Consider the following 113,076-nt stretch of genomic DNA (forward strand, 5'->3'; position numbering starts at 1 on the left):
CCACGGCATCAACACCTCCGGCCAAAAGCCAAAAGTGTTACCCATGTGTCCGGTACAAAACGTCACCTATGTCTCAGGCCGCGCAGGATAAGCTGTTGAAATAACAACAAAAACTGAAACTTTGGTAGCGCCCTGTCCAAAAATCTTCAATGATTTCAGGGGCCGAGCCTGCTATCTGGTGGTGCCAACGAACGTCGCAGAGGCGCCGTAAGCGGTCTTTACCAAGCAGATGTCCTGATGTCGCCTTTGATACGCAAGTTCGAGACACCGCTGGTTATGCCGGCTGTTTAGCCAAAGCGGGTCAGCCCTTGAACGCCGGCAAGATAAGGCCCTTGACGCCGACATCGAGCGCGAACAATCCGCCCGGATGCTTCTGGCGGACGAAGTGACTGGCCGGACGCCGGAGTACGGCAGAGGTGACGTAGAGGATATCGAGGTCCTTGCCGCCGAATTCGCAGCAGGTCGGCAGGTCGGTCGGCAAGATCACGGTTTCCATCAGTTCGCCGTCGGGATCATAGCGGCAGACTTTGGCGGTCACTGGGATGGTCACCCAGTAGCAGCCTTCGGCATCTACGGTGGCACCGTCGGCGACGCCGCCGGTCGCCCTCATGTCGATGAAGGTGCGGCGGTTCTCGATCTCGCCGGTGGCGGCATCGAAATCATAGGCCCACACCGCGCCGGCATGGCTGTCGGAAAAATACATGGTTTTCGAATCCGGGCTCCAGGCGAGCCCGTTGGAGCATCCGATGCCGTCGATCATCTTGTGGACCGAAAGGTCTGGATCGAGCCGGTAGAGCGCGCCGATGAATTCGATCGGCTGGCCCGGCACCTCGAACATCGAGCCCGACCAGAAGCGGCCCTGGCGGTCCGGCTTGCCGTCGTTGAAGCGGGTCTTCGGCATATGCGCTTCCGGGTCGACGATCGCCTCGAACCTGCCGGTTGCCGGGTCGAAGAAATGGAAGCCGTTTGTCATGGTCAGCACCAGGCCGCCCTTCTCGCGCAGGCCAAGGCAGCCGAGATATTCCGGCGTCTCGAAGACCTCGTCCTTGCCGGTCGATGGATCGTAGCGATGGATCAGCTTCTTCCAGATGTCGATCCACCACAGCACGCCGGCCTTGGGGTCCCAGAGCGTGCCTTCGCCGAGCTCGGCCCTGGCATCGACGACACAGGTGATTTCGACCATGGTCAGCTCTCCTTTCTGCGCATCTTGCCGCCGAGACCGGCGAAGGTCTCGCTGCCGATCGACACGGTGAGCAGGATCACCGCGCCATAGACGATGAGCAGCGCTCCGCTCGACAGGTTGAGCGCCGGCAACAGGCCGGTGAGGATGGTGAGCACCATGGCGCCGGCGACGGTGCCGAGATAGTGGCCGCTGCCGCCGAGGATCGAGGCGCCGCCGATGGCGACTGCCGCGATCGAGGTGAACAGATAGGCGTCACCCATGCCGAGATAAGCCTGGCTGGAATAGCCGGTGAGCAACATGCCGGCGAAAGCGGCGGTGAGGCCGGAGATGACAAAGGTCAGGATGGTGGTGCGCGCCGTCGGCACGCCGGAGAATTCAGCGACCGTGGCGCTGGTGCCGAGCGCATAAAGATGGCGGCCGAATGCCGCCTTGGACAGCAGCAGCGTCGCCACCAGTGTCAGCGCGAGCCAGATCAGCGCGATGACCGGGAAGCCGCCGATGCGGCCGACCGACAGGAACTGGATCAAGGCCGGTGCCGAGGGTGTCGGCGAGCCCCCGGTCAGCACCAGGATCAGGCCTTGCAGGATGACATTGGTCGCGAGTGTCATGATGATCGGCGGCACGCCGAACCGGGCGACGCCGACGCCATTGAACAGCCCGATCAAGGCGCCGCCGGCGAACAGCAGCGGCATTACCCAGACCAGCGGCAGATCCCGACCGCCGCAGAGCAGCGCCATGACGATTGCCGCCGAGTTGAGCACCCAAGGCACCGACAGGTCGATGCCGCCCCCTATGATGACAAAGGTCTGGCCGAGCGCGACGATGCCGACAAAGGCGGCCAGCACGATAGTCGAGCGCATGTTGGATACTGAGAGGAAGCCCGGCGAGAACAAAGCCGTGACCAGCAGCAGCACAACCATGCCGGCATAGGCGAGTACGATGAGGCGGTTGCGGGCAAGGAAGGCGCTCATTGGACACGGTTCCTTGCGGCTTTTTCGGCAACGGAACTGGCAAGCACCGAGAGCAGGAGGATGATGCCGGAAGCGACCGGCTGCCAGTAGCTCGACACATGCAGGACGAAGACGAGATTGCCGATGAGGGTGAGCACGAAGGCGCCGATCACCGTGCCGGCAAGATGGCCGCGACCGCCGAACAGGCTGACACCGCCGATGACCGCGGCCGCGACCGAAGGCAGGATATAGTCCTTGCCGATGGTCGGCGAACCGGCGCCGGTCTGCGTCACCAGAAACAGCGCCGCGCCGGCCGCGAACAGGCCGGACAGGCCGTAGGTGACGAGGTTGACGCGGGTGATCGAAACACCGGACAGGAAGGCTGATTTCTCGTTGGAACCAGTCGCCTGGATGGCTATGCCGACACGCGTCGCGCGAAACCACCACCAGAACACGAGCAGCGCCAGCAGCATCCAGACCGGGCTCGTCAGGCCGACAAGCTGTGCCGAGGCGAAGCCGACCCACCAGCCGGGAACGCTGCCGCCATCGGTCGGCAGGATGATCATGGCGACGCCGTTGAGGATCGACCAGGTGGCAAGCGTCACCAGGAAGGGCTGCAGCTTGAGCAGCGAGATCAGCAGGCCGTTGAGTGCGCCGATCAGGAAGCCGAGTGCTAGGATGATCAGCGCCCAAAGTGCTGTGGCCGACGGATCATCGGTGAAGCGCGTCGCCGCGATCACCGTGCCGAGGCTGATCATGCCGCCAATCGACAGGTCGATGCCGCCCCGCACCAGCACGATGGTCTGGCCGGTTGCCGCCAGCATCAGCGTCATAGCCGCGGCCGTGTCGAGGTTGAGTTCGTCCAGCGAAAAGACACCGGCCTGCAGGCTGCCATAGATGGCAACGATCAAGGCCAGCATGAGGGAGGCGACAAGGAACGGCGCGCGGTCGAGCAGGCGGCCGCGCCAGTCGATGCCGGGCCTCGTCCATTTCATTTCGGCAGGTCGTTGCGCCATCCCCACAGTTTGCTCCGCGGACATCACCATGCCTCAAGCCGCCTCGCTTTCGAGCATGGCGGCGCGCAAAATGCCCGCCTCCGAGATGCGGTCGCCTTCGAGCGTCGCCGCGATGCGGCCATTGCGCATCACCAGCACCCGGTCGGCGACATGGACCAGTTCCGGCATGTCGCTGGAATGGAACAGGATCGCATAGCCCTTGGCCGCGAGGTCGCGCATCAGCTGAAAAATCTCGCCCTTTGTGCCGACATCGACGCCGCGCGTCGGATCGTACAGCAACAAAACGCGCGCCTGCGTGAGCAGCATCTTGCCGAAGATCACCTTCTGCTGGTTACCGCCGGATAGCGTGCCGGCGAGCTGTTCCGGCGTGCCTGCCTTGATGCGCAGGAAGTCGACCATTTCCTTGACCAGAGCCAATTCCTTTTGTCGGCTGAGCAAGCCATTTTCGGTAAAACGCCTGATAACGGACAGGGTCAGGTTCTCGCGCACGCTCTTGGTCAGGAGCAGGCCCTGCCCGCGCCGGTCCTCCGGCACCAGCGCAATGCCATCCTTACCTGTCAGCGCCTGGCGCGGATTGCCGATCGAGACCGGCTTGCCCCAGAGTTCGAGGGTGCCGCTCGCCTTGCTGGCGCCGAACAGCGCCTGGAACAGGTCGCGCTGGCCGTGGCCCTGCAAGCCGCCAACACCCAGCACCTCGCCTTCGCGCAGCGTGAAGTCGACGCCGGAGAGCCGGCTGCCGCTGGAGAAGTTCCTGACCCTCAGCGCGATGTGGTCTGTCGCTGTGGACACACGCTCCGGATAAAGCCTGTCCAGATGGCGGCCGATCATCTGCGTGACGATCTCGTTGTCCGACACGGCGTTCGCCTCGTGCGCGGCGACGGTGCTGCCATTGCGAAAGATGGTCAGCCGGTCGGCGATGGCGCGCACCTCGGCCATGCGGTGCGAAATGAAGATCACCAGCCGGCCTTCGGCCGCCAATTGCCGCGTCAAATTGAGCAGCCACTCCGCCTCCCGCGCCGGCAGCGCCGAGGTCGCTTCGTCAAGGATCAGGATGCGCGGGTCCTTGGCCAAGCCCTTGGCAATCTCGACAATCTGCCGTTCGGCCAGGGTCAGCCGCCGCAATTCCTGGTCGGGACGCAATGCCGGAAAACTATATTTGTCGAGCAGCGCCAGCGTCTTGCGGCGCATCTCGCCGCGGTTGACGATGCGCAGCAATGTCCGTGGTTCGTGACGGAACCAGATATTCTGTTCGACGCTGAGATCGGGGATCAGCGACAGTTCCTGGAAGACGGCGGCGATGCCGAGCGCCTGGGCGGCGTCCGGATTGGCCGGGCGATAGTCCTGGCCATCGACCAGGATCGAGCCGCCGTCGTGCGTCACGGCGCCCGACAGGATCTGGATGAAAGTGCTTTTGCCGGCGCCATTCTCGCCGAGCAGTGCGTGCACCTCGCCGGCGCGGGCACTGAACGTCGCCTCGCTCAGCGCGACGATGCCGCCATAGCGTTTGGACAAGCCTTTGACGGTGACGAGGTCCATGAATGCGCCTTCGAAAAGCTCTCCCGACACCTTGCGCCGCCGGGAGACAGGGGCGTTTGACAGGAGTTTACTTGGTACCGGCGGCTTCCGCAGCGGTGATCTCGACCCAGTCGGGCGTGATCGGCAGCGTCAGGCCGGGCGCCTGGTCCGGAAATGCATTCTTGCCGATCGCGATCTTGATCATCTTGGTGCCCGGGTAAAGCTTGGACTCGAAGGGATCGGTGGTGACGAAATCACCCTTGACCGAGACGGAGCGCTCGGCGGGCTTCTTGCCGGTGTCGAGAATGTCGACCGCGAGCTTGATCGCTTCCGAGGAGAGATAGGCAGGATTGGAGCCAAGGATGCACTTGGCGCCTTGCGTCTGCGCGCAAGTAACGGCGGCGACATTGTAGGAGAAGCCGACGACCGGGACGATCGGGCGGCCGGCATCCTTCAGCGCCTGGATAGCGCCGGAGCCATAGCCTTGCGTCATGATGCCGTCGATCTTCGGATTGGCGGCAAGCAGGGCCGCGACACCCGACTGTTCCGGACCGAGTGCATAGTTGCCGTTGTAGTAGCCGACGACCTTGATGTCGGGATATTTGGCCAACACCTTCTCATAGCCTTGCTGCAACTGTGCCGAGATCGGCGCCCCGGCGAGACCACGGTCGAGGATGATGTTGCCCTTGCCGCCAAGCTGCGTAGCCATCCACTCGGCCATCACCGAGGGAATGCGATCCCAGTCGGACGCGACGGCAAATGCGCAGGGTTCGGTCACCACCTGGTCGAAGCTGATGACGACGATACCGGCGTCGCAGGCCTTCTTGATGGTCGGATTCAAGGCCGAGTCCGAACCGGCATCGACAAGGATGGCGTCCGGCTTCTGGCGGATGATGTTGTTCAGCGAATTGATCTGCGCCTGGACGGTGTTCTCGACATTCTCGATCTTGAGGTCGACGCGGCCCTTCAGCGGCCCCTTGTTCACCGAAACGTTGGCGACACGCTCCATCTGCTGGCGCCAGTCATTGCCGACGAAATTGTTCGAGAGATAGATGGTGTAGGTCTTCTTGTTCTCGGCGTGGCTCGGCGCGGTGCTCACCGCGATTGCGGACATGGCAAGAGCTGCCAATCCGCCGCAAACTGTCTTCAGTTTCATGATCTCTCCTCCTTCGTGTTTCCTGCATCAGCCGGTGACGGACTTCGCCATCTTGATGGGTGCTGCACATAAATTGATACCGGTACCAATGCGCCTTGTCAATTTAAGCCAAGGCGCATTGGAGGAGCCTCGAGGCGACCATTTCGCCGCCGATCGGCAGACGTCGTTCATTTGGCGCCGGCGGCCTCGGCAGGGGTGATTTCAACCCAGCCCGGGCTGACGGGAAGAAACAGGCCTGGCGCCATGTCCGGAAAGGCATTCTTGCCGACCTCTATCTTCTGCATGGTCGCGTCGGGATACAATCCTGACGGGACCGGATCGGTGGTGAGGAAGGCGTTGCGCAGCAGGATCTTTTTCTCCGCCGGCTTCTTGCCGTCGAGTATCTCCACCGCCAGCTTCAAGGCCTCGGCCGACAGATAGGCAGGGTTGGGTGCAAGGATGCACTGGGCGCCCTGGGTCTGCGCACAGGTCGTCGTCGTCAGGTTGAACGGACTGCCGGTGATGGGAACGATCGGACGACCGGCGTCCTGCAGGGCCTTGATCGCTCCGGCGCCGTAGCCCTGGACGAAGATGGCGTCGACTTGCGGGTGCGCCGCCAGCAGGCTGGCGACGCCGGCTTGTTCCGGTCCCAGCGCATAGTCGCCGTTGAAATAACCGACCACTTCAATGCCGGGATATTTCTTGATGACTTCCTCGAACCCACCCTGCAGCTGGGCGGAGATCGGAGCACCGGCAAGTCCGCGATCAACGAGGATCTTGCCCTTGCCGCCGAGTTTCTTGACCAGCCATTCGGCCTCCACGCGCGGTGCGCGGCCCCAGTCGGACTCCATCGTGTAAGCGCAGGGCGCGCTGACGATCTGGTCGAAGGCGATGACCACGATGCCGGCCTTGCAGGCCTTCTCGATCGTCGGGTTGAGCGCTTCGCCGGAGCCCGCGTCGATGACGATGGCGTCGGGCTTGTTGCGAACGATGTTGTTGAGGGAATTGATCTGCGCCTGGACCGTGGTCTCGACCACCTCGACCTTGAGGTCGACGCGACCGGCAAGCGGCGGCTTCGTGACCGCGATGTCGGCGCTGCGCAGCATCTGCTGGCGCCAGTCGTTGCCGACGAAATTGTTGGACAGATAGATGGTGTAGGGCTTCTTGTCCTGTGCGTTGGCCGGCACGGTATCGATCGACAGCAAAGTCGTCGCGATCACCGCAAGGCCGGCGAAGAATGCGCCTGCTTTCATGATTTTCCTCCTCCCGTGTTTGGTGTCAGCCGCGCGAACGCCGCTGCCTATCAAGTGCCTTCGCCGCACACCCCCTTATGGACAGACTTTGTTTTGTGCACGCCGCTACCCCAGAACCACTGTGCACTTGGGCGACACGCACCAGGCAAATGCTCGACGTCGGATGCGGCTGCGCATCCACGTTCGATCGTGGTTCCCGGCGCAGCCTCCATCCTAGCTATGATGCTATTATAATTTTATAAAGCTGTCCATGACCGGGACCAGGAAATCGACGCGCGCCAATGCCGCCGATCGGGTTCAGGCCAGATCGTTCGGCGCGTCGTAGCTGATGCTGAAGAGATCGGCCGGATGCCGCGCGATGGTGAACTCGATGCTCTGCTGGTCGGCCGACTGGTAGAGCATCTCCACACTCAGCACCGCACTGCCGAGAGCGATGCCGAGGTCGTCCGCGATGACCTCATCGGCGATCTCGGCGCGGACCGTGACATGCGCGACGTCCAGCCGCAGGCCGAGATGCCGTTGCACCGAACGAAAGATCAGCACGTCGGAAAAATCCTCCCGCTTCAGCTTCGCTCCGACAGTTGGCGGGAAATAGCTGGTGATCTGAGCTTTCTTCTGCTCACCCACCGACAGGATGCCGCGCAAGCAGTAGCCCGCTTCGTCCTTGCCCATGCCGAAATGGCGCTGGAGCACTGGGGAGACCTCCTTGCGATAGGATTTCACCGTCAGTTGCGCGTCCTTGGTGAAGGCCGCCATGTCGGCGAAGTTCTTGAATTTCCAGCTCAGGTTGACCGATGGACTGCGCGCCGTGACCACAGCCGGTTTGGCCGACCGCTTCCTGATCAGCCCGTCGGCCTCGAGGTCACGCAACGCTTGCCGTACGGTGATCAGGCTGACGCCGAAATGTTCGGCGATGGTCGCCTCCTTCGGCAGTTCGCCGCCGACGGGAAAGGTGCCGTTGCCGATCGGCTCGCGCAGGATGTCGGCGAGCTGGCGGTAAAGCGGGCCGTTGGCGCGACCAAGTGTGCGCTTGGGAAGACTGTCGATGGTGGGAACGGAGTGATCCATGTGCCTCGTCGCGCCTGTGTCGAAGCTTTTATAATAGCTTCCTGCGCCGGAGGCTATTGCATGTCACCCAAAAGTGGCTCCGGTTTTGGGATCAAAAAACAAGCCCGACGATCATCAACCGTCTCAGACGAAGAGCCGAAGCGGATGCTCGATCGCGGCTTTCAGGCTCGAAAGCCATAAGGCCGCCGCTGCCTCGTCAATGCTTCCCGTATCCGCCATCAGCAGGCACTCGGCGTGATCGCCTGATGTGTCGAGCGAGACGGTCAAGCGCATGGCGCGGGCTGGCAGAAGCGGCATCATGAGCGGCCTGACGTCGCTTGCCGGCAACACCCGCAGGGACAATGCGGCAGGTTTTTCCGCATCGTCACGACTGTCGGCCAAAGCAGTGAGCCGCGTCTCCCACAGCGATGTCAGAGACATTTCGGGGATCATGTCGAACACGGCTTGCCGGCCCGCCAGTTCCAGCGCCACGGATGCGGTGCCGATCCTGGCGGCGTCCGGTATCTCGGCAAATGCTCTGCCCGCCGCGCGCAGCAGCACGTCGTCAATGTCGAACAGCCTTCCAGAGCTCTCCAGTGCCGCCAGCAGGTCTCGCAGCGCGCGGAGGGCAACGGACGTCGCAAAGGCAGCGATCCGGGGCGCAGCAGTGGAAGGCTCCGCCGCTGGGGCGGCGATATCAGGCGAAACGACCAGCGTGGCAGCCGGAACGTAGCCGGTGACATCGGCAGCGAGGATGCGGCCACCGGGGCCGCTGCCGCGAAGGACTTCGAGCGGCAGCGCACGCTCGCGCGCCAGGCGGCGGGCGTATGGGGAAACGGCGAGACGCCTTGCCTGCGCCGCCATTGCGTTCATTTCAAATACTCTGAATTGACGCAGTTGGTCAGCCGCCCCTCCGCAAGATATGCGTGCACGACCTCGATCGATTTCAGCCGGAGATCGCGCATCGATGCCGGGCTGTAGAAGGCGGCGTGGGGGGTGACGATCAGGCGGTTGGCGATCCATGCTTCGCGGCGTCGCCATGCCGCCAGCAGCGGATGTTCGAGATCGCCGGGTTCGCTTGGCAGCACGTCGAGCCCCGCGCCGGTGACGGTACCCGCGCGCATGGCTGCTTCGAGCAAGTCGAGATCGACGATCGGGCCGCGCGCGGTGTTGATCAGCACAAGCCCGGGCCTGGCCGCGGCGAAGGCCGCCGCGCCAAGCAGCTTGCGGGTTTCCTCGCTCAATGGCGTGTGGACGCTCACCACATCCGCGCGCGCCATGAGCTCGGCCAGCGAATGGACCCGCTGGTAGCCTGTCGACAAGTCGACGCCGGACGACAGATGCGGGTCGCAGAACACCACCTTCATGTCGAAGGCGGCTGCGCGGCGGGCCGTGGCGAGGCCGATGCGGCCAAGTCCGACAATGCCGAAGGTGGCGCCCTTATGCCGGCGCACCAGCGGCGCTTTGGAGAAATGCCAGCCTTCGGCGCCATTGCCGGTGAGTTCCGCGCCATAGGCGGAGGTGCCGCGCGTCAGCGCCAGCATCAGGCCGATGGCGTGGTCGGCGACTTCGGTTGTACCATAGTCCGGCACATTGCAGGCCGGTATCTTGCGCGCGCCCCAGCCTGCCGTGTCGATGTTGTCGAAGCCGACGCCCGAGCGTACCGCGATCCTGGCCTTGGGAAACGCGGTGGGAGCGGCAGCGACATTGTGGGTCGGCGAATAGTTGATGACCGCATCGGCGGTCTCGCAGGCCGACGGATCGAGCATGGCTGGCTTGTCATTGGTCGATCTGGCGAGGATGAACTCGATGTCGGGATAGTGCTCGCGCTCGAGTTCGGCTTCATCGGCGGCTTGCCAGTTGGCGCACAGGATCTTCATGCTTGCCCTTCGGATTTTACAGGGAGAGTGGTGACTATTTCTTGATGCCGCCAATGCGGCCGCCCATCGGCACCACGGCGCCGACCGGCTGGTCGATCGCGGCAAGCGTGCCGCTGACTGGCGCCTCGATCTCGACCACGGCCTTGTCGGTCTCGATCTCGGCGACCAGTTCGCCTTCCTTGACCGCATCGCCGACCGCTTTCCGCCATTTGATGACGGTGCCTTCGCTGACGGTGAGATCGCCGAACGGCATCGTCACCGGCTCGTCGTCGCCGGCGGCGGGTACCTGCGGCGCAGCGGGCGCAACCTTGGCGGGAGCAGGTGCCGATTTAGCCGGTGCGGCACTTTTCAGGCCGACCGTGTACCAGTGATCGGGAATCGGCGGCTTGCCGGCGATGACGTCGCGCGCGCCCTGGACGATGCGCGCCGTGTCGACCAGCATGGCGCGTTCCAGTACGGGCGCGAAGGGATGCGAGGTCGGCGCGGTGTGCAGCCTTCCGGGCGGAGCGTCGAGTTCATCGAAGGCAAGTTCGTTGATGGCTTGCGCGATCTCGCCACCCAGGCCGCACATCGCCCAGGCCTCGTCGACGATGAGCAGGCGATGGGTCTTGCGCACGCTGGCGACGATCGTCTCGATGTCGAGCGGCATGATGGTGCGCGGATCGATCACCTCAGCTTCGATGCCTTCGGCCGCCAATGCCTCCGCCGCTTCAATCGCGCGCTGCACCATCTGCCCTGCGGCAACGACGGTGATGTCGGTGCCGGCCCGCGCGATGCGTGCGACGCCGAACGGGACAAAATGTTCGCCAAGCGGCACCTCGCCCTTGGAGGCGAACAGCGCCTTGGGTTCGAGCATGATGACAGGATCGCCGGCCCTCAGCGCTGTCTTCATCAGCCCCTTGGCATCGGCCGGGCTCGAGGGAACGCAGACGATGAGGCCCGGCATATGGGCGAAGACCGGATGATAGATGCCGCTGTGGTGCGGGCCGGAACTGCGCAGCGCGCCGGCGCCGACGCGCACCACCATCGGTGCGCTCATCAGGCCGCTGGTCATGTAGCGCAGCTTGGCGGCCTGCAGGAAAATCTGGCCGGCGGTCTCGAAGGCGAAGTCGGCAAACATCAGGTCGGAGACCGTGCGCGCGCCGGTAGCCGAGGCGCCGACGGCGGCGGCGGTGAAGCCCTGTTCGGAAATCGGCGTATCGACCATGCGCTCGGCGCCGAACTCCTGCCAGAGGTTTCTGGTGTGGGCGAAGCTGCCGCCACGCTCGCCGGTGCCTTCGCCAAAATAGAGGATTGCCGGATTGGCGCGCATTTCCTCGGCGATGCCGTCGCGTACCGCCTCGAGCCAGCCTTGCGTGCGCGTCTCGCCGACGGCGCGCGGCTGCAGCGCTGCCGGCGGGTTGATCGGATCGGCAAAGACATGCAGGCGCACCGTTGCCGGATCGGGCTCGGGCGAATTGCGGGCAAAGCTCAGCGCTTCCTCGACCACCTTCTCGATCCGCGTTTCGATGGCGGCGAGAGCTTCCGCGTCGGCGATGCCATAGTCCTCGACCAGCTTCTTGCGGAACATGTCGATCGGATCGCGCCTGATCCAGGCGTCGAGTTCTTCCTGCGTGCGGTAGGTGCCGATGACTGGATCGCCCTCATGGTGACCGACGGTGCGATAGGTCTTGGCCTCGATCAGCGTCGGACCTTTGCCGGCGCGGGCGCGCTCAGTCGCTTCCTTCATGGCGAGCCAGACGGCGAAGACGTCGTTGCCGTCGACGGCAACGCCTGGCATGCCGTAGGACGCGGCCCTGGTGGCGATTTCGGGATTGAGCGTGACGGATTTCAGCGGCGTGGCGGTGGCGTAGAGATTGTTCTCGCAGACGAACACCGCCGGCGCGCGCTGCACGGCGGCAAAGTTAAGCGCCTCGTGGAAGCCACCATGATTGGCGGCGCCATCGCCGAAGAAGGCCACGCCGATGTCGTCACGGCCCAGCTGGCGGGCGCTCATACCGATGCCGACCGCATGGCCGATGCCGGCGGCGACGATGCCATTGGTGCCAAACAGGCCGACCGAACGGTCGTAGAGATGCATAGTGCCGCCACGGCCGCCGCAAATGCCGTCGACCTTGCCGAACAGCTCCGCCATCACACGTCCGGGGTTGGCGCCCTTGGCCAGCGCGTGGCCATGGCCACGATGGGTTGATGTGACCCAGTCGGTCGGCCTGAGATGCGCGCAGACGCCGACGCCCGTCGCCTCCTCGCCGATATAGAGATGCAGGAAGCCGGGCGTTTCGCCCTTGCGGCAGGCGATTTGGGCGATGCTTTCGAAGCGGCGCAACAGCACCATGCGTTCGAACAGATCGAGCAGAATCTTGCGGTCGGGGAGGTTTGGCGCACCCCTGGACTCCTCGCGCGTGCGCGCCGCAGACATTGCCACCAAAGCCTCCCTGAATACGTCTGACGCCGGACGGCAGAGCGCCGGCGGCGAGCTTGTTGGTCGCCCGCTTCGGCGCATAATAGATTATAATAGCATAATGTCTACCGACACTGAACAGAGGCGCGCGGGCGCTAGATTTTGGTGATCCGGACCGTGGCGTCGGGACGCTCGAACAGCTCCGGCCGCAAGCTGAGGCCAAGTCCCGGCCCCTCCAGCGGCACGACATGGCCGTCGCTGACCAGCGGAATGTCGGCGACGATCTCGGTGTACCAGCCGGTGAAATAGGCCCGCACCGCTTCCTGATAATTGACGTTCGTCAAGGTCGCCGACAGGGCGCAACTGGCGGCATAGACGATCGGCCCGGTACAGTCGTGCAAGGTGACCGGCAGTTCGCTGGCTTCGGCCATGTTGGCTATCTTGCGAGCCTCGGACAGACCACCGCACCAGGCGAGGTCGATCATGATCACCGAAGCGGCGCGCTTGTCGATCAGTTGCTTGAACATCTGCCGCGACGCGAGCCGCTCGCTGGCGGCGATCGGGATCGAGGTATGGCGGGCAAGCTCGGCCATGGCGTCGAGCTCGTTGTAGCGGATAGGCTCCTCCAGCCAGGCGACGTCGTAGGCTTTCAGCGCCTCGGCGATGCGCAGCACCGGCGGCAAGGTCCACAGGCCGTGCAGTTCGACCATGATTTCCATGTCGCGGCCGACGGCGTCGCGGATTTTCTGGAACGGCTGCAGCGCGCTGTCGAGGTCGGCCAGCGAAATGCGCGTACCGTTCGAGGCCTCGGCGGCAATGTCGAACGGCCATATCTTCATCGCCTTGATACCTTCGAATTTCAGGCTTTTGGCGAGGTCGCCGGCATTGTGGCGCCAGGCGAGCAGATCCTCATACGGGCCTTCGTTCGAATCGCCTGCCTTGAGCGACCAGTCCTCGCCGCGCTCGAACAGAGCGTTCTTCTTCGTGGCGCGGACATGTTTGTAGCCGGCGCAAGTGTTGTAGATCGGCACGGTCTTGTGGGTACGGCCGCCAAGCAGCCGCCAGACCGGCTCGCCGAGCGCCTGGCCATATATATCCCAGAGTGCGATGTTGACGGCGGAATTGCCACGCACCTCGGCGCCGGAATCGCGCGCGCCGACATAGACGCTGCCCAACGTACGGTCATGCAGTTCGATGTCGCGCGGGTCCTTGCCCAGAAGGTAAGCGGCGACATTGTCGTGGATGTAGGAGGCGACCGGCCCCGGCGCCCAGAAGGTCTCGCCGGTGCCGATGAGGCCGGCATCGGTGTGGACGCGCAGCCAGAACAGGAACGGGAACTCCGCCAGTTGCAGCGTTTCGAGCGCGACGACTTTCATTTTTTCCTCCCTGTACCGACCGACCGCTGGGTCGGCGGACAATAGCACATCCCCGTTGACAGCCATTTATGGTACCGGTATCAATTTCCGTCAAGATGGCCACCGGGAGGGTGCTCGCATGCCTGCCGAAATTCTCGATACCACGCCACGCAGAGCGCTGGTCACGGGCGCCGCCGGCGGCCTTGGCCGCGAGGTGGCGATACAATTGGCGGCCCGTCGATGCGCGGTCGCCATCGCCGACATCAACGCCGAAGGCGCGACCGAGACCGCTCGCCTTGTTCGGGAGAAAGGCTCCGAGGCCGAGACGATCATCGGCGACTTCACCAGGGAAGGCGCGCCGGAGGCAGCTGTCGAAAAGGTGGTCGCGCGTTGGGGCGGTATCGACATCCTCGTCAACAATGCCGGTTATGGTGTGATCGAGCCGTTCCTCGACGCCACTTACAAGTCCTGGACACGCACGCTGGCGCTCAATGTCACGGCACTTGCCATGGCCTGCAAGGCGGCTGGCCGGGTGATGCGCGAGCAGCGTTCGGGGCGCATCATCAACATCACCTCACCCGGTTCGCGCATGGCGCTGCCCGACTACACCGCCTACACGGCGAGCAAGGCCGGCGTCGATTCCATCACCCGCGCCGCGGCGGTTGCATTGGCGCCCTACGGTGTACTGGTCAACAGCCTGGCGCCGGGCATGATGGACACCGAGATGCAGCGGTCGACCGAGGTCGACCTCGCCCGCGCCAATGGCCGCGACGACCTGCAAGCCTTCCTCGACGAGCGCACCCGACGGATCCCGCTCGGCCGACGCGCCGAGATTTCCGAAGTCGCCGAGGCCGTCGTCTGGCTCTGCCTCGATTCGCCCAAATACATGACCGCTGAGCGCCTCAACATGTCGGGCGGGCTCGACAAGGACTGACCTTATGTTGCGAAATTCCCCACCCGGCAGTGCCGATATTGGCGCGCTCGAACGCAAGGCGACACGGCTGCGCCGGCACATGCTGACCATGGCGCGCGGACAGGGCCAAGGCTATATCGGCCAGGGCCTCGGCATCGCCGATGTGCTGGCCGCGCTCTACTTCCACGAACTGCGCTACGATCCGCAGAATCTGGTATGGCCCGATCGCGACCGCTTCCTGCTGTCTACCGGACACTATTCCATTGCACTGTGGGCGGCGCTGGCCGAGGCCGGCATCATCCCGGTCGAGGAACTCACCACCTACGGCGCCGACAATAGCCGGCTGGAAATGTCGACACTCGACACCACGCCCGGCGTCGAGGTCATCGGCGGTTCGCTCGGCCATGGTCTAGGACAAGGCGTCGGCCAGGCGCTGGGCTTGCGCGTCGACAAATCCGACGCGCGCGTCTTCGTCGAGTTGTCCGATGGCGAAATGCAGGAAGGCTCGACCTGGGAAGCGGCGATGTCGGCCAGCCATTTCAGGCTCGACGGGCTGGTGGCGCTGATAGACTGCAACGGCATACAGGCCGATGGGCCGGCGGTGCTCGATATGGAACCGGTCGCCGACAAATGGCGCGCCTTCGGCTGGCAGACATCGGAGATTGACGGCAACAACATGAAGGCGGTGGTCGGTGCGCTGGCCGGCGCACGCGACCGCAACGGCAAGCCGAAGGCGATCGTGCTGCGCACATTGCCGGGCAAGGGCGTGCCGCGCATCGAGACCAGCGAGAAATCGCATTTCTTCCGCATAGACATGACGCAGTGGGACGGCATCATCGCCGAGTTCGAAAAGACCGTGGGAGCAACCCAATGAGCAGCACGGCGATTGAGCCCGGACGCACGCTGCCCATGGGCCAGGACGAAGCGGTCGGCGGTGGCCAACGGAGCGTGGAGGCACCGTTCGGCAAGGCTTTGGCGCGGCTTGGCCAGAGCCGCCCCGACATCGTCGGGCTGACCGCCGACCTCGGCAAATACACCGACATATTGCCGTTCCGCGATGCCTTTCCGGAACGTTTTTTCAATGTCGGCATGGCCGAGCAGAATCTGGTCGCCGTCGCTGCCGGACTGGCGCGCACCGGCAAGGTGCCTTTCGCCACCACCTATGGTGTGTTCGCGACCCGGCGCGCCTATGATTTCGTCGCCATCGCGCTCGCCCACTCCAGCCTCGACGTCAAGATCGTTGCCGGACTGCCGGGATTGACCACCGGCTATGGCGGCACGCATCAGGCGATTGAGGACCTGGCGCTGATGCGCATGATCCCCGGCCTGACCATCATCGACCCCTGCGATGCCACCGAGATCGAGGCTGCGACCGACGCGATCGCCGAGTATCGTGGTCCAGTTTATATGCGGCTGCTGCGTGGCAACGTGCCGGTGGTATTTGAAGCTGGCTATCGCTTTGAAATAGGCAGAGCGCGACAGCTTCGCGAAGGCTCGGATGTCGGCATCATCTCGACCGGCTTGATGACCGAGCGAGCGCTGGACGCGGCGGAAGCCTTGCGCAAACAAGGCATCTCCGTCGGAGTGTTGCACGTGCCGACGATAAAACCGTTCGACGCCGAGGCGGTGGCCGAATTTTCGACCGGCTTTAACCATATCGTCACGGCGGAAAACCATGTTGTTGTCGGCGGCTTGGCGAGCCTTGTGGTCGAGACCTTGTTCGATGCCAGCATCGCGAAGAAGGTAACGCGCATCGGCCTGCCCGACCGCTATATCGAATGCGGCGCGGTGCCGACCTTGCAAGCGAAGTACGGCCTGACGACCGAGGCCGTCATCGCAACGATCGCCGCCCTGAATTAGGACTGCCGCATGAAGATCACAGAGATCGAGACCTTTGCCGTCGGCGCGGGCTGGAAGAACTGGCTGTTCGTCAAAGTGCATACCGACAAAGGCATCCACGGCGTTGGCGAAGGCACGCTGAACGGCTTCATCAAGACCACCGAAGCCGGGGTGCACGAGCTCAAGCATCTCGCCATCGGCCAAGACCCGCGCCGCATCAACGCGCTGGCCAAGCGCTTGCTGGACAGCGTTTCGCTCGATGGCGGCCATATCCACCGCACGGTGATCGCGGCGATCGAGGTCGCCTGTTGGGATATCCTGGGCAAGAGCCTCTGCGTGCCGATCCACCAGTTGCTCGGCGGCCAGGTGCGCGACAGCGTGCTCGGCTACGCCAATGGGTGGTACCGCACCGAACGCATGCCGGAAGCCTTCCTCGAGGCCGCCAAAGCGGTTTTGGCCAAGGGTTTTAAGGCATTCAAACTCGACCCTTTCGGCACCGCGCAAGGGTTTATTTCGCGCGAGGAATTGGACCTCTCCTACGCTATCTGCCGGATGCTGCGCGACAGCTTGCCCACGGACACGCTGATCCTGATCGACGTGCATGCCCGCTTCACCGAGATCGCGGCGCTTCAGGCAGCCCAGAAATTTTCCGATCTCGACATTTACTGGTGGGAGGAGCCGACCTCGCGCGACCGGCAGGAGACCGTGCATGAAGTGGCGCATCGCTCGCCGATCCCGGTTGCGACCGGCGAGATGTACGACACGGTCGGCCAGTTCTACACGCTGGCCGCCGGCGGCGGCGTCAACATCTTCCAGCCTGAGCCGATGTCGCTCGGCGGCATCGGGCCGTCGATGCAGGTGGCCAATCTGGCGCTCGCGCATGGCAGCCATATCGCGCCGCACCAGAGCGGTGGACCGGTGGCTACGGCGGTGTGCCTGCAGCTCGCGGCAGCGGTGCCGAATTTCCTTATCCAGGAGCATTTCGACGCCTTCAACGACCCGTGGACACGCGACCTGGTGACCTGGCACCCAACCGTCAATCTCCACAATGGCCACCTGTCGTTGCCGGACGCGCCGGGGCTCGGCATCGATCTCAACATCGATGCGATCAAGGATCATCCCAACGATCCCGATGCCTATCTCAATGTCCACGCCGAAGGCTGGGAAAAGCGCCTCGGACGACGTGAAGAGAGCGGCAGGAAGAAACCCTGATCAGGCGCTTTCGCGGTCGACGATCTCGAAGCCGAGGCTGGTGATGGTCGGCACCTTGGTGTCGCCGCCGAGCCTTGCCAGCAATTGCCGCACGGCGCGCCGGCCCATCTCGTAGCGGTTGACCTTTACCGTGGTCAGCGGCGGATAGAGCTGCGCGGCCAGATCCATGTCGCCATAGCCGGCAATCGCGATCCTGCCCGGCACCGCCCAGCGCCGGCGGTGGCACTCCTGCACGGCGCCGACGGCCAGCGTGTCGCTGGAGAAGAAGATGGCATCGATATCCCTGTGACGGGAGGTCAGCGTCACCAGCGCCTCGGCGCCGCCTTGCGCGGTGATCGGCACCTCGACCTCCATGTCGGCATGGTTCTTGATGCCGAGTTCGGTGAGCGCGGCATGATAGCCGGTGCGGCGCTGCTGTAGGCGATCATTGCCATGGATCGGCGTCGAGACGAAGCCGATGCGCTTGTAGCCCTTGGCGGCCAGATGCATGGTCATGGCATAGGCCGTCTCGAAGTTGGAGACGCCGACCACCATGTCGATCGGCTTGCGGCCCTTGATTTCGGAAATCTCGACGATCGGCGCACCGCTGCTCCTCAGAAGCCCGCGCGCCGCCTCGCTTTGTACGAAGCTCTGCAGGATCATGCCGACCGGGCGCCAGCCAAGCAGGTTGCGGATCGATTTCTCCTCGGCCTCCTGCGTGAATTCGCCTTGCACCAGAAGCATCGAGTAGCCGCTCTCATGGCATTCGTCCGACATGCCTTGCACCTGTTCGGCAATGCCCGAATTGATCAGCGGCGGCACCACCGTGCCGATCATGCGGCCATTGCCGCGCATGCTGGAGGCCAGCCGGTTGGGCACGAAGCCGGCCTGCTCGATAGCCTCAAGCACTTTCGCGCGCGTCTCGGGCGAGACCATGTCGGGATTGGACAGCGCCCGCGATACCGTCATCGGCGCGACACCAACGCGCTTGGCGATCTCGCGAACACCAAGGCGCTGCCGCTTCTTCTCGCCCGCCGGCAGCTCGTCGACCATCACCATGCTCCAAGAGAGCGCGATCCGTCAGCAATGTCCCGCGGACCGCGGCGTAAACGCCCATTCATAGCGGTTGGCGCGAATGCATTCCAGCGATGGAGCTGGCTAGGAGTGCGCCAGGATCGGCACAGGTGAATGGAGTCGGCCGCAAGAGCCGGCGACAGGCGCCGCCAGGGAGGTCAGGATGAACAGCGCGGCTGAGGTGAGCGCGCCGCTCCGGGACGCGCGATCGTTCCGGCGGCGACTGATAGGCTTGATTGCCGTCGGCGAAGTCGGCGTGCTGGCGGCCATGGCGTTGCTGATCGCCTTCTTCTGGCTGATCGAACCGGCTTTCCTGTCGGAGCGCAACATCCGCGCCATTCTCAACGTCGTCTCCTTTGTCGGCATCATCGCCATCGGCCAGACCATCCTGCTGGTCGCCGGCGAATTCGACCTGTCGGTCGGCTCGGTGGCCGGGTTGTCCGCCGTGATCGCCGCCAAGCTGATGACCGCGGCCGCCCTGCCGGTGACCGTCGGCGTTCTCGGCGGCGTTGCCGTCGGTGCCCTGATCGGCCTGCTGAATGGCCTGATCGTCGTCAGGGTCGGCATCCCCGCCTTCATCCAGACGCTCGGCATGCTGTTCATCGGCCAGGGCCTGATCCAGGTGGTGACGGGCGGTTATCCCGTCTATCCGCTGCCCGAGGCGATCAACACGATCGGTGGCACAGATCTCGCCTTTGGGCTGGGCTGGAGCTTTGCCTTCTTCATCGTCGCCGCCATCCTTGCCGACTTCGTGCTGCGGCGCACCGTTCTCGGGCGCAACATGTATGCCACCGGCGGCAACAAGGAAGTGGCGCATCTCGTCGGCATCAAGACCAGCGCCTACAAGATCGGCGCCTTCATCACCGTCGGCGCGCTGTCGGCGATCGCCGGCATGTTCGTCATGGCCGATCTCGGCAGCGGCGGCACTTCGATCGGCAGCGGCTGGGAACTGACGGTCATCGCCGGTGTCGTGGTCGGCGGCGTCAGCCTGTTCGGCGGCGCCGGCACGGTGGCCGGCGGCGTCGTCGGCATTCTCATGCTGAAAGTGGTGCAAAGCGGCCTCGTCGTCATCGGCGTCAACTCCAACTGGCAGCAGATCGCGGTCGGCGTGATCATGGTCATGGCTGTCGGCCTCGACATCGTGCGCCGCCGCTATTTCATCGCCGGCGCTTGAGAGGCCGTGGATATTGCACCGGCAAAATGCCGGCCAACCAAGGGAGGTAAGACATGAAAATCCATTTGAAAAAGAGGGTGATCCGAGCCGCATTGGTAGCGGCGGCCGTTGCCACCTCGCTGGGCTCGGTGAGCTTGGCCCGAGCGGCGGACATCCACCTGCTCTGGGTGCAGGCGATGAAGGATCATCCCGTGCACCGGCTGATGCAGGCCGGTTTCCTCAACAAGTGCAAAGAGCTCGGCTACACCTGCGAGGTCGTCGGCGACCCGAGCGCCACCAACTGGGACATCCCCGCAACGCTGCCGCTTGCCGAAGCCGCCCTCGCCCGCACCAAATACGATGCCATCGGCGTCTACGGTCCCGATCCGGCCATCTATTCCTACATCTCCAAGCTGGCCAAGGAGGGCTTCCCGATCGTCACCTGGCACGTGCTGCCGCCCGAAGGGACCGTAAACGGGCTGAAAGCGGCAACGGGCGAGAACATCGCCGAGGCCGGGACCAACGCCGCGATCGCCATCGGCGACAAGCTCGGCGGCAAGGGCACGGTGGCACTGACGCAAGGCGCCTCCAACGACACCGAAAACGCCATGTCGGATGCCTTCCGCAAGACCATCGCCGCGAAATATCCCGGCATCAAAGTGCTCGACACCCAAATGGAAGGCTTCGAACCCTCGGCGGCGGAAGCCAAGGCGGTGGCGATCCTGCAAGGCAATCCCGACGTGACCGCCGCCTTCGGCACTACCGGCAACAGCATCCAGACCTGGTCGGGGGCGGCCCGCAAGGCCGGGCGCGATGTCGTCATCATCGGCATGGATTATATTCGGCAGAACCTCGATCTGGTAAAATCGGGCGCCGCCTACGGCATCGTCGCGCAGCCGCTCTATGAAGAGAGCGCCAAGGTCGCCGAGCTGCTGGGCGATCTGGCCCAGGGCAAGACCGTGCCCTACAGCAATCCGCTGCCGGCCAAGGTGATCACATCAGCCGACCTCGCCCCCTACTACAAGATGCTGGACAGCGCCGGCCAGTAACAGCTCCCGCCGGGTCCGCTTGCGCGGGCCCGGTGCCTTTTGAGAGGATCGCCGTGTCCAACACCGCCCAAGCGCCTCTGTTCTCGGCCCACGCAATCGCCAAGAATTTTGGCGGCGTGCAAGCACTGCGTGGTGTCGACTTCGATGTGACATCGGGCGAAATCCATGCCCTGCTTGGGCAGAATGGCGCCGGCAAATCGACCCTGGTGAAAATCCTCAACGGTGTGCATCCGGCCGGCTCCTACACCGGCGCCATCCAACTTGACGGACGGCCGGTCAGTTTCGCCTCGCCTGCCGATGCGCGGTCGAACGGCGTCGGCTATGTGCCGCAGGAAATCGAGGTGCTCGAGCAGCTTTCGGTCGCCGAGAACGTCTTTGCCGGCCGGACCGGTCTCAGTGACGGCATGCTCGTCCACCAGCGCCAGCTCGAGCAGCGCGCCGGCGCGATCTTTGCCGAGCTTGGCATCGACATCAATCCCCGGGCCTATGTCGCGTCGCTGACCTCGGCGCAGCGCCATCTGGTGATGATTGCGCGCGCCATCGTGCTGAAGCCGCGCGTGCTGATGCTGGACGAGCCGACGGCCTCGCTGTCGGGCACGGAAGTCGACGCGCTGTTCAGCGTACTGCGGCGCCTGAAGGCGCAAGGCGTGGCGATGATCTACATCACCCATCGCCTGCCCGAAGTGCTCGCCATCTGCGACCGCGCCACCGTGCTGCGTGACGGACAAGTGGCGGTACGCATCGCAAGGGAGGATTTCGATGCCGAGACCTTCATCTTCTCGATGTCGGGCCAAAGGCTGCATCGGCTGTTTCCCGAGCATGTTGCACCTGTCGGCGCGCCGACCGCGCTGGAGGTCCGCCGTCTCACTGTCGCCGGCCACAGCGGCGCTGTTCATGGCGCGAAGGATATCAACCTCTCGGTGGCCGCCGGCGAGATCGTTGGACTGGCGGGGCTGCTCGGTTCCGGCCGCAGCGAGATCCTGCACGGCATCTATGGCCGGGTGCCGGCCGAGGGCGAAATCCGTGTCGCTGATCAGCCTGTAGCGATCAAATCGCCAAGCAATGCCCGCGCCGCCGGCATCGCCTTGTTGACCGAGGATCGCAAGCGCGACGGCCTGCTGTTCAACCTGCCGGTCGGCGCCAACATCACCATCGGCAATCTCGCGCCCCTATCGCGGCATGGCATGGTGCGCGGCGGACTGGAACGCAGCTCGATTCTCGCCGCCATGCGCGCGCTCAACGTCAAGGCATCGTCGCCGCAGACCGCGGTCACCCATCTTTCGGGCGGCAACCAGCAGAAGCTGCTGTTTGCCCGCGTGCTGATGCGGGCGCCGAAAGTGCTGCTGCTCGACGAGCCGACCAAGGGCGTCGACGCGGCAACCCGGCACGAGATCTACCGGCTTGTGGTTGAGCTCGCCGAGAAGGGCGTGGCCTTGCTCATCGTCGCTTCCGAGCTTGAAGAACTGATCGGCCTTTGCGACCGTTGCCTCGTCGTTGCCGATGGCCGCATCGTCGACGAATTCGGCCGCGGCGAAGGCGGCGAAGACCGCGTGCTGCGCTCGGTGACGGCAGCGCAAGCGGAACGCCACGCGATAGCTTCACAGGTCTCTGCATGATCTTTGCCGGCAAACGCGTTTTCGTCACGGGGGCTGCGACCGGTATCGGCCGGGCGACAGCGGAGTACCTTGCCGCCGAAGGTGCCAAGGTCTTTGGCGCAGGGCTGGATGGCGAAGAGGGAAACGCGCTCGCCGGTCGCTATACCGGAAGCCAGCTGATCTTTCACCAGAGCGACCTCACCCGCGAGGCCGAGGTGCAGGCGGCCGTGGCGGCAGCGACAGGGCGGTTTGGCGGTCTCGACGCGGTCATCAACTGCGCCGGCATCTATCCGACCGGCAAGCGGCTTGAAAAGCTTTCCGACGAGGAGTGGGACAGGACCATCGCCGTCAATTTGACGGCCATCTTTCGCGTCTGCCGCGCGACCTTGCCGCTGCTGCGCGCGGCTGGCGGCGGCTCGATCGTCAACATCGCCTCCGTGCATGCCGACGCAACGGTTCCCGGTGTGCCTGCCTATGCCGCGACAAAGGCGGCGGTCGTCGGCCTGTCGCGGCAGATGGCGCTTGACTATGCCGTCGACCGTATCCGCGTCAACGCCGTGCTGGTCGGTTCCGTCGCCACGAGGATGACGCTGGACGGGCTGGAAGCGGCCGGCGGTGCGGAAGCACTGGGCCTGTCCTTCGAGCCCAACAGGATCGCGCGCATCGCCAACCCTTCGGAGATCGCCACGGCAATAGGCTTCCTGATCTCCGATGCCGCGTCCTTCGTGACCGGCAGCGCCATGCAGGTGGATGGCGGGCTACTGGCGCGGCTGCTCTAGGTGTTAACCGCAAAGGGCATGAACAAGACTGTGCCAGCAGCGTTCTCGCCGGGGCCAAGCACGATCACGCCTTCGTTCGGATCGTCCCATCTGCCCCGGTTGAATGCGCCGGAGGCGTTGGTTTGCGGCTCGACGCAGAAATACGGTTTTGTGGGATCGGCATAAAGCATCAGATGCTTGAAGACGGGATCCGCAGCGATCCGCAACCCGACGCCGCGTGACGGAAAGCGAAGGGTCGCTTCGCCGCTCCAGCCGCCATAGTCGTTGTTGCGCCAGCCGCCCGACAAGGGCCGAGTCTCGGCATAGTCGAGTTCGGGTGGAAGCGTGATCCGATCACCGGAAATGCTCTCCGGTCCTTCGAGATAGAAGTGCCTGGCCTTGAACTGCAGCGTCACGTCCGGGTTGCGATCGAACCAGGGATGCAGGCCAAAGCCGAACGGCATGTCGACCGGCCCAGTGTTGGTCAGGGTCATGGTCACGCTAAGGCCCTCCTCGGAGACTACGAAAGCCTGCGTCGCGCGGTAGGAATAGGGCTCCGGTCCCGCGGCGATGTCCAGCGACAGCGTCGCGTCGATGGCGCCTGCCTTGGTGACAGTCCAGGCGTGTTGCCAGCCGCTGCCATGCACGTTGAATTTTTCCGGCGGATTGTTGGGCAGGACCTGCCAGCGTTTTGCTGCGAACTCGAAGGCGTTTCCGGTGATGCGGTTGGCGTAGGGCATCATCGGGAACATGGCGACGCCAAGCACATTGCCGGCCTCGCGTTCCTCGTCCGAGAGCCGGCGCATGAGGTCGATGCCGCGCCAGCGTAGCGAACTCACGGAGCCACCGATCTGCGGCACCAGGGCGACTTCGAGCGCTCCCGATCCGATGTTCACCCATTCAGAAATTGCGCCCATAGCCTGCCGTCCATCCACCGTCTACGCTCAGCATCTGGCCCGTCGTGTAGGTGTTGAGGGGATCGCAGAAGAACAGCACGGCCGCAACCGCTTCCTCGATGCTGCCTGAGCGGCCGGCCGGCGTGTGGCTGAGCATCGCTTTGTCGCCGGAAACCATGGTTTCATCTTCGACCGCGCCGACGCCGACGGCATTGACCAGCACCTTAGGGCCGAACTCCATGGCCAGCGTGCGCATGCCGGCAAGGATCGAGGCGTTCTCCATGGAAAAGCGCGGATGGCGGCGCATTGGCATGCCGGCGGTCACCGACAGCAGGAAGACGATGCGCCCGCTGCCGCGCTCGGTCATGGTCACGGCAGCCTTGCGCGCATCGGCGTAGTGAGACCGCGGATCGCGCGTCGCCGATCCTGGCCACAACGCGCAGGAGATCAGCAGGATATCGGCGGCCCGTGCATGGGAACCCTCGACCAGATGGCCGCCATTGGCCCGCAACGCGGCAAGTGCGGCCTCGGCCACCGGATTTGTGTCGCCATCGACTGCGTAAGCAGTGCCCTCGAGATCGATTTCCATGCCCGCACTCACATCATGTATCCTGCTGTCCAGCCGCCATCGACGGCCAGCACCTGGCCGTTGATATAACTGGCGATGGGGGAAGCAAGGAACAGCACCGCCTCGGCGATCTCCTCCGGCCGGGCCGGCCGGCCAAGCGGCACATGGGCGAGGAACTCCTCGGTACGTCCGGCGAACTTGCCGTCCTCGCCATAGAACAGTTTGGCGGTGAGCGCTGTCATCACTGAACCCGGCGCGATCGCATTGGTCAGGATGCCCTTTTCGCCCAGTTCAATCGCCATCGAGCGCGTCAGGTGGATGATGCCGGCCTTGGCGGCGACAAACGGGCTCTGCAGGCGCATCGCCGCCAAGCCGACCACCGAGGCGATGTTGACGATGCGGCCGCCTCTGCCGGCGGCAAGCATCGGCACAAGCGCCGCGCGGCTCATGATGTAGAGGCCGTCGAGATCGATGCCCGTGATGCGATCCCATTCCTCGACTGGGAATTCATCGATGGTGACGCGGTGCGCCAGTGTGTTGACGCCGGCATTGTTGACGAGAATGTCGAGGCGGCCGTAGCGCGCCATGGTGGCGGCGATCGCGTCGTCCACCGAGGCGGGATCGCGGATGTCGACGGCACAGGCCATCGCGCCGCTCAGGGTTGCCGCTACGCGCTCGGCGCCTTCCATGTCGATATCGGCGACAACGATTGCAGCATCATTGTCGGACAGCCGTTTGGCGATAGCGCTGCCGATCGCTCCCGCTGCACCAGTGACCAGCGCTGTCTTACCTCTCAAATCGCATCGCATGCGTCATTCCCCACCTTCGATCAGAATTATACTATTATAATGCTATAGGCTTCACAACAGAGCAGATTCGAACCGGAAGGAACGTCACAAACGCATCGCATAACATTGCCTGAGGTGCACGAGGCACGCAGCGTCGGCTTCACCAGTAGCGGGCGCCGGTCCGACCCCCCGCAGGAATAGACAGCCGCTTGACACGAGCCTTCTGAGGGTAAGGCACTCCTTGCGCCAGATTTGTAGCCAGGACGGCCTCGTCAGCCGCTGCAGCGAAGTCGGAACTGGCAGCGCGATGAGTGGGGGGAAAGGCGGTATCCCTCTCCCGCTACCATAACTACCTTTGTCCAACCCGGAGACATAGGTAACAGATTGTACCTAAGACATGGGTGACAACCTCGTGCCGAACGGGTTGTCGATGGTCTGCAAGGTCCTCTGTTCCAAGTCGATATACCCGAGATCGTAATGCATGAAGCTGACGAGCCAAATGCCGTCGTCGACCTCCTTGATTCCCAGCCTCTGACCGGCGAGCACGGTCGAGACGTTGATCTTCTTCCTGTGCATGCAGATGCGGCCGCAAGCGGTAACTAGGCCAAAGGATTGGGCAAGGAAATTCAGCTCCCTCAGCCTCTGACGATCATCCGCTCTACAGCCGTCCCTCCTGCGGCCAGCTTCATCAGATCGGTGTCGAAATTGACATCGGCAGCGCTGCGCTCCGCGCGCGCCGCATTGCCTGCGAACTGGTGTTGATAGCCTTTCCATGCCGCGTCCGCGATGGATCGGCTGGTGCCACTCAACAGGAACTGGGTGAGCTCGGTAGCAGCTCGATCGATGCGACCGCCGAGCTCCGGCGACCCCCAATCTTCCGGGGCAGCAAAGATCGACGTCGGCACGGGAAAAGTGCGCAGAAACGCGAAAAGTGGGCGCATCTGCGCGTCCGCGACCATCGCATGGCGGGCGGTGCCGGCCGTCGCGGCGAGGATCACCGGTTTGGCAATGAGCAAGTCGTTGTCGAGGATATCGATGAACGACTTGAACAGCCCGCTGACACCGGCCTTGTAGACTGGCGTGGCGGCAACGACGGCATCCGCGCCGGCAAGCGTTTCGATTACGGACTGCACCTTGGCCTCGGGAAATCCGGCCACCACGGCACGCGCAATATCGACTGCAAGCGGAGCCAGGTCGATGACGCTAAGGACGGCGGTCTTTCCCGTACCAGTGATACGTTCGATGCTCTTCTGTGCGATGCGGTCAGCCAGCATCCGCGTTGTCGAGGGATCGTTTACGCCTGCGTTCACCACGACGAGCCGTATGGGCTCGTTAACGCACTCGATCGCCTTCGTCATCACTCGAATCCTTTCCTGAATGTACCCGCCAGTCGACCTACAGCTCCGCGGGTGGAACGTCGGCTTTGCCGGACCGGGCGGCCTGCCCCGCGACCAGCGGGGCGCGCGCTGTAACGTTTTCGTCAGTATCGTGATACGGCCGGACATCCGTCAGGTTGTCTCCGCGATTGGCGTTCGGACGCGGCTGGCGCGGCGGCTGGTCTCCATACTTGACCTCCACCAAGCTCCGGTGCGTCGGGGCTATGGCGGCGCCCGGCGAGCGTCGCGCCGCCATCTCCTTGCGGAGCACGGGCACCACCTCGGTGCCCAGCAGCTCGACCTGCTCGAGAGCCATCTCGAGCGGCAATCCCATGGCGTCGAGAACCCACAGCTGCCGCTGGTAGTCGCCGAAGGCTTCCCTGAAAGTCAGCGTCCTGTCGATGACCTCCTGCGGGCTGCCAACACTGAGCGGCGTATCGCGCGAATATTCTTCCAGCTGATAGGTCTTTCCGTAAATGGGGCTGCCTTCGAAATAGGGCCGGAATCGGTCGAATGCGTCCTGCGAGCGCTTCGCGATGAAGGCATAGCCACCAAGCCCGACGACGGCCTGCTCCTTGGTGCCGTGTCCGTGATGCTCGAACCGCTCGCGGTAGAAGTTCACCAGCGGCAGGAAGTGCAAGTTGGGCGCAAGGATGTTGTTGGCGAAATAGCCGTTCCCGTAAAAAGCCGCCTGCTCGGCGATCTCCGGAGTGCGGATCGAGCCGTGCCAGACAAAGGGAGGAACATCGTCGAGCGGACGCGGGATCGACGTGAAGCCTTGCAGCGGGGTCCGGAATTTGCCTTGCCAATCGACAACGTCCTCGCGCCACAGCTTGTGGAGCAGATTGTAGTTCTCGAGCGCCAGTGCGACGCCGTCACGCATGTCCTGCCCAAACCAGGGATAGACCGGCACTGTATTCCCGCGGCCGAGCATCAGGTCCATCCGCCCCTTCGAGAGATGCTGCAGCATCGCGTAGTCTTCCGCGATCTTCACCGGGTCATTGGTCGTGATGAGCGTCACGGCGGTGCTGAGGATGATGCGCTGCGTCTGCGCGGCGATATGGGCGAGCAGAGTCGTCGGCGAGGACGAGAAAAAGGGTGGGTTGTGGTGCTCGCCGATGGCGAAGACATCGAGCCCGACCTCGTCCGCCCGCTTCGCGATCTTGACGATCGCATCGATCCGCTGCGCCTCGCTCGGCGTGACGCCTGTGATCGGGTTGCGCGTGACGTCGCTGACAGAGAAGATTCCGAATTGCATTTTGAAGCTCCAGGGGCTCGATGTCGGTAGATGTCTGCATCGACGGGTCGTGATCCGCGAGTGGCGGGCCGGCCTACCCTCTTCGTGACTCGCCATGCTCAGCGAGCCGGGATCTTGGCTTTCCGCAGCCGGGCCCAAGCAATGAACAAGGACAAGGCGAGCAGCGTCAGGTTGATGGGCAGCATCCTGGCCGTCTCGCCGAGCAGCGCATGCGTGATGATCGCCCCCACCTGTATGAGTGAAAGCCCGACAGCCGCCAGCGGCGTCAGCCAGGGCTTGATCCGCGTCGCGGCCGGCAGGATGAGACCGACAGCGCCCAGCACTTCGAGAGTGCCGATCAGCCGTGTGACGGCTTCCGGTACATGGGTGACGAAGCTCATGCTCGCGGCGAGCGCGTCGATGGGCTGTGTCAGTTTCGCGCCACCGGCTGCCAGATAGAGGAGAGCCAGGAGCGCCTGTGCGATCCACAGCGCCAGGCTCCAACGATTGATGGGGCCGCGAACGGCGCCGGTTTGAGTGTTCATTTTGATCGTCCTTTTCGAAAATAGGGAAATTGGCGGCGGGAGAGCCGACTATGCGGGGCTCGTCGGTGCTGCCGGTGGAACAGGCGGGAAAAATCGGCCCTGTCAGAGGCTTCCCCGCCGCTCCAACCGTGCTCGGCCTGGCGCTTCAGGCGGCCTTTGCGGCCCGACCCTGCAGCTTCGCAAGCTCCTCGTAATACCAGTACACCAGCGCGCGGGCCTTGTCGGCCACCGGCCCCGCCCAGTCGCGGAAGAGTTCGGTAACGACAGCCAAGGCCGTACTGGGGACCGCCCCGGCATGAGTGAGCCGCTGGATCGCCGTGCTGTGGGCAAGCTGCGACCGACCGCCGACGGCGTCGACCGGGAAAGCCACGTCATGGCCGTCCTTGAGCGCATCGATGACCGGGAAAGCAAGGCAGATCTCGGTCCAGAGGGCGCCGATGATCAGCCGTTTGCGGCCGGTCTTCTCGACCGCGGCGCGAAAGGCCGGATCTTCCCACGAGTTCATTGTCGAGCGATCGATCACCTCGATGCCGGGCAGTTCGGCGAGGATCGCCGGAACCGTGGGGCCGTTGACACCCATGTTCGCACCGACCGTCGAGAGAATAATGGGCATGTCGAAAGCCCGTGCAGCCCTGATCAGTAGCCGCACGTTGAGCTCGACCAGGTTGGCCGGCGTTTCGGATCGGATCTGGCTGAACATTTCCGGCTGGTAGTCGATCAGCACCAGCGCAGATTCTTCGTATTTCCACACGTCTTGCACGCTCATCTATTTCTCCATGGGGTTGATCCGGCGCGGCTATGCCGGATGAACTGACCCACAAAGGATGGCGTTCCTTGTCGGCTTAAGATAGCCTTCGGTTTTGCGATTGATTGTTGCTGAAAGCGGAACGCTATGGAGATTGAGGACGTCAGGACTTTCGTGGAGATCGCGGAGGGGCGAGGCATATCGCCTGCCGCGCGGCGGCTGGGCGTCGCAAAATCCGTCGTCAGCCGCCGACTGGCTCGGCTGGAGGAAACGCTCGGAAGCCAGTTGCTCTCTCGCACGACTCGCGGCGCCGCCTTGACGGAGGCCGGCGCGACGTTCCGCGACCACGCCACTCGCATCCTCGGCGAGTTCGAGGCGGCACAGGATGCGATAGCACCCGATGGCGCGGTGCGCGGGCTTCTGCGTATCGCCGCGCCCCTGTCTGGCGGGCCGAGGCTTGTCGCCCCGGTTCTTGCCGAACTCGCTCGACGCCATCCCTTGCTGCATGTTCATGCAGCCTACAGCGATCGTTTCGTGGATCTGATTTCCGAGGGCTTCGACGCGGGAATCAGGGCGGGATTTCTGCCTGACTCGAGCCTGATCGCCAGACGCATTCGGCCCATATCCGGGATGCTTGTCGCCAGCCCCGCCTATATCGCCGGGCATGGGGCACCGCAAACGCTTGGCCAACTGGCGGATCACGAGTGCCTGTTGCAGGGGACCGAAGCATGGCGGTTCGTCGAAGGAGGCAAAACGATCGCGGTCCATCCTCACGGTCGTTTCAAGGCGGATAACGGCGAAGCGCTCCTTTCGGCGGCGCTGGCCGGACTCGGCGTGGCGGCCCTGCCGGATTTCCTGATCGAGCCCCACATCGCCTCCGGTGCGCTCATCCCCCTGCTTGCCGACCACACGGTGGTCGCGGCAGGGCTTTATGTGGTGCGTCCTCCCGGCGACTTCCCGCCACGCAAAGTCAGAGCGCTGATCGACATCATGCTCGAATATCACGCCGGCTGAGGACGGGCGCCCGACGGCCAATGGAGATCGGCGGCTGTGCACTCTGCGGACCCGGCCGAAGGCTATGGTTAGTATTCGATCGAGACACTGGCAGAACTCGCCTTCAAGCGGCTCAAGAGCGGCATGGGCACCCATAAGCTTCCTGCACGCGATGAGCGGCTCGTCCGAAGCTGGCTCATGGCCCATCTGATCCTGGCGCTGATGATCGACGAGCCCGATCACGCGCCGCTACAAGGTCGCCGTCGGCCGACCGCTTTTCCGCCTGGCCGAAAAGCACCGTACGGATAAGGCCACAAATACGAAATTGGAGACGCCGGAAGGCCATTAGGTGTCTCTCCAGCGAGACAGACTGTCTTATTTCGATGACTTATGGCGCGGATTTCGAACGCATACCTTCTGCCAAGAAGGAGAACCTACATGATCCAATCCGCTGATCTCAAGCGCGGGGCCTCCACATCCGAACCGCTTGCCCCCGGCCGAGCCTTACGTCTTCAAGCCTATGGCGGCCCCGAATCGCTGACAGTCGATAGCGTATCCGCGCCCGAGCCGGGTCCGGGCGAGGTCTTGGTGTCGGTCAAGGCCGCCGCGGTAAACGGTATCGACTGGAAAATCCGTGAAGGCTACCTCCGCGAGCGCTTCAAGCTGACCCTGCCCGCGACACTTGGCATCGAAATGGCCGGCGTCGTGCTTCGGACCGGCCCCGGCGTCACAGGCGTGAAGCCCGGGGATCGGGTTATGGCCGCCATCGGTGGCGTCGGAGCCTACGCCGACCATCTGGTCATCAACGCCGAGAAGCTCGTCCTGACGCCGGCATCACTGTCCGACGTGGAGGCGGCGGCCATTCCGGTCGCGGCGATGACAGCCTGGCATGTCATTCAGGCGGCGGATTTCGACCTCTCCGGACGGCGGGTGCTGATCCATGGCGCAGCCGGCGGCGTGGGCGGCTTTGCCGTCCAGTTCGCCAAGGCGGCCAGAGCGACGGTCTTTGCCACGGCCTCGACCAATAGCCTGCCACATGTCCGGGCGCTCGGCGCGGACGAGGTGATCGACTATCGGCAGCAGAACTTCGAGCTGCTTGCGCGCGACATCGATTTCGTCGTCGACCTCGTCGGTGGTGAGGTCGTGAACCGCTCCTGGGCAGTCCTGTCGCCCGATGGCCTTCTCGTAAGCATCGCCGCCACGGACCTCGCATCACGTACGCCGCCAGGCCGCCGCGGCGTCTTTTTATCGAACAAACCTGATACCGCGCGCCTGACCGCGATCGCCCAGCAGGTCGCCGTCGGCGCCCTGCGATCGACGATCGCCGACGTGGTGGGCTTCGATGATTTGGCTTCCGCAATCGAGCGCAATCGCACCGGCCACGCACCCGGCAAGATCGTCGCTGATTTCACCCGCTGATCACCAAGTTTTCAACTTTCAAGGAGTTTATCATGACGACTATCTGGAGTCCGGTCCGCGTGGGCCAAATGGACCTGCCCCACCGCCTGGCCTTGGCCCCGATGACTCGCAGCCGTGCCGAGTTCAACGGCGTACCGGGCGAGCACGCCGCTGAATACTACGCCCAGCGCGCCTCCCTTGGCCTGCTGATAACCGAGGGTGTGCAACCCTCGGCCGATGGCCAGGGCTATTTCGCGACGCCGGGGATCCACGCACCCGAACATGTCGCCGGCTGGCGCAAGGTCACCGATGCGGTTCACGCAAAAGGCGCGAAGATCTTCCTGCAGCTCATGCATGTCGGCCGCATGTCGCACCCGGACAACACGCCGCATCACCGTCAGCCCGTCGCCCCATCGGCCGTCGCGCCCGGTGAGCAGATGTTCACTGCGAGCGGCATGCAGCCGATCCCCGAGCCGCGCGCGCTGACGACCGAGGAAGTCGCCGCCACGGTGCAGGACTTTCGGCGGGCCGCGCGGCTGGCTATCGATGCCGGCGCCGACGGCGTCGAGATTCACGGCGCCAACGGCTATATCGTCCATCAGTTCTTTGCGCCGAACGCCAATCACCGGACCGACGCCTATGGCGGGCCGATCGCTAACCGCATTCGGTTCGCCGTCGAAGTGGCGCAGGCTGTCGCCGATGAGATCGGCGCCGATCGCACCGCTATCCGCCTTTCGCCAGGCCTGCCTTTGGGCGGGCTTGATGAAGGTCCGGAGAGTCCTGCGCTCTATCGCGAACTGGTCGCCGCGCTGGCACCACTGAAGCTGGCCTATCTCCATCTGATGTATGGCGGGGGCGACGAGTTCCTCGCCGACATCCGCCGTGCGTGGCCCACGACCCTGATGGTGCTGCGGCTTGGCCGCACACGCGAAGCCCTGGACCAGGACATCGTCTCGGGCCAGGCAGACATGACCTCGATCGGCCGTTGGGCTTTGGCCAATCCCGACTTCGTCGAGCGTCTGCGGTTGGGCGCGCCCGTCAACGAGCCCGATCCATCCACCTTCTATGGCGGTGGCGCGGCCGGCTACACGGACTATCCGCGGCTTGCGGGCTGATGCGTCGGCTGCTGTAGTTCATCGGACTGCAGCAGCCACCTTCTGGCGGTCGTCGCTTGCGTTATTGGATCAAGCTGGCCCGCGACGTGGGTGATGGCGTTGGCCGACAGAAGGTAACCGTGGCGGCTTCAAATCCGAATGAACGCTGCCAATTCGTCGGGAGTTCCTTTTGGGAACGCTCCTCTCAGATGGTCGAGAAAGGCGGAAACGCGGGCATTCAACAGGCGCCGCGACGGGTAGAGCGTCCACAGGGCCGTATCCGGACCATCCACGTCCCCCCAATGCACCAATGTGCCGGCGGCCAGATCATGACTCACGAGCGATACCGGCAACCGTGCCGCACCCACGCCCATGACGACCGCATCGCGAACCATGATGAGCGACGACAGGCTGAGCACCGGGGTGAACGCGATCGTCGTCGGCCCCGTGTCCGGTTTGATATTCCACAACGAGAGTCCTCTGTCCGAGCTCCGCACGACAGCGGGAGCGGCGTCTCCGTCTCGCGGTCTCGCCACTTGCGGGCTCGCCACGATCACAAGCCGATCACGCATGAAGACCCGTCCCACCAGGCTTTCATCGGAACGCGGATTGACGCGAATGGCCAGGTCATACCCTTCTTCGACCATGTCGACTGCACGGTCTTCGGTCGTGACTTCAAGGATAACGTCGGGATATTTGAGCGAGAAGCCTGCCGCCAGCTTACCCATCGCAAGTTGAGAGAAGAGCAACGGTGCACTGATCCGCAAATTTCCACGCGGTTCCCGGTCTCCCGACGCAATCGCTGCGGCCGTCTCCTCCACTTCCGTCAGCAAGCGACTGGTTCGCTCATGCAGGTCCTTTCCCTCCTGCGTGAGCTTCAGGGTACGCGCCCCGCGCTCGAACAAGCGTAGGCCCAAGCTATTCTCCAGTTCTGCGGCGCGCCGCGAGAGCGTCGCCTTGGGGCGCCCTGTGGCGCGCGCGGCTCGCCCGAATCCACCATGACGTGCAACCAGATTGAAGTCGGCTAGGGCGAGCAGGTCCATGTGTTCCACCAGTGAGACAGGGTGTCTACAAATGGCAGCTTCCGGTGCGTTTGTGGACTCCTAAATAGCGCTAACGATCTGATAAAAGCAGGAGTGACCACATGACTATCCTCGTCACCGGTGCAACCGGAACCGTCGGCCGCAATGTCGTCGATCAGCTCATCAAGCGCGGCGCTAATGTGCGCGCGCTCGTCCGCGATCCCTCGAAGGCCAATTTACCAGCCGCCGTTGCCCTCGCCGAAGGCGATCTGCTTGACGTCGATGCGCTGCGCACGGCCTTCTCGGGCGTGTCCACCCTGTTCTTGCTCAACGCCGTGGTGCCCGACGAGTTTACCCAGGCGCTGATCGCCCTCAATCTGGCCCATGAGGCCGGGATCAAGCGGATCGTCTATCTGTCCGTGCTTCACAGCGACATCTACGTGAACGTGCCGCATTTCGCCGGTAAGTTCAGTGTCGAACGCATGCTGGAGCAGCTGGGCTTCAACGCCACCATCCTGCGGCCTGCATACTTCATCAACAACGACTATTCGGTGAAGGACGTGGTGCTCGGTCACGGTGTCTATCCGATGCCGATCGGTGACAAAGGCATCGCGATGGTCGACGCGCGCGATCTCGGTGAGATCGCAGCCATCGAGCTGGTTCGCCGTGAGCAGGCAAGCGAGCCGCTTCCTCTCAAGCGGATCAATGTCGTTGGTCCCGACACGCTGACCGGTGCCGATGTCGCCGCCATCTGGTCGAATGTTCTTGGGCGGACGATCCACTATGGCGGCGACGATACCGCTGGGTTCGAGCAAAACCTCCGAAATTACGCACCGAGCTGGATGGCGCTCGACATGCGTCTCATGGCCGAGCGCTTCCTTGTGGTTGGCATGGTCCCTGAGGCAGGGGATGTTGATCGATTGACCGGCATGCTGGGTCGCCCGCTGCGCTCCTATCGCGACTTCGCAGCGGAAATCGCTGTTTTGGCTTGATCTTTCCGCATGTCTGAATATCGGCCTGCCGGTGCGCTTGCAACGCCGGCGGCCGAACGGGGTCATGCGGCGGCATATTCGAGCGCGCATAGCCGCCCCACGGCCAACCCGCAGTGCATCCGGCAAAAGGCATTTGCCATGACCAATACCGTGTTCAAGCCCTCGTCTACCTGCTCCATGGCTGCCCGTTCTGCATGAAGGTTCGCGTGTTCCTGCTTGAGGCGAGACTGCTCGACCAGGTCGACATCCGGCTGGTCGAACAGGGCAGCAAAGAGAAGTGCCAGATCACAGAGAAGCTCGCCGCGCACCTGCCCAAGGTCGGCTTTCCAACTGTCGAGCTAACGCCGGGACAGTATATGACGGAATCCGACGAGATCATCGCCTGGTTTGCCAAGGGCGCCGCCATCGACATCGCGACGCTGCCGACCTTCCAGGATTATGTCGGCGGTATTTTCAAGGACCACATCAGCCTGTACCGCGAGAACATGCGGCTCAAGCAGCAGGCGGTCTGAGAGCCGGTTCGAAACTGGGTGTTTGACACCGGACCTTGATGGTGCAGTCTCTTCGCCAGTGGGAGAAGCGCTTTGGGTCGGGTTCACCACGGGAGCGTACTTGTTCACCTATGTGGGCGTCCGGAAGGCAGTCCGCGGCAATATTGTCGGATATGCTTTCTGTTCAGATGCCTCGATTACCGCGGAAGGCAAAGCGAAACGCGCGTTGTGCATGTATTCGCACGGCAATCCGCGCGACCATATCGACCATTCCTGCCATCGCCGCGCGTTCTGAGTGTTTATGAACGCGGGTGTAAAGCAAGTCCTGGCCTGTTCGACCGTTGGCGCCATCGTGGCTGCCTGAATTGCAGCCAAAAGCGCGGCGGGGCAAATCAACGCGGTCTTCCCTATCTGAATGTCGGTAGAGGCAGCAGCGTGAGACAAGTGGCGCCGCTTATCAGAGCGCCGGTATCCTGGCCATTCGCCTGTGACAAGCCTCACTGGTCAGGTCGCATCACACTGCCCTGTTTTGCGTTGGTGCACGGCCGCCGCCGTCGGCGACGAGCACAGCACCGGTGACGAAGGAGGCGGCATCGGAAGCCAGGAACAGACAGCAGTTGGCGATCTCAGACGGTTCGGCGACACGCCTGAGCGCAATACGGCCGGTGAGCGCGGTGAACTCCTCGTCGGGCGTCGAGCCGTTGGCCGCTGCCGCCACTTCCATTTCGTAGACGCTCATCGGCGTGCGCACCCAGCCAGGCGCCAACGCGTTGGCGCGGATGCCGTCGGGGCCATGTGCAAAGGCGAGCGAGCGGGTGTAGGAGACGAGTGCTGCCTTGCTGGCCGAATAGGCGGCATTTTGGCCGCTGGCGTTGAAGGCGCCGACGGAGGCGATGTTGACGATCGCGCCGCCGCGCTTTTTCATGAGCGGCAGTGCGGCGCGGCAGACCATCATGGCGCCCGTCACATTGACCGCAAAGCTGCGCGCCCAGGTCTCATCGCTCAGGCTCTCCGGCTCGTCGAGGATCATCACTCCGGCGGCGTTTACGACGATATCAAGACACCCGCCGCAGGCGTCGATAGCACGTGCGACATCGCCTGCGCTGGTGATGTCGCCGAGCACGGCGGCACCGTCGCTCGCCTTGACGGCGCCGTCCAGTCCCTCACCGCCGAGGCCGAAGGCGATGACTTCGGCGCCGTGCCGGCCGAACAATTCGGCAGTGGCGCGGCCCATTCCGGTGGCAGCACCGGTGATCAGCGCCTTGCGGCCTTCGAGGCATCGGCTCATGTCAGCCCCCAATGGCGCTCGACGGCGAAGCCGGTTTCCGGCAACGTTGAGCCGCCGTCGACGACGATCGTCTGGCCGGTGGTGTATTTGGCCTGCTCCGAGGCGAGATAGAGCATGGCATAGGCAATGTCGTCCGCCTCGCCGAGATGGCCAACGGGTATGTGTTGGCCGAGGCGCCCGGCGACTTCCGGCGCGCTCATCGTGCCCCTACCCGGCTTGGCTATGAAGCCCGGCTCGACACCGTTGACGGTAATGCCGTCGCGCGCGAATTCGAAGGCGGCACCCCGAATGAAGGCGTTGACGCCGGCCTTGGCGGCCGAGTAATGCGCGCCGCCGGCCATCGCCAAGCGCGCCGACACTGAAGAGGTGACAAGGATGCGGCCGAAGCCGTTCTTGCGCATCACCGGAATTGCTGCCTGCGCCAGCCAGAAGCAAGGCTTGAGGTTAAGCGCCAGCGCTTCATCGAGCTTGTCCTCGTCAAGATCCTCAATCGAGGCCCAGGGACAGCCGCCGGCATTGTGGACGACGATGTCGAGCCGGCTCGCCTGACGTACGATGTCGCCGACCAGTGCGTGCAGCCTGGCGCGGTCGAGCCCAGCAAGCGGAACCGCACGCACATCAAGCTTGCGGGCGGACAATTCGGAGGCCAGCGCTTTTGCCATATCGAACGTTCGATTGGCGATGACGACACTAGCACCGGCCACGGCGAAGCGGGTCACGATCGCAGCACCCTGCCGCGTCCGCCGCCGGTCACCAGCGCCACCTTGCCGCTGAGATCGAATGGTTTCGCCATCGCTCAGACGACTCCGGCGCCACGCACGAGATCAATGAAACGGGTGAAGACCTCGGCGTGGCGGTCGACATCGGCCTCGGTCGTCGCCGGACACATCAGGAACATGGTGTGGAAGGGCGTCACCAATATGCCCTCGTTCATGTAGAAGGCGTGCAGCAGCGTCTCGAGATCGCCGCGCCGGCCGGCGATGACGTCGGCGCCGTTCCGCGGCGGATCGGGCATGAACATGATCTCGGCGCGGGCGCCGATCTGCGTCACATGCCACGGCAACTTATTGGCGTTTATGATGCCACGTGCCATCTCCGCCAGCCGCGAGGCTCTGCCGATCATGATTTCGAAGTTGGCGGGCGTGAGCACCTCTTCCAGCACAGCGCGCATCGTGGCTACGGTGAGTGCGTTGCCGGCCAGCGTGCCGCCGATGCCGAGATGCCCCGACTGGCGCACGCGCGGATTGACCATCGGCACGATGGCCCACAACCGCTCGGCGATCGCCTGCGAGACGCCGAAGATGCCGGCCGGAATGCCGCCGGCGATGGCCTTCCCGGCGACCAGAATGCCCGGCTCCAGCCCATGCTCGGACGAATAACCGCCGGGTCCGCTGGAGATCGTATGCGTCTCGTCAATGATCAAGACCGTGCCGGTGCGGCGGGTGATCTCGCGAAGGGCTGCATGAAAGCCATCGGCGACCGGGATCATGCCGAAATTGGTCATCAGCGGCTCCGTCAGCACACAGGCGATGTCGCCGGCCGAGAGTGCCGTTTCGAGCGCAGCGACATCGTTGAACTCGACCACCCTCGATACGGCCGAATGGTCGACCCCGTTGGGATGGATCATGTTGCGCAGGCCGACACGGCCGTCGCGGATCTCGACATGCGCTTCCTCGACGCCGCCGTGATAGCAGCCGGAAAAGACCAGCACCTTGTCGCGGCCGGTGATCATGCGGGCGATGCGGATGGCGCCGCGATTGGCGTCGGTGGCCGAGGTGGTCAGCGTCCAGTAGGGCAGTCCGAAGCGACGATGCAGCTCAGTGCCAACCCACAGGCTGTCCTGCGTCGGCAGCATCATCGTTGTGCCGTTCTGCAACTGGCGGAGCGCGGCGCGCGTCACCGCCTCCGGCGCGTGGCCGCACATGCCGCCAGTGTCGCCAAGGGCGAAGTCGACATAGTCGTGACCGTCGATGTCTCCTATATGGGCGCCGCTGGCCGACGCGGCATAAACCGGGAAGCCGCCGGCCCAGCGCCGCATCCAGTGCGAGGGTCCGCCATAGAGGAAACGCTGCTTGCCCTCTTCCCAGGCCGCCGCTGAGCGCGGATGCGTGTCACTGAAGCGCGCCTGCTCGCGGTCAAGCAGCTCACCAATGGTCGTTGAATGCGAATCGCTTCTGCTGGCAGCCATCACAGCGCTTAACTCTCCCTGCCGCGCGATTATTTTGGGGCGCGCGCGCGTTCCAATCTGGTTCACTATTTGAACCAGCATTTTGTATGTTATAGACTGCAAGGTCGGTCGGCTGCTGTCAAGTTAATTCACATGCGAAGTATCTCGGAGAATCGATAATGAGCACAGTCGGCAAGGCGGTTTCGTTGCTCGAGCTGTTCACGCTCGGCGAACCGGAGATCGGCCTCTCCGACCTCGCCCGCAAGGCCGGTCTCGACAAAGCCACCGTAAGGCGCCTGCTGGTAGCGCTTTCCAACCACCGGCTGATCGAGCAGGAGCCGAAGAGTCGCCGCTACCGGCTGGGCGCCGGCCTGTCGCGGCTGGCCCGCATTCGCGACGCACATTTCCCCTTCGTCCGCGTCGCGGCGCCTGTGGCGCGAGAGCTTTCGCTCGAAACCGGCGAGACCGTGCATCTGTCGGAATTCAGCGCCGGGGCGCTGCTGACCGTCCATGTTGAGCTTTCCACCAAGGCCAACCGCGTCAATGTCGATGTTGGCCAGGTGCTGCCGCTGCACGGCACAGCGTCCGGCGTCGCCTTCCTGGCCGCTTCAAGCCCGGATGTGGTCGGCGCCTATTTCAAAAAGCCGCTGCAGGTGTTCACCCGGCATACGGTGACGCGGCCGGACAAGGTTGTGGAGGCGATACGGCTTGCCGCCACGCGCGGTTACTCTCGCAGCGCACAGGGCTATGAGGAAGGCGTGCACAGCATCGCCGCGGCGATCCTCGGCGCTGACGGCCAGCCGATCGGCACCTTGGCGGTGGCTTCACCCGTCTCACGCGTCGACGACGCGACCGCAGCCACACAGGGCAGGGCAGCAATCAAGGCAGCACGGTTGATCACGGCGCGTCTCACCGGCGAACCTTAGCCTTGCATCTCCGCGACGGATGCATCGGGCATGCCCTTGCGCCATAATCTCGCAAAATCGGGCGGAACGAGCGGCTGCCCTCCGCCCGGATATCCGCAGAGCGAAGACGCTCGCGCAATGCCGCGAGCGGCTCATATAGCCGGCGGTCAGATTTCTGCTGCCCAAAGATCAGTTTCCGATCGGTTCGACCGGCTGGTCGGAACACGCTCAGGGCGTTGGACGGACTTTCTCGAAAGAGGAACTCGGGGCGACTTCGCTGTACACGGTGGCGAGACGACGCCCGCGAGCAGACATCAGCCGTTGCGGAAGAGGTTTCGAGGCCGCTGCCTGCCGTTCTGAGAAAGCATCTCGACGAACCGTGCAACCTTGGGCGGGCGGAACCGGCCGGCCGGATACACGGCGTGGATGCCGCCGGTAGGCAGCGTCCAGGCAGGCAGAATCGGCACCAGCCGGCCAGCCGCCACATGATCGCCGACAAGAAAATCGGGAAGGATCGACATACCGGCGCCCGCTAGGGTTGCCTCCAGCACGGCCGGGGTGCTGTTGATCGTCATGCCGGGCTTCATGCGGACTGTCCGCAGTTCATGATCCCCCCGGGTAAACCGCCACACCAGCGGCTCCTTCAGCGCGACATTCGCGACAAAGGGGAGGCCGGACAGTTCCTCGGGCTCGCTCGGGGACAAGTCTCCGGCTATGTCGGGCGCGGCGACCAGAAATTGCCGGAATGAGCTGATCCGGCGCGCCTGCAGGCTGGAGTCGGTAAGCCAACCTACGCGAATCGAAAGGTCGATCTGGTTGGCGACCAGATCCATCCTGGCGTCCGAGAGGATGAGATCGACCCGGCATGCCGGATAGATTCGACAGAACTCGGCTGCCAGTGGCGCGACGGTGATCGCGCCGTAATCGTTGGACGCGGTGATCCGCAGTACGCCCAACGGCTGAGCATTGGTCTGGGCAAGTTCGGCGAAGGCCTCTTCTGCCTCGCTCAGGATCATCACGCATCGCGCGTGAAGCTGCCGGCCTGCCTCGGTCGGCTCGACCCTGCGCGTCGTGCGCAGCAGCAGGCTTGTCTTCAATTCCGCTTCAAGCCGCGCAACCTGTTGGCTGACGACTGTCTTGTTGACGCCTAGCCGATCGGCCGCGCGAGTGAACGAGCCCATGTCCACCACGGCCGCGAAGTACGCCAGTCTGTTGAGGTTGATCGCTTCCATGCTCGCCTGCTCCGATTGTGCGCTTATACCTCACATTGAATCCAATTCATCGATATTTATCGTCCAATCGAAACGGTCCATCCTTCTGTGCGTCGGGCAACCGGGTCCGCGCAGGAGGAAAAGCAGAGTGACGATCGAGGCTTTTCCCGCAATGGGCCACGTCTACGAGGCTCGCTTCGGCGACCTCGCCTTCCATCTGCAGTTCGATGCCGAGGCACCTTCATGCGCTTGCCTCCGGAGGCGGCCAAGTTCGCCAAGGCGGAGGCCGTCCGCGACCGGGCGCTGGAAGTTCGGCCAAGGGTGTTCATGGTCTGGACCGAGGTTGCCGGGACGACCGTGGGTCCATGTCGGGGACTGCGAGAACGGTATCGTCCACACCACGATCACTCGGCCCTATCTGAGCTTCCTGAATTTATCCGGCGGCTGGACCCGGCCGACTCGATCTCAATATCGCGCGCACCCCGATTTCTTCAGCGCCATCCAATCCGAGAGGACACCCACATGCTTACGAGGAGACAAGTCATGAAAACCACATTTGCCATCAGCGCCGCTGCCGTCTTCGCCCCTGCCGATATCGGCCGTGCGGCTGGAACCGGACTTGCCTGGAAGCATTTCCCGGCCGGCCCAAACGGTTTTTTCCGCGCCCCCGTCCTGCTTTCCGGCGCCACCGAGGCGCTGCTGATCGACGGCGGCTTCACCTATCCGGACGGCCGCGCGCTGGCCGAAGAGATCAAGGCCAGCGGCAAGAAACTGACCACGATCTATGTCAGCCAGTCGGACCCGGACTACTATTTCGGCCTGAAGCCGGTGCGTGAGGCATTCCCCGAGGCCAAGGTCGTCGCCGCCTCGGACACGGTTGCCGCGATCAAGGCGTCGGTCAAGAAGAAGCTCGATGTATGGGGACCCCAACTGAAGGAGAACGGTCCGCAGACGCTGGCCGACATCGTCCTGCCCGATGCGTTTGACGGTCCGTCACTGACTGTGGATGGTGAGACGGTGGAGTTCGTCGCCGCCGAGGGCCTCGCTAATCGCCGCTATCTCTGGGCGCCCTCGCTGAACGCGGTGTTTGGCGGCGTCCTGGTCTTCGCCGGCGTTCATGTTTGGACCGCCGACACCCCGACCAGGGAATCACGCGCGGTCTGGATTGCCAATCTCGACAAGATCGCAGCGCGCAAACCGACCGTCGTCGTGCCGGGGCACATGACGCCTGAGTCGCCGGTCGACATCTCCGCTGTCGAATACACCAAGACCTATCTTCTGGCCTTCGAGCAGGAACTCGCCAAGGCCGCGGACGCCGCGGCGCTGAAGAGCGCGATGGAGGCCCGCTTCCCAGGCCTCGGCATGGGCGTCGCCCTCGACATCGGCTCGAAGGTCGCGAAGGGCGAGATGAAGTGGGGCTGAGATGAGCGCCAATTCGATCTGATCCGGAGGACCTATGAAGGGTCCTCTCCGAGGAGAACGGCGGCGATCTGCTCGCCGTGCTCGCGCGTCCGAAGTCGAATAGACCGAGGCGGAACGCCTTCCCTGTGCCGGCATGGACGCCCTGATGAATGTGTCTTCCAGTGCTTGGCCACCGAGCGGACCGGCTATCGCGCCGACGTCCACGGCTATCTCGCCGACGGCGACCGGGTACCGGCCTTTGAAACGGCTCGACCGCAAGATCGGGCCTTTCCGCACGGCAGCGGCATGGGGCCCTTCAGTAACGCGGACACCAGGATGCCGGCCGACTTCGTCCGGCGCGGCGTGAAGCACCTCCGCCGTTGCGGCAAAGATGCTTATCATGTTAAGGATGACGTGGCGCTGCCGCTGCGTCACAATCCCGCGACAAGACGGGAACAACGAGAATGTGGAGGAGACTATGATCGCCCACCACGTGAGCGTCGCCGACGGCGAGGCTTTCCTATCTGCGTCGCGGATGCTGTTCGGCCCGATCACCCAGCGTTTCTCACGCGGCGAGGCGCCGTCGCTGCCGAAGCTCGTTTCCGTGCATCTCGGCTCCTGCCGGCTTTCCGAGATCAAGGCCAAGTCGCATCTGGTCGTCAGCGACCGTACCTTCTGGCGCAGCTTCGATCCCGACGCGATCAAGATCCTGATGCAGCTCAGCGGTCACAGCCGCTTCGAGCAGCAGGAGGTCGCGGTCGATCTCGGCCCACGCGCTGCGATCATCTATGATCCAATGCGCAGCTATTCGCTGCAAAACCTGTCGGATGTTGACCAGCTCATCCTGCAGGTGCCGCGCTCGACCTTCGGCGACGGGACGCTGGCGCGGCTCTCGGCGCCGGTGCCGTTGCCCGGCAACGACGACAGCCTCACCCATATCGTTTCCGGTCTGATGCAGATGGCGATCGGCACCGCTCACAAGCTCGACGAGGCCGGCTGCCGCCGTGTCGGAGAAAGCTTGATACAACTCGTCAACGGACTGATCCAGGCAAAGCCGACGGCGCCGGACTTCCGCCGCTCGCCGCTGGAAGCGCTGCGCGAACGCATCGTCGCCTATATCGACGCCAACCTGGCGCGCTCAAACCTGTCGGCCGAGGACATAGCCCGCCACATGGGCTGCTCCCGCCGCTATCTGCACCGCGCCTTCGAAGGCGAAGGCACCACACTGGAGCGGTTCGTGTGGGATAGGCGGCTGGAGCGCAGCAAGGAGGAGCTGCTGTCGCCCGCCCGCGCCTCAGCCTCCATCTCGGAAATCGCGTTTGCCTGCGGGTTCAATTCGAGCGCACATTTTTCGCGGGCGTTCAGAAGCAAGTATGACGTGGCGCCGAGAGATTTGCGGGAGCGAGTGCGTATGGTGGTGCATTAGGAAGGTGCTGTTAGCCGTACCTTTATCGGATACAGCAAATTGTTTTGCGCCCGTATGAGGCACATTGTATCCTCACCTTCCATAATTTTTCGAGGGCTCTCACTCCCGACTTGCAGCGCTGACGCTTCAACAGGGCTCTACCCAGACCTCAAGCCGTCCGCGCCCTGCCCGCAAAACTCCGCATCAGCCCCTTCGGCAAGAACAGCATCGCCAAGATGATGGTCAGCCCCGAAATCACCGGGTGGTAATCCGGCACCACTATGCGCGCCAGGTCGAACACCGCGTACATGACGAAGGCGCCGAGGATCGGGCCGAGCAGGGTGCCGGTGCCGCCGACCACCGTCATCATCAGCGGCAAAAGCATCCAGTCGAGGTCGAAGACGGAGTCCGGGCCGACATGGAAGATGTAGTAGGTATAGAGGCTGCCGGCGACGCCGGCGATGAAGGCGCTGCCAGCAAAGGCGGCGACCTTGACCCTCAGCGTGTCGATACCGTTGGCCGAAGCCGCCATCTCGTCATCGCGCACGGCGATCAGCGCCAGGCCGTAGCGCGAGCGCATCAGCAAGCGGATGGCAAGCGCCGTGCCCACCATCAGGCCGAGCCCGACCAGATAGTGCGGCAAGAGCGTATCGAAGGTGCCGGCGGGCGCCACGACGCCGAATGCGCCGCCGGTGAAATCACCACCATTGATGAACATCACCTTGATGATCTCGCCGAAGCCGAGCGTGCCGAGCGCGAAATAGTCGCCGCGCAGCTTTGACAGCAGCGGCAGGCCGATGATGATGGCGGCGACGGCCGCGACCAGCCCGCCCAGCATCATCGTCACCGGGTCGAAATAGTAGATCCGCGGATAGGCGTCATAGAACGTGCCCCAGAGATAATTGCCGCTCCACAGAATGGCGGTGGTGTAGGCGCCGAGCCCGAAGAAGGCATGGTTGCCGAGGCTGATCTGGCCGCCGAAGCCGGCAACGAGGTTCCAGCCTTGCGCCATAGTGGCGTAGATGAAAACGAAGAACAGGAACGAGAAGGCATAAGAATCGATCGCGCCGGGCAGGAGCGGCACCAGCGCGAGGGCAGCGACCACGGCAATTGCGATCCCAATCCAGAATTGTTCCGGCAAGGCTTTCATCATCATGACGCTCAAGCCTTCTTGTAGGGCCGGCTGAACAGGCCTTCCGGCTTGAACATCAGCACCGCCAGGAACACGCCGTAGGCGATGGCGTTGGTCCAGCCGCCCGAGATGAAATACTGCACATAGGCTTCGATCAGGCCGAGGATGATGCCGCCGGCAAGTGCGCCCGCGACATTGCCGATCCCGCCCAGCGCCAGCGCCACCAGCGCCTTGAGGCTGAAGATGAAGCCGGCGAACGGGTTGAACGGGAAAGTCGTCGCCACCGCGACGCCGGCCGCTCCGGCGAGTCCGATGCCGATCGCGAAGGCGACGGCGTTGACGCGGTGCGGGCTGATGCCCATCAGCGTCGCCGCCTCCATGTCCTCGGAGGCCGCGCGCACCGCCTTACCAACCAATGTCTTGCGCAGGAATAGCACCACCAGGCCGGTACCGGCGAGCGCAATCACGAAGCCCATCGAGCGGGTGAAGGAGGTGCGCACGCCCAAAATCTCGATGCCGCTCGCCGTGTAGGAGGTGACGATGGCCGCGGTGTTGCCGCCCCAGATAACCGTCATCAGGTTCTGGATCAGGAACATCAGACCGACCGCGATCAAGAGTGAGATGTTGCGGTCCTCCGCTGCCGCCGCGCGGCGAAACAGGCCTTGGTAGACCAGCCAGCCGACGACGAGCCCGACGGGCACGACGATCAGCAGCGACGCGAAAGGGTCGATGCCGACGCCGTAGAACAGCGCCCGTACGAAATAGGCGGACAGGATGATCATCGCGCCCTGCGCCAGAAAGATCAGCCGCATGGTGCCGAAGATGAGGCTGAGGCCCACCGCCGCAACGCCGTACATGGCGCCGCCCAGCGCGCCGTTGAGCGACAGCTGCAGCAGGATTTCCGGAGGCGGAATGTTCTGCATCATTGCACCTCCAAGACGCCCATATAGGCCTTCTGGATTTCGGGATCGGCGATGAGCTCGGCACCAGTGCCTTGCATGGCAAGCTCGCCGGTTTTCAGCACGAAGGCATAGTCGGCGACCTTCAGTGCCTGATGGATGTTCTGCTCGACCAGGAGGATGGTGACGCCCTGCTTGTGCAAGGTCTCGATCAGCGCGAACATCTGCTGCACCACGATCGGGCTGAGCCCCAGCGACGGCTCATCGAGGATGAGCAGCGACGGGTCCGACATGGTGGCGCGCGCGATCGCCAGCATCTGCTGCTCGCCGCCGGAGAGCGAACCGGCCTTCTGCCCTGCCCGCTCCTTTAGCCGCGGAAACAGCGTGTAGGCTTTCTCCAGCGACTGCTTGAAGCGCTTCCGCACCTTGGGTTGGAAGGCGCCGAGCTCGAGGTTTTCCAGCACGGTCATCTGCCGGAACAGGCCGCGCCCTTCCGGTACATGCGCGATGCCCATCGCCGCGATCTCCTCCGGCGCCTTGCCGGCCAGCGGCGCGCCGGAGAGGAAGATCTCGCCGCGCTTCGGCTTCAGCAGACCGGAGATGGTCTTCAGCAGCGTCGTCTTGCCCGCGCCGTTGGCGCCGACAATGGCGACGATGCTGCCGGCGTCGACGTGGATCGACACGCCCCACAGCGCTCCGACGTCGCCATAGGCGACTTCCAGATTGGTGACGTCAAGCAGCCGGTTCGCCAAGATAGGCCTCTATCACTTTGCGGTTGGCGACGATCTCGCGCGGCGTGCCGTCGGCGATCTTCTCGCCATGGTCCAGCACGATCACCCGGCTGCATACCTTCATGATGGCATCGACCTTGTGCTCTACCCACAGGATCGAGACCCCCTTGTCTGTGCGCACGCGGCGGATGACATCGACCGTGCGCTGGATCTCGGTCGGGTTCAGCCCCGCCATCGGTTCGTCCAGCAACAGCAGCCCCGGGCTGGAGGCAACGGCTCGCGCGATCTCCAGCAGCCGCCGGTCGGACAACGTCATATGCGCGGTGCGGACATCGCGCTTGGCGGTCAACCCGACCAGTTCAAGTGCCTCCTCGGCGGCTGCCGTCGCATGCTTGACGCGGCCGCCCGAGCCATAGACGGCACCTACCATGATGTTCTCGAAGGCCGTCATGGTCAGGAACGTGCGCACCAGCTGGAAGGTGCGGGCAATGCCGAGCCGGCAGATGCGATGCGGGGCCGTGCCGGTGATGTCCTCGCCACGGAAGCGGATACGGCCCTGGGTTGGGGTGTAGAGCGCGGTAATTACGTTGAACAGTGTCGACTTGCCGGCGCCGTTGGGACCGATCAGCCCGATCAGCTCATTGGCTCCGACGGCGATGTCGATGTTGTTGAGCACGACAAGCCCGCCGAACCGCTTCTGGATCGCCTCGAGGCGAAGCAAGGTTTCGTCAGGCTGCATCGTGTGTTTCCGTTTCTCGAGGGGAAGCTATCCGCGCAATCTATCGAGGTCAGCGCCGCCCTCATCGCCCTGCCGGCCTTCTCCCCGAGTAGGACGGGGAGAAGGGCAGGCGGCAACGTCGGAGCCCGTGCCCTCGCCGCTCAGCGCTTGTCCCAGGCCGGCGCCGGCTTGTAGGTCCAGTTGCCATTCGGGAAGATCAGCTGGTGCTTGCCTTGCCACCATTGCGTGGCAACGCTGGGGATCAGCGCAAAGCCGGTCTGGTCGAATTTGAGATCGCCGACGACGGTGTCCTTGAATTCCTGGTTGAAGACCGCGTCATGCAGCGCGGCGGCATCGGTGGTTCCCGCCTTTTCGATCGCCTGCGCCAGCACCTGCGCATTAGCGTAGAAGGCGCCGACTGTGACGGAGTCCTTCTTGAATTCGGCCTCGTAGCGATCGCCGAGTTCCTTGGCGCCGCGATAGGGATAGCTCGACGACCAGAAACCGTCGGTCATGATGTAGTCCGAATCCGCTCCGAGCGCTTCGTGGAACTCGCCCGTCCAGGTGCCCTTCCAGCCATGCAGATAAGGCACGGAGAAGCCGAGCTCCTTCATCTGGCGCAGCAGCGTCACCGTGTCGGCCGGCGAGCCGAACACCAGCATGGCGTCGACATTGGCGGCCTTGAGCTTGGTGATCAGCGCCGAATAGTCGGTGGCCCCGATCGCCCAGGGATCGTCGACCGCGAAAGTGTAGCCATATTTCTTGGCCGCCGCCTCGAAGGCGCCGCCAAAGCCCTTGCCGTCGGGCGAATCCTCGGTGACAAGTGCCGGGTTCTTCGGCTTCTCATTGGCCGGCAGCTTGTTCCAGATCTCGAATGGCACCTCGGCGCCCGGCCCCGGGTGGAAGAAGAAGAGGGCCGAGTATTTGAGCTTCAACGGCTGCCACTCGAACGGGAACGCCGTCGTGATCATGTAGAACTTCTTGTATTTCTCGGCGACGATGGCACCGGCGATGTTCATCGGCCCGGAATGGGTCGATAGCAGCGCGTCGACCTTCTGCACCTTGATGAGGTTTTCCAGCGCCGAGGCGACCTTGCCTTCCGAGCTTTCGTCGTCGGCGACGACGAGGCGCACCGGCAGCTTCTTGCCGGCCGACTTGAGCATGATGCCGCCGGCCTTGTTGATGTCGGCCACCGCTTGCTCATAGGCCCATTTCTGCTCCTTGCCGTCGCCGGCCAGCGGCCCGGTCAAGGAGATCGGAGCGCCGATGACGATCTCGTCGCCGGCGGCATTCGCGACTCCTGTGCCGCCGGCCGCAAGTGCGGTCGACAGCACCAGGCCCGCCAGCATTGCCTTCAGATTGTTTCCCATTGCATCCTCCCAGGTTGTTTCATCGGCCGGACGCATCGGCGCCCGCCCGCATGCCTCAGACCGTCGCTGCCGCGACCAGCCTGGTATCGGTGAACTGCTCGAAACTCACGGCTTTACCGTCGTCCATCTCCCAGACATGGACGACGCGCGCCGACATTTGCTTGCCGGTCTTCCTGTAGGTGCCCGAATAGGTGCCGATGCCGACGATGGTGGCGCCGCCGTCGACCAGTCTTTCGAGCTTCAGCGTGTAGCCGTCCCACTCCTCGCCGATGCGCTTGAAGACCCCCGCTATGATGGCGTCGGGGCCGACATAGGTGCCGGCATAGGGGAAGCCCGCCATTTCGGTCCAGGCGGTGCGGCTGGTGATTGGCGCCATCATCGCAGATAGGTCCTTGGCATCGGAACCGGCGTAATGGGCCTTGATCGCTTCGTAGTTCTTGTTCATCGCGTTCTCCCGCGCGGTCAGACCGGCGCCTTGCCTTCGTCGTAGACGGTTCTGGATTTCTTCTCGATGTGAGCGCCGGCCGGCTTGTTCTCGACCTTGCCCAGGCTGGTCACGCCGAGGAATTTCCCGGTCGAGCGCATGACGTCCCAATTGTAGAAGAACAGCGAGGCGACCGGGATGATGAACTCGCGGAAGCCGAACACATATTGGTTGTCGGCAAACTTCCAGGTGGTCGCCAGGTCGACGTCGCCATGGCCACGCTGGATGCCGACGAGGTTCTGCCAGGCATAGCGCTCGGAGCTTAGATAGATGTGCTCGTAGACGTGGTTGGGGCTGTATGTGTAGTGCGCGGTGAGCCCGATCAGGTCCCGGGTCGGCGCCGGCTTGATACCGGTCGGCGCGTTGCTGGGATCCCCGAGCACGCCGGCCGACCAGGTCTGCGCGACGCGCGGCTCGCCGGGCGCTTCGCCTGCTTCACGCACCCGTTCGCGCACCGACAGCACCCGGCGCGTGCTTGTGTTGACGATGTAGGCCTCATCCTCGGTCGGCCGGGCGGCGAAAGTCATGTTGATGAAGAACACGTTGGCGGCGACTTCGAGCGCCTCGTACCAGTCCGCGCCGGCCTCGCTGCCCTCGCTCCACGCCACCGTGTCGGGCGACGTGAAGGCAAGGTCGATTGTGCGCCCCGTGTCGAGCGTGATCTTGAAGGTCTGGCCGCGCAACGCTGATGTCGTCGCCAGCCGGTTGGTGGCGATGCCGGCGGCGAAATCGTCGAAATGCTTCCAGTCCGCCGGCCTGTTCTGGTCGTTCATCGCACTCCCCCAATCAATCGACAAAAGCTAATGTCGGCAGGTCGACGACGGTGGCGCCGCCATCGACGGTCAGGATCGAACCGTTCATCATGGCCGCCTCGCTCGAAGCGACGAAGCAGACGACGTTGGAAACCTCTTCCGGTGTCGCCGGCCGGCCGAGCGGGACGTCCCTGGTCACCAGCCGGTAGGCATCGTCGATCGAGCCAAGTCCGTGCTTCTCGACGATCACCGCCATCTGTTCGTCGGCCATGTCGGTCGAGACCCAACCCGGGCAGATGATGTTGGTGCGCACGCCCTTGCGGCCATAGTCGCGCGCCAGCGATTTGCCGAAGCCGATGCAGGCATGCTTCATGGTGACGTAGCCGGCGGCGTCCGGGCCGGCAAACAGGCCGGCGATCGAGGCAACGACGACGATGTTGCCCTTCCGCGCGATCAGGTCCGGCAGGCATTCGCGGGCGCAGACGAAAGCGGTGTCGAGATTGGTGCGCGTCGCCAGGCTCCAGGTTTCGTCGCTCATCGAAATCGTCGGGCCGACACCATGGCCGCCGGCATTGGCGACGAGGATGTCGACAGGTCCGATTTTTTCATGCACTTCGGCAAGCGCCGCACGCACCGCCTTCGGATCGGCGGCATCGCCCTGCACCACCAGACCGCCAATATCCTTGGTCACAGCTTCCAGCGGCTCGCGCCGCCGGCCCATCAGGACCACCTTGGCGCCGTCGGCCGCCATGCGCCTGGCCACCGCCGCGCCGATCCCGGTGCCGCCGCCGGTAATGAAAGCCGTCTTTCCCGAAAATCGCATTGTTCCATCCCGATTGGTAAGCGCGCCGGCTATGTGCCGATCTTCGCTGGGAATAATGCGGCACGGGCCAATCTGCGTCTTGTCCGAGCGAGAACTTTGTTTTGACTGAGTGCGCACTTTGCGCCCTGTCCGATGAAGTGCCGCGCGACCTTGCGCGCGGCACTCGCTCGCCGGATTACTTTTTCACCGCTTCCAAATCCATGACGATGTCGACATCCGGGCCAAGGCCGAAGCCGGCCGCGGCCTTGGCCATCGGGAAGTCGGCCGTACTGACCTTGCCTGTGGCGCTGAACGCCGCCTTGGTCAGCGTCGCATCCCACGGCGCCGGCGCCTCGTTGATCAGCGTCACGTCGAGGGTGATCTCTTTGGACACACCGCTGATGGTGAGATTGCCGGTGACCTTGCCGGTCTTGTCGCTGACCTTCTCTACCTTGGTGCTTTCGAAGGAGATCGCCGGGAATTCGGCGGCGTTGAAGAAGTCGGGGCCTTTCAAATCGCTGTCGCGCTGGTCATAGGCGGTGTGCACCGAGCCGACATCGATCTCGGCCTTGACGCTGCTTTTCGATGGATCGGCCTTGTCCATCACGATGGCGCCCTTCACCGCATCGAACTGGCCATGCGCGATGCCGTAGATGCCGTGTTTTATGGTGAAGGTGATCCAGGCGTGCTGGCCGTCGATCTCGTAAGTGTCGGCATGTGCTGCCGATGCGAATGCGCACACCGAGGCAAAGGCCAACGCGGCCGTCAGTTTTCTCATCGTCACGTAACTCTCCCCATTGTTGGTTGTCGTTCTTTGGCTCAGGAAAAGCCGAGGGCGGCTCCATGCGGCGCCCATAGGATCGCCGTCAGGATGGCCAATATCGCCGGTGTGGCGATCAGCAGACCGGCAATCGGCGGCCGCAACGGCCGGACGCCGGGAACAAGGCCCCGCAGCGGACCGGGCATCAGCATGGCCACGATCAGCGGCAAGGATGAAAGCACCAGCGCGACCGGATTAGCCTTCGGCGCCAGCAGCGCGACCTGGATCTGCACGGTGGCTGCGGCGTAGATAAGCAGCAGTTCAGTGCCCTTGCTCCAGGCAACGGCGGAGCCTCCGCGCAGCACTGTGATGTACTGGACAAGACACCAGCCGCCGGCGAGCGCGGCAAGCGATCCCAGCAATTGCCCGGTGACGATCGAGGCGCCAAGCACCGAGATGATGGCGCCGGCCAGGCAAAAAGCGAGCATCGCCGCCGGCACCAGGAACGGCGCTTCGGCGGACGACGATGGCGAGGACCGCGCCGACAGCAGCATCGCGGCGCCGACGATCGCCAACAGGCCGGCGATGAGGGCGGCGACCATCTGCAGGTCGAGTGAACCGCCGGCCAGGCGGCGCCAGCCAAGCCACAGCAAGGCTACCGCAAGCGCGGCGGCGACAAGCTTGCCCGCAACGGCAGCGCTCAACAGGCGTTCGGGCAACAGGCCCACGACGATGCCGCCAGAGGCGAGATAGATCAGCTTCTGGCTGGCGGCGACCGGCGGCACCACAGGCGGCCCGAGCGTGTCCCAATAGAAGAACAAAATCAAAGCGGCCCACAGCAGAGAAAGCACTGATCCCGGCAGTGCGACCCTTGCCAACAGCGCCATCACCGTGCCGAGCGCGAGTGGCAGCGCAGCAGTGGTGACCATCGGATTGCCCAGCAACGCACTCAATCGTCGACACCTCTTTGACAACCGGGAAGCCTGCGCAAAACACGCTGCTCGATGCGACTTTGGTCTAGGCCAGTCGACTGCGGGGCGTCTTGTCCAAGCGGGAACTTTGTTTTGACTGAGCGTGCACTGGCACCATCAGCCGCTTGAAGCCAGCCGACACGCTCCATAACCCTGATGCAACGTGTTCACCAGCAATCGAGGAGGATGGCGTGAACGAGAGAACCGTGCCGCCGATCAGCACTGCTGCCGCCGCTTTCCTGGCGCGTCCGCACCGGCCCTTCATCAATGGACGCTTTGTTGACGGCTTGGCGGGAAATGGCCTCGCTGTCGATGATTCCGCCTCCGGCGAGATCGTCGCGCATGTGCCCGAGAGCGGTCCCGAACTGGTCGACCAGGCGGTGCGTGCTGCGCGTGCAGCCCTTGAAGGCCCGTGGGCCTCAATGCGGCCGGTCGACCGCCAGAACCTGATGCTGAAGCTCGCCGACGCCATCGAGGCCGATGCCGATCTCTTGGCCGAGATCGAAAGCATCGAGAACGGCAAGTCGCTAGGTGTCGCCCGCATGCTTAGCGCCGGCGGCAGCGTCGACTGGCTGCGCTATTATGCCGGGTGGGCGACCAAGATCGAGGGCTCGACCTTCCAGGTGTCCATTCCGGTGCCGCCTGGCGCCAGGCATCAAGCGATGACCATAATGGAACCGGTCGGCGTCGTCGGCGCCATCGTGCCGTGGAATTTCCCGTTGCTGATCGGCATGTGGAAGATCGCGCCGGCGCTCGCCTGCGGCTGCACCGTGGTGTTGAAGCCGCCGCAGGAGACGCCGCTCGGCCTGCTCAGGCTCGCAGAACTGATCAAGGCGTCAGGCTTCCCGCCCGGCGTCATCAACATCGTGACCGGCAGCGGCAGCGTCACCGGCGAGGCGCTGATCCGTCATCCCGGCATCGACAAATTGACCTTCACCGGTTCGACGGAAGTGGGAAAGCGCGTCGGCCACGCGGCCGTCGACCGCGTCGCCCGCTTCACGCTGGAGCTCGGGTCGAAATCGCCGATGATCCTGCTTGCCGACATGGAAGAAGGTATTGAGCCCCTGGTCGCCGGGCTCGGCATGTTTTTCAACCAGGGCCAGGTCTGCACCTCGGCCTCGCGGCTGCTGATCGAAAAGTCTATCTATGACCGCACGCTGGCGCGGCTGGCCGAGATCGCCGATGGCATGACACTGGGCGCCGGCCGCGATGCCGAAGCCCAGATCAACCCACTGGTCTCGGCCAAGCATCGAAGGAGCGTCGAGGGCTTTGTCGAGCGCAGCCTGGCGGCCGGCGGCGAACGCGTCAGCGGCGCGCGGTCGGTACCGGCCAGGGGCCATTATGTCGCGCCGACCATCCTGCACAATATCAGGCCCGACATGGAGATCGCGCGTGAGGAGGTGTTCGGTCCGGTGGTAGCGGCGATGCCGGTCGCCGATCTCGACGAGGCGATCCATATCGCCAACGACACGCGCTATGGCCTGTCGGCCTCGATCTGGACCCGCGACATGGGCAAGGCGATGACCGCCGTCCACGGCCTCAAGGCCGGCACGGTGTGGGTCAATTCGCATAACACGCTGGACCCTGCGGCACCCTTCGGCGGCTTCAAGCAGTCCGGCATCGGCCGCGAACACGGCCGCGCGGCGATCGACGGCTATCTCGAGACCAAGACCGTCATCATGCGCTACGCCTGACGCCATGAACGCTGCGTACGACTACATCATCGCCGGCGCCGGCTCGGCCGGCTGCACGCTGGCCAACCGCTTGGTCAATACCGGCAAGCGCGTGTTGATCGTCGAAGCCGGGCCGGCCGACAATTCGCGCTTCATCGACATGCCCGCCACCTTCGCCAAGGTGATCGGCACGGCGCGCAGCTGGATCTACGAATCCGATCCCGAACCCAGCGTCGGCGGCCGCCGGCTACCGGTGCCGCAGGGCCGCACGCTGGGCGGCGGGTCGTCGATCAATGCCATGCTCTATGTCAGGGGCCAGCCGCAGGACTATGATGACTGGCGCGACCTTGGCTGTCCCGGCTGGGGCTGGGACGAGGTGCTGCCGGTGTTCAGGCGGCTGGAGCGCAACGAGCGGCTGGCCGGCGATCGCCACGGCACCACCGGACCGCTGCCCGTCTCCGATCCCCGCCATCGCCATCCGCTGTCTCTGGCCTATGTCAGGGCCGCGCAACAGGCCGGCTATCCCTTCAATGACGACTTCAACGGGGACAGGCAGGAAGGCGTCGGCTTTTACCAGACGACGACCGCGAATGGCGAAAGACAATCGGCGGCAAAGGTGTTCCTGAAGCCGTTGGCAGGCAATGCCAACCTCACCGTCGTCACCGATGCGCTTGTCACCGGCGTGACATTGGAAAACGGTGCGGCAAGCGGCCTCGCCTACACCACATCGGACGGACAGACCCATACAGCGACGGCGGAAGCCGAAGTGATCCTCACATCAGGCGCGCTGGCGACGCCGAAGCTGATGATGCTGTCGGGACTGGGGCCAGCCGAACATCTGACCGCGCTGGGCATTCCCGTCATCCGCGACATGCCCGCGGTCGGCCGCGACCTGCAGGATCACGTCGCGGCTCCCGTCTATGCGCTGACGCGCCAGCCGATCTCGCTGCTTGGTGAGGACCGTGGCCTGCGGGCGCTGCGCCACGGCCTGCAGTACCTCATGTTCCGCACCGGCCTGCTCACCTCGAATGTGGTCGAGAGCGGCGGCTTCTTCGACGCCGATGGCGATGGCCGTCCCGATATCCAGTTCCACGTCCTGCCGGTGATGATCGAGAGCGCCGAACACGGCTCGATCGAGCGGCACGGCATGGAGATCAATCCTTGTGTGCTCAGGCCGAAGTCGCGCGGCACGGTCAGGCTGCGCTCGCGCGATGCGGCCGATCCGATCCGCTTCACCACCGGCTTCCTGTCCGATCCGGACGATCTCGCCTTGCTGCTGGCCGGCATGAAGATCGCCCGCACCATCCTGCGCCAGCCGGCGCTGCAGGCCATGGTGGCGGAGGAGCTTTCGCCGGGCGCGGCCGCGGATCTTCCTGACCAGGCGATCGTCGGCCACATCCTCGAACACGCCAAGACGGTCTACCACCCATCGGGAACCTGCCGGATGGGCAATGACGACAGTGCCGTGGTCGATCCGCGGTTGCGCGTCCGCGGCGTGCCGCGCCTGCGGATCTGCGATGCCTCGGTCATGCCCAGGCTCATCAGTGGCAACACCAACGCGCCGGTGATCATGATCGCCGACCGCTGTGCCGATTTCATCCTCGGCAGCGCTTAGCGAGAAACGGTCAGCCGAGAGAAATCCAGGCCGTTTTGAGATCGGTGTATTTGTCCAGCGCATGCATCGACTTGTCGCGACCGAAGCCGGACTGCTTGACGCCGCCGAGCGGCACGGTGATGTCGGCGCCGCCATAGGTGTTGACGTGGACGACGCCGGCATTGATGTTGCGCACCATACGATGCGCCGTGGAGAGGTTGGCGGTCCACACCGCCGAGGCAAGGCCATAGACCGTCGAATTGGCAAGCCGCACCGCCTCTTCCTCGGTCTCGAAGCGCATCACGCCGAGCACCGGCCCAAACACCTCCTCGCGGGCGAGTTGCATCTCTTGCGTCACGTTCTCGAAGATCGTCGGCGCCATGTAGCTGCCGCCGGTTTCGGCCAGGATCCGTCCGCCGCCGGTGACCAGACGGGCGCCTTCAGCTGTCGCCCGTTCGACGAAGCCGAGATTCTTGTCCAGCTGCTCGGCGCTTGATACCGCACCGACGTCGCTCGTCAGATTGAGCGGATCGCCGACCTTCAGCCGCGTGGTCGCTGCGAGGAGCTCGTCCATGAAGCGGTCGTAGACCGACGCCTGGACGAGCAGGCGCGAGCCGGCAACGCAGACCTGGCCGGAATTGCGAAAAATGCCGTTGGCCGAGACGATTGCGGCCTGTTTCAGGTCCGGGGCGTCGGCAAAGACGATGTTGGGCGACTTGCCGCCGAGTTCGAGGAAGACGCGCTTCAGATTGGAACGCGCCGCATACTCAAGCAGATGCCGGCCGACCGGCCCCGAGCCGGTGAAGGCTATGGCGTTGACATCCATGTGCAGGCCGAGCGCCTCGCCGGCAACCGCGCCACGGCCGGTAACGACGTTAAACACACCGGCGGGAAGCCCGGCTTCGGCAGCGAGCTCAGCCAGCCGCAGAAGCGTCAGCGAAGCGACCTCGGGCGGCTTGACGACGATGGAATTGCCGGCAGCCAGCGCCGGCGCGATCTTCCAGGCGCCGATCATCAATGGGAAATTCCAGGGTACGATGACGCCGACAACGCCGAGCGGCTCCTTGTGGATCAGCCCGAGCACATTCTCGGCCGTCGGCGCGATCTCGCCATAGACCTTGTCGATAGCCTCCGCGTAGTAGCGGATGGTGCCCGCGGCCGATAACGGCTCGGCCTTGTAGGCCATGCCGATCTCGGTGCCGTTGTCGCGGACGCCAAGCACCGCCAGTTCATCGACATGCTTTTCGACCAGCTCGGCTAACTTCGTCAGAATCTTCTTGCGGAAGGCGGGGGCGGCGCGCGACCACGAGCCCTTCTCAAACGCCTTGCGCGCCGACGCCACGGCGCGATCGACATCGACGGCGTTGCCGTCGGCGATGCTGGCGAACGGGCGGCCATCGATCGGCGAGATCACGGGCAGCGTGGCGCCACTTGCACCTGCGGTCTGCGCACCATCGATGAAGAGGTTTCGCACACCGACCTCGGCCTTGCGCAGCATATCGATGGTGTTCTGGTTGATCATTGGGTACCGGCTCCGAAGGCGACATGCAGGGTGGTTGGCGCGCGAAATTCCCAGCCCCGGAACACCGGTTCCTTGCCTGGCACCAGCCGCAGATCCGGAAACCGTTCCAGCAGAAGCCTTACCGCGAGGCACATCTGCTCGCGCGCAAAAAACCGACCCGAACAGAAGTGATGGCCAAAGCCGAAGGCAGCGTGGTTGCCTTCATCACGAAGGATGTCGAAACGGTCGGGATCGGAGAACCGGATTTCGTCGCGGCTGGCCGAGGAGACGAGCGCGGCGACTGGCGCGCCCGCCGGGATGGTCACGCCGCCGAGCTCGACCGCGCGCGTCGTCTGGCGCGTCTGCGTGCCGATCGGCGCGACCCATCGCAAACCCTCGTCGACCGCCTTCGGCACCAAGGTTTCCAGATCGTCCAGCACCTGCCGCATCTGCTCGGGATGCGAAAGCAGGCCGGCAAGTATGGAGCCGGCGCCATGGCCGGGCTCCTGCATGCCACCGAGCAGGATGACCTTGATGCTCGGCATCACGAAGTCGATGGCGCGGGTCGCACCCTGCGGCATGCCGTCATGCAGTATGTGCGACAGGGCGGAGTCGTCAGGCGCGTGGACAAGCCTCTCCAGCGTCGGCAGGATGGCGGCGCCAACCTCGGCGCTGATCGCATCGGCGATTTCCTGGCGCTTCGGATCGTTCTCGAAATTGATGGCGCCCTGGGCAAGGCCATAGAACCAGCGCCGCAAGGTCGGCATGTCGATGTCGGCCAGCCCGAGCGAGCGCGCCAGGCTGAGCGTCGACACCGGCTCGAAATACTCGGCCATCAGTTCCGCCGCACCCTGCTCGGCGATCCGGTCGAGATAGGGTCCGGCGATCGAGCGCACGAGATCCCCGGCATAGGAAGCGACGGTGCGCGGCCGGTATTTCGGGTCGACGCCCTGGCGCAGATCCTTGTGGACGTCTCCGTCGGTGGTCAGGATGGTCGGCTTGCCGAAGGAGCGTTCGACCGGGGATGTCCCGACAACCGCGGAGAAGATGTCGGGCGACTTCGCGACCGTTTCGACATCCTTCCAGCGGGTGACGAACCAGAGGTTGACCGCCGGCACGAAAGCGACCGGCGCGTTGCGCCTCAGTTCAGCATAGATCGGATACGGATCGGCTTCCAGCGCCTCAACGGTGATGCTCTCGGCAAAGCTCAACGCCGCTACTCCCCTAGGGTGAAGAAGGGGGCGGCGTCATGCGCCGCCCCTCTTGATCTCAGTCCTTCAAAGGCTGTCCAAGCTCGGCGAAGGCCACCGGATCCCGGCTCTTCAACGCGCTCGCCAGCACAAGGCCAACCACGGCCGCGATCAGCACCAGCGCCGGCAGGAACACGCCGAGGAACCCGCCAGCACCGGACAGGCCGCCGAAATTGATGACGATCAGGTAGATGATGATGACGAAGGCGATGAAGGTCAGCCCCGGCAGGATTGTGGTCTTCACCGCGTTCTCCTGACTGGACGGGTTGGCACGGAAGAACATCACGACGGCGAGCGAGGCCACCGCCATCATCACGATGACGCCGAGAGTGGCAACGTTGGTCAGCCACGAAAACAGCGCCAGCACCGGGTCAAGGCCAAGCACGGCGAAGAGCCCGACGACGACAGCGGCAAGCACGCTCTGGATGACCGAGGCGACATGCGGGCTCTGGTGCGTCGAATGGGTCACGCCGATGGTCCGCGGCAGGAGCTTCTCGCGGCCGGAAACATAGATGTAGCGGGCGACCGCATTGTGGAACGCCAGTACGCCGGCAAACAGGCTCGACACGAACAGGATGCTCATGGCGTGCGAGAGCATCGTTCCGGCGTAGCGGTCGGACAGGCCGAACAGGAACGTGGTCGGATCCTGAAGCCCCTGCAGCGCCGGCAGCAGCTTGTCAACGCCGGCACCGACCGCCATCAGCCATGCGGTGACCATGTAGAAGACGCCGATCAGGATGACGGAGAAATATGTCGCCCGCGGAATGGTGACCTTGGGGTCGCGCGCCTCCTCGGCATAGATCGTCGTTGCCTCGAAGCCGATGAACGCGGCAAAGCAGAACAGGATGGCGATCGCCGGCGCGCCGCTGGTGATCTGGCTCCAACTGAACGGCGCCGCTGACAGTCCACTATCGCCTCCGGTCTTGACGATCGCCATGTCGAGGATCAGCACCACGACGTATTCGGCAAGCACCAGAACGGTCAGGATCTTGGCCGACAGGTCGACCTGCCTGTAGCCGAGCACGGCGACGATGGCGATGGCGACGAAACTCCACGCCCACCAGGGCAAGTTGATGCCCCAGCCGGCGAACAGCCCGGCGGTCGCGGCACCGAGAAGGCCCATGACGCCGATCTGCATGGCATTGTAGGACAGGATTGCGATCAGCGCCGTGGCGCCGCCGGCGAGACCGCCGAGCCCGCGCGCCGCATACGCATAGAAGGCGCCTGCATTGCCGACATGGCGCGACATGGCGACATAGCCGACCGCGAACAACAGCAGCAGCAGCGTCACGATCAGATAGGTGCCGGCAAAGCCCGCGCCATTGCCCATCAGCATGCCGAGCGGCGTGCCGCCAGCCACAGCCGTCAGAGGCGCCGCTGCCGAGATCACCATGAAGGTGATGGCGCCAACGCCAAGGCTGTTCTTCCTCAGCCGGTTCGCTTCGCCGGCTTCAATTGTCGTCATCTTTCCCTCCAATTCCGCGCTGCGGAAGCCAAGTGTCCCTGAAATGTCGAGGCCCTGTTTCGGGCCGCCTTGTCGTTTCATTATTTGCAACGACATTTCGAATATAGACTTGCAAAGGAACCGGCTTCCTGTCAAGTTAATTCGCACGTTAAGTATCAGATGGAGGATCAGATACGCATGGGTACGGTGAGCAAGGCCATCACGCTCCTGGAAATGCTCGGTCGCGGCGAGCCCGAGACGGCGTTGGCTGACCTCGCCCGGCGCGCCGGCCATGACAAGGCAACAACGCGCCGGCTGCTGGTCTCCCTGATAGCGCATGGGCTGGTCGAGCAGGATGAAGCCACGCGTCTTTACCGGCTGGGCGCCGGTGTCGCGCGGCTGGCGCTGATGCGCGAAGCCCAGTTCCCCTTCCTGCGCATGGCGGTGCCGGTGGTCGAGGCGCTGGCGGCGGAAACCGATGAGACGGTGCACCTGTCGGAATATTCGAAGCGCGGCCTGATCACAGTCCATGTCGTCGAATCGACCAGGGCCAATCGCGTCAGCGTGCAACTCGGCGAGGTGCTGCCGATGCATGCGACGGCTTCTGGCATTGCGTTCCTGGCGTTCACGGAAGAGCGTATCCGAGACGCTGTTCTGGCCGGACCGCTGCCGGCCTTCACGCCCCACACAATACGCGACGCGAAAACACTTGCCGAGCATGTCGCCGCCGCCCGCGCGCGCGGGCACTCGACCGGCTCGCAAGGCTTCGAGGAGGGCGTGCTCAGCGTCGCGGCGCCGATCCTCGGCGCCGACGGTTTTGCCATTGGCATCATCGCCGTCGCGGCGCCTAAGGTGCGGGTCCAGAAGGGCGAGATCGAGCGCTATGGCGCCAGTGTGGCGGCGGCTGCGCGCGTTATCAGCGAGCGGCTTTTCGGACGGCAGGGCCAGCCGGGCCTCAAGCGAGCATGACAACAAATACCCCTGCAAGGAGATTGACTGTGGAGGAGACACGCCGAATCCTGGTTATAGGCACCGGTGACACCAAGGCCGACGAATTGCTCTTCATGCGCGAGCGCATCGAGGCGGTCGGCGGTGTCGCCGTGATGATGGATGTGAGCGTGCTCGGCGATCCGCCCTACCAGCCGGCGCATGACAAGCATGCGGTGGCTCAAGCTGCCGACACGACCATCGAGGCGATCATCGCCAGCGGCGACGAGAATTCGGCGATGACGCTGATGGCGCTCGGCGCCTCGCGGCTTGCCCGCGCACTCTGCGACAAGGGCGAAATCCACGGTTTCATCGCGCTCGGTGGCTCGATGGGCACCGACCTTGCGCTTGACGTCGCGCTGGCGCTGCCGCTCGGCGTGCCGAAATTCGTCATCTCGACCATTGCCTATTCACATCTGCTGCCACCAGAACGGATCGCCACAGACCTGATGATGATCCTGTGGGCGGGCGGTCTCTATGGCCTCAACAGTGCCTGCAAGGCGGTGCTGTCGCAGGCCTGCGGAGCGGTGGTGGGTGCCGCGCGCGCCGTCGTTAAGCCGGACGCGACGCGGCCCAGGATAGGCATGAGTTCGCTGGGAAAAAGCTGCCTGCACTATATGGTGACGCTGAAGCCGGAGCTGGAGAAGCGCGGCTATGAAGTCATCGTCTTCCACACCACCGGCATGGGCGGCCGGGCGCTGGAGGCGATCGCCGCGCAGCGCGGCTTCGTCGCGGTGATGGATTTCAGCCTGCAGGAACTCGCCAACCAGCTGACCGGCTCGGTGGTGAATTCGGGCTCCGACCGGCTGGAAAATGCCGGTCGGCAAGGCATCCCTCAGATCGTGGCACCTGGCGCCGTCGACATGGTGGATTTTCCGACCTGGCAAGCAGTGCCTGCCCGTTTCTTCGAACGGCCGTACCATGCGCACAACCGCCTGCTCGCCTCGGTGACATCAGACGGCGAAACCCGCAAGGAGATCGCGCGCGCCATCGGCGAGAAGCTCGCCGCCGCAACCGGGCCGACCGCCTTCATCCTGCCGGCAGGCGGCATCCAGCAATGGGACCAGGAGGGCGAGCCGCTGCACGAACCGGAGGCGCTGTCGGCCTTTGTCGAGGAGATGCGCTCGAGCGTGCCCGGCAATGCCGAGTTGCACGAGATATCAGGGCACATCAACGACGCCGCCTTCAGCGCCAAGGCGCTGGAGATCTTCGACCGCTGGGTCGCCGAAGGCATTGTGCCGCTGGGCGCGCCGGAAGGAACACAAGCTGCATGAGCGGGCCATTGCCAAAGGCGCTGGTGCTTGACTTCGGCGGCGTCGTCACCCGCACGCTGTTCGAGACGCACGCGCTGACCGAACGCGCGTTGGACTTGACGCCCGGCACGCTCGGCTGGCGCGGGCCGTTCGATTCGGAATCCGACCCGCTGTGGCGTTCCATGCAAGCCGACGAGATCAGCGAGCGCGACTACTGGAAGACGCGCACGCGTGAAGTCGGCCGTCTCGTCGGCGAGGACTGGGACGACATGTCGACTTTCGTGCAGCGGGCGCGCGGCGCCGACCCGCAAGCGGTGGTGCGGCCAGAGGCGGAACGAGCGATCCGTGTGGCGCATGAAGCTGGCATCCGGCTCGCCATCCTCTCCAACGAGCTCGACTTGTTCTACGGCAACAGCTTTCGCGAGCGCCTGCCGCTGCTGTCGCTGTTCGAGACCATCATCGACGCCACCTACACGCATATCCTGAAGCCCGATCCGCGCGCTTATGCGATGGTGAGCGAAGCACTGCACTTGCCGCCCGCGGCTTGCGTCTTCGTCGACGACCAGAAGCGTAACGTCGACGGCGCGGTCGCCGCCGGCATGCTGGCCGTGCATTTCGACGTCGCCCAACCGGGGCAAGGCTATGCAGAGGCGCTCGGCCATTTCGGCGTTGCGGCCTAAGAATTCAAGAAACGGAGTTCCCACCGATGCGCGACATCAACTTCCTCACCGAGAACAACGCCAAGCCGATCTGGCATCCGATGGCGCATCCGGCCGAGATGCGCGCGACGCCGCCAAAGATCATCATGAAGGGCGAAGGCGTCTCGGTCACCGATGCCGAAGGCCGCACCGTCCTCGATGCAGTCGGGGGCCTGTGGAACGTCAACCTCGGCTACAGCTGCGATCCGATCAAGAAGGCGATCGCAGCACAACTCGACGCCCTGCCCTATTATTCCGGCTTTCGCGGCACCTCGACCGGACCGTCGATCGAGCTTGCCTATGAGCTGTGCGACTGGTTCGCTCCCGAGGGCATGGTACGGACCTTCTTCACCTCCGGCGGCTCGGACTCGGTCGAGACGGCACTGCGGCTGTCGCGGCAATACTGGAAGATCAGGGGCCAGGGCGACCGGACGAAGTTCCTGGCGCTGAAGAAGGGCTATCACGGCACGCATTTCGGCGGCGCCTCGGTCAACGGCAACGCCAATTTCCGCCGCAACTACGAGCCGCTGATGCCCGGCGTTTTCCACACGCCAGCGCCTTGGACCTACCGCAACCCATTCGACGAGACCGGCCCGGCGAAGCTGGCGAAACTCTGCGCGCGGGCGATCGAAGACGAGATCGCCTTCCAGGGCGCCGACACCATCGCGGCCTTCATCATGGAGCCGGTGCTCGGCGCCGGCGGTGTGATCGTTCCGCATGAGAGCTTCATGCCGATGGTGCGGGCGATCTGCGACCGTCACGACATCCTGCTCATCGCCGACGAGGTGGTGACCGGCTTCGGTCGCACCGGCGCCTGGTCGGGCTCGCGGCTCTCCGGAGTGAAGCCGGATTTCATGAGCATCGCCAAGGCGATCACCTCAGGCTACTTCCCGCTCGGCGCCACGCTGATCAGCGCCAAGGTTGCCGACGTCTTCGAGGCCGACAAGACCAGCTTCGGCTCGATCGGGCACGGCTACACCTATTCCGGCCATCCGGTCGGCTGCGCGGCGGGGCTGGCCACACTCGCCGAGACCAAGCGGCTTGCCGTCAACGAGAATGCGGCGGCGCGCGGTGTCGAACTCGGCAATGCGCTGGAAGCGCTGAAGACGAAGCACGCTCTGGTCGGCGATGTGCGCTACCAAGGGCTGATGGCGGCGCTCGAACTGGTTTCCGACCGTGCCGCCAAGAAGCCGACCGACAAGAAGACGATGAATGCCGCCGCAGAGGCCGCCTACAAGGCCGGCGTCATGCTGCGCGTCTCCGGCAACACCATCATCCTGTCGCCGCCGCTGGTGATCTCGTCCGCCGATGTGGCAAAGATCGCCGAGGCTCTCGACGCCGGACTGACGGCAGCCGCCTGAGCGACGGTGACGCTCAGTCCTGACCGAGCCGCAGGCGTCGCCACGCCGCCGGCGAGAGGCCGACGGCGGCGCGGAAGAAGCGCGAGAAATAAGCCGGGTCGTTGAACCCGGTCTCATAGGCGATGTCCTCGACCGGGCGCACGGTGAACAGCAGCAGGCGCTTGGCCTCGACCAGCCGCCGCTCACCAACCGCCTGGCGTACGCCCGCGCCGAGCACCTGCCGCGCTGCCTTGTCGAGCAGATGGCGCGTGGTGCCGAGCGCGGCGACATAGCGCTCGACCGGCCAGTCGTCGCGAAAATGCCGGTCGATCAGACGCCGCAGCCGGCCGCCCAGCGCCACCGTCGCCGGCACCGCGACAGCATGCGACTGCGCATCGAGGCGGGCGATGCCCGACAATGCCACGGCGATCAGCGGCGGCAGGATTTTCTCCATACCGGGCAACCTGTCGGCATATTCCGCCTGGATCATCGTAACCGTATCACCCAACCTTTCCCAGAGGGCCGTTTCACCGCGTCCGGTGACGAAGACCGGCTGGTCGAGCGGCAGCGCGGACTGCTCAGCGATCGCCGCAAGGGCAGCATCGGCGACCGAGACAACGACGGCGTCGGCGCCCGTCTCGATGCTGAATCCGTGTACCACGCCGCTCGGCATGAAGCTCACCGTCGGCGCCGAAAAACTCCAGGTCTCGTCTTCGATCCGATAAATGCCGCTGCCGCCGGTCCAGAAGGTGATCTGCGCCATTTGCGGGTGCTTGTGCGCGAGAACCTGGCCGCGATGCACGGACGCACGTGCAAGAACAGTCTCGACATGCAGGAATCCGACGTCGAGCGCACGCGCCGGTTCGCCGTAGACGAAGAATTCGGGAATGGCAGTCTGGCTCATCACGGCGAAAAAATCCAAGTGGTTCTATACTTTCGTCCATAAACCTTTGTCACGACGATCGCTACAGTTGACGCGTTAAAGGAGGATCATGATGCGATCGGAAGATTTCCGGGCCGACACGAAACGGCCGTTTACCGGTGCCGAATATTTGCAGAGCCTGCGCGACGGGCGCGAGGTCTATATCAATGGCGAGCGGATTGCCGACGTCACCACCCATCCGGCGATGCGCAACTCGGCGCGCTCGCTGGCCCGCCTCTACGATGCCTTGCACGGTCCGGCGCGGCAGGCGGTGCTGACCTCGCCGACCGACACCGGTTCTGGCGGCTACACGCACAAATATTTCCGCGTCGCCCATTCCGCCGCGGATCTCGCCGCACAGCAGACCGCCATCGCCGACTGGTCGCGCATGTCCTACGGCTGGATGGGGCGCACGCCCGATTACAAGGCAGCACTTATGAACACGCTCGGCGCCAATGCCGAGTGGTACGGCCCGTTCAGGGACAATGCACTCGCCTGGCACAAACGCGCCCAGGAAGCGGCCCTGTTCATGAACCATGCCATCGTCAACCCGCCGATCGACCGCCACAAGCCGGCCGAGCAGGTGAAGGACGTGTTCGTGCACATCACGAAGGAGAACGACGCCGGCATCTGGGTGTCCGGCGCCAAGGTGGTGGCGACGTCGTCAGCGCTCACCCATTACAATTTCCTGGCGCAGAGCTCGGCGACGGTCACCGAGGACCCGTCATTGTCGGTGATGTTCATCGTGCCTATGAACGCGCCGGGGATAAAGATGTTCTGCCGCGTCTCTTACGAGCAGACGGCCAACACGGTCGGCCATCCCTTCGACTATCCGCTGTCGTCTCGTTTCGACGAGAACGATGCGATCCTGGTGCTGGACAATGTCTTCATCCCCTGGGAGGACGTGCTGGTGCTGCGCGATGCGCAGAAGATCCTCTCCTTCCACCCAGCGTCGGGCTTCATGCACGGCTATTGTTTTCAGGGCTGCACGCGCTTCGCTGTCAAGCTCGACTTCCTCGCAGGCCTGCTGGCGAAGGCGCTGCGCGCGACGGGCGGGGATGCCTTCCGCGGCAACCAGGCGGCCCTCGGCGAAGTAATTGCGCTGCGCCACATGTTCTGGAGCTTTTCCAACGCCATGGCGCACAACCCGATCCCATGGGCGAACGGCGCCGTGCTGCCCAATCTCGAAGCGGCGCTCGCCTATCGCACTTTCATGTCGGAGGCCTATCCGCGCGTTATCGATACGGTGCGCCGAGTCATCGCTTCGGGGCTGATCTACCTGCCGTCCTCGGCAAAGGATTTCGACAATCCGGAGATCGACAAGTACCTTGCCCAGTACGTGCGCGGCTCCAATGACATGGGCCATGTCGAACGCATCAAGATCATGAAGCTGCTGTGGGATGCGACCGGCACCGAGTTCGGCGGCCGCCACGCGCTCTATGAGCTCAACTATGCCGGTGCGCCGGAAGAGGTGCGGCTGCAGGTGCTGAAGGGCGCTGAGCGCGGCGGGCGCCTGAGGGCGATGGAGGAACTGGTCGACACCTGCATGGCCGACTACGACGAAAAGGGCTGGACCGGCGACACCTGGCTGCCGCCGCTGCCGGCTGGCGCAAGCTGAGGTCCCGGCCATGGAGCCACAAGTTGCAAGGCTGGAGTTCCGTGAGGCGATGGCGCGGGTCTGTGCGCCGGTCAACATCGTCACGACTGATGGTCCGGCCGGCCGCGGCGGCTTCACTGCGACCGCCATGTGCAGCGTTTCCGACGATCCGCCGACGCTGCTTGTGTGCATGAACGAGCGCTCGGCGCAGACCGGCCTGTTCCTCGCCAACCAGCGTTTCTGCGTCAACGTGCTGACGCAGTTACACACCCATCTGGCGGCAAAGTTCGCCGGCACGATCCGCGACATGAGCGAGCGCTACAATGCGGCAAGATGGCAGACCATGCCGTCCGGCATGCCGGCGCTGCTCGACGCCATCGTCAGCTTCGATTGCGAGATCGGCGACGTGAACAAGGTTGGCACGCACAATGTGATGTTCGGCCGCGTCGTCGACATCCGCCACGGCAGCGACGAGGCGGCGCTGCTCTATGTCGGCCGCAACTACATGCAGCCGAGCGCACTCGGCAGTTTTGGCGGGTAGAGGCTGTCAGGTCTGGTTTTCGGATGATTCCGACTGAATCAGGCTTTCGAGCAGGTCGAGCAGGTGCTCATGCTGTTCGGCGCCGTAGCGCTGCTCGATCGCATCGTAGATGGCGATGCGCTCGGGCGACAAATCCTCGATCAGCACCAGCCCGGCCGGGCTGATTGCGAGCAGCGCCCGGCGACCGTCATCCTTGACCTTGTTGCGGGTGATGAACTGCCGTTCCTCCATCGCCTTGATGATACGGGTCAGGCTGGGCGGAAGGATCGAGGCGCGATGGGCAAGTTCGGTTGCCTCGAGCGGCCCGGCTTCGGCAAGCACACGCAGCACACGCCATTGCTGCTCTGTGATGTCGTGGCGGGCAAGCATCGGCCGGAAATGCGCCATGATCACTTCGCGGGCGCGAAGCAGAGCCATGGGCAGGGAGCGGCGGGTGCTGGGCGGTAGCAAGGTCAGGTCTCCAAAAAATTCCAATTCCGGTACGACTCGCACCACACAATGAGGCTCGGATCGCAGCTATATCCGCGATTTTGCCGGGGGCGGCAATCCCACCATCGGGAGCTGTACCTGCATAGAGAACGACACTTGACATTCCGCCGTCAAGATGTAATTCACATGTTAATTACAAGGTGGAGGAAACCTTGCCACATATGGCGATCGAATATTCGGCGAATCTCGACGCCAAGGTCGACATCAGCGCGCTTTGCACGCTGGTCGCTCGCACCATCCTCGAAACCGGCCTGTTCGAACATGGCGCGGTGAGGGTACGCGCTTTCTGCGCCGAGGCATACGCGATCGCCGATCGCCTCCCGGAGAACGGGTTCATCGACATGAACTTCCGCATCGGCAAGGGCCGCAGCGCCGAGGAAAAGAAACGCACCGGCGAGGCGATCTTCACTACTGTTTCGGATCATCTCGCATCTCTGTTCACGACGCCGCATTTCGCGCTGTCGCTGGAGATCCGCGAGATCGATGCCGAACTAAGCTGGAAGAAGAATGCCATCCACCCGCGCCTGGGCGGCAAGTGACAGGAACCCATATCATGGCGGCATTGGACGACAATCTGAGAAAGGCCGAGGCCTATCTCGAGCGCTTCAGAAGCGCTGGCGTGCTCAACCAGATCGGCGGCGAAGCCGTGCCGGCCGCCGACGGCTCGACATACGAGACGCTGTCGCCAATCGACCTGAAGCCGATCGCCAAGGTGGCACGCGGCAAGGCCGCCGACATCGACCGCGCCGCCAAAGCGGCGAAGGCTGCCTTCCGCGACTGGGCGGCGATATCAGGCGACGCCCGCAAGAAGCAGTTGCACAAAATAGCCGACGCCATCGTCGCGCGGGCCGAGGAAATCGCTTTCGTCGAATGCATGGACACCGGCCAGTCATTGAAGTTCATGGCCAAGGCAGCGCTGCGCGGCGCGGAGAACTTCCGCTTCTACGCCGACCGCGCGCCGGAGGCCCGCGACGGCCACGCGATCCGCGCACCGAACCAGGTCAACATGACGACGCGCGTGCCGGTCGGCCCGGTCGGCGTGATCACGCCGTGGAACACACCTTTCATGCTGTCGACCTGGAAGATCGCGCCGGCGCTCGCCGCCGGCTGTACGATCGTCCACAAGCCAGCCGAGTTCTCGCCGCTGACGGCACGGCTATTGGTCGAGATCGCCGAGGAGGCCGGCCTGCCGAAGGGCGTGTGGAACCTCGTCAACGGCTTTGGCGAGGACGCCGGCAGAGCGCTGACCGAACACCCCGACATCAAGGCGATCGGCTTCGTCGGCGAAAGCCGCACCGGCTCGATGATCATGAAGCAGGGTGCCGACACGCTGAAGCGCGTGCATTTCGAGCTCGGCGGCAAGAACCCGGTCATCGTCTTTGCCGATGCCGACCTGGAGCGGGCCGCCGACGCTGCCGTCTTCATGATCTATTCGCTGAACGGCGAGCGCTGCACCTCGTCCTCACGCCTGCTGGTCGAGGAAAGCATCTACGACAAGTTCACCGCGCTGGTGGCGGAGAAGGCCAAGCGCATCAGGATAGGCCATCCGCTCGACCCCGAAACCGTGGTTGGCCCACTGATCCATCCGGCGCATGAGGAAAAGGTGCTGTCCTATATCGAGATCGGCAAGTCGGAAGGCGCTGTCGTCGCCGCCGGCGGCGGCAAGTTCGCCGGTCCGGGCGGCGGCTGCTATGTCAGCCCGACGCTGTTCGTCGGCGCCACCAACAAGATGCGCATCGCCCAGGAAGAGATATTCGGACCCGTGCTGACCGCCATCTCGTTCAAGGACGAGGCCGAGGCGCTGGCGCTGGCCAACGACACGCAATACGGCCTGACCGGCTATCTCTGGACCTCGGACGTCACCCGCGCCTTCCGCTTCACCGACGCGCTCGACGCCGGCATGATCTGGGTCAATTCGGAGAATGTGCGCCACCTGCCGACGCCGTTCGGCGGCGCCAAGAACTCAGGCATCGGCCGCGACGGCGGCGACTGGTCGTTCGATTTCTACATGGAAACCAAGAACATCGCGTTCGCCACGGCGCCGCATTCCATCCAGAAGCTCGGCGGCTGACCGGAGACCCCAACGATGCCCTTGCCCACACCCAATCTCTACCCGGCATTCAACATCGTGCGGCTCAGCCACGTCGAGCTGGCTGTTACGGACCTCGGTAAGTCGCGCGCGTTCTATGTCGACACGCTCGGCCTGCAGGTGACCGACGAGACCAAGGACGCCATCTATCTGCGCGCCATGGAAGAGCGCGGCCACCATTGCATCGTGCTCAGGAAAGGTGCCGCGCCGGAAGCCCGCGACCTCGGCTTCAAGCTGTTTTCCGACGACGATCTCGACAAGGCCGAGCACTTCTTCAAAGCCAGGGGCCTGCCTGTGAAATGGGTCGAGCGGCCCTACCAGTCGCGTACCTTCCGCACCCGCGACCCGCACGGCATTCCGCTCGAATTCTATTCCAGAATGGAGCGGCTGCCGCCGATCCATCAGAAGTATGCGCTGTATAAGGGCGTCAAGCCGCTGCGCATCGACCACTTCAACTGCTTCTCGCCCAATGTCGATGAATCGGTGGCGTTCTACAACGAGCTCGGCTTCCGCGTGACCGAGTACACGGAGGATGCCGCGACCGGAAGACTTTGGGCGGCATGGACGCACCGCAAGGGCGGTGTCCACGACATCGCCTTCACCAACGGCATTGGCCCACGCCTGCACCACGTCGCCTTCTGGGTGCCGACGCCGCTCAACATCATCGATCTGCTCGACCTGATGGCCACCACCGGCTGGCTGCCGAACATCGAGCGCGGCCCCGGCCGGCACGGCATCTCCAACGCCTTCTTCCTCTATATCCGTGATCCCGACAATCACCGCATCGAGATCTATTGCTCGGACTACCAGACGGTAGATCCCGACCTAGAGCCGATCAAATGGGACCTCAAGGACCCGCAGCGCCAGACGCTGTGGGGCGCACCGGCGCCGAAGAGCTGGTTCGAGGAAGGCAGCACCTTTGCCGGCGTCGAGCCGCGCAAGTCCGATCTGGCGGCCTCGCCGATCGTCGCGCCGTGACGTCGGCTAACTGCAGGGGAAACAAATGAGCGCGGCACGTCTCGCCACCTTCACCGTTGGCGGCAAAACGCGCTACGGCGCAATCACCGACAAGGGCGTCGTCGACCTGTCGGCGCGACACGCACAGTGGCCGAGTTTGCGCGAGGTGATAGAGGCCGGCGCACTGCGACGGCTGACGGAAGAGGCGGACGCTTTCGCCGCCGATTTCCCGCTCGACGCCATCGCCTACGAGATACCCGTCCCCTCGCCCGAAAAGATCATCTGCGTCGGCGTCAACTATCCGGACCGCAACGAGGAGTACAAGGACGGACAGGCCGCACCCTCGAACCCGTCGCTGTTCATCCGCTTCCCGCGCTCCTTCGTCGGCCATGGCACGCCCCTCGTGCGGCCGTGGGAATCGCCGCAGCTCGATTATGAGGGCGAGATCGTCATCGTCATCGGCAAGGGCGGCCGCAGGATCGCCGAGGCGGATGCGCTGGGCCATATCGCAGCACTTTCGCTCTGCAACGAAGGGACCATCCGCGACTGGGTGCGCCACGCCAAGTTCAATGTCACCCAGGGCAAGAACTTCGACCGGACCGGCTCTATCGGCCCCTGGCTTGTGCCGTTCACCGACGAGGCACAGATCGCTGACATCGCGCTGACCACGCGCGTCAATGGCGAGGTTCGCCAGCAGGACCGCACCGGCCGCATGATCTTTTCCTTCCGCAAGATCATCAACTACATCTCGACCTTCACCACGCTGGCGCCGGGCGACATCATCGTCACCGGCACGCCGACCGGCGCCGGCGCCCGGTTCGACCCGCCAATCTGGCTGAAGCCGGGCGATGTGATCGAGGTCGAGGCCGACGGTATTGGCTTGCTCAGCAACGGCGTCGTCGACGAAGGGACCGGCCGATGATGACGCCAGAACAGGTCGAAGACGCGGCCGCGAGGCTGTTCGAGGCCGAGCGCGACCGCCGCCAGATCAGGCTGCTCAGCCTTGATTTCCCCGGGGCGACGATGGATGACGCCTATCTCGTCCAGGCGGCGCTGGTGAAACGAAAAGTGGCCTCGGGCCTGACGATCAAAGGCTGGAAGATCGGCCTGACCTCCAAGGCGATGCAGTCGGCGCTCGCCATCGACATTCCGGATTCCGGTGTGCTGTTCGACGACATGTTCTTCGATGACGGCGGCACCGTTCCAGCCGGCCGCTTCATCCAGCCGCGCATCGAGGCCGAGATCGCCTTCGTAATGAAGGCGTCGCTGGCCGGTCCGGACGTGTCGATCGACGACGTGCTCGACGCCACCGACTACATCACGCCGGCGCTGGAGATCCTCGACACCCGTATCGAGCGCGTCAACAAGGAGAGCGGCAGGATACGGACCTTCTTCGACACCATCTCCGACAATGCCGCCAATGCCGGCGTCGTCGTCGGCGGCCGTCGTGCCGCACCGCGCGAGGCCGACCTGCGCTGGATCGGCGCCATCCTGTCGCGCAATGGCGAGGTCGAAGAGACCGGGCTCGGCGCCGGGGTGCTCGATCATCCGGCGAAGGGCATCGCCTGGCTGGCCAACCGGCTGCATCAGTACGGCATGCAGATATCCGCCGGACAGGCCGTGCTGTCGGGCTCGTTCATCCGGCCCGTGGAGTGTCGCCACAGTGACACTATCGCTGCCGATTTCGGACCCTATGGAGCGATCCGCATCACCTTTGCCCGCTAGCGGCAATTCCTCCATAGCCCGCTGACCCGACTTGCCGGCGGCGTGCTGAAACAGAACCCGGAAGAGCCCGAAAGGGTGTCGGCACTCCTTGCCAGCCTTCAAAGTATCGGCGCCGAAATCCGGGTGCCGCGCGAACAACCGTTCGATGCCATCGCTTTGCTGGACGATCAGGATTAACTCGACTTCCATCGCTGGCCGCGTTCCTGAAAGGCTTTATTACGCGATAGACCACGATCCGCTGACGCGCTTTTGCGCTCCTGTTTCAATCCGAGCCGCTGTCCCGAGCCGCTGTGCAGTTTTGGGCAACATGCGTTTGATCGACAAACCCGTGGCCAGAAGCCGTCGGGACGGCCGGCGCTATCGATTCGAGCGGCCGAGCGCTGTGGACGCAATCAGCAAAACGATCGAGGCGGCGATCAGCACTGTGGCAGCAGCCGCGATGGTCGGCGTCAGCGTGTCGCGCGCGATGGTGAACATCTCGCGCGGCAAGGTGCGTTGTCCGGGACCGGCGAGGAACATCGTCACCACGACTTCGTCGAGCGAGGTGGCGAAGGCAACAGCGCGCCCGACGCGATGCCCGGCAGAATGACCGGAAGCGTGACTTTGCGGAAGGTGAGGAAGGGTGGCGCCCCCATGCTGGCGGCCGCCCAGAGCAGCCGCCTGTCGAGACCGGTGAGAACGGCCGAGACGGTCACCACGACGAAGGGAACGGCGAGCGAGGTATGGCCGAGGATGAGGCCGGGAAGGGTCGCGGTCAGGCCGACCATCGAGAAGACGAAATACATGCCGACGCCGACGATGACCACCGGCGCGATCATCGGCACCAGCAGCAAGGCGGAGATCGTGCGCCGACCTGGCAGATTAGGCGCCGCGAGGCCGAGCGCGGCCATGGTGCCTAGCGGCGTCGCCAAAAGTGTCGTCGAGACAGCCAGAACCAGGCTGTTGCGCAGGGCATCCATCCAGGTCTGCATCGAGAAGAACTCGCTGTACCATTTCAGCGACCAGCCGGTGATGGGAAAGGTGAAATCGCCGCTGCTCTTGAACGAGAACAGCACGATGATGATCAGCGGCGCCATGAGGAAAGCCAGCACCATCATGGCCGTCAGCCCGAGGCCGAAGCGGCCAAGCCGGCTGGTGGTGGTTGATCGCGGGGAGGACATCCGGGCCTCCTAGCGCAGACCGGCGCCGCTGCGGCTGAGCAGGGCGTTCTGGATGGCATAAAGCGAGAGCGTGACGACCAGCATTGTTCTTTGCTGGCGGCGTCGTCGGCGCTGTGGGTTTCAAGCATGTCGGCTTCGCGGCGACGTTGTTTCTCGCGGCCATTCTCCTCGTGCTGGCCTCCATGCCAGTCCTGGAGGACGTCTCCGTTCGCATGAGGCGGCTTTGGCAGTAGCGCTGCAGAGCTTTGCCGCATGCCAGATTTGGTAGCACATTCGCGAAGGCGCTGTTCCTGGATTTCGGCAGCTATCTGTTTTGGCCGATCCTGAAGCACGAACACGATGAGACCGGCCCAACGGCAAAAGCAAGCGAACTCAGCCATACCCACTCTTAACGTAGAGTGAGGTCGAAGAGATAGCCGACGCGCCCGCGGCGGCTCCAATCGAGTGGCCGGCCGAGATAAGGGCCCATTGCCAGCCCCATCACGCGCAAATCCAAGATGGCTGGCGACAAGACTGGCCGTGACGGGAATGGCCGCATGGCTTTGGTTCGAGGCAGGGCGTATCGCCCGGTTTTCTACAGCCTCAAGACAGATGCGTCACGCATCACTAATTGAATGCGCCGCATTTTAATATATGCTGCAAGACGTAGAGATAATATCTCAAAGCTGATCAAAAGGGGGATGCGACCGTGATAACTGCTCCACAGTTGCGTGCCGCGAGGGCGCTCCTTGGCATCGACCAGCGCAGGCTTGCCGAATTGTCCGGTCTTTCCGTGCCGACAATTCAACGCATGGAAGCCAGCGAGTCGATTATTAGGGGTAACGTCGATTCTCTCATGAAGCTGATCGGGGCACTTGACCTCGCCGGTGTGGAATTGATCGCTGAAGGCGCCTCCAGCCAAATCGGCGGGCGCGGCGTGCGACTGAAAGCGGATTTTGACCCCGCCAAAATCCTTGGCGGAGTCGATACGGATGCCAAACTCCCCGTGAGGAGCGTGGCGTGATTTCGGGGGCCGCGGTCCTCCTGTGGGGCGTCGCTGCGCTCCTGGGGACTGCGGTGCTTGCGATTGCGGAAAGCCGCAGATCCGACTCGGGAACACGCCTGATCTACGGCTTGACGCTAGGTATATCGGCGGCCGTGCTCATGGTTCTCGCGAGCCGCGTCGCCGACAATCCCGTCACCCCGTCGACTGTGGTGTTGCCTCTTGGATTGCCATGGATTGGCGCTCATTTCCGTTTGGACGCGCTGTCGACTTTCTTCCTCATCGTCGTCAACTTCGGCGGCTCCATGGCCAGTCTTTATGGCCTCGGCTACGGCAGGCATGAGTCTGCGCCGCATCAGGTGCTGCCGTTCTTCCCGGCTTTCCTAGCCGGAATGAACCTTGTCGTGGTGGCCGACGACGCCTTCACTTTCCTGCTTTCCTGGGAATTCATGTCGCTCGCCTCCTGGGCGCTCGTCATGGCGCACCATCGCAAGCAGGACAATGCGCGGGCGGGCTACATCTATCTCGTGATGGCGAGCTTCGGCACACTCGCGCTGCTGCTTGCGTTCGGCCTGCTCGCCGGATCCGATGGAACCTACACATTCGACGCGATGCGAGCCGGCGATCCCACCCCGTTCGCCGCTGCTTTCGTCCTGGTTCTCATGCTGCTGGGCGCCGGCTCCAAGGCCGGACTCGTCCCGCTGCACGTCTGGCTGCCACTCGCCCATCCGGCCGCGCCAAGCCACGTCTCGGCTCTCATGAGCGGCGTGATGACCAAGGTCGCAGTCTATGGCTTCATACGCGTTATTTTCGATCTGCTCGGTGAGCCGGCATGGTGGTCGGGCGTTGCCGTGCTTTTCCTTGGCGGCCTGACGGCGGTTCTCGGCATCCTCTACGCGCTGATGGAAAAGGACCTGAAGCGACTGCTTGCCTATAGCACCATTGAAAACATCGGCGTCATCTTCGTAAGCCTTGGTCTCGCGCTCGCTTTCAAGGCGAACGCCATGCCATCGGCTGCAGCGCTGGCGCTCACCGCCGCGCTGTTCCACGTCCTCAACCATTCCTTTTTCAAGAGCCTGCTGTTTTTCGGCGCGGGCGCCGTGCTGACGGCAACCGGAGAGCGGGATATGGAGAAGCTGGGCGGTCTCATCCACCGCATGCCCTTTACAAGTTTTGCCTTTCTCGTCGGTTGCGTCGCGATCTCGGCACTTCCACCCTTCAACGGCTTCGTCTCCGAATGGCTGGCCTTTCAGGCCATATTGCAGAGCCCCGATCTGTCACAATGGGGACTGAAGGTCATGGTGCCCGCCGTTGGCGGTCTGCTGGCGCTGTCAGCGGCACTGGCCGCGGCCTGCTTTGTGAAGGCGTTCGGGATTACATTCCTCGGCCGGCCACGCTCGGCCGCGGTGGAACTGGCGCATGAGGTCGACCGCTACTCGCTGGCGGCAATGTTCATTCTCGCTGCCCTTTGTCTCTTGGCCGGCATTCTGCCCGGTCTTGTGATAGACGGCCTCTCATCGGTGACACTGCCACTGATCGGCAGTCGGATGCCTGTGCAGATGGCCCAGCCCTGGCTGTCTATCGTGCCGATTGCAGCGAGCCGCAGTTCCTACAACGGCCTGTTGGTGTTCCTGTTCATCGCCTTTTCCGCATCCGCTGCGGCATATGTGATCCATCGCTTTGCATCACATGCACTCCGTCGGGGTCCCGCCTGGGGTTGTGGCTTCCCGGATGTGGTCCCGAGCTCGCAGTACACGGCCGTCAGCTTCGCGCAGCCTATCCGCCGCGTCTTCGGCACGTTCGTATTCCGTGCAAGGGAAACCGTCGAAATGCCGGCACCTGGCGAGACCGGTCCGGCTCGTCTGAATGTCGAAATGCATGATGTGATCTGGGAGACGCTGTACCTGCCTATCGGCCGGGCCCTCGACTTTGCGACCGACCACCTCAACCATCTGCAGTTCCTGACGATCAGGCGCTACCTGACCCTCGTCTTTCTCTTTCTCATTGTCCTGCTCCTGGTGCTCGCACTATGGCCGTGATTCTCGAGTTGGCCGTTCAAGGCGCGCAGATGGCGCTGGTGCTTTTGCTGGCGCCGCTCCTGACCGGATTCGTGCGCAAGGTGAAGGCACGGCTCTTGCGCCGCCAGGGTCCTTCCCTGATCCAACCTTACCGCGATCTCTTGCGGCTGATGCGCAAGGAAGTCGTTCTGGCGGACAACGCATCCTGGCTGTTTCGCGTGACGCCCTATCTGATCTTTGCCACCACCTGGGTCGGCGCGGCGCTCATCCCGACATTCGCCGCCGGCCTCACATTCAGTTGGACCGCCGATCTCATAGCCATTGTCGCACTGCTGGGAAGCGCCCGGTTCTTCCTGGCGCTGGCAGGCATGGACGTCGGCACGAGCTTCGGCGGCATCGGCTCGAGCCGCGAGGTGATGATCGCTTCGCTGGCCGAACCCGCCATGCTGCTCATCGTGTTCAGCCTGGCGCTCGTCGCGGGTGCTACGCAACTCTCAACGGTCGCCGCCTTCATGGGGTCACCGGAGGTTGGCTTGCGGGTGTCGCTCGGGATGTCGCTCATCGCCCTCGTGATGGTGGCGATCGCCGAAAACGCCCGCATACCCGTGGACAACCCATCGACCCATCTGGAACTCACCATGGTTCATGAGGCGATGGTGCTGGAATATTCCGGTCGCCATCTGGCGATGATCGAGTTTGCCGCCTTCCTCAAGCTTCTGCTCTATGTGTCGCTGATTTCCTGCGTCTTCCTACCTTGGGGCCTGGCGAGCGCCGGGGCAGGACTGGAATCCCTTGCTCCGGGTGTCGTCGCCTATGTCGGCAAGCTTGCCGTCTGTGGCGTTCTCCTCGCCGTGTTTGAGACTGCCATCGCCAAGATGCGCGTCTTCCGCGTCCCGGATTTCCTCGGGGCAGCGCTGATGCTGGCCCTGCTCGGCACGCTCCTGCTGTTCGTCTCACGGAGCCTCTGATGAACGGCCTCACCTTCGACATCGCTCACCTGCTCGCCGGCGGCCTGGTGCTGGTCAGTTTCATGATGCTGTATCAGGATCGCCTCTTTGCTCTGATCAACGTTTTTGCGCTTCATGCAATCGTGCTGGCCCTGTCCGTAGCTTGGCAGGCATACATTCAGGACGCGCATCATCTCTACGTCACGGCGGCGATCGCCCTCGTCTTCAAGGCGATCGTCATTCCTGTCGGGCTTCATCGCATCATTCAGCGGCTCGGCATCCATCGTGACGTCGAGACCGCCGTCGGCATCGGTACGACGATGCTTGCGGGGATAGGCCTGGTGACCCTGTCCATGGTCCTGATGCTGCGCGTCACTCCCGAGGCTGATCCCCTCGCCCGCGAGGACCTGGCTTTCGCGCTGTCCATCATTTTGCTGGGGCTGCTGGTGATGGTCACCCGCCGCAACGCCGTCAGCCAAGTTGTCGGATTCATGTCGCTCGAGAACGGTCTGGTCCTCGCCGCCACGGGGGCCAAGGGCATGCCTCTGGTCGTCGAGATCAGTGTCGCCTTCTCGATCCTTATCGCCTTCATCGTCATCGGAGTCTTCCTGTTCCGCATCCGCGAGAGGTTCGACTCGGTGGATGTCGGCGCGCTCGACGACTACAGGGGAGAACACCGTTGACCGCGTTTTCCCTCGATGCGGTGGCCGCCATTTTGCTGATACCGGTCTTCTCGGCCGCACTTCTGGCGGCGCTGCCGAAATACCGGATATCGGCGGGCGTCAATGTCGCTGCGAGCTTGCTGACCGTGCTCGCCGCACTGTCGCTTCTTGTCACCGACCGCCCGCAGCCTGGGCAGTATCTGCTCGTCGACGATCTCAATATCGTCTTCATCGTGCTCAACACATTCGTCGGCTTCACCACCAGCGTCTTCAGCGCTTCCTACATTGCCCACGAACTGGAGAGCGGGCGGCTGACAGTCCCGAACTTGCGGTTCTATCACGCAATGTACCAGGTCATGATGTTCGGCATGAACCTGGCGTTCGTGTCGAACAATATTGGCTTGATGTGGGTGGCGGTGGAGCTTGCCACGCTGACCACCGTGCTCATGGTCGGCATCTACCGCACGCACGAAGCGCTGGAGGCCGCCTGGAAATATTTCATTCTGGGCAGCGTCGGCATCGCGCTCGCACTGTTCGGCACCATCCTCGTCTACATGGCTGCACAGCCGGTTGTTGGCGAGGGGACGAATGCGATGGTCTGGACGGTGCTCATCGCTCACGCCGCGCGCTTCGATCCGGCTCTGCTCAATGTCGCCTTCATCTTTCTGCTGCTCGGCTACGGGACGAAGGTCGGCCTTGCGCCCTTACATGCCTGGCTGCCAGACGCGCATGCTGAGGGTCCAACGCCGATTTCGGCAGTGCTGTCGGGCTTGCTGTTAAACGTCGCACTCTATGCCGTGCTGCGCTTCAAGCTGTTGCTCGCGGCAAGCCCGGAAGCGATCGCACCTGGGTCATTGATGATCACGATGGGACTGACGTCGCTTGTCTTCGCGGCCTTCATGCTCTACCGCCGCCGCGACATCAAACGCCTGTTCGCGTACTCCTCGATCGAGCACATGGGCATCATCGTGTTCGCCTTCGGCATAGGAGGCCCGCTCGCCAATTTTGCCGGGCTGCTGCACATGGTCATGCACAGCCTGACCAAGTCGGCGATCTTTTTCACGGTCGGCCACATTGCCCAGGTCAAGGGGACACAGAACATCGCCGAAATCCGGGGACTGACGGAAACACATCCTGCCCTTGGCTGGGCGCTCGTCATCGGCGTCGTTGCCATTGCCGGCCTCCCTCCGCTCGGTATCTTCATGAGCGAATTCCTGGTCGTGAGTTCGACATTTGCAAGACACCCTCTTTTGGCGATGCCGTTGGTTTTCGGGATTCTGCTCGCTTTCGGCGCCCTGCTGCTTCGACTGACCGGCGTCGCTTTCGGCGAACCGCGCGGCAGCACTGCACCCGCCGAGGCGTCCTACATTCCGATGTATTCCCACTTGGCGTTGGTGTTTGCCGCCGGCATCTATCTGCCGCCACCGCTGGTCACATGGTTCCAGCACGTCGCAAGTATCCTGGGGTGAGCAGAGGAGAGAAAAGAGCATGCCTGCGCTGATCGACCTCATCCTTGCTGGCCAACGTGTCGAAAATCATTTCCCGTGGTCGCGCGCCGTGGTGACTCCGAAAAAATGGGGCTTTGCCGTCGAGCAACTGGCCGAGGGCCACTGGAGCTTGCTCGGCCTATGGGGTGAGCCAGGCGCCGTCCACATGGCACTTCTCGATGAAAGCGCCGGGGACATCGGCGTTGTCAGCCTGGAATGCCCCAGTGGCCGCTACCCATCGGTCGGCCGGCTGCATCCGCCCGCATTGCGGCTCGAACGTGCGGCTGCTGACCTGTTCGGGCTCCTGCCACAAGGCGCGCCTGATACGAGACGGTGGCTTGATCATGGCCATTGGGGTGTCAGCTATCCGTTGAGTACCCGCGTCCGGACGTCTGCTGCGACTGCCTTCCCGTACAGTTTCCTGCCTGCCGAGGGGGAGAGCCTGCATCAGATCCCGGTCGGGCCCGTGCATGCCGGCATCATCGAGCCGGGCCATTTCCGGTTCACGGCAAGCGGTGAAACGGTCGTCCGGCTGGAGCAGCGCCTCGGATACGCGCACAAGGGTATAGAAGGCCTGATGGCGGGGTCCGATATCGACCGTGCAGCCAAATTGGCGGGCAGAACCTCTGGCGACAGTACCGTGGCATACTCCCTCGCTTTTGCCCGCGCGGTCGAGGCGGCGCTGGGTGTCCAGGTTCCCCCACGCGCGGTCTGGCTGCGAGCGCTCATGGCCGAGTTGGAGCGCCTGGCCAATCATCTGGGCGACATAGGCGCTATCTGCAATGATGCCGCCTTCGCGCTTATGCATGCCCACTGTGGGGTGCTGCGTGAGCGCGTATTGCGGGCAAGCGATGCTGCCTTCGGTCATCGTTTGATGCGCGACTGCATCGTGCCCGGAGGCGTGGCAAGCTTCCTGAGCGATGAGGGCACGACAGCGCTCAGGTCCCTGATCGCAGAGATCAGGCAGCGGTTTCCCGCGCTGGTCGAGCTCTACGACAACACGGCATCGCTGCAGGATCGGACTGTCGCAACTGGCCGGCTGAAGGTGGAACTCGCTCGTCAATATCGCGCCGGAGGCTACGTTGGCCGGGCCTCCGGTCGGGACTTCGATGCCCGACGCAATCTCGCTTATCCACCCTATGGCGAACTCGCCTTCGATGTACCTCTCCTCCAAGAAGGCGATGTGAACGCCCGTGTATGGATTCGTATCCACGAGGTCGAACAGAGCCTGTCTCTGATCGAACAAGTCCTGCGACAACTGCCAGACGGACCGATCCGTGTCGATTTCGCGCAGACAAACCGATCGCATGAAGGCATGGCGCTCGTCGAAGGTTTCCGCGGCGACATTCTGGCCTGGCTGCGCATTGGCAAGGGCGGCTTGGTCGAGCGCTGTCACCTCCGTGATCCGTCATGGTTTCAATGGCCGCTCCTTGAAGCGGCGATCGAAGGAAACATCGTTGCCGACTTTCCGCTGTGCAACAAATCGTTCAACTGCTCTTATTCGGGCCATGATCTCTGAAGGCACGCTGTCATGCGCAAGCTTCTTTTTGAAAGCCTGATACGCCCCCCTCTCACCGAGCGTCCGCCGTTGGCAAGCAGCACGGCAGTCGACGAACTCGCACGCGCGCTCGATGGGGCTGCTCACAAACGATTGGGGCGAAGCCTGTCGATCCGGGCGGTCGATGCCGGTTCCTGCAATGGCTGCGAACTTGAGATGCACGCGCTGAACAACGCCTTCTATGACATCGAGCGTTTTGGGATCCGGTTCGTCGCATCGCCGCGCCATGCTGATGTACTGCTCGTCACCGGGCCGGTCACAAAAAACATGCGCGAGGCATTGAAGCTGACCTATGACGCAACCCCCAACCCAAAATGGGTGGTCGCACTGGGAGATTGCGCAGGCAATGGCGGCTGTTTCTCCGGCAGCTATGCGGTGGTGCGCGGAGTGTCCGAGGCCTTGCCTGTCGATCTGCACATTCCAGGTTGTCCGCCGCCGCCAATCGAAATTCTGAAAGGCCTGCTCGCCTTGCTTGACGGCGTGAATTCCAAGACTGGTGCTGCCCGAAGGTGACTATGTAGAGGCTTTGCCAAGGTTGGCCTTGTCGCTGCATAGATCCAACCGATGCGTAGCCGTGAGTTTAAGGGCATCAGCCAACCTCTGTCCCAAAATTGGAAGGCGCTCGGCGGCGAGAACGGCTAGAACGCCTGCTTTTTCGCCGGCAGCCCAGCGCTTTCGATCGAAGGGGACCGTTCCCTAGTCCGAAATGGTTACTTGCGCTGCAGCTAATGTAGTTACAATCTTGTGCAGTCGGAAGCTGCATGGGCCGGCCAGGCGCGAATACCGCCTTCGCCGGCGTCTCAAGGCAGTCGACCACATTTTTGCGGTGCTCTAAGGGGGAAACAATGAGATTGACGATTGTTTGCGCGGCAATTGTGATTGCCGTATCCACCGCCGCCGTTGCGCACGAGAAAAAGAGGGTGGTCAGTACACCAGTAACGTCGTGCTGTGCCGACCTGTCGGGCAGCACGATCAAGAAAAACAGGGAAACAAAATTGGATTGCAGTTCAACCGGAACTGTCTCCAGCCCGATTTCGAAAGACAAATCGGAGCCGCGCCTGGGCTATGAAACGGTTAATCCTGCAATCATATCGATCTATTAGCTGAGGAAATAACAGGCAGGTCTATCGGCGCTCAGGCTTCGGGAGCAGGGCACGAACCGACTCGCGGCCATGGCCTGCGGACCATATTCAAGCATCGATCAAGTCGGACGCCGCCGCGAAATCAGCCGTTAATCGCTTGGTGGCGGCGCTCGGCCTCATTGCGCATGCCTGCGCTCAATGTTTGATGCGGTCACGCATTGCGTACCAAAGCATGCCGAGCACATAGAGCGGGCCGCGCAGCGCCGTGCCGCCGGGGAACGGCAGCGGGCTTAGGGTCGAAAACAGATCGAGCCGCGAAGCATCACCGGTGATCGCCTCAGCGAGCAGCTTGCCCGACAGCGTCGACAGGATCACCCCCTTGCCCGAATAGCCATGCGCAAAATAGACGTCGCCATAGCGACCGACATGCGGCAGGCGCGATGTCGTCACCGAGACCAGCCCGCCCCAGGCGTGATCGATGCGGCGGCCGCGCAATTGCGCAAAGGTCTTTTCCATGTGCGGCCGCACGAAGCCGGCAATGTCGGCGGGCGGCGACGGCGTATAGCGCTCGCCGCCGCCGAACAGCAGGCGTCCATCCGCCGACAGCCGGTAGTAATTGACGACGAAGCGCGTGTCGGAGACGGCCACATTGCTTGGGATGACGTCGCTCGCGTCGCCCAGCGGCTCGGTGGCGATGATGTAGTTGCCGACCGGCATAATGCGACTGTTGACGCGCGGCTCAAGCCCGTGGAGCAGCGCATCGCCGGCCAGTACGACATGCCTGGCCCGGACCGAGCCTTTGGCCGTCGAAACCCGGGGGGAAGCTTCCCGCTCCAGCCGCAGCGCCACCGAATTCTCGTGGATGGTGACGCCCGCCGCAGCCGCGGCGCGAGCAAGACCGAGCGTGTAGTTCAGCGGATGCATATGGCCACCGAGCTTCTCGTACATCGCGCCGTGATAAGGTGTGTTCACCATTCCGCGCGCCTGCGCTGCCGACAGCATCTCGACATCATGAAAGTTCATCACCGTAGAAAGGCACTCGGCTTCTTCTTCGAGGTCGCGCAGGTCGGAACCGTTGACCGCACCGGCCAGATGGCCGGTGAGCCTGAGGTCGCAATCGATGGCATGGCGCTCGATCAGACCGAGCACGAGGGCCCGCGCCTCGAAGGCGAGATCGAACAGTGCCCTCCCCCGTTCCGGCCCATATAGCTTGACCAGCCCCTTGGCACCCTTGCGCAGGCCGGGGATCATCTGGCCGCCATTGCGCCCCGACGCCCCCCAGCCGATCTTGCCGCCTTCGAGCAGCACTACCTTCAGGCCGCGTTCGGCTGCATGAAAGGCTGCGGAGAGGCCGGTACAACCGCCGCCGACCACCACCAGATCGGCGTCGACGTCGCCCTGCAGCGCCGGATGGTCCGGAGCCGGATTGGCCGTCGCGACATAGTAGGATTTGCCGATATCCAGGCCGGAGTTGAAGCCCCCAGAATTGAAGCCCATCATCACACCTTGAGCAGCAGATGGTCGCGTTCCCAAGAGGTGACGACGCTCTGGAACAGGTCGAGCTCAACGCTCTTGACGCGCAAATAGGTCTGGAAGAAATCCTCGCCGAGCACCGCCCGAACCGGATCGCACGCAGCGAAGCGGTCGAGCGCCTCTTCCATGGTTTTGGGCAGCGTGCTCCTGCTGCGATAGGCATTGCCCGACGCTTCCGTCGAACGAGCGATCTTCTCCTCGACGCCGAGATAACCGCAAAGCAGCGAGCCGGCTATCGCCAGATAGGGATTGGCATCGGCGCCGGGCAGCCGATTTTCCACGCGCCGCGCGGTGGGCCCGCCTGCCGGCACACGCAGGCCGCAGGAGCGGTTGTCGTGCGACCACTCGATGTTGGCGGGTGCACTGTGGTTCGGCCGGATGCGGCGGAACGAATTCACGTTCGGCGCAAACAGCGGCATCACCTCGGGAATGTATTTCTGCAGGCCGCCGATGAAATGCCCGAACATCTCGGTGTCGGCGCCGTCGCGCCCGGCAAACAGCGTGTTGCCGGCCTCGTCGACGACAGACATGTGGAGATGCATTGAGCTGCCGGCTTGTGCGGCTATCGGTTTGGCCATGAAGGTCGCCTGCATGCCACCTTCCTGCGCGGCCTGGCGCGTCATTCGCTTGAACAGCAACACCTTGTCTGCCAGCGGCAGCGCGTCGCCATGCAGGAAATTGATCTCCAGTTGGGCCGTGCCCGATTCATGGATGAGCGTGTCGAGCGGCAGTCCGGCTGCCGCAGCATAGTCATAGAGGCGCCGGATCACCGGCTCGAATTGCTCCAGTGCCGCCATGTCGTAGGGATGCTGCACGCTTTCGGAGCGGCCATTGCGCCCGACCGGCGCCGTCACCGGCCTATCGGGATCGGGATTGGGCGCGGTGAGATAAAATTCAAGCTCCGGCGCCACCACCGCCCGCCAGCGGCGCTGGCGATATAGATCGAGCACGGCCCGCAACACGTGCCGCGGCGAAGCCATCCACGGCCGGTCGTCCATGTGGAACGCATCGGCGAAGACATAGGCCTTGCCTGGCCCGCCACCGGGCGCCAGACAGAGTGTTGCGACATCCGGCACCATCCGCATGTCGGGGTCCTGGTAGGCGAACCCCTCGTCGACGGAACCGGAATAGCGGCCGTCGATGCTGACCAGGAACGCGCTGCTCGGCAGATAGAGTGCTCGGTCCTCGATCGCCTTGAGGAACTTGGCCGCTGGCAGGGCCTTGCCGCGCAGCACGCTGTTCATGTCGGGCACCAGGCACTCGACCTCGCTGACAGCGTGAGCGGCCAACCAGTCTTTCGGGTCGTTGGTGCCGTTCATGGTCGAGGCATCCGTTGTTGTGGTGTCAAGCATCAGGTCGGGTCCTTGCGAGAGCGAGAATGGCTTCGGCAGCCACGTCCGTTCCGGGTGTCAGCGCCATATGCACTGCATTCTCCCGGAGGCGTGCGCGCATTGCAGCATCGGCCATCAGGCCGAGAATGCTTCGCGCCAATTCGTCTTCCGTCCAGCCATCGCGGCTGATGTGGCGCCCGACGCCGGTTTCCTCGGCACGTTGCGCATTGTCATGCCCGTCCCAGCAATAGGGCATGACCAGCGACGGCACACCGAAACGCAGTGCTTCGCAAAAGCTGTTGTTGCCGCCATGATGAATGAAGAGGTCGCATTTCGCCACGACCGAAGGCTGTGGAAACCAGGCATCGAGATAGACATTGTCCGGAACGGCGCGATAGCTGTCGCGCAGACCTCCGGCATTGACAATGAAGCGGGCCGGCAGCCTGTCGAAAACGGCGAGCATCCGCTGGATCAGGCCGACATCCATGGCGCCAAGACTACCGAAACTGACATAAACCAGCGGTCCGCCATCGCGCGGAAAAACCGGCACGTCGAACGGCCCTTCCGAGCGAACGCAGCCTTCGAGATAGACGAAGCTGGCAGGGTCGAGCGGCTCGGCGCGCTGCCTTCGCACAATCGTTGGGGTCAGCAGCAGATTGAGGGCGGGCGAAGGTTCCAGAAAAAGACCCGTCGGCAAGGGCGCAAGACCGGCGTCGGTCCGAAGCCGATTGAAGCGGTCATGGGCCGGAGCGACCGCTGCCAGGTAGCGCGCCTCGAACGCCGCGCGGCTCGGGTCGTCGGCGGCGAGACCGGACAGATAGGGTGGCACATTGGCATCGGGAAGCTCGGTTTCGGCGCAGGAGACGACGCGCACCCACGGGCAGCCGGCTGTCGCCAATGCCGGGAACATGACGACGTTGTCGAGCACCACGGCGTCCGGCTTCAGCCGCGCCAGCAATTGGCGCAGCGGCGCCTCGGCGTTGACCGCAGTGTCTACGATTGCTTGCCAGGTCGGGGCAACGTAGGTTTCGAGCTGATCGATGGGGCTCAGCCTGAAATGCGGCAGATGACGGCGCACGAAGGCCTGCCAGTAGCTCTGGCGTTCGCTGTCGGTCAACGGATCGTCAGTCGGCAACTGGTATTCCTGAAACCCATAGTCGGCGAACACGCCAGAAAAGCCGGCATGGCAGATGAACACCGGACGGGCGCCACGAGCGCGCAGGGCCTGCGCTATGCCAACGCAATTCAGCGCAGCGCCGAAGCTCGCTTCCGGAAACAGTGCGATGGTCGGGCTGCCTTTGCGCATGATCCTCGTTATTCCGGCCGGCTGATCATGCCGAACAGCGCGGGCGCCCCGCGACTAGCCGCCTGCGGTCGCTGGCTGCGTGAAAGCCGCAGATGGACCCGAAGCAGATCGGCTGCAACCTCGTACTGCTGGCTCTCCAGATGGTCGAGTATGGTCAGATGCTCGCGCAATGATTGCTTCAGCCGGAAGACATTGACGCCGGCATACGTTCCCGGCAGCCGGCGCAGCCTGAGATGATCGGCCAACGCCTCGGCGACGAAGCGGTTGGCGGAGCCACCGGCGATCATCCCGTGAAAATCGATGTCCAGCCGTTGGAACTCTCTGGAATCGAATGCCGCGTCGGGCAGAGCCAGCAGCATTTCCATGCCCTGTCGCAAGGCTGCCGCGCGCGTCCCATCCAGCCGGAATCCAGGCGCCAGAAGGGCGGCGGGTTCCAGCAACAGCCGGAATTCATAGCTCTCCCCTTGTGCGCCAAGATCGTCCGGCGCTCTCCTGAAAAGCCAGGACTGCCCCGGCGCGCGGTCCAGAAGATTTTCCTCGGCCAGTTTCTTCAGCGATTTTAGTACCGTCCTGCGCTCGGCATTATACCGTCGCATCAGCGCGCCGACGGTGACCGTCTGGTCCAGCCGGCGCGCCGAGCGGTCTCGCAGGATCATGTCGGCAAGTTCATCCTCCTCGGCGCTCGGCAGGTCGGCGGCGACGGTCGCCTGGCTCGTGAGGTCTACCGCCAAGCGATAGCCGGACTCAGCCTCCCATCGAACCACGCCTTTTTCAGTGAGCAGACGCAGCGCGGCCCGCACCGGAGTTCGGGATACGTTGCAGAGCGAAGCGATCTGCTGCTCCGGGAGATGAGCGCCGGGTTCAAAGCCGCGTTTCCGGGCCACATCGAGAATGCGCTGTGCAAGGTCGAGATGGTTGGTACGGGGACGTCGAGCTGCAACTTGCATGGCAATTCTCGTGAAGGATTTGGCGGCTGAGATTTGGCCGATTGCCCTTGCGGATGCGATCGGCCGGGATTCACCGTAGTTTGACAAATTATGGATTGACGTACTTTTTTCTGCAATAGTACTGTGAGATCAATCGGCAATAAAAGACCGGGGAACAGGATCAAAGCGGCTACGGCTGCAGGCGCTGGTCCGACGACTAGTTCGATGATCAACCAGAATGGGAGTCTGTCATGACCACCACCCACCTGCGGCACCGTCCGTTAAGGAAGTCCTTGATCGCACTTGGCCTTGGCCTGGCGCTGTCAGCGCCGGCGGCTGCCTCCGACCTCGTTATCTCCAACTGGGACGGCTACATGGCGCCGGATGCCATGAAAGCTTTCAAGGCGGCGACCGGTGTCTCCGGTGAAGTCGTGGTTCACGCCACTAACGAGGAGATCATGGGCAAGCTCGTCGCGTCCGGCGGCAAGGGCTATGACGTGGTCTTCGTCTCCTCGCCCTTCGCCGAAGTGCTGAACAAGCTCGGCCTGATCGAGGCGATCGACCATGCCAAGATCCCTAACCTCGCTAATCTCTATCCCGAGGCGGCGAAGCTGCCGCACGACGCCGGCAACAATTTTTCCGTGCCCTACACTTGGGGCACCACCGGCCTTTGCTACCGTTCGGATCTGGTGAAGGCGGAGCCGGTCAGCTGGAACGACCTTCTCGCCCCGTCCGATGCGCTCAAGGGCAAGACGACGATGCTGGCGACCGACCGCTGGCTGCTTGCCGCCGGCCAACTCGCCAAGGGCTATTCGGTGAACGAGACCGATCCGGCAAAGCTCGGCGAAGTCAAGGACTTGCTGATCTCGGCCAAGAAGACCTTGCTGGCCTATGACGACACGACCTTTTATTCAAAGCTGGTCTCGGGCGAGGCGCTGATGGTTCAGGCCTGGGATGGCTGGTGCAATTACGGGATCGCCGAGAATCCACAAATTAAATACACCATACCGAAAGAAGGCTCGGATCTCTGGGTCGATACGATGGTCGTGATGAAGGCATCGGCCAACAAGGACGCCGCCTTCCAGTTCATCAACTTCATGCTGGACGCCAAGAACCACGCCTGGGCGGCCCAGAACATCGACTACAAGGTACCGAACAAGCCGGCCATGGAAAGCCTGCCGGCGGATTTTCTCGCCAAATTTCCCAATATGAGCATGCCGGTGGCAGCGTTGGTCAAGTTCGAGCAGTTGCGCGATGTCGGCGATGCCCAACGCGACTACTCGAAGATCGTCAGCGAAATCAAGGCCGCGCAATAACCGACATCAAAATCAGAAATCCCGGTCGACGGCGGGGTTTTCGCCGCCGACCGTTGAATGCGGTACCGCAATCTTGTCCCAAACAAGACTTCGCTCATTCTTGCTGATGACGCCGGCGCTGGCCTGGCTCACCGCCTTGATGGTCGTGCCATGCGCGCTGGTGCTGGCGCTCGCCTTCTTTCGGCGCGGCATCTATGGCGGCATCGATTACACTTTCACGCTGGAGAATTTCGGGCTGGTGTTCGACCCGCTCTATGCCGGCATCTTCCTCAATTCGGCGCGCATTGCCGGCACGGCAACCCTGGTCGCGGTGGTGATCGGTTATGCGGCCGCCTATGCGATCGCGGCAGCACCCCGGCAACGGCAGCCGGTGTTTCTGTTCTTTGCCGTCTTGCCCTTCTGGTCCAACTACCTGATCCGTACCTATGCCTGGATCGTGCTGCTCAACCGCGAAGGGCTGATCACACAACTGCTGCGCTGGTTCGGCTACACCGGCGAGCCGCCGTCGATGCTTTATACCGAAGGCGCCGTCATCGCCGGTCTGGTCTACAACTATCTGCCCTTCGTCATCCTGGCCTGCTACGCGCCGCTGTCGCGGCTCAATCCGGAGCTCGCAGAGGCCTCGCGCGACCTCGGCGCGTCGGCCGTGACCACATTTCGCCGGGTCATCCTGCCAGTGACCGTGCCGGGTATCGCCGCCGGTGCTGTTTTCGTCTTCGTGCTGTCGATCGGCAATTTCGTGACCCCTGCTCTGCTCGGCGGTGGGCGCTTCCAGATGATCGGCAATGTCGTCTACGAGCAGTTCCTGACCGCCAATGACTGGCCCTTCGGTGCGGCACTGGCAATGGTGCTGATCGCCATCATGCTGCTGGTGCTGACGGCGCAGGCCCTGGCTGCTGATCGCGCCTCGGGCCGTACCGCCGAAGCGAGAGGAGGCGCCGATGGCTGAGCGCTCCCTCGCCACGAGGCGCGCGCTCTGGCTCGTGCTTTCACTGGTCCTGGCCTTCCTCTACATCCCGATCGCCGTGCTGGTGGCGCTGTCGTTCAACCAAGGCGGGCTGCCGACCGTCTGGTCGGGCTTTTCGCTGAAATGGTATGTCTCGCTAATCGGAAACGCCGCAATCCTTTCTGCCGCGCTCAACACATTGATCGTGGCGCTTGTCTCGACCGCCATCGCCACGCTGCTCGGCACGCTGCTGGCGATCGGCGTCGAAATACGCCGGCAATACGGCAAAGGTCTCGAGGCGCTGATCTTTGCGCCGATGATCATTCCCGACATCGTGCTGGCGATCGCGCTGCTCAGCTTCTTCTCGATGCTTGATCTCACCTTGGGCCTGCACACCATCATCCTGGCCCATGTCGTCTTCAATCTCGCCTTCGTCTGCTCCGTGGTGCGCGCGCGGCTGAAAAGCTTCGACTGGTCGATCGTCGAGGCCTCTGCCGATCTCGGTGCTTCCGCGCTCACGACATTTCGGCGGGTGACGTTGCCGGTGATCCTGCCTGCCGTCGTCGCCGGCGCGCTGCTCGCCTTCACCCTTTCGGTCGACGAATTCATCATCGCCTTCTTCACCGCCGGCGCCGGCCGCGCCTCGACCACGCTGCCGATGCAGATCTATTCGATGATTCGCTTCGGCATCACGCCGGAGATCAATGCCTTGGCGACTATCGTCATGGCGGTCTCAATCACCGCGCTGACCCTGTCGCAGCGGCTCAACCGTGGGGTGATCGGCCAATGAACGAGCCCCGCACGCTGCTGGCGATCGACAACGTGTCGAAGAAGTTCGGCCGGGTGACGGCGGTCGACGGCATTTCGCTGGATATCCGCGAGAACGAATTCTTCGCCTTGCTTGGACCTTCGGGCTGCGGCAAGACAACGCTGCTGCGCATGCTGGCCGGCTTTGAGACGCCCAATGACGGGCGCATCCTGCTCGACGGCCGCGACATCGCCAGGACCCCGCCCAATAAGCGGCCGGTCAATCTGATGTTCCAGTCCTATGCGCTGTTTCCGCATATGAGCGTCAGGGCCAATGTTTCCTACGGCCTCGAAATGGAACGCTTGCCTGCAAAGGAAATCCGCTCCCGTGTCGACGCCATTTTGGCGACGACCGAACTCGTTGCCTTCGCCGACCGCAAGCCGGAGCAATTGTCCGGCGGGCAGAAACAGCGCGTCGCGCTTGCCCGAGCGCTGGTCAAGCGACCACGGCTGCTTCTGCTCGACGAACCGCTTGGCGCGCTCGACAAGAAGCTGCGCGGGGCCATGCAACTGGAGCTGAAGCGGCTGCAGCACGAGGTCGGCATCACCTTCGTCATCGTCACCCATGATCAGGAGGAATCGCTCGTCATGGCCGACCGCATGGCAGTGCTCAGGGACGGCAAGTTGCTGCAATGCGATACACCCCATGCGGTCTACGAGCATCCGGGGGACCGTTTCGTCGCCGACTTCATCGGCGTCATGAATTTCGTACCGGGCAAAGCCGCCGGCGATGGCGTGCTGGCAAGCAACGGCATGCGGATCGCCGGCGATGTTCCCGCAACAATTTCGCCCGGCGCTGCGGCGGTAGCTTCAGTGCGGCCCGAACGCATCCGGCTGTTCCCGTCGGCAGAAACGGCCAACCGTATCTTCGGCGCGGTCGAGGCGCTGGCCTATCAGGGACTCGATCTGCAGCTGCACGTCCGCACCGCCCTGTCGCCAAAGCCGTTCCTGGTGCGCGTCACCGCCGACGCCGCCGACCGCCGCCCGGTCTCGTCGGGCGATACAGTCGAGCTCGGCTGGGATGCGGCTGACGTCAGAATTTTCGCAGATTGATCGAAGGAGAACCTCTCATGGCGCAGAAGACGATCGCGTTCTTTCCGGAGGCCGCCTATGGCCCCGCGCTCAATTCCGTCGGCATAGCCCAGGCGATCGAGGCGCGCGGCCACAGAGCGGTGTTCCTGTCGGACCCCGGTTTCGTCGACGTCTACAAGGGCTACGGCTTCGAGGCTCATCCGGTGAACCTGTCCGAGCCGATGCCGCCGGAACAGATGGCCAAGTTCTGGGAAGACTTCATCAACGGCCACATCCCGAACTTCCGCAAATCGCCCTACGACCAGGTCGACAATTACGTGAAGGATTGCTGGACGGCGATCGTCGACAGCGCCAAATGGGCTGAGAAGGATCTGCCTGGCGTGCTTGCGACGATCAAGCCTGATGTCATCTGCGTCGACAATGTCATCCTGTTCCCGGCAATCAAGCAGTATGGCAAGCCCTGGGTGCGCGTCATCTCCTGCTCGGAAAACGAGATCGAGGACGAGGACATCCCGCCACATCTGTCCGGCTGCGGCGAGAACGACGACGCCTGCCATCGGCGTTACCGCGACCATTTCAACGCCGTCATCAAGCCGATCCATGACGACTTCAATGCGTTTTTGAAAGCGAACAACGAAGCGCCGTATCCGATCGGCCAGTTCTTCGAGGCCTCGCCGTACCTCAATCTGCTGCTCTATCCCGAGGCGGCGAAGTTCAAGCGCCGCTATCCGCTCGACCCGGCAAAATTCCAATATCTGGAAGGCTGCGTGCGGCAGGAGAAGCCCTACACCGTGCCGGTTTTTGCGAAGAATAATGACGGGCCGCTGCTCTATGTTTCCTTCGGCAGCCTTGGCGCCGGCGATGTCGATCTGCTGAAGCGCATCGTCGCAACGTTGGGCAAGACGCGCTACCGGGCGCTGGTCAATGTCGGCGGCTACAAGGAGCAGTACGCGCAAGTGCCCGAAAACGTCATCGTCGAGAGCTGGTTCCCGCAGCCCTCGGTCATCCCGCAGGTCGATGCGGTGATCCATCATGGCGGCAACAACTCGTTCACCGAGTGCCTGTATTTCGGCAAGCCGGCGATCATCATGCCCTACGTCTGGGACGGCCACGACAATGCGACGCGGGTCGAGGAAACCGGCCACGGCTTCGGCATGCCGCGCTACGACTGGAGCGACGCCGAGCTCATCGCCAGGATCGAAACCTGCCTGACCGACCCGGCAATCAGGGCCAAGCTGGCCAAGACGTCGGCCCAGATGCAGTCGCAGAACGGCCCGGAGAAAGCGGCTGCTTTGCTGGAGAAATTGCTGTGATCTCTGCCCCACACCTCCACCAAGCCTCGACCCGCACCGACCTCGTCGACTGGGGCACCCAGCCCGACGCGCTGGAAGACGCTTCGCACTCCACCGGCAGGCTGGTGCACAAAGGGCCGAACAACCAGCCGGAATCCGGCATCTGGGTCTGCACGCCCGGTCGCTGGCGGCTGGCGATTCCGCGCGACGAATTGTGCCATTTCGTTGCCGGCCGTGCGACCTACAGATCGGACGACGGCGAGGTGATCGAGGTATCCGCCGCCACGGTTGTCATGTTCCCGGCCGGTTGGACCGGCGAATGCACCGTCCACGAGACCATCCGCAACGTTTACATGCTGGCCTAAAGCCGGCCACTGGAGCTCCCGACATGCCGACACCGATCATGAAATCGCCGCTCGCCCTCACCGACCTGGTCGACTGGGGCGTCATCCCCACCCTGATCGACGGCGAATCCCGCAGTTCCGGCAAGCTGCTGCACAAGGGGCCGGAGGGCCGCTCCGAATGCGGACTGTGGGTCTGCACGCCGGGCAAATGGCACTGCCACGTCACCCGCGATGAGTTCTGCCATTTCCTCGAGGGACGCTGCACCTATGTCCACGAATCCGGCGAGGTGATCGAGATCGAACCGGACACCGCAGCGTTCTTTCCGCAGGACTGGAAAGGCGTCTGCACCGTCCACGAGACCATCAAGAAAGTCTACATGATCCGCTGAACCTTCTCGATAATTCTACCCTACCGGACACCTGACGCCGTTTTCTCCGCTTCCGATGCTCATGGACTTTAATCTCCGCTCCGCTTCGGTTCTCGAAAACCACGCCGCCTGTCTCGGCAGGGTGAATTCTCAAAAAGGTTCCGTGCACACGGGAGGACAGAATGGACTTTTCACCTGACCGGCCGACCTTCTTCGTCAATCCGGATTATCGGCCAATGACCGGTGCGGCAAAACCGGTGATCGATCCGGCGACGCTCGAAACCGTCGGCGCGATCACCGCAGCCAGCGACGGCGAGATCGACGCCGTGCTCACCGCAGCGACCAAGGCGCAAACGGCCTGGAAAAAGCTCGACGCCAAGAGCCGTGCCCGGCATCTGCACGCCGTCGCCAACGCCATCGAGGCGGCCGACTTCACGCACTGCGCCGAGCTGATGGTGCGCGAGATGGGCAAACCCTATCCGGAGGCGATCGGCGAGATCGCCAATTGCGCGCCGATCTTCCGCTATTACGCCGAAATGGCGCGTGACGACGCCGGCAAGATCGCCGGCACGACGCAGGCCGGTTCGTTCCAGTATGCCCGCTACGAGCCCTACGGCACGTCGGTGCACATCATGCCTTACAATTTTCCGATCCTGTTGATGTGCTGGACCGTCGCCGCCTCGCTTGCCGCCGGCAATGCCTGCGTGATCAAGCCCGCCGAAGCGACAACATTGTCGACGCTGGATTACATGACCGTGTTCCGCTCCCTGCCGAAGGGCCTGGTTTCCTGCATGCCAGGCGGAGCAGCAACGGCGCAGGCGCTGATCGCCTCGGACCGCACGCATGCGGTTGCTTTCACCGGTTCGGTCGCCGCCGGCAAGGCTGTCGCCGTCGCATGTGCAGAGCGCATGAAGCCTTGCGTTATCGAGGCCGGCGGCAGCGATCCCCTGATCATCAGCCAACACGCCCCACTGGACGTGGCGGCTGCCGGCAGCGTCACGGCTGCCTTCCATCTCACTGGCCAGGTCTGCACTTCGGCCGAACGGTTCTTCGTGGTTGATGCCGTTCACGACCGCTTCGTCGATCTGTTTGCCGAGAAAACGCGCGCGCTGCGTATCGGCAACGGCCTCGACAAAACCGAGATCGGACCGCTGGTCAGCGAGGCCGCGCGTGCGAAGGTCATCCGGCTGGTCGACGATGCGATCCGCAGCGGTGCCAAAGCGGTCACCGGCGGACGCATTCCGCCGGCACATAATGTAGGCTGGTTCTACGAGCCGACCATCCTGACCGGCATCACCGCCGATATGGCAATCGTGCGCGAAGAGTGTTTCGGGCCGGTCGCCGCAATCTGCCGGGTCAAGGATTTCAACCAGGCGATAGAGCTTGCCAACGACAGCCCCTTCGGTCTCGGCGCCTCGGTCTTCACCACCGATCTAGCCGAAGCGCATGAGGCCGCGGAGCGGCTCGAGGCCGGCATGGTCTGGGTCAACAATCCGCTGATAGACAATGACGCGTTGCCGTTCGGGGGCTGGAAGGCTTCGGGCCTCGGCCGCGAGCTCGGCCGCCAGGGTCTGGATGCATTCCGCCGCTCGAAGATGGTCATCATCGACCACAGACCGGAGATTCAGGGCTGGTGGTATCCCTATCCCGACAGCTGGTTCCGCGAGGCAGGCGGGCGCAAGCATGTTTGACACGACTATCTTCGGGCGTGCTGCTAGCTAAGTGTTTAGGATATCCGCCTCCGGGAATGTAGCCGAAGGCTGGTGAGATCGGAATCAGAAAGGCCACCTGCGCTCAACGGCCATTCGCCCGGCGGACCCGCCAGATGACATTACCGACGTCGTCGGCGACGAGCAGTGCGCCAGTCTGATCGATAGCGACGCCGACCGGCCTGCCCATCGCCTCGTCATTACGCCCGATGAAGCCAGTGAGCACATCTTCCGGAGGACCGCTCGGTTTGCCACCATGGAACGGCACGAAGATGACCTTGTAACCGCTGCGCACACTCCTGTTCCACGAGCCGTGCTGGCCGACGAAGGCGCCGTTGCCGTAGGCCGGACCGAGTTGCGCGCCTTTGGAGAAGGTCAGTCCGAGCGAGGCCGTATGAGAGCCCAGGGCGTAATCGGGCTTGATCGCTGCCGCCACGAGATCGGGGCGCTGCGGCTTGACGCGTTCGTCGACGTTCTGTCCGTAGTAGCTGTAGGGCCAACCGTAGAAAGCGCCGTCACGAACCGAGGTCATATAATCCGGCACAAGGTCGTCGCCGATCTCGTCACGCTCGTTCACAGCGACCCAAAGCTGGCCAGTCTCAGGATTCCAGGAGAGCCCGTTCGGGTTGCGCAGGCCCGAGGCGAAGACCCGAGTGCGGCGGGTAGACCGATCCACTTCAAGGACAGCGGCGCGGTTCTTCTCCGCGGCTATGCCGTTTTCTCCAACGTTGCTGTTGGACCCAACGGTGACATAGAGCTTGCGTCCATCCGGAGTTGCGATCACGTCCTTGGTCCAATGATGGTTGAGGTCCCCGGCCGGCAAGTCGATGATCTTTTCCGGCGACGTGCTGACTCGGGTCTGGCCATTGGAGTAGGGGAAAGCGACGAGCGCGTCGGTATTCGCGACAAAGAGTTTGCCTTTGGACAGCGTCATGCCGAAGGGCGAATTGAGGCCTTCCGCGAACGTCGTGCGCACATCCGCAATGCCGTCGCCATCGGTGTCGCGCAGGAGCGTGATGCGGTTGGCGCTTTTGGTCGCGGCGCCAGCCCGCTTCATAGCCAGGTCCATGAAGACCTTTCTAAGACTGAAGCCTTCATCATGCTTGGCAGGGGCATTGGTTTCAGCAACCAGCACGTCGCCGTTCGGAAGCACATGTAGCCAGCGCGGATGGTCGAGGCCGATGGCGAAGGCGTTCACCGTCAGCCCCTTCGCCAGGGTCGGCATACCTTCTTTCTGCCAGCCTTTCGCCTCGGCGATGTTAACAGTCGGGATCAGCGTCGGTCTTGGTTTCGGTAAAGTGGGGTTGGGGCCATAGCCGGTTATTGCCCCGGTTTTTTGCGCCGGAATGCCAGCGCAGCTTGCCATGACGGTGCCCAACACCGCTACGAGTACGCTTCCTCGGAAGCCGGCATGCATCGGACGTCCTCCGCATGGATCTGTGTCGCGCTCTTTGTGTAAACGGAAGTCAGTGGCTTATTCTTCCAATTGCTTCGAAACAGCGGCGCTCGTGATCCTAGGAACCAGGAATTCGCGACAGATCTGCTCTCGGTAGAAATATGGCGCGAGAAGATTGTGGCAACCGCGCGAATATCTGTCGCGCGATATGAATCTCACATTCGTGTCGCGCGAAATCGATACGGCTTGCGCTTTTCGGTATCGAGTTGCTCATGGGCCAACATGCGTTCGAATGGAAGGAGACCGTGAACGGCGGGACCCACAATGACCCACCGATTGCGCCAGCTGGTGAAACAGCTGTTGTTGCTGCTTAGCAAGACGCTGCCAATCTGCTAAAGTCTGCGGTGGGAGGAGACGGATATCCAATCGCTGCCGATAGCACATCCAAGTGTAGCGAAGGCGACACCCGGCGCATCACTTCCGCTCGCCTATTCCCTCGCGACGCTCTGCTGGCTCCTGTCGGCCGGCGTCTATATCGCCGCCAAGTGGGTTGCCCCCGAGATGCCGCCTTGGGCGCTCTGCTTCTGGCGGCTGACGCTCGCGTGCGCGATCCTGCTGCCTATCGTCCATCGTCATCACGGGGCGATGCTCGTGCTGATCCAATCCCGGGTGATCGAGGTGCTGGTCATCGGCACTATCGGGCTAACCTTGTGTCAGGGCATGATCTACACAGGCCTCAACTACACCAACGCGACAACCGCCGGCATCATCATGGCGCTGTCGCCGATCATGACCATGGTGCTTGCCCGCTTCGTGCTCGGCGAGCCCCTCGGTGTCTGGAAAGCGCTTGGAGCGCTGGTCGCTCTGGCCGGGATGGTGGTGATCGTGGCGCGCGGCGACCTTGCCGCGCTGATGCAGCTGCAGTTCAATTCCGGCGAGTTGTGGATCGTCGGCAGCGCGTTTTGTTGGGGCCTCTACACCGTGCTGCTGCGTCGCGCCAAATTCGCTATCGAGCTTCTGCCGATGGTGGTCCTGCTGCTGGGAGCCGGCGCGCTGGCCGCACTGCCCTTCTATCTCTGGGAACTGTTTTCCGGGGATCGTTCGGCGCTGCATGCGAACGGCCTTCTGGCTCTCGCCTATGTTGCCGGCCCCGGCGGCGCTCTGATGTACTATCTCTACAACCGCAGCGTCGAGACGCTTGGTGCGGGGCGCGCCAGCATGCTGCTCTATCTCCAGACCGCCTTCGTCGCCGTTCTCGCTTATCTGGTCCTTGGCGAAAGCTTGCACGACTACGATCTCGCCGGCGCCGCCTTCATCATCGCCGGCCTGCTGCTCGCCACCGCGATCAAGCCGAGGCAGCGCACGGTGCGTGTCGCGTAGGCAAACATCAGTTCCGCTGCTTCGGCGAGCAGCTCGCAAAATCAGAGCGCCACCCGAAGCAAGCCGGGTCACTGAAGTCGGCTGTTGTGACGCAGCACGAGGCCGACCGCGCCGAGCAATGCGTCGTTCTCCGTGTGCTTGCCAACGATTATCCGCGTGCGCAGCGCAGGCGCCACATCGCGGGACTTGATGAGCGTGTGGCGTTCATATGATGCGATCAGTGGCGCCAGGAGAATGTCGCCCGCCAAGGCCATGCGGCCGCCGATGATGATGAGCGGCGGATTGAGAACCGAACCGATCAGGCCAAGGCCACGGCCGGCGAACTCGGCGGTGTCCTCGATCATCCGCAGCGCCCTCACGTCGCCCTGCTCGGCCATCATGATCACGTCGTCCATCGTGACCGGCCGCCGCACGATGCGCGAAATCTGCTCGAGCGGTCGGGCAAAGCTGGCATAGAGCTCCAGGCATCCTCGATTGCCGCACCGGCAAAGGTCGCCGCCGGGATCGATGCTGATGTGCCCGAATTCGCCGGCGCCGCCGGCGATGCCGCTCACCAGCCGACCGTGGTGGACAATGGCCCCGCCGACGCCCAGATCGACCTTGAACAGCACGAAATCGTCCTGGCCGACGGCCGCACCCCACATCAGCTCGGCAATGGCCGAGCAGTTGCTCTCATTGTCGGCGAAGATCGGCTGTTCAAGGACCGGCCCGAACACATCGCGGATGTTGACCCCGGCCCAGGTCGGAACGATACTCGCGCGCAGCACCACTCCTTCGCGGCTGACTGGGCCCGAGACGGAGACCCCAACCCCCAGGAGCCCCGCCATCGGCAGACCGTTCTCTTCGTAGCATCGGGCAATTACTGACTTGGCGAGCTGGGCCGCCTGTTGCGGCTGGTAGTCCAGACCCATGGGGATAGTTTGTTCGGCAACGAAAGAATGCGAGACGTCGGCGACGACGCACCGCATCTCGTCGAGGCCCAGATGGATGCCGACGCAGGTGCCCGCAGCGGGATTGAGCGTCAATGTCGTGGCAGGCCTGCCGATACCCCTCGCCGCGTCATGATGGGCCGGGGATTCGATCACCATCCCGGACTTTCTCAAGCCGTTGAGCGCGGTCGAAACCGTCGACCGCGCCAAACCGGTAATGCGGGTAATTTGCGACGCAGAAAGCGCGCCGCGCTCGCGCAGGCATCGGACGATCAGGCTCTCCGGCGACGCGGACGGCCTGTCGATCAGCCAATTTCTAAGCGAAGGTTTGTTCATGATGGGCACAAAGGACGTTGACTGATAGCCCAGATATGTCATTTTGGAAAGAACGGAGATTACTGCATCTCGCCGGCCACGACCTCAAATCGCGGGCCACAAGCGGTCGATACGAACCGTGCATCATATAGGGGAGTGAAACGATGAAATACCTGAGGACGGCCTTTGCGGCCGCTACCGCCTTCACCTTGATTTCCGGAACAGCCCTCGCGGAGCCGAAGACCAACCTCTTGCATCAATGGGCCACCGGATCGGACGCCCAGGCTATCGCCAAGCTCGGCGAGATGTTTACCGCCAAGGGTGGCATCTGGCAGCAGACCTCCATCGCAGGCCATACGGCCAATACCCTGGCCAAACTGCGTGCTGACGTGATCGCCGGCAACGCACCTCCCGCTGTGCAGCTAAAGGGCCCCGAGATCGCCGAATGGAACGAGACGGGCATGACAGCCAATCTCGACGACCTGGCGAAAGCGGAAAATTGGGAGAAGGTCGTCGCTCCCGAATTGCTGCCGGTGATGAAGCCGACCGGGAATTGGGTGGCCGCGCCGATGAACATCCACCGCATCAACTGGCTGTGGGCATCGCCGAAGGTCATGAAGGACGCGGGCGTCACCGAGATGCCGAAGACATGGGCGGAATTCAACGCCGCCTGCGACAAGATCGTGGCCAGCGGCAAGATCTGCATTTCGCACTCGACCGCCGACTGGACCGACTCGACCGTCTTCGAAGTGGTCGTGTACGGTCAGGACCTCGATCTCTACAAGAAAGCCTTCGTCGAGGGCGACGTCGACGCCATGCGCAGCGACGGCATGGTCAAGGCCTTCGAGCAGTTCCGCACCATGACCTCGAAGTACATGGACCCCGGCATGAACGGGCGTGACTGGGATACCATGTCGCATCTGGTCGGCCGCGGCGAGGCCGCCTTTCACATCATGGGCGACTGGACGATCGGCCTGCTGACGGCCGGCGGCTTCAAGGAGGGCACCGACTATGTCTGCGCCCAGGCGCCGACCGATTGGGGCAAGCCGGGCTTCATCCTGAATTCAGATTCGGTCGTGTTCTTCAAGCAGAAGGACCCGGACTATATCGAGGGACAGAAGCTGCTTGCCAGCATCATCCTGTCGCCCGAATTCCAGACCATTTTCAATCAGACCAAAGGGTCCATTCCGGCGCGCCTCGATGTCGATCTTTCGAACGGCTTCAATCCCTGCCAGCAACTCTCGCAAAAGGATTTGCAAGCCTCGATCGCCGCGGGCACGCTCGTGCGTTCGATGGCGCACAACATGACGGTTCCGCAAAAGGTCCGCGGCGCAATAATGGATAGCATCACGGAGTTTGTAGCAACGCCGGATATGAGTGCGCAGGACGCGGCCAATGCGATGGCGGATGCGGCCGAAGCGCAGAAGTGACGCTGCCGATGATGGCCGGGGGCGAAGCTCCCGGCCAGACCTCGCCGGAGCAGCCCGATGTCCACCCATGATCTGATTGTACCAGCCGCAGCTGCCGCGGCCCGTCCGTGGCGCGAGCGCCTGGGCACGATGGTGCCCATTCTGGTGCTGGCGCCGTCGATAGCGGCGAGTTTCATCTATGTTTTCGTCTTCACGCTCTGGACGCTCTACATCTCGCTGTCCAATTCGTCGCTGTTGCCGACCTATGGGTTCGTCGGCCTGGACAATTACGCTTCGCTCTGGGCAAACCGGCGCTGGAACATCGCCTATACCAATCTCTTCCTGTTCAGCGGCTTCTATATCGTTGGCTCGATGGCCGTTGGCCTGCTGCTCGCGATCGCGATCGACCAGCGCGTCCGCGGCGAGGCGGTTTGGCGCACCATCTTCCTCTATCCGTTGGCGGTGTCCTTCATCGTCACCGGTACGGTGTGGAGTTGGCTCTATAATCCTGTCGACGGTATCCAGGCCTTCGTTCGCGGGCTTGGCTGGACCGACTTCAGCTTCGCCCTGACGGCCAACCGCAACACTGCGATCTATGCGGTGATCATAACCGGTATCTGGCAGTCGTCCGGCTTCGCAATGGCACTTTTCCTGGCCGGTCTGCGGTCGGTCGATCCGGATCTCGTCAAAGCCGCGCAAATCGACGGCGCGTCGGTATTCCGGACCTATCGGAGGGTCATCCTGCCAACCATCGCTCCGATATTCCTGGCGGTGGCGGTCATTCAGATACAATTCGCCATCAAGACCTTCGACCTAGTGGCGGCGTTGACGCGAGGCGGCCCAGGTGTGTCCACCACCTTCCCCGCCATCTATGTCTACGACCTGATGTTCCAGCGCGGCCAAATCGGCGAAGGTGCCGCCGCGGCGATGATGATGCTCGCGGCGGTCGCGGTGGTGCTGGTGCCGTACTCCTTGTGGATCGTCTGGCGCCGGCGGGCGGAGGGCCGCAATGGCTGAAATTGGCCCTAATGCCCGTTTTGATCCGGAAGAAGCCGCTGCCACGCGCCGGCATTTCTGGAGCCGCTTCCTTGTCTATGCCGTGCTGACGCTTTTCGCGGTCGTCTATCTCGTGCCGCTACTGGTGGTGATCTTCAACTCGTTGCGCGAGCAGTCGGAGATTGCCCGCAACGGCCTCATCTCCGTACCGCGCAGCTTCCGGTTCGATGCGTGGGCGCAGGCCTGGGGATCCTACTGCGTCAGCGGTACCTGCGAGGGAATGAAGCGCAATTTCTTCAACTCCCTGGCCATGACGATCCCCGCCACCATCATCTCGACCATTCTCGGCGCCATGAACGGCTACATCCTCTCCAAATGGCGCTTCAGGGGCTCCGAACTGATCTTCAATCTGATGCTGCTCGGCGTATTCATGCCCGGCCAGATTTCGTTGATGCCGTGGGCGTTCCTGCTCGGCAAGCTCGGCCTGACCAATTCCACATACGGGCTGGTGTTGATCCACGTCGTCCAGGGCATCTCGTTCACCACCCTGTTCTGCCGCAATTTCTACGTCAGCATACCGGACGACCTGATCAAGGCGGCACGCATCGACGGCGCCGGGTTCTGGCGGATCTTCCGCAAGATCATCCTGCCCCTGTCGCCGCCCATCCTGATCGTCACCGTCATCTGGCAGTTCACCGGCATCTGGAACGAGTATCTGTTCGGCGTCGTCTTCACATCGGGCCAGCAGCAGCCGATCACAGCGGCACTGGTCGCGCTCACGGCCGGCGGCACGACCGCGCGTGCTTACGATGTGATGAGCGCAGCCGTGCTGATCGGCGCGTTGCCTCCGCTGCTGATCTATCTGTTTGGTGGAAAATACTTCGTGCGCGGCCTCACCCAGGGCGCCATAAAATGAGGCGTCGCCCATGTCCGCGTTGATGATCCGCAACCTTCACAAGAGCTACGGCTCGCTCGAGATTCTTGCCGGCATCGATCTCGAGGCTAAGACCGGAGAATTCGTCGCCCTTGTCGGCCCGTCGGGTTGCGGCAAGTCAACCTTGCTCGCCATGATCGCCGGACTGGAAACCGTCACGTCGGGCGAGATATGGATCGGCGACCGGCTGGTGAACTCGGTGCAACCCAAGGACCGCGATATTGCGATGGTGTTCCAGTCATACGCTCTCTATCCCACCATGACGGTGCGCCAGAACATCACCTTCGGCATGGAGAGCCGCGGCGTGCCAAAAGCGGCGCAGGCGGAAGCTGTCAAGCGGGTTACCGCACTCCTGCAGATCGAACAGCTGCTTAAACGCAAGCCCGGCCAGCTCTCGGGAGGCCAGCGGCAGCGCGTTGCGATGGGGCGTGCCCTCGTGCGCGACCCGAAGCTGTTTCTGTTCGACGAGCCCTTGTCCAACCTCGACGCCAAGCTGCGCGTCGACATGCGTACCGAAATCAAGAAGCTTCACCATCGCGTCGGCAAGACCACGGTGTATGTCACCCATGATCAGGTCGAGGCGATGACGCTTGCATCCCGCATTGCGGTGATGAACCAGGGCTCGGTACAGCAGTTCGACACGCCGAAACGGATCTACGACCGGCCGACCAACATGTTCGTTGCCGGTTTCATGGGATCGCCGGCGATGAATTTCATTCCCGCCCGGCTTACGGGCTCGACCAGCATCTCGGTACGCGCCGCTGACGGCAGCGACGTCAGCCTCGCCCTTGCCGCGCCGATGCCCGCCGGCGCGCCAAAGGACGTCGTGCTCGGTATCCGGCCGGAACACATCTACCGTTTCACGACCGATCTGAAGTCGCGCAAACCTGCTGTAGTGTCCATGCAGGCGCCGGTCGAATTGGTCGAGCCTACCGGGGCCGAGACGCTTGCCGTGCTCAGGCTGGGTGACCTGGAGATCACCGGCCGTTTCGAGCCGGATGACGCTCCCGTCATGGGCGAGACGATAACGCTCGGCATCGACATGTCGCGCGCCTGTCTGTTCGATCCAACAACCAAGGCGCTTCTGTAGTTTGATGTCCGTACAATTCGCGACTTATCCAAGCTTGACCGATCGGGTCGTGCTGATCTCCGGCGGCGCCTCCGGTATTGGCGCCGATATGGTCCGCGCCTTCGTGGCGAACGGCGCCCGGATAGCCTTTCTCGATGTGCAGGACGAACCAGCGGAGGCGTTGGTGCGCGAGCTCGCTGGTGCCGCCGGGCAGGCTCCGTTATATCTCCATTGCGATGTGACCGACGTCGATGCGCTAAAGGCGTCGGTAGCACGCGTACGCGCGCGGCTTGGTCCGGTCGCCGTCCTGGTGAATAACGCAGCCAATGATCAGCGCCATCCCCTCGACGCGATAACGGCCGACTATTGGGACCGCAGCTTCGATGTCAATCTGAGGCATCACTTCTTCGCCGCGCAGGCAGTGCATCCGCATATGAAGGAACTCGGCTTCGGCTCGATCATAAACTTCTCCTCCATTGCCTGGCGGTTCGGAGCGGACCAGATGGTGGCCTATGCCACCGCCAAGGGGGCCGTGGTGGCGCTGACGCGTGCGTTGGCGCGGTCATTCGGACCGGATAACATCCGCGTCAATGCGATCGAACCCGGCGCCGTCATGACCGAGCGGCAGCGCGAGCTGTGGTTCAAGACGCAGGAGGCAGTCGACCAGACGGTGCAGCGGCAATTGATCCGCCGCGTCCTGCTGGGCGAGGAGATTGCACGCACGGTGCTCTTCCTGGCAGCCGACGACAGCCGCATGATCACCAAACAGTCCATTACCGTCGATGCCGGTCTGCGCTAGTGACGCCTCTCCGCTCTCCATTGGAACCGCCAAGCTGATGCTTCGTCTCGGCCTCAACCCCTACGGACTGACCTATCATCTCGGACTGCAGGGCCGCGGCACGCCGCGGCACAATCCGCACGGCGCGGGGCTGGAAGGCTTCATCACGCTGGGGCAGGAACTGGGCGCACGCACGCTCGAGATCTACGAACCCTGGTTGACCGACTTGACTGACGCCGAAATCGTCGCGCTGCGCAGGCGTCTTGCCGCGCTGGACATCGTCCCGGTGGTGAGCGGCGGACTGGTGGTGGCAGGTCCGCTGGACACCGCCTTCCGGGCTGCGCGCCTGCTCGAGGCGACGACGATCCGTATCGCACTGACGCCTGTCCTGTGCGGCGACCGCAATGCGTGGGGTCCGAAATGGAGCGAGTTCAACGCAACGATTCGCGCTGCCTTGACGGAATGGGGGCCGCGTGCGGCGGCCGAGGGACGCGTGCTCGGCATCGAGAACCATCAGGACTTCGGCAGCGACGAACTGGTTGCGTTCTGCGAACTTGGCGGACCGGGTGTCGGCATCACCTACGACACCGGCAACACCTTTCCTGTCGGCGAGGCGCCGCTTGCCTTCACGCGCCGGATCGCGCCCCATGTCCGCCACGTTCACCTCAAGGACTATCGCGTCCAGTTCACGGATGAGGGCTACCGTCTGGTCCGCTGCGCGATCGGCGACGGCGCCGTGCCTTTCGCCGAACTGGCAGCCATCCTTGGCGAGCACCACGACACGCTGACGGCGGTGCTTGAGCCCGGCGCGCTGGAGGCTCGTCACGTTCGCTGTCTCACCGACGACTGGTGGAACGGATATGCGCCGAAGACCGCCCGCGAATTCGCGGCCTGCCTGAGTGCTGCGCGCCTGAACCGCCTTGGGGACGACGCCGACTACCGCACGCCATGGGAGCGCGATGATGACGGTGCGCTCGTTTCGTACGAGCTCGACATGATCCGGCGCAGCGCCGCCAACATGATGAAATTCGATTTCATTGCAATGGAGAAATCAGCATGACTGCCCGAGAACTCAGCGGCCTGACCGCCTTCGTCACCGGCTCGGGACGCGGCCTCGGCCGCGTGATGGCCGACCGCTTGGCCGAACTTGGCGCAAACGTCGCGGTCCACGACCTCGATTGGGCCCGGCCATCTCAATATGGCGAATTCGCGGACCTCGGCGACTCTGCCAGGGGCTTGGAGAAGCACGGGACGCGCATCACCGCGGTCACCGGCAACATCGGCGACAAGCAAGCTGTCGCGGAAATGAAGAGGAAGATCGAGGCGGAGCTCGGCGACGTGCACATCTTGGTAAACTGCGCCGGCGGCGACATCGGCGCCAAGGGCGTAAAGCCCAATCCCAACAACGCACTGGACATCGACTACGAAGACATCAAGGTTCTAACCGAGAACAACCTCATCGGCACGATGCTGGTCTGCCAGGCGTTCGTTCCGCCGATGGTCAAGCGTGGCTCGGGCTCGGTGATCAACATCGCCTCGGCGGCAGCGCATATCGGCTGCTCGCCCGAGGTGGTCTACTCGACGCTCAAGGCGGCTGTTGTCCATTATACGCGCTGCCTCGCCAAGGAACTGATCGACGATGGCGTACGCGTCAATGCGGTGAGCCCCGGCGCCACCAAGACGGCGCGGTTCCAGGCGAGCCGCGTGGTCGATCCACAGCGCATGGATTCGAGCAAGAAATCGCTGAACCGGTATGCGGAGCCTGAAGAGATCGCCGACGCGGTTGCCTTCCTCGCCGGTCCGCGCGCGCGCTTCATCAACGGGCAGGTAATCCGCGTCGATGGCGGTTTCACGATCTTTCCAGGTTAGGCCGCGATCGTCCAGATCGGGTACCGGCAGCAACTTCGGCATCGCGCGCTGTAGATAGCTCCGCCCGAGTTCGGCCAGAACTATGCACTGCATTACAGTCGGAGCTTGACAAAAACTGCGGTATAGCGGGTATATTAATCGAATAATATGTCGCCATCCATTGTGAGGAAGGCGGTGGCAAACCTGGAGGAGACCAAGATGCGCCGCTACAAGTCAGTCGGGTTCCTGCACGGTGTGGTTTTAGGCGTGGCCCTGACGACCGCGAGTGCAGCCCATGCCGAGACCCTGACGCTCTATTGGAACGCCGGCCACGCCTATCAAGCTTATGCCGACGCAATAGCAAAGTTCGAGGCCGATCATCCCGGATGGTCGGTGCAGTGGGAGAAATTCCAGTGGCCGGATATGCGCACCAAGCTGGTGGCGGATTTTGCGGCGAAGAGTCCGCCCGATCTTGTCGCCGAACCCGGCGGCTGGGTGCAGGAATTCGGCCAGCGGAATCTGCTGCGGCCGCTGAACGACTTCATCCAACAAGACGGCAAGACGATCGGCTATCCCGACGACTGGCAAGCCTATTCCGTCGAGCGTAACAAGCTCGGCGACCAGTACTATGGCGTCCAGATCCACCTCACCTGCGCCACCCTCGTCTACAACGTCGATATGCTGAAGCAGGCGGGCTTCGACGCGCCGCCTGCGACCTGGGAGGAGTTCCTGAAGGTTGCCAAGGCGACGACGACCGGCGCCCGCTTCGGCTTCGCTCCCAACCCGAGCATCGGATATTACTCGTCGTGGCTGCTGCAGAACGGCGTGACCTACTACGATCCCAAGACAAACAAGGTCAATCTCGACAGTCCAGAGGCGATCGAAGCGATCCAGTTCCTCGCCGACCTGATCCACAAGGAAAAAGCAGCGACCAAGCCGGCGGCGGGTGCTGACTATGAGGGTCCGCAAAAGCTGTTCACGGCCAACCGGGTCGCCATGATCATAACCGGTCCGTGGGACGTGAAGCCGATCCGCTCGGGCAACCCGAAGCTCAACTGGGCGGTTGCGCCATCACTCAAGCACAAGGTGCAGGCGACGTTCGCGGGCGGCGTCAGCGTGATGATCCCTAAGGACGCCAAGCACCCGAAGGAGGCCTGGGAGTTGTTGAAGCGGCTCGTCGCGCTCGACACGGAACTGGCGGCTACCAAGGAAGCGGGCATGACGATGCCGCGCAAATCCTGGGCCAACAACGCCGAGGTTCAGGCCGATCCGGTCATCGGCAGCTTCAGCAAATGCCTGCCTTACGCGCAAGACGTCACCGCCGAGCTGCGCCTCACCGGCAAGCACGCGCGAATCGAGAAGCTCCTGCAAAGCGCGCTCGAGGATATCATCTACAATCAGAAGCCAGCAGCCGAGATCATGCCGAAATTCGCGGCCGAGGCCAACGTCATCCTGGCCAACAACTAGGCCGATGTTTATCAGCGGCAGCACCGATACGGCCGATACGGACATTCGCGTCGGCGCGATGCCGACCCGGCGAACTGGCCGCTTCAGCCGGCGCACCCGGCAAACGCTTCTCGCTTACCTGCTGCTGTCGCCAGCAATCCTCTATTTCTCGGTCTATTTCTTCTATCCGATCGGACTAGAGTTTTGGGCGAGCCTGTACAGCGGCCAGCCGCTGATCGGCGAGAGCCGATTCGCCGGATTGGACAACTACGTTGCTGCGCTCGGCGACGCGCGCGTTCGGCAGTCGCTCTTCGTGACGCTGGCCTTCGCGATAGGCGTCACCGCGGCCAGCATCGCCATTGGCCTCGGACTGGCGGTCGTGCTCAACCGGCCGATCCCGGGGCGCACTCTGATCCGCGCAATCATCTTCTTTCCCTACATCACCTCCTTCGTGATCGTCGCGTTGATGTGGCAGGCAATTCTCGATCCCTACACTGGCATCTTGAACAGCTTCCTTGCCGAGCTTGGGCTGCCGACCCAGAATTGGCTCGGCGACACCTCGACCGCGTTGCCGACCCTCATCGCCATCACGGTCTGGAAGGATGTCGGCTATGCCATGCTGATCTACCTCTCCGCGTTGCAGTCGATCCCGTCCGACTTCTATGATGCCGCATCCATCGACGGCGCCACGCCGACGCAGCAATTCCGCTATCTGACCTGGCCGTTGTTGACGCCGACCACGCTGTTCATCGCGGTCGTCAGCACGATCAGCCAACTGCAGGAGCTGGCGCCGGCCTACCTGATAACCAAGGGCGGACCGGCCGACGCGACGCGGTTCTTCAGCCTGCACGTGTTCGAGGCAGCCTTCTTCGAGCTCAACATCGGCTACGCCTCGGCGCTGTCTTTCCTGATGTTCCTGCTGATCCTGGCCATCACCTTCGTTCAGTTCCGCCTGCTCAACCGCGAAACCACCTATTGAGGTTGGCATGACATTGGCAAAAACGCTCCCGTCCTACCTACTGCTGCTCTTCTGCGTGGCGCTGTCGATCTTTCCGTTCCTCTACATGCTTTCGCTGTCGCTGCAGAGCGATGCCGACGTCTTCAGCGGCATTCCGATTCTGATCCCCGAGACGTGGCAATTCACGAATTACATCGACATCTGGCAGAAGGCGCCGTTCGCGCGTTTCACGCTCAACAGCTTCATCATCGCCGGCGGGATTACCTTCCTCCATCTGATCTTCGATCCGTTGATCGGCTACGTCTTCGCGAAGATGGAATTCGCCGGTAAGCGCGTCATGTTTGTCGCGGTGCTGTCTACGCTGATGATCCCATTCTTCATCCGCATGATCCCGCTCTATGTGCTCACCGCGCGGATGGGATGGCTCAACACCTATCAGGGCCTTATCCTTCCATTCGCCATGAGCGCCTATGGAATCTTCCTGATGCGGCAGTTCATCCGTCCGATTCCCGACGAGTTGCTTGACGCTGCACGGATGGACGGCTGCTCGGAACTCGGCCTTTACTGGCGCATCGTGCTGCCGCAGGTCCGTCCGGCACTGGCGACGCTGGCCCTCCTCACCTTCGTGTTCCAGTGGAACGAATTCCTCTGGCCGCTGGTCGCCGTCAACACCACCGAAATGCGGCCGATCACGACGGGACTGACGCTTTTCAACCAGGAATTCTTCACCCAGTGGAACCTGACGGCGACGGGCGGGATCATTCTCTTCATCCCGAGCCTGCTGCTGTTCCTCTTCACGCAGCGCTACTTCGTCCGCAGCGTGATGCTGGCAGGCATGAAATGACCATTCGGAGCCATTGCACCCTATGACGTCCCGCCGACCGAACGTAATCGTCTTCTTCACCGACCAGCAGCGTTGGGACACCGTTGGCGTCCATGGCAATCCGCTCGAGCTTACGCCAAATTTCGACCGCCTCGCCGGGACCGGCACGTTCGTGGCGAATTCGTTTACCTGCCAGCCCGTTTGCGGACCCGCCCGCTCCGTATTCCAGACGGGGCGGTACCCGACCATCACCGGCTGCTACCGCAACGACATCCCACTGCCGAAGAGCGAGCGCACGCTCGCGCATCATTTCACCGCGGCAGGTTATGACACCGCCTACATCGGCAAGTGGCACCTGGGGTCCGCCGAGCCGGTCACCCAGGAACAACGCGGCGGCTATCGCTACTGGCTGGCCTCCAACATCCTGGAGTTCACTTCCGGCCCCTTCGACACCGTCGTCCACGACAATGACGGCAAGGCGGTGAAGCTGCCGGGATACCGCGTCGATGCCCTAACCGACGCTGCAATCCGCTATGTCGCATCGAGGGAAGACGAGCCGTTCTTTCTATTCCTGTCCTTCCTCGAGCCGCATCACCAGAACCAGACGGACAACTACCCTGCCCCGCTCGGATACGAGGACAGGATCCGCAAGAAGCTCGCCATTCCCGGCGATCTCGCCGCACTTGGCGGCACGACAGCGGAACATTTCCCCGGCTATCTGGGCATGGTCGCACGCCTCGACGAGGCGTTTGGACGGCTGATCGAGGCGCTCTACAGCCTTGGCCGGCTTGACGACACGATCATCCTCTTCACCTCCGACCACGGATGTCACTTCAAGACTCGCAACAACGAATACAAGCGTTCCTGTCATGAGGCGTCGATCCGCGTGCCGACGCTATTCCACGGCCCCGGCTTCCAGCGCATCGGCACATATGAAGGCCTGGTCAGCCTCGTCGATCTCGCGCCGACCCTGCTCGCCGCGGCCGGCCTGAAAGTGCCCAATTCGATGCAGGGCGTCTCGCTGCTCGACGCACTGCAGGGCGAACGGCCGCCGCGCGACGAGATATTCATTCAAATCAGCGAGCACCATGTCGGCCGCGCCTTGCGCACCAGACGGTGGAAATATGAGGTCGAGGCACCGGGAAAAGACGGCTGGCGGGATTCCGGCAGCGATTTCTATGTCGAGGCGAGACTCTACGACCTCGATGCCGATCCAAACGAACTAATCAATCTCATAGCTTCGCCCGATCACGCAGCGACGCGTGCATGGCTGCGAGGCCGCATCGTTGCCCTGATGGAGGAGGCCGGCGAGGCAAGGCCCGAGATCCTTGCCGCCGGGCATGGAAGCTGGAATGAAATCCGGCTGAGCGACAGCTGATCATGTCACGTCGCGCAGCGGATCCAACAATGCACGAGAGAAGTTCCGATCGCAGAAAGGCGCCGACCATGGCCGATGTCGCCCGGCGCGCCAATGTATCGACCGCTGCCGTGTCGTACCTGCTCAGCGGCGACAGCACGCGCCTGAAGTTCGTCGGCAAGGAGGCGCGGCAGCGCATCCTCGAGGCCGTCGCTGAGCTCAACTATGTGCAAAACCGCACCGCGCGGCAGCTGCGCCGCCAGCAGGCCGAGCGAATCTGCCTTGTACTGCCTCGTCTCGGCGTGCCGTTCAGCGACCGGATCGCGCAGGATATCCAATCTGGAGCGGCGCTGAGGGGATTTTCGACAATTATCACCGCGGGAGACACCTGCGAACGAACCGACCGGATCGTGAGGGAAATCGAGAGCGGGCTGGCAGACGGCATTATCGCCGACTGGCAGCATCTCTCCGAGCCCGAGGTGATGCTCTTGGCCGCGCGCCTGGCGGCCGCGGGCCGGCCAGCGGTGATCTTCCATCCGACCATCGAGCCGGCAGGCTTCTCGGTTGTGCGCCAGCATACCGGCAGGGCCGTCTTCGAGGCACTCGACTACCTCTACCGAGCCGGCCATCGCTGCATCGCCTATATGGTGCATGAGCAAGCGGTGGACGGGAGCCGTCTCGCCGCCTATCGCAGCTTCCTGCAAACACGCGGCCTTCCGCTGCGAGACGACCTGGTGATCGGCGGTGCAGAGGCGCGCAAGGCTGCGTTTGCCAATGCTACGGCGCTGGCCGCCCGCGCGGATCGGCCGACCGCGCTTTTCGTCGAATCCGATCTTGCCGCCGTGACCGCCCTGCACGCATTCGAGGAGGCCGGCCTCTCCGTGCCCGGCGACATTGCAGTCATCGGCTGCGGCAATATCGACGAGGGCGAATTCAGCCATCCGGCATTGACGACAATCGGCCCCGAAACTGCCCACTACGACCATCTTGCCGATCATCTGATCTCATTGATCTCGGCAACACCGGGCGCAATACCTACCCTTTTCAGCGTTTCGTGGCAGTTGGTCCGTCGCGCGTCCGCATGAGCAGGATCGCCGCTATTTGACGCCCACGCTTTCAGGCCAGAGGACCTGGATTTCCTTTGGCAGCGCATCCCGCACCTTTGCCGACTGGCCAAGGTCTATATGCCGTGCAAGCACACGCAGCACTGAGCGTGCCGCATCCTCGGGATCGACAGGACGGGTCGATTTCAATTCATCGGCGATGTGTTGCAGGAACTTCTCGAGCGAGCGTGTCTTGTCGGGCATGTCGGCGGGCCGATAGCGATCATAGTAGGCGCCGCGCACGAGCAGCGGCAGTTCCGCTCCCAATTTGGCCGCCAGTCCGATCTGCAGCCTGTCGCGAAGGGTTCGCAGAACGGCGCCCAATGTATGCCAGGCCACGTGTCGATCCGGACCAAGATCCGCCATGATCTCGTCAAGCCAGATGTTTGTTATTTGCAGCGTTTTGTCAAAAACGTCCAAGCCGGTTGCGCTCATCGTCGCCTCCTCGAAAGGTTCTGCGGGCGAAACGGCGACCGGAGATTATTGTTTCGTGGTCCTGTGAAAATCGTCCTGGCAAAGCGGCGGAAACCGGTTCGGTCGGAGAGCCTGTCGGCGTCAGGTCTGCTCGACACTCTGCATCTGCTGGATTTCGGCGATCTGTCGGAAGCGGCCGTTTTCACCCCGTTGAGTGCAGTCACAGCGGCCAGATTGTCACCCTTTTCATCCCACCGAACGGGCTCGCGATAAGCGATTCCCTTGAAACGGATATTGTGCACCGCCGCCAGAACGTCGCGCCGGCTCGGATGTCCCTTGGATACAGTGCTGGCGTCTTTGATCGCGGCAAGGAGAAGGCAGGCCGAATCGTAGGCATTCACGGCATAATTGCGCTTCGGCTTCGCCGTCCGACGATCTCGCCGGCTTCGGCGAGCGTCGCTTCCAAGCAATCCCTTCGCGCGTCAACCACGCCCGTTCAACCTTCCCACAGTTGTATTCGGCGCCTGCGTTCCGATCATTAAAGTCGGCCTTGCTGATCCGAAAGGTGGTTGTCCTCCGCCTAACTGAGCTTGTGCTCATCGGTTCC

At 63.4% G+C, this 113,076-nt stretch carries 107 protein-coding genes and 2 pseudogenes; 59 read left to right on the forward strand and 50 right to left on the reverse strand.

The genetic code is table 11. The annotated features are described in order from the left end of the window. Window positions 1–301: 301 nt before the first annotated feature. The 11 genes from NKH04_RS04240 to NKH04_RS04290 all read right to left on the reverse strand — a co-directional run bounded on the left by NKH04_RS04240 (window position 302) and on the right by NKH04_RS04290 (window position 13,756). Complete coding sequence (locus NKH04_RS04240; RefSeq protein ID WP_352539233.1) at window positions 302–1,183, reverse strand: SMP-30/gluconolactonase/LRE family protein; 882 nt, start codon at window positions 1,181–1,183, stop codon at window positions 302–304. Between the two features lie 2 nt (window positions 1,184–1,185). Further along, a complete protein-coding gene (locus tag NKH04_RS04245) occupies window positions 1,186–2,154 on the reverse strand; it encodes an ABC transporter permease (protein ID WP_352539234.1) in 969 nt (322 codons plus the stop codon). Further along, window positions 2,151–3,128 carry an ABC transporter permease gene (locus NKH04_RS04250; RefSeq protein ID WP_353012956.1) on the reverse strand — a complete coding sequence of 326 codons (978 nt, stop codon included), beginning with the start codon at window positions 3,126–3,128 and terminating at the stop codon, window positions 2,151–2,153. Before NKH04_RS04250 ends, NKH04_RS04245 begins: the two co-directional genes overlap by 4 nt. Before the next feature lie 54 nt (window positions 3,129–3,182). Continuing rightward, the gene (locus NKH04_RS04255; protein ID WP_353044028.1) at window positions 3,183–4,685 is read right to left on the reverse strand and encodes a sugar ABC transporter ATP-binding protein; all 1,503 of its coding nucleotides are present in this window, start codon (window positions 4,683–4,685) and stop codon (window positions 3,183–3,185) included. A 67-nt stretch (window positions 4,686–4,752) separates the two neighbouring features. Next, window positions 4,753–5,820 (reverse strand): substrate-binding domain-containing protein, encoded by a 1,068-nt coding sequence (locus NKH04_RS04260; RefSeq protein ID WP_352817877.1) that lies wholly within the window; start codon window positions 5,818–5,820, stop codon window positions 4,753–4,755. 167 nt (window positions 5,821–5,987) lie between these two features. Further along, window positions 5,988–7,052 carry a sugar ABC transporter substrate-binding protein gene (locus NKH04_RS04265; RefSeq protein WP_352539238.1) on the reverse strand — a complete coding sequence of 355 codons (1,065 nt, stop codon included), beginning with the start codon at window positions 7,050–7,052 and terminating at the stop codon, window positions 5,988–5,990. A 297-nt stretch (window positions 7,053–7,349) separates the two neighbouring features. Next, the gene (locus tag NKH04_RS04270; protein ID WP_352539239.1) at window positions 7,350–8,120 is read right to left on the reverse strand and encodes a GntR family transcriptional regulator; all 771 of its coding nucleotides are present in this window, start codon (window positions 8,118–8,120) and stop codon (window positions 7,350–7,352) included. A 123-nt stretch (window positions 8,121–8,243) separates the two neighbouring features. Next, window positions 8,244–8,963: an E3 binding domain-containing protein gene (locus tag NKH04_RS04275; RefSeq protein WP_353044029.1), complete on the reverse strand. Its 720-nt coding sequence runs from the start codon at window positions 8,961–8,963 to the stop codon at window positions 8,244–8,246. Between the two features lie 5 nt (window positions 8,964–8,968). Next, complete coding sequence (locus tag NKH04_RS04280; RefSeq protein WP_353044030.1) at window positions 8,969–9,979, reverse strand: C-terminal binding protein; 1,011 nt, start codon at window positions 9,977–9,979, stop codon at window positions 8,969–8,971. A 34-nt stretch (window positions 9,980–10,013) separates the two neighbouring features. Beyond that, on the reverse strand, window positions 10,014–12,398 hold the full coding sequence (locus NKH04_RS04285) for a thiamine pyrophosphate-dependent enzyme (protein WP_353044050.1): 2,385 nt from the start codon (window positions 12,396–12,398) through the stop codon (window positions 10,014–10,016). Window positions 12,399–12,535: 137 nt separating this feature from the next. Further along, window positions 12,536–13,756: a mandelate racemase/muconate lactonizing enzyme family protein gene (locus tag NKH04_RS04290; RefSeq protein WP_352539242.1), complete on the reverse strand. Its 1,221-nt coding sequence runs from the start codon at window positions 13,754–13,756 to the stop codon at window positions 12,536–12,538. Between the two features lie 118 nt (window positions 13,757–13,874). Between NKH04_RS04290 and NKH04_RS04295 the strand changes: the two genes are divergently transcribed. The 4 genes from NKH04_RS04295 to NKH04_RS04310 are packed head-to-tail and all read left to right on the forward strand — an operon-like array spanning window position 13,875 to window position 17,699. After that, complete coding sequence (locus NKH04_RS04295) at window positions 13,875–14,669, forward strand: SDR family NAD(P)-dependent oxidoreductase (RefSeq protein WP_352539243.1); 795 nt, start codon at window positions 13,875–13,877, stop codon at window positions 14,667–14,669. A 4-nt stretch (window positions 14,670–14,673) separates the two neighbouring features. After that, complete coding sequence (locus NKH04_RS04300; RefSeq protein ID WP_353044031.1) at window positions 14,674–15,522, forward strand: transketolase; 849 nt, start codon at window positions 14,674–14,676, stop codon at window positions 15,520–15,522. Next, the gene (locus NKH04_RS04305) at window positions 15,519–16,508 is read left to right on the forward strand and encodes a transketolase family protein (protein WP_353044032.1); all 990 of its coding nucleotides are present in this window, start codon (window positions 15,519–15,521) and stop codon (window positions 16,506–16,508) included. The genes NKH04_RS04300 and NKH04_RS04305 overlap by 4 nt, the downstream gene beginning before the upstream one ends. Window positions 16,509–16,517: 9 nt before the next feature. Next, a complete protein-coding gene (locus NKH04_RS04310; RefSeq protein WP_353044033.1) occupies window positions 16,518–17,699 on the forward strand; it encodes a mandelate racemase/muconate lactonizing enzyme family protein in 1,182 nt (393 codons plus the stop codon). Here NKH04_RS04310 and NKH04_RS04315 read toward each other — a convergent pair whose 3' ends face one another. After that, on the reverse strand, window positions 17,700–18,731 hold the full coding sequence (locus tag NKH04_RS04315; protein WP_353044034.1) for a LacI family DNA-binding transcriptional regulator: 1,032 nt from the start codon (window positions 18,729–18,731) through the stop codon (window positions 17,700–17,702). Window positions 18,732–18,915: 184 nt separating this feature from the next. Between NKH04_RS04315 and NKH04_RS04320 the strand changes: the two genes are divergently transcribed. From NKH04_RS04320 to NKH04_RS04335, 4 genes are read left to right on the forward strand one after another with little or no spacing between them, the layout of a single operon-like run. Then, window positions 18,916–19,926 (forward strand): ABC transporter permease, encoded by a 1,011-nt coding sequence (locus NKH04_RS04320; protein WP_352539248.1) that lies wholly within the window; start codon window positions 18,916–18,918, stop codon window positions 19,924–19,926. 53 nt (window positions 19,927–19,979) lie between these two features. Continuing rightward, window positions 19,980–20,954, forward strand: a complete 975-nt coding sequence (locus NKH04_RS04325; protein WP_352685398.1) for a sugar ABC transporter substrate-binding protein — start codon at window positions 19,980–19,982, stop codon at window positions 20,952–20,954. A gap of 53 nt (window positions 20,955–21,007) precedes the next feature. Continuing rightward, on the forward strand, window positions 21,008–22,570 hold the full coding sequence (locus NKH04_RS04330; protein ID WP_352539250.1) for a sugar ABC transporter ATP-binding protein: 1,563 nt from the start codon (window positions 21,008–21,010) through the stop codon (window positions 22,568–22,570). Further along, entirely contained in the window at window positions 22,567–23,328 is a 762-nt protein-coding gene (locus NKH04_RS04335) for an SDR family NAD(P)-dependent oxidoreductase (protein WP_352539251.1), read from the forward strand. Before NKH04_RS04330 ends, NKH04_RS04335 begins: the two co-directional genes overlap by 4 nt. Here the strand turns inward: NKH04_RS04335 and NKH04_RS04340 are convergent. From NKH04_RS04340 to NKH04_RS04375, 8 genes and pseudogenes are all read right to left on the reverse strand, one after another. Beyond that, entirely contained in the window at window positions 23,325–24,224 is a 900-nt protein-coding gene (locus NKH04_RS04340; protein WP_353044035.1) for an aldose 1-epimerase, read from the reverse strand. The two genes, NKH04_RS04335 and NKH04_RS04340, sit on opposite strands and share 4 nt — an antisense overlap. After that, on the reverse strand, window positions 24,208–24,792 hold the full coding sequence (locus tag NKH04_RS04345; protein ID WP_353044036.1) for an SDR family NAD(P)-dependent oxidoreductase: 585 nt from the start codon (window positions 24,790–24,792) through the stop codon (window positions 24,208–24,210). The genes NKH04_RS04340 and NKH04_RS04345 overlap by 17 nt, the downstream gene beginning before the upstream one ends. Window positions 24,793–24,800: 8 nt before the next feature. After that, entirely contained in the window at window positions 24,801–25,568 is a 768-nt protein-coding gene (locus NKH04_RS04350; RefSeq protein ID WP_353044037.1) for an SDR family NAD(P)-dependent oxidoreductase, read from the reverse strand. Window positions 25,569–25,949: 381 nt separating this feature from the next. After that, window positions 25,950–26,162 (reverse strand): annotated as a pseudogene (locus NKH04_RS04355) (transposase); the annotation flags it as partial. 32 nt (window positions 26,163–26,194) lie between these two features. Further along, window positions 26,195–26,917 carry a CE1759 family FMN reductase gene (locus NKH04_RS04360; RefSeq protein WP_352814170.1) on the reverse strand — a complete coding sequence of 241 codons (723 nt, stop codon included), beginning with the start codon at window positions 26,915–26,917 and terminating at the stop codon, window positions 26,195–26,197. Between the two features lie 37 nt (window positions 26,918–26,954). Next, window positions 26,955–28,331, reverse strand: a complete 1,377-nt coding sequence (locus NKH04_RS04365) for a CE1758 family FMN-dependent luciferase-like monooxygenase (RefSeq protein WP_352918137.1) — start codon at window positions 28,329–28,331, stop codon at window positions 26,955–26,957. Further along, on the reverse strand, window positions 28,292–28,717 hold the full coding sequence (locus NKH04_RS04370) for a DoxX family protein (RefSeq protein WP_352918139.1): 426 nt from the start codon (window positions 28,715–28,717) through the stop codon (window positions 28,292–28,294). The genes NKH04_RS04365 and NKH04_RS04370 overlap by 40 nt, the downstream gene beginning before the upstream one ends. Window positions 28,718–28,862: 145 nt before the next feature. After that, the gene (locus tag NKH04_RS04375) at window positions 28,863–29,441 is read right to left on the reverse strand and encodes an isochorismatase family protein (protein ID WP_353044038.1); all 579 of its coding nucleotides are present in this window, start codon (window positions 29,439–29,441) and stop codon (window positions 28,863–28,865) included. Between the two features lie 168 nt (window positions 29,442–29,609). Here NKH04_RS04375 and NKH04_RS04380 point away from each other — a divergent pair, with 168 nt between their 5' ends. The 3 genes from NKH04_RS04380 (at window position 29,610) to NKH04_RS04390 (ending at window position 32,968) form a co-directional block, all read left to right on the forward strand. Beyond that, the gene (locus tag NKH04_RS04380; protein ID WP_352685390.1) at window positions 29,610–30,476 is read left to right on the forward strand and encodes a LysR family transcriptional regulator; all 867 of its coding nucleotides are present in this window, start codon (window positions 29,610–29,612) and stop codon (window positions 30,474–30,476) included. Between the two features lie 369 nt (window positions 30,477–30,845). Continuing rightward, on the forward strand, window positions 30,846–31,874 hold the full coding sequence (locus NKH04_RS04385) for an NADP-dependent oxidoreductase (protein ID WP_352918143.1): 1,029 nt from the start codon (window positions 30,846–30,848) through the stop codon (window positions 31,872–31,874). Between the two features lie 32 nt (window positions 31,875–31,906). Further along, on the forward strand, window positions 31,907–32,968 hold the full coding sequence (locus tag NKH04_RS04390; RefSeq protein ID WP_352469672.1) for an alkene reductase: 1,062 nt from the start codon (window positions 31,907–31,909) through the stop codon (window positions 32,966–32,968). A gap of 128 nt (window positions 32,969–33,096) precedes the next feature. Here the strand turns inward: NKH04_RS04390 and NKH04_RS04395 are convergent, their stop codons facing one another. After that, entirely contained in the window at window positions 33,097–33,990 is an 894-nt protein-coding gene (locus NKH04_RS04395) for a LysR family transcriptional regulator (RefSeq protein ID WP_352918145.1), read from the reverse strand. A gap of 101 nt (window positions 33,991–34,091) precedes the next feature. Between NKH04_RS04395 and NKH04_RS04400 the strand changes: the two genes are divergently transcribed. Both NKH04_RS04400 and NKH04_RS04405 read left to right on the forward strand, forming a co-directional pair. Further along, the gene (locus NKH04_RS04400) at window positions 34,092–34,961 is read left to right on the forward strand and encodes an NmrA/HSCARG family protein (RefSeq protein WP_352469670.1); all 870 of its coding nucleotides are present in this window, start codon (window positions 34,092–34,094) and stop codon (window positions 34,959–34,961) included. A gap of 194 nt (window positions 34,962–35,155) precedes the next feature. Beyond that, on the forward strand, window positions 35,156–35,473 hold the full coding sequence (locus NKH04_RS04405) for a glutathione S-transferase N-terminal domain-containing protein (protein WP_352817933.1): 318 nt from the start codon (window positions 35,156–35,158) through the stop codon (window positions 35,471–35,473). Between the two features lie 493 nt (window positions 35,474–35,966). On the opposite strand, the gene NKH04_RS04410 is transcribed toward NKH04_RS04405, so the two are convergent. The 3 genes from NKH04_RS04410 to NKH04_RS04420 all read right to left on the reverse strand — a co-directional run bounded on the left by NKH04_RS04410 (window position 35,967) and on the right by NKH04_RS04420 (window position 38,928). Next, window positions 35,967–36,740, reverse strand: a complete 774-nt coding sequence (locus NKH04_RS04410; protein WP_352817935.1) for an SDR family NAD(P)-dependent oxidoreductase — start codon at window positions 36,738–36,740, stop codon at window positions 35,967–35,969. Further along, the gene (locus tag NKH04_RS04415; RefSeq protein ID WP_353044039.1) at window positions 36,737–37,459 is read right to left on the reverse strand and encodes an SDR family oxidoreductase; all 723 of its coding nucleotides are present in this window, start codon (window positions 37,457–37,459) and stop codon (window positions 36,737–36,739) included. Before NKH04_RS04415 ends, NKH04_RS04410 begins: the two co-directional genes overlap by 4 nt. A 77-nt stretch (window positions 37,460–37,536) precedes the next feature. Beyond that, entirely contained in the window at window positions 37,537–38,928 is a 1,392-nt protein-coding gene (locus NKH04_RS04420) for a transaminase (protein ID WP_353044040.1), read from the reverse strand. Window positions 38,929–39,086: 158 nt separating this feature from the next. On the opposite strand from NKH04_RS04420, the gene NKH04_RS04425 reads away from it, so the two are divergent. Next, window positions 39,087–39,833: an IclR family transcriptional regulator gene (locus NKH04_RS04425; protein WP_352817945.1), complete on the forward strand. Its 747-nt coding sequence runs from the start codon at window positions 39,087–39,089 to the stop codon at window positions 39,831–39,833. A 293-nt stretch (window positions 39,834–40,126) separates the two neighbouring features. On the opposite strand, the gene NKH04_RS04430 is transcribed toward NKH04_RS04425, so the two are convergent. Next, the gene (locus NKH04_RS04430; RefSeq protein ID WP_352817948.1) at window positions 40,127–41,044 is read right to left on the reverse strand and encodes a LysR family transcriptional regulator; all 918 of its coding nucleotides are present in this window, start codon (window positions 41,042–41,044) and stop codon (window positions 40,127–40,129) included. A 501-nt stretch (window positions 41,045–41,545) separates the two neighbouring features. Between NKH04_RS04430 and NKH04_RS04435 the strand changes: the two genes are divergently transcribed. After that, complete coding sequence (locus NKH04_RS04435; RefSeq protein ID WP_352539269.1) at window positions 41,546–42,445, forward strand: MBL fold metallo-hydrolase; 900 nt, start codon at window positions 41,546–41,548, stop codon at window positions 42,443–42,445. 457 nt (window positions 42,446–42,902) lie between these two features. Next, window positions 42,903–43,850 carry a helix-turn-helix domain-containing protein gene (locus NKH04_RS04440; protein ID WP_352767497.1) on the forward strand — a complete coding sequence of 316 codons (948 nt, stop codon included), beginning with the start codon at window positions 42,903–42,905 and terminating at the stop codon, window positions 43,848–43,850. Between the two features lie 148 nt (window positions 43,851–43,998). On the opposite strand, the gene NKH04_RS04445 is transcribed toward NKH04_RS04440, so the two are convergent. The 10 genes from NKH04_RS04445 to NKH04_RS04490 all read right to left on the reverse strand — a co-directional run bounded on the left by NKH04_RS04445 (window position 43,999) and on the right by NKH04_RS04490 (window position 52,430). Next, window positions 43,999–44,985 carry a branched-chain amino acid ABC transporter permease gene (locus tag NKH04_RS04445; RefSeq protein WP_352469659.1) on the reverse strand — a complete coding sequence of 329 codons (987 nt, stop codon included), beginning with the start codon at window positions 44,983–44,985 and terminating at the stop codon, window positions 43,999–44,001. A gap of 5 nt (window positions 44,986–44,990) precedes the next feature. After that, on the reverse strand, window positions 44,991–45,887 hold the full coding sequence (locus NKH04_RS04450) for a branched-chain amino acid ABC transporter permease (RefSeq protein ID WP_352469658.1): 897 nt from the start codon (window positions 45,885–45,887) through the stop codon (window positions 44,991–44,993). Beyond that, window positions 45,884–46,612: an ABC transporter ATP-binding protein gene (locus tag NKH04_RS04455; protein ID WP_502893727.1), complete on the reverse strand. Its 729-nt coding sequence runs from the start codon at window positions 46,610–46,612 to the stop codon at window positions 45,884–45,886. Before NKH04_RS04455 ends, NKH04_RS04450 begins: the two co-directional genes overlap by 4 nt. Next, window positions 46,593–47,330 carry an ABC transporter ATP-binding protein gene (locus NKH04_RS04460; RefSeq protein ID WP_027027454.1) on the reverse strand — a complete coding sequence of 246 codons (738 nt, stop codon included), beginning with the start codon at window positions 47,328–47,330 and terminating at the stop codon, window positions 46,593–46,595. The genes NKH04_RS04455 and NKH04_RS04460 overlap by 20 nt, the downstream gene beginning before the upstream one ends. Before the next feature lie 140 nt (window positions 47,331–47,470). Next, window positions 47,471–48,679, reverse strand: coding sequence for an amino acid ABC transporter substrate-binding protein (locus tag NKH04_RS04465; protein WP_352539272.1), 1,209 nt, complete (start codon window positions 48,677–48,679; stop codon window positions 47,471–47,473). Between the two features lie 55 nt (window positions 48,680–48,734). After that, entirely contained in the window at window positions 48,735–49,124 is a 390-nt protein-coding gene (locus NKH04_RS04470; protein ID WP_352469655.1) for a nuclear transport factor 2 family protein, read from the reverse strand. A 17-nt stretch (window positions 49,125–49,141) separates the two neighbouring features. Continuing rightward, complete coding sequence (locus NKH04_RS04475; protein ID WP_352469654.1) at window positions 49,142–49,936, reverse strand: MoaF C-terminal domain-containing protein; 795 nt, start codon at window positions 49,934–49,936, stop codon at window positions 49,142–49,144. Window positions 49,937–49,949: 13 nt separating this feature from the next. After that, window positions 49,950–50,738 carry an SDR family NAD(P)-dependent oxidoreductase gene (locus tag NKH04_RS04480; RefSeq protein WP_352469653.1) on the reverse strand — a complete coding sequence of 263 codons (789 nt, stop codon included), beginning with the start codon at window positions 50,736–50,738 and terminating at the stop codon, window positions 49,950–49,952. Between the two features lie 175 nt (window positions 50,739–50,913). Further along, window positions 50,914–51,495, reverse strand: coding sequence for a YceI family protein (locus tag NKH04_RS04485; protein ID WP_352539477.1), 582 nt, complete (start codon window positions 51,493–51,495; stop codon window positions 50,914–50,916). A gap of 41 nt (window positions 51,496–51,536) precedes the next feature. Then, window positions 51,537–52,430 carry a hypothetical protein gene (locus tag NKH04_RS04490; protein ID WP_352469651.1) on the reverse strand — a complete coding sequence of 298 codons (894 nt, stop codon included), beginning with the start codon at window positions 52,428–52,430 and terminating at the stop codon, window positions 51,537–51,539. A 209-nt stretch (window positions 52,431–52,639) separates the two neighbouring features. Between NKH04_RS04490 and NKH04_RS04495 the strand changes: the two genes are divergently transcribed. Continuing rightward, complete coding sequence (locus tag NKH04_RS04495) at window positions 52,640–54,142, forward strand: aldehyde dehydrogenase family protein (RefSeq protein ID WP_352817953.1); 1,503 nt, start codon at window positions 52,640–52,642, stop codon at window positions 54,140–54,142. 4 nt (window positions 54,143–54,146) lie between these two features. Then, window positions 54,147–55,736, forward strand: coding sequence for a GMC family oxidoreductase (locus NKH04_RS04500; protein ID WP_352767508.1), 1,590 nt, complete (start codon window positions 54,147–54,149; stop codon window positions 55,734–55,736). 10 nt (window positions 55,737–55,746) lie between these two features. On the opposite strand, the gene NKH04_RS04505 is transcribed toward NKH04_RS04500, so the two are convergent. From NKH04_RS04505 to NKH04_RS04515, 3 genes are read right to left on the reverse strand one after another with little or no spacing between them, the layout of a single operon-like run. After that, complete coding sequence (locus tag NKH04_RS04505; RefSeq protein WP_352817956.1) at window positions 55,747–57,237, reverse strand: aldehyde dehydrogenase; 1,491 nt, start codon at window positions 57,235–57,237, stop codon at window positions 55,747–55,749. Further along, the gene (locus NKH04_RS04510) at window positions 57,234–58,427 is read right to left on the reverse strand and encodes a cytochrome P450 (RefSeq protein WP_352469647.1); all 1,194 of its coding nucleotides are present in this window, start codon (window positions 58,425–58,427) and stop codon (window positions 57,234–57,236) included. Before NKH04_RS04510 ends, NKH04_RS04505 begins: the two co-directional genes overlap by 4 nt. Before the next feature lie 58 nt (window positions 58,428–58,485). Then, entirely contained in the window at window positions 58,486–59,931 is a 1,446-nt protein-coding gene (locus NKH04_RS04515; protein WP_352469646.1) for an APC family permease, read from the reverse strand. Between the two features lie 159 nt (window positions 59,932–60,090). Here NKH04_RS04515 and NKH04_RS04520 point away from each other — a divergent pair, with 159 nt between their 5' ends. Genes NKH04_RS04520 through NKH04_RS04535 form a run of 4 tightly spaced genes read left to right on the forward strand, consistent with a single transcriptional unit; the run spans window position 60,091 to window position 64,209 of the window. Further along, on the forward strand, window positions 60,091–60,879 hold the full coding sequence (locus tag NKH04_RS04520; protein WP_353044041.1) for an IclR family transcriptional regulator: 789 nt from the start codon (window positions 60,091–60,093) through the stop codon (window positions 60,877–60,879). After that, on the forward strand, window positions 60,876–62,171 hold the full coding sequence (locus NKH04_RS04525) for a Tm-1-like ATP-binding domain-containing protein (RefSeq protein ID WP_352685375.1): 1,296 nt from the start codon (window positions 60,876–60,878) through the stop codon (window positions 62,169–62,171). The genes NKH04_RS04520 and NKH04_RS04525 overlap by 4 nt, the downstream gene beginning before the upstream one ends. Window positions 62,172–62,179: 8 nt before the next feature. Then, a complete protein-coding gene (locus NKH04_RS04530; protein WP_352818419.1) occupies window positions 62,180–62,830 on the forward strand; it encodes an HAD family hydrolase in 651 nt (216 codons plus the stop codon). Window positions 62,831–62,856: 26 nt separating this feature from the next. Continuing rightward, window positions 62,857–64,209 (forward strand): aminotransferase class III-fold pyridoxal phosphate-dependent enzyme, encoded by a 1,353-nt coding sequence (locus tag NKH04_RS04535; protein ID WP_352817961.1) that lies wholly within the window; start codon window positions 62,857–62,859, stop codon window positions 64,207–64,209. Between the two features lie 13 nt (window positions 64,210–64,222). Here NKH04_RS04535 and NKH04_RS04540 read toward each other — a convergent pair whose 3' ends face one another. Then, entirely contained in the window at window positions 64,223–65,092 is an 870-nt protein-coding gene (locus NKH04_RS04540) for a helix-turn-helix domain-containing protein (protein WP_352817963.1), read from the reverse strand. Window positions 65,093–65,183: 91 nt separating this feature from the next. Between NKH04_RS04540 and NKH04_RS04545 the strand changes: the two genes are divergently transcribed. Both NKH04_RS04545 and NKH04_RS04550 read left to right on the forward strand, forming a co-directional pair. Continuing rightward, window positions 65,184–66,728 (forward strand): 4-hydroxyphenylacetate 3-hydroxylase N-terminal domain-containing protein, encoded by a 1,545-nt coding sequence (locus NKH04_RS04545; protein WP_352918366.1) that lies wholly within the window; start codon window positions 65,184–65,186, stop codon window positions 66,726–66,728. 10 nt (window positions 66,729–66,738) lie between these two features. Continuing rightward, window positions 66,739–67,248, forward strand: coding sequence for a flavin reductase (locus NKH04_RS04550; protein WP_352469640.1), 510 nt, complete (start codon window positions 66,739–66,741; stop codon window positions 67,246–67,248). A 6-nt stretch (window positions 67,249–67,254) separates the two neighbouring features. Here the strand turns inward: NKH04_RS04550 and hpaR are convergent, their stop codons facing one another. Next, complete coding sequence (gene hpaR / locus NKH04_RS04555; RefSeq protein WP_352818422.1) at window positions 67,255–67,665, reverse strand: homoprotocatechuate degradation operon regulator HpaR; 411 nt, start codon at window positions 67,663–67,665, stop codon at window positions 67,255–67,257. Window positions 67,666–67,889: 224 nt separating this feature from the next. Here hpaR and NKH04_RS04560 point away from each other — a divergent pair, with 224 nt between their 5' ends. From NKH04_RS04560 to NKH04_RS04585, 6 genes are read left to right on the forward strand one after another with little or no spacing between them, the layout of a single operon-like run. After that, on the forward strand, window positions 67,890–68,276 hold the full coding sequence (locus tag NKH04_RS04560) for a 5-carboxymethyl-2-hydroxymuconate Delta-isomerase (RefSeq protein ID WP_352817966.1): 387 nt from the start codon (window positions 67,890–67,892) through the stop codon (window positions 68,274–68,276). 14 nt (window positions 68,277–68,290) lie between these two features. Continuing rightward, window positions 68,291–69,808, forward strand: coding sequence for a 5-carboxymethyl-2-hydroxymuconate semialdehyde dehydrogenase (hpaE, locus tag NKH04_RS04565; protein ID WP_352767526.1), 1,518 nt, complete (start codon window positions 68,291–68,293; stop codon window positions 69,806–69,808). A gap of 15 nt (window positions 69,809–69,823) precedes the next feature. Beyond that, the gene (hpaD, locus tag NKH04_RS04570) at window positions 69,824–70,804 is read left to right on the forward strand and encodes a 3,4-dihydroxyphenylacetate 2,3-dioxygenase (RefSeq protein ID WP_352469637.1); all 981 of its coding nucleotides are present in this window, start codon (window positions 69,824–69,826) and stop codon (window positions 70,802–70,804) included. Between the two features lie 25 nt (window positions 70,805–70,829). Next, window positions 70,830–71,705 carry a fumarylacetoacetate hydrolase family protein gene (locus NKH04_RS04575; RefSeq protein WP_352817968.1) on the forward strand — a complete coding sequence of 292 codons (876 nt, stop codon included), beginning with the start codon at window positions 70,830–70,832 and terminating at the stop codon, window positions 71,703–71,705. Continuing rightward, window positions 71,702–72,508: a 2-oxo-hept-4-ene-1,7-dioate hydratase gene (gene hpaH / locus NKH04_RS04580; protein WP_352817970.1), complete on the forward strand. Its 807-nt coding sequence runs from the start codon at window positions 71,702–71,704 to the stop codon at window positions 72,506–72,508. Before NKH04_RS04575 ends, hpaH begins: the two co-directional genes overlap by 4 nt. Window positions 72,509–72,550: 42 nt before the next feature. Then, the gene (locus NKH04_RS04585) at window positions 72,551–72,685 is read left to right on the forward strand and encodes a hypothetical protein (RefSeq protein WP_352980510.1); all 135 of its coding nucleotides are present in this window, start codon (window positions 72,551–72,553) and stop codon (window positions 72,683–72,685) included. Between the two features lie 180 nt (window positions 72,686–72,865). Here the strand turns inward: NKH04_RS04585 and NKH04_RS04590 are convergent, their stop codons facing one another. Both NKH04_RS04590 and NKH04_RS04595 read right to left on the reverse strand, forming a co-directional pair. Further along, window positions 72,866–73,033 (reverse strand): ABC transporter permease subunit, encoded by a 168-nt coding sequence (locus tag NKH04_RS04590; protein ID WP_352817974.1) that lies wholly within the window; start codon window positions 73,031–73,033, stop codon window positions 72,866–72,868. Then, a complete protein-coding gene (locus NKH04_RS04595; protein WP_352817977.1) occupies window positions 73,030–73,668 on the reverse strand; it encodes an ABC transporter permease in 639 nt (212 codons plus the stop codon). Before NKH04_RS04595 ends, NKH04_RS04590 begins: the two co-directional genes overlap by 4 nt. Before the next feature lie 688 nt (window positions 73,669–74,356). On the opposite strand from NKH04_RS04595, the gene NKH04_RS04600 reads away from it, so the two are divergent. The 8 genes from NKH04_RS04600 to NKH04_RS04635 all read left to right on the forward strand — a co-directional run bounded on the left by NKH04_RS04600 (window position 74,357) and on the right by NKH04_RS04635 (window position 82,425). Continuing rightward, window positions 74,357–74,671 (forward strand): helix-turn-helix domain-containing protein, encoded by a 315-nt coding sequence (locus NKH04_RS04600; RefSeq protein WP_023675522.1) that lies wholly within the window; start codon window positions 74,357–74,359, stop codon window positions 74,669–74,671. Further along, a complete protein-coding gene (gene hyfB, locus NKH04_RS04605; RefSeq protein WP_353044051.1) occupies window positions 74,671–76,689 on the forward strand; it encodes a hydrogenase 4 subunit B in 2,019 nt (672 codons plus the stop codon). The genes NKH04_RS04600 and hyfB overlap by 1 nt, the downstream gene beginning before the upstream one ends. After that, window positions 76,680–77,636 (forward strand): respiratory chain complex I subunit 1 family protein, encoded by a 957-nt coding sequence (locus NKH04_RS04610; RefSeq protein ID WP_023675520.1) that lies wholly within the window; start codon window positions 76,680–76,682, stop codon window positions 77,634–77,636. The genes hyfB and NKH04_RS04610 overlap by 10 nt, the downstream gene beginning before the upstream one ends. Further along, a complete protein-coding gene (locus tag NKH04_RS04615; protein ID WP_023675519.1) occupies window positions 77,636–78,298 on the forward strand; it encodes a hydrogenase-4 component E in 663 nt (220 codons plus the stop codon). Before NKH04_RS04610 ends, NKH04_RS04615 begins: the two co-directional genes overlap by 1 nt. After that, window positions 78,295–79,746, forward strand: coding sequence for a hydrogenase 4 subunit F (locus NKH04_RS04620; protein WP_352918156.1), 1,452 nt, complete (start codon window positions 78,295–78,297; stop codon window positions 79,744–79,746). The genes NKH04_RS04615 and NKH04_RS04620 overlap by 4 nt, the downstream gene beginning before the upstream one ends. A gap of 19 nt (window positions 79,747–79,765) precedes the next feature. Then, entirely contained in the window at window positions 79,766–81,283 is a 1,518-nt protein-coding gene (locus NKH04_RS04625; protein ID WP_352452926.1) for a hydrogenase large subunit, read from the forward strand. Between the two features lie 12 nt (window positions 81,284–81,295). Continuing rightward, entirely contained in the window at window positions 81,296–81,835 is a 540-nt protein-coding gene (locus NKH04_RS04630) for an NADH-quinone oxidoreductase subunit B family protein (protein WP_352767237.1), read from the forward strand. Between the two features lie 332 nt (window positions 81,836–82,167). After that, a complete protein-coding gene (locus NKH04_RS04635) occupies window positions 82,168–82,425 on the forward strand; it encodes a hypothetical protein (RefSeq protein ID WP_352817985.1) in 258 nt (85 codons plus the stop codon). A 174-nt stretch (window positions 82,426–82,599) separates the two neighbouring features. Here the strand turns inward: NKH04_RS04635 and NKH04_RS04640 are convergent, their stop codons facing one another. Genes NKH04_RS04640 through NKH04_RS04655 form a run of 4 tightly spaced genes read right to left on the reverse strand, consistent with a single transcriptional unit; the run spans window position 82,600 to window position 87,521 of the window. Beyond that, on the reverse strand, window positions 82,600–83,904 hold the full coding sequence (locus tag NKH04_RS04640) for an NAD(P)/FAD-dependent oxidoreductase (protein ID WP_352817988.1): 1,305 nt from the start codon (window positions 83,902–83,904) through the stop codon (window positions 82,600–82,602). After that, window positions 83,904–85,289, reverse strand: a complete 1,386-nt coding sequence (locus tag NKH04_RS04645; protein ID WP_352817991.1) for a glutamine synthetase family protein — start codon at window positions 85,287–85,289, stop codon at window positions 83,904–83,906. The genes NKH04_RS04640 and NKH04_RS04645 overlap by 1 nt, the downstream gene beginning before the upstream one ends. After that, window positions 85,282–86,577, reverse strand: a complete 1,296-nt coding sequence (locus tag NKH04_RS04650; protein ID WP_352818431.1) for a nucleotide disphospho-sugar-binding domain-containing protein — start codon at window positions 86,575–86,577, stop codon at window positions 85,282–85,284. Before NKH04_RS04650 ends, NKH04_RS04645 begins: the two co-directional genes overlap by 8 nt. 5 nt (window positions 86,578–86,582) lie before the next feature. Next, window positions 86,583–87,521 carry a GntR family transcriptional regulator gene (locus tag NKH04_RS04655; RefSeq protein ID WP_352817994.1) on the reverse strand — a complete coding sequence of 313 codons (939 nt, stop codon included), beginning with the start codon at window positions 87,519–87,521 and terminating at the stop codon, window positions 86,583–86,585. 230 nt (window positions 87,522–87,751) lie between these two features. Between NKH04_RS04655 and NKH04_RS04660 the strand changes: the two genes are divergently transcribed. The 8 genes from NKH04_RS04660 (at window position 87,752) to NKH04_RS04695 (ending at window position 95,296) form a co-directional block, all read left to right on the forward strand. Then, window positions 87,752–88,816, forward strand: coding sequence for a polyamine ABC transporter substrate-binding protein (locus NKH04_RS04660; protein ID WP_352817998.1), 1,065 nt, complete (start codon window positions 87,752–87,754; stop codon window positions 88,814–88,816). A gap of 106 nt (window positions 88,817–88,922) precedes the next feature. After that, entirely contained in the window at window positions 88,923–89,765 is an 843-nt protein-coding gene (locus NKH04_RS04665) for an ABC transporter permease (protein ID WP_352818434.1), read from the forward strand. Further along, entirely contained in the window at window positions 89,758–90,552 is a 795-nt protein-coding gene (locus tag NKH04_RS04670) for an ABC transporter permease (protein WP_352454154.1), read from the forward strand. Before NKH04_RS04665 ends, NKH04_RS04670 begins: the two co-directional genes overlap by 8 nt. After that, window positions 90,549–91,622 (forward strand): ABC transporter ATP-binding protein, encoded by a 1,074-nt coding sequence (locus tag NKH04_RS04675; protein ID WP_352918159.1) that lies wholly within the window; start codon window positions 90,549–90,551, stop codon window positions 91,620–91,622. The genes NKH04_RS04670 and NKH04_RS04675 overlap by 4 nt, the downstream gene beginning before the upstream one ends. Window positions 91,623–91,639: 17 nt before the next feature. Continuing rightward, on the forward strand, window positions 91,640–92,914 hold the full coding sequence (locus NKH04_RS04680; RefSeq protein ID WP_352918161.1) for a glycosyltransferase: 1,275 nt from the start codon (window positions 91,640–91,642) through the stop codon (window positions 92,912–92,914). Further along, entirely contained in the window at window positions 92,911–93,258 is a 348-nt protein-coding gene (locus NKH04_RS04685; protein WP_352918163.1) for a cupin domain-containing protein, read from the forward strand. Before NKH04_RS04680 ends, NKH04_RS04685 begins: the two co-directional genes overlap by 4 nt. 23 nt (window positions 93,259–93,281) lie before the next feature. Further along, window positions 93,282–93,626, forward strand: a complete 345-nt coding sequence (locus NKH04_RS04690; protein ID WP_352767554.1) for a cupin domain-containing protein — start codon at window positions 93,282–93,284, stop codon at window positions 93,624–93,626. Between the two features lie 161 nt (window positions 93,627–93,787). Next, window positions 93,788–95,296: an aldehyde dehydrogenase family protein gene (locus NKH04_RS04695; RefSeq protein WP_352968952.1), complete on the forward strand. Its 1,509-nt coding sequence runs from the start codon at window positions 93,788–93,790 to the stop codon at window positions 95,294–95,296. A 103-nt stretch (window positions 95,297–95,399) separates the two neighbouring features. Here NKH04_RS04695 and NKH04_RS04700 read toward each other — a convergent pair whose 3' ends face one another. Next, the gene (locus NKH04_RS04700) at window positions 95,400–96,731 is read right to left on the reverse strand and encodes a PQQ-dependent sugar dehydrogenase (protein ID WP_352918167.1); all 1,332 of its coding nucleotides are present in this window, start codon (window positions 96,729–96,731) and stop codon (window positions 95,400–95,402) included. Window positions 96,732–97,130: 399 nt separating this feature from the next. Here NKH04_RS04700 and NKH04_RS04705 point away from each other — a divergent pair, with 399 nt between their 5' ends. Next, on the forward strand, window positions 97,131–98,090 hold the full coding sequence (locus NKH04_RS04705) for a DMT family transporter (RefSeq protein ID WP_352539483.1): 960 nt from the start codon (window positions 97,131–97,133) through the stop codon (window positions 98,088–98,090). Window positions 98,091–98,158: 68 nt separating this feature from the next. On the opposite strand, the gene NKH04_RS04710 is transcribed toward NKH04_RS04705, so the two are convergent. Beyond that, window positions 98,159–99,115, reverse strand: coding sequence for an ROK family protein (locus tag NKH04_RS04710; protein WP_353044052.1), 957 nt, complete (start codon window positions 99,113–99,115; stop codon window positions 98,159–98,161). Window positions 99,116–99,181: 66 nt separating this feature from the next. Continuing rightward, window positions 99,182–99,397: pseudogene (locus NKH04_RS04715) on the reverse strand (ArsR family transcriptional regulator); the annotation flags it as partial. A gap of 101 nt (window positions 99,398–99,498) precedes the next feature. On the opposite strand from NKH04_RS04715, the gene NKH04_RS04720 reads away from it, so the two are divergent. The 12 genes from NKH04_RS04720 (at window position 99,499) to NKH04_RS04775 (ending at window position 112,037) form a co-directional block, all read left to right on the forward strand. Further along, on the forward strand, window positions 99,499–100,764 hold the full coding sequence (locus NKH04_RS04720) for an ABC transporter substrate-binding protein (protein WP_352918170.1): 1,266 nt from the start codon (window positions 99,499–99,501) through the stop codon (window positions 100,762–100,764). Window positions 100,765–100,821: 57 nt separating this feature from the next. Next, entirely contained in the window at window positions 100,822–101,760 is a 939-nt protein-coding gene (locus NKH04_RS04725) for a carbohydrate ABC transporter permease (RefSeq protein ID WP_352466746.1), read from the forward strand. Then, window positions 101,753–102,655, forward strand: coding sequence for a carbohydrate ABC transporter permease (locus tag NKH04_RS04730; protein WP_352539299.1), 903 nt, complete (start codon window positions 101,753–101,755; stop codon window positions 102,653–102,655). The genes NKH04_RS04725 and NKH04_RS04730 overlap by 8 nt, the downstream gene beginning before the upstream one ends. Before the next feature lie 10 nt (window positions 102,656–102,665). Beyond that, window positions 102,666–103,763: an ABC transporter ATP-binding protein gene (locus NKH04_RS04735; RefSeq protein WP_353044042.1), complete on the forward strand. Its 1,098-nt coding sequence runs from the start codon at window positions 102,666–102,668 to the stop codon at window positions 103,761–103,763. Between the two features lie 4 nt (window positions 103,764–103,767). Next, window positions 103,768–104,541 (forward strand): SDR family NAD(P)-dependent oxidoreductase, encoded by a 774-nt coding sequence (locus NKH04_RS04740; RefSeq protein WP_352994495.1) that lies wholly within the window; start codon window positions 103,768–103,770, stop codon window positions 104,539–104,541. Window positions 104,542–104,578: 37 nt separating this feature from the next. Further along, window positions 104,579–105,580 carry a sugar phosphate isomerase/epimerase family protein gene (locus tag NKH04_RS04745; RefSeq protein WP_352918174.1) on the forward strand — a complete coding sequence of 334 codons (1,002 nt, stop codon included), beginning with the start codon at window positions 104,579–104,581 and terminating at the stop codon, window positions 105,578–105,580. Further along, window positions 105,577–106,389 carry an SDR family NAD(P)-dependent oxidoreductase gene (locus NKH04_RS04750; protein WP_352918176.1) on the forward strand — a complete coding sequence of 271 codons (813 nt, stop codon included), beginning with the start codon at window positions 105,577–105,579 and terminating at the stop codon, window positions 106,387–106,389. The genes NKH04_RS04745 and NKH04_RS04750 overlap by 4 nt, the downstream gene beginning before the upstream one ends. Before the next feature lie 198 nt (window positions 106,390–106,587). After that, on the forward strand, window positions 106,588–107,835 hold the full coding sequence (locus tag NKH04_RS04755) for an ABC transporter substrate-binding protein (protein WP_352918178.1): 1,248 nt from the start codon (window positions 106,588–106,590) through the stop codon (window positions 107,833–107,835). A 4-nt stretch (window positions 107,836–107,839) separates the two neighbouring features. Then, window positions 107,840–108,793 carry a carbohydrate ABC transporter permease gene (locus tag NKH04_RS04760; protein ID WP_352833859.1) on the forward strand — a complete coding sequence of 318 codons (954 nt, stop codon included), beginning with the start codon at window positions 107,840–107,842 and terminating at the stop codon, window positions 108,791–108,793. Between the two features lie 7 nt (window positions 108,794–108,800). Beyond that, a complete protein-coding gene (locus tag NKH04_RS04765; protein ID WP_352539303.1) occupies window positions 108,801–109,616 on the forward strand; it encodes a carbohydrate ABC transporter permease in 816 nt (271 codons plus the stop codon). A 22-nt stretch (window positions 109,617–109,638) separates the two neighbouring features. Beyond that, window positions 109,639–110,973, forward strand: a complete 1,335-nt coding sequence (locus NKH04_RS04770; RefSeq protein ID WP_352539304.1) for a sulfatase family protein — start codon at window positions 109,639–109,641, stop codon at window positions 110,971–110,973. Between the two features lie 68 nt (window positions 110,974–111,041). Next, a complete protein-coding gene (locus tag NKH04_RS04775) occupies window positions 111,042–112,037 on the forward strand; it encodes a LacI family DNA-binding transcriptional regulator (protein ID WP_352918180.1) in 996 nt (331 codons plus the stop codon). A gap of 12 nt (window positions 112,038–112,049) precedes the next feature. Here NKH04_RS04775 and NKH04_RS04780 read toward each other — a convergent pair whose 3' ends face one another. After that, window positions 112,050–112,490 carry a DUF2267 domain-containing protein gene (locus NKH04_RS04780; protein ID WP_352448133.1) on the reverse strand — a complete coding sequence of 147 codons (441 nt, stop codon included), beginning with the start codon at window positions 112,488–112,490 and terminating at the stop codon, window positions 112,050–112,052. Window positions 112,491–113,076 lie beyond the last annotated feature (586 nt).

This window comes from Mesorhizobium sp. M1365 (assembly GCF_040317865.1).
Classification (GTDB): Bacteria; Pseudomonadota; Alphaproteobacteria; order Rhizobiales; family Rhizobiaceae; genus Mesorhizobium.

What these genes read in the sequence shown, in the direction of transcription:
- NKH04_RS04240 (WP_352539233.1), bottom strand. Translation starts at nt 1,183, where the DNA reads ATGGTCGAAATCACCTGTGTCGTCGATGCCAGGGCCGAGCTCGGCGAA.
- NKH04_RS04245 (WP_352539234.1), bottom strand. Translation starts at nt 2,154, where the DNA reads ATGAGCGCCTTCCTTGCCCGCAACCGCCTCATCGTACTCGCCTATGCC.
- NKH04_RS04250 (WP_353012956.1), bottom strand. Translation starts at nt 3,128, where the DNA reads ATGAAATGGACGAGGCCCGGCATCGACTGGCGCGGCCGCCTGCTCGAC.
- NKH04_RS04255 (WP_353044028.1), bottom strand. Translation starts at nt 4,685, where the DNA reads ATGGACCTCGTCACCGTCAAAGGCTTGTCCAAACGCTATGGCGGCATC.
- NKH04_RS04260 (WP_352817877.1), bottom strand. Translation starts at nt 5,820, where the DNA reads ATGAAACTGAAGACAGTTTGCGGCGGATTGGCAGCTCTTGCCATGTCC.
- NKH04_RS04265 (WP_352539238.1), bottom strand. Translation starts at nt 7,052, where the DNA reads ATGAAAGCAGGCGCATTCTTCGCCGGCCTTGCGGTGATCGCGACGACT.
- NKH04_RS04270 (WP_352539239.1), bottom strand. Translation starts at nt 8,120, where the DNA reads ATGGATCACTCCGTTCCCACCATCGACAGTCTTCCCAAGCGCACACTT.
- NKH04_RS04275 (WP_353044029.1), bottom strand. Translation starts at nt 8,963, where the DNA reads ATGGCGGCGCAGGCAAGGCGTCTCGCCGTTTCCCCATACGCCCGCCGC.
- NKH04_RS04280 (WP_353044030.1), bottom strand. Translation starts at nt 9,979, where the DNA reads ATGAAGATCCTGTGCGCCAACTGGCAAGCCGCCGATGAAGCCGAACTC.
- NKH04_RS04285 (WP_353044050.1), bottom strand. Translation starts at nt 12,398, where the DNA reads ATGTCTGCGGCGCGCACGCGCGAGGAGTCCAGGGGTGCGCCAAACCTC.
- NKH04_RS04290 (WP_352539242.1), bottom strand. Translation starts at nt 13,756, where the DNA reads ATGAAAGTCGTCGCGCTCGAAACGCTGCAACTGGCGGAGTTCCCGTTC.
- NKH04_RS04295 (WP_352539243.1), top strand. Translation starts at nt 13,875, where the DNA reads ATGCCTGCCGAAATTCTCGATACCACGCCACGCAGAGCGCTGGTCACG.
- NKH04_RS04300 (WP_353044031.1), top strand. Translation starts at nt 14,674, where the DNA reads ATGTTGCGAAATTCCCCACCCGGCAGTGCCGATATTGGCGCGCTCGAA.
- NKH04_RS04305 (WP_353044032.1), top strand. Translation starts at nt 15,519, where the DNA reads ATGAGCAGCACGGCGATTGAGCCCGGACGCACGCTGCCCATGGGCCAG.
- NKH04_RS04310 (WP_353044033.1), top strand. Translation starts at nt 16,518, where the DNA reads ATGAAGATCACAGAGATCGAGACCTTTGCCGTCGGCGCGGGCTGGAAG.
- NKH04_RS04315 (WP_353044034.1), bottom strand. Translation starts at nt 18,731, where the DNA reads ATGGTCGACGAGCTGCCGGCGGGCGAGAAGAAGCGGCAGCGCCTTGGT.
- NKH04_RS04320 (WP_352539248.1), top strand. Translation starts at nt 18,916, where the DNA reads ATGAACAGCGCGGCTGAGGTGAGCGCGCCGCTCCGGGACGCGCGATCG.
- NKH04_RS04325 (WP_352685398.1), top strand. Translation starts at nt 19,980, where the DNA reads ATGAAAATCCATTTGAAAAAGAGGGTGATCCGAGCCGCATTGGTAGCG.
- NKH04_RS04335 (WP_352539251.1), top strand. Translation starts at nt 22,567, where the DNA reads ATGATCTTTGCCGGCAAACGCGTTTTCGTCACGGGGGCTGCGACCGGT.
- NKH04_RS04340 (WP_353044035.1), bottom strand. Translation starts at nt 24,224, where the DNA reads ATGGGCGCAATTTCTGAATGGGTGAACATCGGATCGGGAGCGCTCGAA.
- NKH04_RS04345 (WP_353044036.1), bottom strand. Translation starts at nt 24,792, where the DNA reads ATGGAAATCGATCTCGAGGGCACTGCTTACGCAGTCGATGGCGACACA.
- NKH04_RS04360 (WP_352814170.1), bottom strand. Translation starts at nt 26,917, where the DNA reads ATGACGAAGGCGATCGAGTGCGTTAACGAGCCCATACGGCTCGTCGTG.
- NKH04_RS04370 (WP_352918139.1), bottom strand. Translation starts at nt 28,717, where the DNA reads ATGAACACTCAAACCGGCGCCGTTCGCGGCCCCATCAATCGTTGGAGC.
- NKH04_RS04380 (WP_352685390.1), top strand. Translation starts at nt 29,610, where the DNA reads ATGGAGATTGAGGACGTCAGGACTTTCGTGGAGATCGCGGAGGGGCGA.
- NKH04_RS04385 (WP_352918143.1), top strand. Translation starts at nt 30,846, where the DNA reads ATGGCGCGGATTTCGAACGCATACCTTCTGCCAAGAAGGAGAACCTAC.
- NKH04_RS04390 (WP_352469672.1), top strand. Translation starts at nt 31,907, where the DNA reads ATGACGACTATCTGGAGTCCGGTCCGCGTGGGCCAAATGGACCTGCCC.
- NKH04_RS04395 (WP_352918145.1), bottom strand. Translation starts at nt 33,990, where the DNA reads ATGGACCTGCTCGCCCTAGCCGACTTCAATCTGGTTGCACGTCATGGT.
- NKH04_RS04400 (WP_352469670.1), top strand. Translation starts at nt 34,092, where the DNA reads ATGACTATCCTCGTCACCGGTGCAACCGGAACCGTCGGCCGCAATGTC.
- NKH04_RS04405 (WP_352817933.1), top strand. Translation starts at nt 35,156, where the DNA reads ATGAAGGTTCGCGTGTTCCTGCTTGAGGCGAGACTGCTCGACCAGGTC.
- NKH04_RS04410 (WP_352817935.1), bottom strand. Translation starts at nt 36,740, where the DNA reads ATGAGCCGATGCCTCGAAGGCCGCAAGGCGCTGATCACCGGTGCTGCC.
- NKH04_RS04420 (WP_353044040.1), bottom strand. Translation starts at nt 38,928, where the DNA reads ATGGCTGCCAGCAGAAGCGATTCGCATTCAACGACCATTGGTGAGCTG.
- NKH04_RS04425 (WP_352817945.1), top strand. Translation starts at nt 39,087, where the DNA reads ATGAGCACAGTCGGCAAGGCGGTTTCGTTGCTCGAGCTGTTCACGCTC.
- NKH04_RS04430 (WP_352817948.1), bottom strand. Translation starts at nt 41,044, where the DNA reads ATGGAAGCGATCAACCTCAACAGACTGGCGTACTTCGCGGCCGTGGTG.
- NKH04_RS04435 (WP_352539269.1), top strand. Translation starts at nt 41,546, where the DNA reads ATGCTTACGAGGAGACAAGTCATGAAAACCACATTTGCCATCAGCGCC.
- NKH04_RS04440 (WP_352767497.1), top strand. Translation starts at nt 42,903, where the DNA reads ATGATCGCCCACCACGTGAGCGTCGCCGACGGCGAGGCTTTCCTATCT.
- NKH04_RS04445 (WP_352469659.1), bottom strand. Translation starts at nt 44,985, where the DNA reads ATGATGATGAAAGCCTTGCCGGAACAATTCTGGATTGGGATCGCAATT.
- NKH04_RS04450 (WP_352469658.1), bottom strand. Translation starts at nt 45,887, where the DNA reads ATGATGCAGAACATTCCGCCTCCGGAAATCCTGCTGCAGCTGTCGCTC.
- NKH04_RS04460 (WP_027027454.1), bottom strand. Translation starts at nt 47,330, where the DNA reads ATGCAGCCTGACGAAACCTTGCTTCGCCTCGAGGCGATCCAGAAGCGG.
- NKH04_RS04465 (WP_352539272.1), bottom strand. Translation starts at nt 48,679, where the DNA reads ATGGGAAACAATCTGAAGGCAATGCTGGCGGGCCTGGTGCTGTCGACC.
- NKH04_RS04470 (WP_352469655.1), bottom strand. Translation starts at nt 49,124, where the DNA reads ATGAACAAGAACTACGAAGCGATCAAGGCCCATTACGCCGGTTCCGAT.
- NKH04_RS04475 (WP_352469654.1), bottom strand. Translation starts at nt 49,936, where the DNA reads ATGAACGACCAGAACAGGCCGGCGGACTGGAAGCATTTCGACGATTTC.
- NKH04_RS04480 (WP_352469653.1), bottom strand. Translation starts at nt 50,738, where the DNA reads ATGCGATTTTCGGGAAAGACGGCTTTCATTACCGGCGGCGGCACCGGG.
- NKH04_RS04485 (WP_352539477.1), bottom strand. Translation starts at nt 51,495, where the DNA reads ATGAGAAAACTGACGGCCGCGTTGGCCTTTGCCTCGGTGTGCGCATTC.
- NKH04_RS04500 (WP_352767508.1), top strand. Translation starts at nt 54,147, where the DNA reads ATGAACGCTGCGTACGACTACATCATCGCCGGCGCCGGCTCGGCCGGC.
- NKH04_RS04505 (WP_352817956.1), bottom strand. Translation starts at nt 57,237, where the DNA reads ATGATCAACCAGAACACCATCGATATGCTGCGCAAGGCCGAGGTCGGT.
- NKH04_RS04515 (WP_352469646.1), bottom strand. Translation starts at nt 59,931, where the DNA reads ATGACGACAATTGAAGCCGGCGAAGCGAACCGGCTGAGGAAGAACAGC.
- NKH04_RS04520 (WP_353044041.1), top strand. Translation starts at nt 60,091, where the DNA reads ATGGAGGATCAGATACGCATGGGTACGGTGAGCAAGGCCATCACGCTC.
- NKH04_RS04525 (WP_352685375.1), top strand. Translation starts at nt 60,876, where the DNA reads ATGACAACAAATACCCCTGCAAGGAGATTGACTGTGGAGGAGACACGC.
- NKH04_RS04535 (WP_352817961.1), top strand. Translation starts at nt 62,857, where the DNA reads ATGCGCGACATCAACTTCCTCACCGAGAACAACGCCAAGCCGATCTGG.
- NKH04_RS04540 (WP_352817963.1), bottom strand. Translation starts at nt 65,092, where the DNA reads ATGAGCCAGACTGCCATTCCCGAATTCTTCGTCTACGGCGAACCGGCG.
- NKH04_RS04545 (WP_352918366.1), top strand. Translation starts at nt 65,184, where the DNA reads ATGCGATCGGAAGATTTCCGGGCCGACACGAAACGGCCGTTTACCGGT.
- NKH04_RS04550 (WP_352469640.1), top strand. Translation starts at nt 66,739, where the DNA reads ATGGAGCCACAAGTTGCAAGGCTGGAGTTCCGTGAGGCGATGGCGCGG.
- hpaR (WP_352818422.1), bottom strand. Translation starts at nt 67,665, where the DNA reads ATGGCTCTGCTTCGCGCCCGCGAAGTGATCATGGCGCATTTCCGGCCG.
- hpaE (WP_352767526.1), top strand. Translation starts at nt 68,291, where the DNA reads ATGGCGGCATTGGACGACAATCTGAGAAAGGCCGAGGCCTATCTCGAG.
- hpaD (WP_352469637.1), top strand. Translation starts at nt 69,824, where the DNA reads ATGCCCTTGCCCACACCCAATCTCTACCCGGCATTCAACATCGTGCGG.
- NKH04_RS04575 (WP_352817968.1), top strand. Translation starts at nt 70,830, where the DNA reads ATGAGCGCGGCACGTCTCGCCACCTTCACCGTTGGCGGCAAAACGCGC.
- hpaH (WP_352817970.1), top strand. Translation starts at nt 71,702, where the DNA reads ATGATGACGCCAGAACAGGTCGAAGACGCGGCCGCGAGGCTGTTCGAG.
- NKH04_RS04595 (WP_352817977.1), bottom strand. Translation starts at nt 73,668, where the DNA reads ATGTCCTCCCCGCGATCAACCACCACCAGCCGGCTTGGCCGCTTCGGC.
- NKH04_RS04610 (WP_023675520.1), top strand. Translation starts at nt 76,680, where the DNA reads ATGGCCGTGATTCTCGAGTTGGCCGTTCAAGGCGCGCAGATGGCGCTG.
- NKH04_RS04615 (WP_023675519.1), top strand. Translation starts at nt 77,636, where the DNA reads ATGAACGGCCTCACCTTCGACATCGCTCACCTGCTCGCCGGCGGCCTG.
- NKH04_RS04625 (WP_352452926.1), top strand. Translation starts at nt 79,766, where the DNA reads ATGCCTGCGCTGATCGACCTCATCCTTGCTGGCCAACGTGTCGAAAAT.
- NKH04_RS04630 (WP_352767237.1), top strand. Translation starts at nt 81,296, where the DNA reads ATGCGCAAGCTTCTTTTTGAAAGCCTGATACGCCCCCCTCTCACCGAG.
- NKH04_RS04635 (WP_352817985.1), top strand. Translation starts at nt 82,168, where the DNA reads ATGAGATTGACGATTGTTTGCGCGGCAATTGTGATTGCCGTATCCACC.
- NKH04_RS04640 (WP_352817988.1), bottom strand. Translation starts at nt 83,904, where the DNA reads ATGATGGGCTTCAATTCTGGGGGCTTCAACTCCGGCCTGGATATCGGC.
- NKH04_RS04645 (WP_352817991.1), bottom strand. Translation starts at nt 85,289, where the DNA reads ATGCTTGACACCACAACAACGGATGCCTCGACCATGAACGGCACCAAC.
- NKH04_RS04655 (WP_352817994.1), bottom strand. Translation starts at nt 87,521, where the DNA reads ATGCAAGTTGCAGCTCGACGTCCCCGTACCAACCATCTCGACCTTGCA.
- NKH04_RS04660 (WP_352817998.1), top strand. Translation starts at nt 87,752, where the DNA reads ATGACCACCACCCACCTGCGGCACCGTCCGTTAAGGAAGTCCTTGATC.
- NKH04_RS04665 (WP_352818434.1), top strand. Translation starts at nt 88,923, where the DNA reads ATGACGCCGGCGCTGGCCTGGCTCACCGCCTTGATGGTCGTGCCATGC.
- NKH04_RS04670 (WP_352454154.1), top strand. Translation starts at nt 89,758, where the DNA reads ATGGCTGAGCGCTCCCTCGCCACGAGGCGCGCGCTCTGGCTCGTGCTT.
- NKH04_RS04675 (WP_352918159.1), top strand. Translation starts at nt 90,549, where the DNA reads ATGAACGAGCCCCGCACGCTGCTGGCGATCGACAACGTGTCGAAGAAG.
- NKH04_RS04680 (WP_352918161.1), top strand. Translation starts at nt 91,640, where the DNA reads ATGGCGCAGAAGACGATCGCGTTCTTTCCGGAGGCCGCCTATGGCCCC.
- NKH04_RS04690 (WP_352767554.1), top strand. Translation starts at nt 93,282, where the DNA reads ATGCCGACACCGATCATGAAATCGCCGCTCGCCCTCACCGACCTGGTC.
- NKH04_RS04695 (WP_352968952.1), top strand. Translation starts at nt 93,788, where the DNA reads ATGGACTTTTCACCTGACCGGCCGACCTTCTTCGTCAATCCGGATTAT.
- NKH04_RS04700 (WP_352918167.1), bottom strand. Translation starts at nt 96,731, where the DNA reads ATGCATGCCGGCTTCCGAGGAAGCGTACTCGTAGCGGTGTTGGGCACC.
- NKH04_RS04720 (WP_352918170.1), top strand. Translation starts at nt 99,499, where the DNA reads ATGAAATACCTGAGGACGGCCTTTGCGGCCGCTACCGCCTTCACCTTG.
- NKH04_RS04725 (WP_352466746.1), top strand. Translation starts at nt 100,822, where the DNA reads ATGTCCACCCATGATCTGATTGTACCAGCCGCAGCTGCCGCGGCCCGT.
- NKH04_RS04730 (WP_352539299.1), top strand. Translation starts at nt 101,753, where the DNA reads ATGGCTGAAATTGGCCCTAATGCCCGTTTTGATCCGGAAGAAGCCGCT.
- NKH04_RS04735 (WP_353044042.1), top strand. Translation starts at nt 102,666, where the DNA reads ATGTCCGCGTTGATGATCCGCAACCTTCACAAGAGCTACGGCTCGCTC.
- NKH04_RS04740 (WP_352994495.1), top strand. Translation starts at nt 103,768, where the DNA reads ATGTCCGTACAATTCGCGACTTATCCAAGCTTGACCGATCGGGTCGTG.
- NKH04_RS04745 (WP_352918174.1), top strand. Translation starts at nt 104,579, where the DNA reads ATGCTTCGTCTCGGCCTCAACCCCTACGGACTGACCTATCATCTCGGA.
- NKH04_RS04750 (WP_352918176.1), top strand. Translation starts at nt 105,577, where the DNA reads ATGACTGCCCGAGAACTCAGCGGCCTGACCGCCTTCGTCACCGGCTCG.
- NKH04_RS04755 (WP_352918178.1), top strand. Translation starts at nt 106,588, where the DNA reads ATGCGCCGCTACAAGTCAGTCGGGTTCCTGCACGGTGTGGTTTTAGGC.
- NKH04_RS04760 (WP_352833859.1), top strand. Translation starts at nt 107,840, where the DNA reads ATGTTTATCAGCGGCAGCACCGATACGGCCGATACGGACATTCGCGTC.
- NKH04_RS04765 (WP_352539303.1), top strand. Translation starts at nt 108,801, where the DNA reads ATGACATTGGCAAAAACGCTCCCGTCCTACCTACTGCTGCTCTTCTGC.
- NKH04_RS04770 (WP_352539304.1), top strand. Translation starts at nt 109,639, where the DNA reads ATGACGTCCCGCCGACCGAACGTAATCGTCTTCTTCACCGACCAGCAG.
- NKH04_RS04775 (WP_352918180.1), top strand. Translation starts at nt 111,042, where the DNA reads ATGGCCGATGTCGCCCGGCGCGCCAATGTATCGACCGCTGCCGTGTCG.
- NKH04_RS04780 (WP_352448133.1), bottom strand. Translation starts at nt 112,490, where the DNA reads ATGAGCGCAACCGGCTTGGACGTTTTTGACAAAACGCTGCAAATAACA.